This is a genomic window from Vibrio zhugei, from assembly GCF_003716875.1.
Classification (GTDB): domain Bacteria; phylum Pseudomonadota; class Gammaproteobacteria; order Enterobacterales; family Vibrionaceae; genus Vibrio; species Vibrio zhugei.
The window spans coordinates 403,701-519,043 of record NZ_CP033078.1 but is presented as its reverse complement, the minus strand read 5'-3'; the positions used below and the strand labels follow the sequence as shown (position 1 = coordinate 519,043).

The window sequence follows — 115,343 nt, the reverse complement described above, 5'->3', positions numbered from 1 at the left end:
CAACGGTAATCGTAAACAGCGATTTCACTTCATCTTTTAGCAGGAAACCAATCGCTGCGATCGGTAGAAAAGCAATAAAGACTTTCACCCAAAGCGCAATATGCTTGGGGTGAAGACGTTCTTTATAATTGGTCAGTACCGCTAAAATTGCCGATAACTGAATGATCACTTCAAATGCTTTATTACTATCACTTTGTGGTAAGCCTAGCCACTCACTGACTACAATCAAATGTCCGGTTGACGAAATCGGAAGGAACTCTGTAACGCCTTCAACCAATCCGAGGATAGCACTCTGAATTATATCCATTAAATTACTCTATCGTTGTTATATTAAACCAAGTTTCTACTGGTGTGATGAGGTGTAAGTGATCTGACTGTAACCAGATCTGCCGTATAGAACGACCGTCACCGGGCAGAATAAGTTCCGGACACAATTCAAATAAAGGCTGAATAACAAAAGGAAAGCGATAAATATCTGAACGCGGAAGCTCAGGTTTTTGCGTAGAGCAAACATCGCCATAAAGCACAATGTCGAGATCCAACGTGCGATCCTCATTTTTTTGCGCTTGTTCCGATCGCCCCCAACGTAATTCTATGTCACGCAACTGCCTAGCCAGCTCTGCTAAGGATAACGATGTTCTAAACTCGGCCACCAAATTAAAAAAAGGGCGGCCATCAAACCCAATGGGTAACGACTCATAAATGGTCGAGATGTTGAGCTCGGTTCCCAATTGAGAGAGCTCTTGTATTGCCGCCTCAACATGGGTGTAGCGGTCAATATTACTGCCTATGCCAACATAGGTGGTGATCATACGTGTCCTCGTTCAATCACAACTCCGACACTGCGTGCTTGGGCAACGGCTTTCGGTTTCGCAACGGTCACTCGGATCCAAGGCACATTAAATTGCGACATAACCAAATCGGCGATCTCTTCAGCCACCCTCTCGACCAGCAAAAATGCGCCGCCTTCCACATGCTGCAAAATGGCCTGACTGACCGAGGCGTAATCCAACGCATCCGCCACATTATCGCTTAATCCAGCCGGGCGATTATCATGGGCCATTTCAATATCAAGCGTTAACTTCTGTTTGATCTGTTGTTCCCAGTCATAGACACCAATTGTGGCAATGACATCCAATTGGTCGATAAAAACTTTATCCATAATTTACTTATTTCCTTTAACAGGTCGGATACCCAAACTGCTTAAAAAATCGTACTATTTCAGTGTCACGCTATGATATACCGAAACAATATCAAAATGTGAAATCCAACTCTTTTTTTTCCGATCCATTCACGCACACAATGGTAGACTGTCAGACACGAACCATAACCTCGAGGCACCTATGACGCCACTGGCCCTAATTATGACTATTTTCGCGTATTTGCTCGGGTCAATTTCCAGTGCCGTGTTAATTTGTCGTTTGGTTCGCTTACCCGATCCCAGATTGTCCGGCTCAATGAACCCAGGCGCGACCAATATATTGCGTTTGGGGGGCAAAAAAGCCGCATCAGCAGTTTTCTTGGTGGACATGCTCAAAGGCACGATTCCCGTATGGGGCAGTTACTTTTTGGGCATCGATGCGTTTGTGCTTGGTGTGATTGCCATTGCCGCTTGCCTAGGCCACATGTACCCCATTTTTTTCCATTTTCGTGGTGGCAAAGGCGTCGCGACTGCCTTGGGTGCGATTGCCCCTATCGGCTTAAGTTTGGCGCTGATGAGTATGCTCACTTGGCTTGTGACCGTTGCCGTGTTTCGGTTTTCCTCATTAGCTGCGATCATTACCGCCCTACTTACCCCACTCTACACTTGGATGGTCAACCCACAATACACTCTGCCTGTGTCTATGTTGTGTTGCTTAATTGTTTTACGCCACCATCAAAATATTCGTCGACTCCTCTTAGGCACCGAACCCAAATTCGGTGACAAACAATCCAAGTCGTGAATCTTGACCGACAAGACGAAAAAAAGGCCGCCTGATTGGCGACCATTTTATTGTCAACAGCTTCGCATCCATGGCGGCTAAGCGATGGGAGATAACTCATCAATCGGCCAACGAGGACGAGCTTCAATGCTCAAATCGGTCACTTCGTTATTTTTCAAACGCTGCATGCCCGCGTAGGCAATCATCGCGCCGTTATCCGTACAGAACTCAGTCCGTGGATAATGCACACTTCCGCCCACTTTATTGGCTAACGCTTCGAGTGACTGACGCAGCGAAATATTCGCGCTCACCCCACCGGCGATCACAATGCGTTTTAATCCAGTCTGCTGCAACGCTCGTTTGCACTTAATCGCTAACGTATCACATACCGCTTCTTGGAATGCATAGGCGATATCGGCGCGGGTTTGCTCATCATTCTCATTCGCCGCGATGGTGTTCGCCGTAAAGGTTTTTAATCCAGAGAAACTCATATCGAGCCCTGGGCGGTCCGTCATCGGACGCGGGAATTTAAAGCGCCCTGGCGTGCCTTTTTCCGCCAATTTCGCCAGCAACGGTCCACCGGGGTAATCCAGCCCCATCAGTTTGGCGGTTTTATCAAACGCTTCACCGGCCGCATCATCAATCGACTCCCCTAAAATGGTGTAATCACCGATGCCACGCACTTCAACAATCATGGTGTGTCCGCCAGAGACCAGCATCGCGATAAACGGAAACTCCGGTGGAGAGTCTTCTAACATCGGAGCGAGCAAATGGCCTTCCATATGATGGACCGCCACAGCAGGCACACCCCACGCATAGGCTAAACTACGCCCAATGGTAGCGCCCACTAGCAGCGCGCCGACTAATCCCGGACCGGCGGTATACGCCACGCCATCGATATCGGCGGGCGTCAGTTTGGCGTCCGCTAACGCCTGTTTTATTAATGGCACGGCTTTTTTGACATGGTCACGAGAGGCCAACTCCGGCACTACTCCGCCATAATCTGCATGCAATTTTACTTGGCTGTATAATTGATGTGATAATAAGCCCTGCTCATCATCGTAAATCGCAATACCCGTCTCATCACAAGAGGTTTCGATACCTAAAATGCGCATAATTTTCTTCGCACGCCATCGTGGTTAATTCTAAATTGGCGTCATGTTACCTCGGGTTTGCATTACAAACAAATTTTGTACAGACTATCGGCGATAAAAGTCTTTACAAAGCGATGGTGTTCGGATTAAAATTCCGCACCATTTTTGATCTCGCTGGTGAAAAACCCGTTCAACGCCTTTTCCTAGAAAAGAACGTTTGTAACGGTAAAGAGAAATCAGCATTAACGAATTAATCCCCGAGGTGAAAGGCATATGCCAGTAGTTAAAGTACGTGAAAACGAACCGTTCGACGTAGCTCTACGTCGTTTTAAGCGCTCTTGTGAAAAAGCAGGTATCCTTTCTGAAGTGCGTCGTCGTGAGCACTATGAAAAACCAACTACCGTTCGCAAACGCGCTAAAGCAGCAGCTCAAAAGCGTCACGCTAAAAAGCTTGCTCGTGAAAACGCACGTCGCGTTCGCTTGTACTAATAACTAATTTCAACATAGGAATTGGTTATGGCTCTTATTGATCAACTCAAAGAAGAGCAAAAATTAGCGATGAAGGCCAGGGATAAACAACGCCTTGGCACAATTCGTTTGGCCTTATCAGCCATTAAACAGCGTGAAGTCGACGAAAAGATTACTCTTTCCGACGATGACATCGTTGCTGTATTGACTAAGATGGTTAAACAGCGTCGCGATTCATTTGCTCAATATGAATCAGCAGGTCGTGAAGATCTTGCTGCAGCGGAAAAAGCTGAAATTACAATCCTTGAGGATTTTATGCCTCAACCTTTAACTGAAGAAGAAGTCTCCGCATTCATTGATAATGCGATTACGGAAAGTTCAGCGTCAGGCATGCAAGACATGGGTAAAGTAATGGCACTTTTGAAGCCGCAACTTCAAGGGCGCGCTGATATGGGGAAAGTTAGCGGATTAGTGAAAACGAAACTCGCATAAAACCCAGCCCCTAATTACATCAAGCCGTGCTCTCTTCATTGAGATGCACGGCTTGTTTGTATTTTTCTTTATTACTATTGGAGCTTCTTTTTAAGTTTTATGGCTGGTCATATTCCTCGTAGCTTCATCGATGATCTCTTAACTCGACTTGATATAGTCGATATTATTGATGCACGAGTAAAACTTAAAAAAACAGGCAAGAACTACTCAGCTTGCTGTCCATTTCATAACGAAAAATCCCCTTCTTTTAGTGTCAGTCAGGAAAAACAGTTCTACCATTGCTTCGGCTGTGGAGTACATGGCAACGCCATCGACTTCCTTATGGAGTACGAGCGGCTAGAATTTCCTGAGGCCATTGAAGAACTCGCATCCACCGCTGGTGTCGATGTACCGCGTGAAGAGCGTTCTACTCATTCGCACTCACACAACCAAGCACCGAAAGCCAACCCGGAAACCAAACGTAATCTCTATGATTTAATGGGCAACATCGCTCAATTTTATCAACAGCAACTGCGTCAATCAGCCAACAAAGTCGCCATTGATTACCTCAAAAATCGCGGTTTAAGCAGCGATATTGTGCAAAAATTTGGCATCGGCTATGTGGCTGATGAGTGGGATCTGATTCGTAAAAACTTTGGGCAAAACCGCGCAACACAAGATATGTTGGTCAGCGGTGGTATGCTCATTGAAAATGATAAAGGGAATCGCTACGACCGTTTCCGTGGGCGCATCATGTTTCCGATCCGAGACCGTCGTGGTCGTGTGATTGGCTTTGGTGGGCGCATAACCGGAGAAGGCACGCCAAAGTACCTCAACTCGCCAGAGACGCCCATTTTCCATAAAGGAAAAGAATTGTATGGCTTGTATGAAGTATTGCAAGCCTATCGTGAACCGCCGCAAATCCTCGTGGTCGAAGGCTATATGGATGTGGTCGCACTGGCGCAATATGGTGTTGATTACTCCGTGGCATCACTGGGTACCTCAACCACTGGGGATCACCTGCAGCAATTATTCCGTCAAACGAATACTGTTGTGTGCTGCTACGATGGTGACCGCGCAGGACGAGAAGCCGCTTGGCGGGCACTTGAAAACGCGTTGGGCTACCTAAAAAGCGGGAATGTCTTAAAATTTTTATTTTTACCTGATGGTGAAGACCCAGACAGCTATATACGACAACATGGTAAAGAGGCGTTTGAACGTGAAGTACACAATGCCGAACCATTGTCTAAATACCTGTTTACCAATTTATTATCACAAGTCGATGTCGGCAACAATGAAGGAAAAGCGGCTTTAGAAGCCCTCGCCCTTCCGCTGATTCAGAAGGTACCCGACGAATACCTACAAGAACAGTTACTACGGATTTTGGAACAAAAAACCGGATTTTATAAAAAACCGGTCGTAAAACAGAACAATAACCAAGCACCTCAACCTCATAAAGAGATAAAAAGAACGCCCATGCGTGAGGTGATTGCTTTGCTTCTGCAAAATCCGAACTATGCTGAATTGGTGCCCGATCTTAGCCCAGTGAAAGCGTTACCGATCCCCGGTTTAAGTTTACTGGTCGAGGTCCTTGATAATTGTTCGCAAAGACCCAATATAAGAACTGGTCAACTGCTAGAGCATTGGCGTAATCATAAAAATGAAGCATTACTTTCTCGTCTAGCAAGCTGGGATATCCCAGTTGTTGACGATAATTTAGAAGAATTATTTATAGACTCATTGGACAAAATATTGGCCCAGTGTGTAGAAAAACAAATAGAAACACTGCTAGCTAAAGAAAGAAGCGTCGGTTTATCAGCCGAGGAGAAGAGGGAGCTACTAGCGCTAATGAGCGACTTGAAAGCGTAACCCTGATTAATATCTAGCCAGTCTATGTTCTATTTGTTATAATACGTGGTTTGCATTTCGCATACTTATTCCTTCACCAGATACGAAGTTGGATACCGTCTATGGATCAAAATCCGCAGTCACAGCTGAAACTACTTGTCCTGAAAGGCAAAGAGCAAGGCTATCTGACCTACGCCGAAGTCAATGACCACTTACCTGCTGAGATCGTAGATTCAGAGCAAGTAGAAGATATTATTCAAATGATTAACGACATGGGTATTAAGGTTGTAGAAACCGCACCCGATGCCGATGATCTGGCGCTAAATGATGATAACAATATTACCGATGAAGACGCTGCAGAAGCTGCCGCAGCCGCACTTTCAAGTGTAGAAAGTGAAATCGGTCGCACTACCGATCCTGTTCGCATGTACATGCGTGAAATGGGCACAGTTGAACTGTTAACCCGTGAAGGTGAGATCGATATTGCTAAGCGTATTGAAGATGGGATTAACCAAGTACAAAGCGCCGTTGCTGAGTACCCAGGTACCATCCCTTATATTCTTGAACAGTTTGATAAAGTTCAAGCTGAAGAATTACGCTTAACGGATTTGATTTCAGGGTTTGTTGACCCTGACGATGATGGTTCGCAAGGACCAACAGCGACTCACATCGGTTCAGAGCTGGTTGAAACCGATTTAGGTGCCAGCAAAAAAGACGTTGCCGACGATGATAGCGACGACGATGACGAAAACAGCGAAAACAAAACCGATGCCGACGAGGAAGAAGAAGACGTAGGTATCGATCCAGAATTGGCGCTAGAGAAGTTTACCAATCTACGCAACCAATTCCAGAACCTACAGCTTGCGATTAACGAGCACGGCGACGACAGTAAAGCGTCTCGCTCCGCAACCGACTTGGTTCAAGAAGTTTTCCGTGAGTTTCGTCTGACTCCGAAACAGTTTGATCACTTAGTGAACACGCTGCGTAACTCAATGGAACGCGTCCGTACTCAAGAACGTCTCATCATGAAGCACGTGGTTGAATACGCAAAAATGCCGAAGAAATCGTTCATTGCCCTCTTTACCGGCAACGAATCAAGCGAAGCTTGGTTAGACGAAGTTCTAGCATCGAACAAGCCGTACGCTGAGAAAATTCGTTCACGCGAAGACGACATTCGCCGTTCCATTCAAAAACTCGATATTATCGAGAATGAAACGTCATTGAGTGTCACGCGCATTAAAGACATCAGCCGTCGTATGTCTATCGGTGAGGCGAAAGCTCGCCGTGCGAAGAAAGAGATGGTTGAAGCCAACTTGCGTCTGGTGATTTCTATCGCCAAGAAATACACCAACCGTGGTCTACAGTTCTTAGATCTGATCCAAGAAGGTAACATCGGTCTTATGAAAGCGGTGGATAAATTTGAATACCGTCGTGGTTACAAATTCTCCACTTACGCAACATGGTGGATTCGTCAGGCGATTACCCGTTCTATCGCAGACCAAGCCCGTACGATCCGTATTCCGGTGCACATGATTGAAACGATCAACAAACTGAATCGTATCTCTCGTCAGATGCTACAAGAAATGGGCCGAGAACCACTGCCGGAAGAATTGGCGGAACGCATGCAAATGCCGGAAGACAAGATCCGTAAAGTGCTGAAGATTGCGAAAGAGCCAATCTCCATGGAAACCCCAATTGGTGATGACGAAGACTCGCACCTAGGTGACTTCATTGAAGATACCACGCTTGAGCTGCCACTTGATTCAGCGACATCGACCAGCCTACGCGGCGCAACACGCGATGTCTTGTCTGGCCTAACGCCACGTGAAGCCAAAGTGCTGCGTATGCGTTTTGGTATTGATATGAATACCGACCACACATTGGAAGAAGTGGGTAAACAATTCGACGTAACGCGTGAGCGTATCCGTCAGATTGAAGCGAAAGCCCTGCGTAAGCTACGTCACCCAAGCCGCTCAGAAACCCTTAGAAGCTTCCTTGACGAATAAACACTGCAGTGTTTTTAAGCGATACGAAATAAAAGGTGAGCGAAAGCTCACCTTTTTGCTATCTGGCGTTCTAAGTGAATAAAAACTAAGCGCAAATACCCCACCCAGCATCTAGACACATCCCCTCGCTTCACCTATAATCATTCACCAGTTTGGCCCCTTAGCTCAGTGGTTAGAGCAGTCGACTCATAATCGATTGGTCCCCAGTTCAAGTCTGGGAGGGGCCACCAAATTCCAGAAGGTTAGTAAGCGTAGTGTTTACTAACCTTTTTTTGTACCTGACGATTTTGGGTCAGGTAATGGGTCAGGTAAGCCCCGATCACGCACTCTTCTCTGTCTTCTTCCAATACTAATCTGAACACCTATGCCTTGCCAAGTTTGCAGATCGATAACTAATTAGATGCTCACCTTCATAGTCTATATTTGGTGATGGCAGTAAAAAAAACACTGCCTAATCATTTAAGCAAGCGCATTCTTATATTTAAGTCCTCATCATGTCTTGTAGCATCATATTCATAAGTATCTGCTATAGCGAATAGAAGCTTTGTCGCTACATAAGGGTAAAATGGCAAAAGTTTTTGTCCAAAACCTCTGTATTTCTCAGCTAGCTTTCGCTCTTGATTCCCACCTTCATCTGGAGATCGACTAGTTACACCACGAGAATTGTACAGGCCGTTACTCATACCCCTCATTATGTCTTCTGACTGAATGTCCTCTATGACTTCCCTGATTTCTTCGCAAGGCCAGATACCATCCTTTCCAACCTTTGAATTAGATAGAAGTTTACCAATACACAAGTCTCCTATTTCTAGGCGACTCAATTCACTACATGACTTACGGACAGACTCAATCCACTTTCTTAAGCGCTTCATTTCTAGATCTCCAAGCTCGTTGTGTCCAGGAACTACAGAAAGAGTTTCGAGCAAATTGTGTCCTCTGTTTGCCAAGCTCTCCTTTCGCTCTTTAGGAACTTGGATGTCACTTGGATCAGATTGACCATCTTTTCTCTTATAGGCCCATGTAATAGCCTGAACAAATAGCTCAGGGTGAATCTCCACGTACTTTTCTAAGTTAGAAATAGCATTGTTACTTTTTTCACCACCCAACCTTGAAGAAAGTAGCTCCAAAAATGCAAACTCAAGAACAGCTTTTTCATCAAGCGATAGCTCGGACGTAGTACTAATTATCTTAAATGCTTCCCTTACGTGGTAACTATCAAGTCTAAACAGCCCAGATTCCTCATCCCCTCCTTTTGCAATATCAGAAAGCAAGTTGTATAACGTTTTTATATCTAGATACTCAGGGTGGTGCTGTATACTGTGAAAAGCAGCCCTAGGTCGCTTCACACTTAACAACCTATGCACACCTTCAATATTTTCTTCTTTACTCGAACAAATCCAAGAAGGGGAAACTCGATTCCAATAGGACTCTTCAGCAGTTGAACCGATACTGCTTACAATTTCCCATATAGACTTCCCATATGGAGCCATGAGCAATAATTCGACGTACTCACTCTCAGACAAACTGCTAGCAACTTCTTTTAGGATCGACTTTATCTCGCTATCACCCTGTATCGCTGTAATTGCACCAGATAGTGCATTCTGATGATGATGGCTACTCCTTTGTTCCAAAATTAAATTGAAGCAATGGCTTATAAAAGCAATACTTGTTGAACGATCAAAAATAAAACGAACACAAAGTGATCCTATTTCCCACGCTGCCCCACCCAGGCTAGCCAACTCCAGCACTCCTGGAATACCTTTTTGGTCAAAAACTTCGCGAAGTGCCATGGTTTTTAACTGCTGAACATGTTTATCTCTAGCAGCAAAGTCAAAGCTATCAATATCCTCAACTTCATCCGCAGAAAGCTCTAACCATCCCTGTTGAAATAACCAACTATGTTTATTCAAAAGGTCTTTAGGCTCCAAGTTCTGATAAACAGACTTAGCAAGTTGACTAACGTCTCCTCGATTTAAAGCGCGTTTGGAGAATAATGTAGTCCGAACCTTCTCGCGCAAAAGAGCCTTCTCTTTATCAGATGCCTTAGTCATCGCCCAATCTTGTATTATCGACCAAATACGGTCTTGTTCCTTTTCATTTAGGTCTCGTAAGCTATCTACCAAGTCCGTTAGCATCGAGAATGTGTAGTCATTGCGGCTCAAGGCCAATGAAATCATTTCATCAATGAATAACTTGATATTGCTAGTCTGCCTAATTGGTTCCCCATACCCAAAACCATCCGTTCTCCATTTAGGCTTGCTACTGTAATCACCAATTGTGTTACGTGAGTCAAACTGGCTAACGCATACACGCCATCCTACATCTGGGTACTTGTTAATGATGCGTTTTACCTGAGCTATTCTAGAGTGAACATCAGCAGCGGTTTGCGGCATCCACGACCTAAAAATAGATAACAACGAATTAATTGGTTTATTTGACCAATTGTCGTCTATTTCAACTTGAGCGAGCTGAGCAAGAATCATGACTGCTCTTGGCATTGTAATTGGGTTCCAAGATAGCCCCTCTAAAGCCCAAAGTAATCCCGTCCTACTTGGATGAATAAATGGCCCTGAACCAACAGGGCGTAATAATTCAGTTATTGTCGGAGAATCACTTTTTAGGTCAGATTCTAATATCGATAAGAACTCATCTGGTGAAGCTTCCGCATACAGTGGAAGATCTCGTGCATGAGCTTCCAATTTTCGGAGCGTCAATGGCGAACCAAGCAACTCTCTTATTAGGTCAGACACCTCTAGCGACACTCTAAAGTCCAATCGACCTTTAAATAAGGTCTCTCCATGTACGGACAATAAAACTAATGTTTCTGATATGCTCTGGCGAAATACACCCGAAAACTCGCGAACCTTTCCATAAATTGATGCAGCCCACCTTGTATCCTCATCAAGGTCGAGTGCGGGATCATCTTCCCCTAGCACTATCCTAGCTACATCAAAAAATCGTTTAAGGTCTTCACTAGTCAGGACATCACTTATTGCAAATAGAACATCTAACTTAGAAATAATCCCACAATATCCATCAGTAACCCAAACAGGTGAGTCGTTCATCTGAGCTAGTTGTCGAAACTCTCTTTCTAACTGCGTGTACGTTTTGTCACCAGATAACAACTCTACGCCAATTTTATCTGTATCGTTTTTACTGCTCCACGCCCCAACAAATAAGAATGGAATCAGTTGCTCTTTGGTTTGTACATTATTAGCCCACGTAGGTAATCGAATAGCAGGAAGCTGTGATAACCTACGTCTTAAAACAGTTGGAGAACGCCCAGACTCGTTGGCTAATCGCTGTGTTTCATCTCGATTTTTCCCCATATCAGCCATTGCATCATTGAAAGACTCACTACTAGCAGGCTCTAAAGTCACATGAGGTTCAATATGCATAGCATTGCGAGGATAGACGACTATCGAATGTAATTTATGAGCATAAGGAGCAAGTTCCTGTTCAATTTTTCGATCATGAACAACAGCAATAAACTTTTGCGTACTTTCAGCTAATTGAGTTAACGTTCCGAATTCATCAAAGACTAAAGTTTGGTCTCTGTATGGCGTGAGTTCCTCTCCCCCTCTTTCACTTAATAGCTGTGATATAAAAGCCAGCCCTTCCTCAATTGAGTCCGCAGCAATGATAGTTGGCCCATCGACAGGCTTAGATAGACGAGACATAAGCGTTCTTTTAGCCGCTTGAATTGCAGAGTTGAATATTTTTTCAGATAGAGGAGGCTCAGAGACATTTGCCCAATCCTTCCAACATTTATCTAGACTTCTCGTTCCCTTCGCTGCAACATGCGTCTCGTTAGCAAACCAAACCTGGGCTGCTAGAGATTGTTCCAACCATTGCTCAATATCACTTGCATCATAAGCACGCACATCCTTCCAGTGACCTTCATTCTTTTTAGCCTCAACCCAATTCGCTTTACCTGACCATCTACGAGGAGTTACAAACACAAAAGTCATATCAGCTCTATCGCTATCACTGGTAGCTTTTACGCTTTTATCAAAATCACCATCAGCTTTGCCTTTCACATTACCTGTAACACCAAACTCCCAACCAGATTTTCCTTTGGGTATCCAGGGCGAACCTTCATCTGAGATAACAAAACCGTCCCAACCAGCACGCTCACCATCGTCATTTCCAGGGAAGTCAACTTTAGTTAGCTGCTGACCAGTGGAGTTAATAAGAATTCTCAAAAAAACAGGTAATCGGGTACGAGCGGAAATATTATTAGATGCCCAATATTCAATATCGTTAGCTTTTAAAGCTAAAAATAACGGCACATAAGCTTTACTATTTGCCGATATCTTCTCATCTGTATTCTTGCTATCGATGTGGTTTGTCTGCATTGCAAGTAAATCTTTACTCGAGCATCCAAAGGTTTTTTCTAAACGCTTTGCCATTTCATGAGATAGTGATGATTTTCCATTTAACAAGTTTGAAAGAGCGGGCCTTCCAACTCCAATAAGTTCGGCCGCTTTCTTAACTGACATCCCCTGAGGGATAACATTCTTTCTGATATATATACCCAGATGAGTATTTTGGTCATTATTAGTCATATTTACCCCTCAGAATTGTTTAATTTTCACACAAACTGTAGCCTGTAACGCTACACAATACAACACAATCAGAACATAAAAATTCTTACTAGAGTTAAAGAAAAATTTAACCGTATAATTTTCAATTAGTTAATCTAAGAATTTAAATACAACTTGTCATTTTCTACACAGCTAAATTGCTCAGTTGAAAAACAACAGTTCAGTGACCACGTCGGGCGGGAAGAAGATACAGAGAAAGGTCGGTAGGAAAATACAATCATGCTTCTTAGCAAACAAACTTTCTGTGGAGGCTTGAGCGAGAACAGTGTTCTCGCAGTAGCATTCTTCTCAGGCAGTTAGTTAGACTCAATAGGTTAACTTTTATGTTCTGAGAACACCCTTCTATACGGTTAAACTGCTTGAATCCTCACTCATATTCAACAGTCGCAAGTGTAGCGACACTTAGGATACGCAGAGCAACCATAGAAACTTTTACCCGCATTACGGCCTTTTCTAGCAACACGAATCACAAGGCTAGACTGGCAGTTTGGGCAAACCTTGGAATGAGGATCGGGTGTAGGCTCATCAATGACTGGCTTATTCATAAAGCTGCGACCATCTTCAATCATGTGGACTAGCTCGCTACCATTAACCAACCAGAGGCGCTTCTCTTGAGCAAAGGCGATGGCTTCAGAAGTAAAATCTCCCGATGTTACGATGATCATTTTGCTAGCACGATTGTCGATCATCACACCATACATTTCTCTTAAGACTTGAACTCCGACTTTTCTAGCTTTCCAGTGCTTACATTGTACAAGACTCAACTCACCGTCTTTAGTTAACCAAATATCTACCCCACCATCGGCCTGCTTTGAGAAAGATTGTTTAACGTCGTAGCCTTGCTGCTTAAAGTACTCGCCAATGTAGCTTTCAAATTCAATCCAACTGAGGGAATTAAGCGGAGTCGTGTTTTTGTGTGCTCTGATTTGAGACGTCGTCGCAAGATAATTATGCTTTCGCTGATACTGCTTAAAGAACGCAATTGGAGCTGGAATTAAAAACAAAAAAGCAAAATACGGTGCCATTTGCGGAAGATTCGGCCCAATGGCATTGAAGATGAAGTTATCACTGCGAGCCGCTAAACCTGGCAATAGGAAAGATAAACCAACATAAATGCCTGCTGAGAACAAGATACTCACCCACCACGGCGCATCCATCAAATGCCAAATAATTCCATCATTTTTCCGAGCCATAACTCCTCCCAATAAGCATCAAAATGCATTAAAGCACAATTGCCAGACCTAATACATAGAGTTAAATCATGTATTTAGTGGGAGAACAAACAGCTAGAACATAGTTCTAGCAAGAGCATTTTTTATTTATTAATTAAATGACCAAACTTTAGTTTTTGATGATGTGAGCGAGAACAGTGTTCTCGCAGTAGCATTTGAAAGCTATCAGCCTTTGCCTGAGATACCCAAACACTAGTCGGATAATACCTAACTCTGCCTCTCGTCATTTCGGAGAACATCGTTCTCCGTTCAACTAATGAAGATTCGAGATGAAATTAGCTCCCTGAGATAGACAAAAGCAGGAACAAGGTTCCTGCAAGAGCATTTTTATTCGTGTTATTAATCATGTACACAATGACTTACTTTATATTTATGAAGGTCCCGATTTCAGATAATAAGTGCGACATTCATGGAAATATGTAGAAGAGGAAGCCAACTGCTGAAAGTGGTACGCTCTTCTCGCCAAAGAAACAAGCAGTACTACCATGAATTATCAACAGTTGACCGAAGGCAGAAGATACCAGATTTCTGCTCTTTTGGAACGGGGAATTTCGGTTCCTGAAATAGCTAAAACAGTTCAGTGCCACCGCTCGACGGTATACCGTGAGCTTAAACGCGGTCGGAAGGGAGAGCATTATTGCCCTAACGAAGCCCAGATGTCGTCTACCAAAAAGCGCAAAACAGCACGTAAATACCGAATACCAAAGGAACGTGTCGATTTTATCCGCCTTCTTTTAGAAACAGATTGGAGTCCAGAGCAGATTTCTAATGTATTAACGAAAATTGGTGCATCTGTCAGTCATGAGTGGATCTATCGCTTTGTTGCTCAAGATAAACGCTTGGGCGGTAAGTTATATCGTCACTTGAGACAAGGTCATAAGCGGTATCGCCGAGGTAAACAAGAGAAAGCTCCAGCGATAAAAAATGCCGTTTCGATTGATGATAGACCAAGCATCGTTGACAGTAAGGAGCGGTTTGGTGACTGGGAAATCGACACTGTGCTAGGTAAGCATGGTACAGGTGCAATGGTGACTATTTTAGAGCGTAAGACTCGATTTTACGTGGTAAAGAAAGTGCCATCTAAGTCAGCGGATGATGTCACCAAAGCGACAATAGAGCTACTGAAGCCCTATAAGAAACATGTCCATACCATTACGGCAGATAACGGGCGAGAGTTTGCAGGTCATGAAACCATCGCAAAAGAATTAAAGGCTGATGTGTACTTTGCTCATCCGTACAGTTCTTGGGAGCGTGGTGCTAATGAGAATGCGAACGGTCTTTTAAGGCAATATGTGAAGAAAGGAACCGATCTAACGACAGTGACGGACATCGATATAGAGTTCGCTTTATCGCGGATAAATTACCGTCCGAGAAAGTGTTTAGGCTTCAAGCAGGCAGCCATTATATTTGAGGAGATGGCTTTAGCTTCTTGATATTGGAGAGTGTCGCACTTCGCAGTTGAATTCGGGGTTAAGCGAGAACACTGTTCTCGCAGTAACAAGTGCATCTATTTTTGTTCTTCTAGCCATCGCTCAATGTCTTTTCTTTGCCACCCAACAACTCTAGAACTTAGCGTAACAACAGGTGGTATTTTTCCATCTCGACGCCAGCGCCACAAAGTACTAACACTTACTCCCATCTCTTTAGCTAACTGATCTTGTCTTACAAACATTTTATTACCTTTATTTCTCTATTATTTAGTCGCATCTTAGATTCTCATCACCTGACTCGTAATATAGAATAAGCAACAAACCATATTGACATGATGGCTCATGGACTTAGATCAAAAACGCAATGCATTGAGACTACAGCTAGAAACAGCAATCAATGACTTAAAAAAACAGGCCGAATCTCAAGGTTGTAAAATTGCTCAGCGACGTCGAGTTGGGTATTTATACGCTGTTGATGCCGCTCGGAACATTGTTCTGGAAACGTGGTTTACCAAGTTACTCAGCCAGCATGGTTCTGTGCTCAAAAAGCACCGTAGCTCTAACGCTATCAAGCTTGCGGACATCGTAGAAATTTATGGCGGATTAAATAAAACAATCAAACTTATCGAAGCGGTATTAGCCTTGCGGGGAGTAGGGCTGCATACTCAACAACGTATCGATTATATGGATCAAGTACTGTGGGGGTTAAAAGATTTACGTTCACTCACGCCACAGCACCAAGAGGAAGCGATACGCTGGAACAGTGTTCTTCCGTATTGCGCTTTATGCTGGCGTCTACGCAGCCGATCTCACTACTACTGCGAAAAACACCATCCCATCAAGTCCACTAAACTTTATAAACAGCAAAAATACGCAGCTATCACTGCATTGAAATATCTGCCCAACCAGAACAGTGCAGCTTACGAAAAGTATCTAGCACAACCTAACAAACAGAAAAATCTGGGACGACAATTGTATGATCTGGTCGGCGGCTATGCGCCGCATCCACGAGTATTTCTACGCCACTGTAAAGATAGCGCGAAGGCAGGAGACTGGCTCTCGCTATCAAAGAACATTGTTCAGACATGTAAAGTAAACTACCCAGCGAGCTATAAAAAAATAAATCAGATCAAGTCAGATGATTTTGGTCAATGGTCATCATGGTGTATCGCGATTGTGAGATGTTTAGATCTTAAAGAACCAAACGCGTGGAGTGATAAAGAGTGCCTAACGCTTTTCAATGAGTTGAATACTTGGACCACACTGATTGGGATCTTGCATCGCTTCAAATGTGTAGAACGAATCAATAGCATTGAAACTAAGCGGGGCCCAGACGTTGGATATGGAGCTAATCTAGAACAACACCAGTTGATCAAAGAGCTGTTAAAACAACAACTAGCCACGAATAGAAAAACTAACTTAAGCGATATCGCCAGAACGCTTGGGCCTTACGAATCCCCTCATAATTTCTATATAAAACAATGAGTAGACGCACATCGCTCATTCTGATCTAATGAATTTCGCCAAAAACACACTTGATTCAATGAATTTAATAGGGAGCCCTAACGATGCGCGATGTTCAAATTCTACAGCAAACTCTTGAAAACCAATGCCCTGGTATTCACAAAAAACGACTTAGATCTCTTATGCTTGCAACCAGAGCGGTACTGGGCGGCTCTGATCTCACCCTCACTAAAATTGGACGAGCTCTCGACACTGATACCACGGTGAAACATGCCATCAAACGTATTGACCGATTGCTTGGTAATCGCAGTCTACATCGTGAAAAAGAGTCCATATATAAATGGCATGCGTCCCTTATTACCCGAGCCAATCCTTTTCCTGTACTACTGGTTGATTGGTCGGATGTTCGTGAGCAACTGCGCTATATGACATTGCGAGCTTCGATATCCGTTAAAGGTCGCGCCGTCACGCTTTATGAACAGGCATTTGAGTACAAAAACTACAACTCACCCAAGAGCCATCAGCACTTTCTCGATAAGCTTCAATCCTTGCTCCCCCAAGGTTGCACCCCTATCATTATCTCCGACGCTGGCTTTAGAAATACGTGGTTCAGGCAAGTCGCCAACAAAGGTTGGTTCTGGCTTGGGCGTGTACGGGGCGAAGTCTCGATTAAGTGTGGCGAGAGCGCTTGGCAATGGAATAAAGCCTTTTACCCTCAAGCGACTGATAAGCCGCTGTTTTTAGGAGAAAGCCAACTGGCTAAGCGCTCACCGCTTCAGTGCTTTGCTTACTTATACAAGAGTCATCCCAAAGGCAGAAAAGCCCATCGGCATAGTCGAACCTGTCAGAAACACTCGGCTGGAAAAGTGTTCCATAAAGGAGCGAAAGAGCCTTGGCTTCTGGTCACTAACATCCCCAACCATGTACTTAACGGCATTAAAATTACCCGTTTGTACGCCAAAAGAATGCAAATTGAAGAGTCGTTCCGAGATCTAAAAAGTCCAGCCTACGGGTTGGCGCTTCGCCATAACCGAACACGTTGCACCAAACGTATTGATATCTTGTTGCTCATGGCATTGATGGCCGAAATCATCATGTGGTGGAATGGCTTAATCGCCATGCAAGCCAAATGGCATTATGACTTCCAAGCCAACACCATCAAGCATCGCCGTGTGCTCTCCATTCCTAGACTTGGTAAGGAAGTACGTTGCCACCGAAGATACCGAATACAAGAGTCCCAATATCATTGGGCAATGGTCGAATATCAACGCCTTACGCATACCTGTGGGTTGGGGGAATTATGAGGGGATCCGCCAGCGCTTGGGCTTAGCAGACAACGCATACACCAGATCATTAAAAAACATCAATTGCTCTCCTAAGCAGCAAAGTAACTGTGCAAAAAACAATCAAATTTATTTTGCATTTTTAATTATTAAATCAAATAAAAATCATAAATATAATTACGAATAATTTAATTATTAAATTTAGCCAAGATAATTATGGCAATAAAATAGTTTTTACTTGTTGACTTTTTCATGTTATAACTATTATAACTGTTATAATTATTATAAAGTTATAATTCTAATATAACGTTCATCTATTAAATTTTGGATTCTTAAACGGAATATTCTAATTTTTAGGTCTAAATTTTAGTGCCACCATTGGCACATTCGCTGCCCACAGTGGCATTTTCTCTGCCAAGATTGACAGTTTCGCTGCCAATCTTGGCAAAACAATGTGCCAAGCAATTTTGGTTTAAAAAACTTAAGCAAACATACAGTGCATTATTTTAATAAATAAAAAATAGCACTTTGTGTTTATTATTTTCTATATATTACATTAAGGGTAAAGAAAAATATTTATTTGAATAACGCTACAGTTCAAGTGTATATTATTCATAATATCGTTACTGAGAATATTCTTATGAGTAGATTTGTACTCTCCGCGGACTTACATCTAGGGCATGATAATATATTGAAATATCGTTCAGGATTCGATTCTCCTGAAGAGCACCATAATATTCTATTTGATAACCTTGCATCATTTGTACAACGTCGTGACACGTTAATCCTACTTGGAGATATTGCAACGACCCCATTTTGGCTAGAGAGAGTTGCAAGTATTCAATGTACGAAGAAAGTGCTCGTACTTGGCAATCATTGTACAAACATGAGGGTCAGCGGCAAGATGCTCGCAGATGGCTTCGATGAGATTCACTCGATGCTATCTAAACGAAATACCTGGTTTACACACTGCCCTATACATCCTCAGGAATTACATGGAAAGCTCAATGTTCACGGACATTTACATGACAGTATCATTCTAGATGATGCAGGCAAACCAGATCCCCGCTATATCAATGTGTCAGTAGATCAGACTCAATTTAGACCAGTATTGTTCGGTGACGTCGTTAGTCAAATCACTCGCTAAGTGGCTCTTGCCAACACTCTGTTTGATAAACGAGACAAAACCATATAGCAAAAAAGGCTCACTGGTAATGGAAACGCTAACTGCATATATGAACAACGAGCTTGTCGGGACTCTAGCAAAGTACCCAGACAACAGACTCAGCTTTAAATATGATTCTTCCTGGCTGAACAATGACAACGCTCGGCCTTTATCTCTGTCTCTTCAAATGCAGAAAAACATTATATCTTCTGAAGCGGTCTTCAACTACTTTGACAATCTTCTCCCAGACTCAACAGATACAAGAAGCCGTTTAGCCGCCAGATTCAAAACCTCCACTAAACAATCGTTCGATTTACTCACAGTAGTTGGTCGAGATGTTGTAGGTGCTCTTACTCTACTGCCACCTGATACAAAAAATGATAAGCCAGACTTGGAGTATGAAATCCTAGATGAAAAAACGCTCGAACTCATATTGTCAGCACTACAGGCAGGAACACCACATGGAATGATTGAAGAATCCGATGATTTCCGTATAGCCATTGCTGGCGCACAAGCTAAAACTGCGTTACTGAAAGTGGATAACCATTGGTGTTTACCAAGTGGCAATACTCCGACAACTCACATCATCAAACTCCCAATGGGAGTTCTCCAACGTAAGCGCACCACAAACCCCACATTCTAATCACGCATTGCCCACTCTATGATCACATCTCCAATCCAAAGGAGATGTGGCATGAATAAACGACGCACCGATCAAGAATGGCTTTCTCTGATTGAGCAATGCCAAGCCAGTTCGCTTACACAACAAGATTTTTGCCAAAAACACGACATTAGCGTATCGACGTTTTACGCTAAGCGGCAGCAGTTGAGTGTTAACCCATCTCCAACTCAGAGCGGCTTCGTTAAGGCCGAAATTATTGAAAAAACCACCTGTCGCAAGGTGACCCAGACGTCGGTAGCCAACATGATTTTGATAGTAAATAACATCGAATTGAGTATTCCTCAAGGCACGCCACCACACTATCTTGCTGAGTTGATTGGAGCCTTGTCATGAAGCGCATGATGACCGCGCCAGTGGTGTATTTATACCGCGAGTTTGTCGATTTCAGAAAATCTATCAATGGTCTGGCGCTGTTGATTGAATCCGACACCGACCTTGAGCTAGGCTCAGGGGCATTGTTCCTCTTCACCAATAAACAACGCGATAAAATAAAAGTGTTGTATTGGGACCAAACGGGTTATGCGCTCTGGTATAAACGCCTCGAAAAAGCCAAGTTTAAGTGGCCCACGCAAGAGAAAAATACGGTGTTTACCTTAACGCAATTTGACCTCGACAGACTGCTTTCTGGCTTCACAATAATCGGCCATAAATCGGTAAAAATCGACAGTTTTACAATGGGTTAATGGCAATAAAAGTCAGATAAACCAAGCCTTTTTTATCGGTATTCAGTACAATAACGACCATGAAAAAGACGACCCCCGACATCAATCCAGACAGCCAAAACATCGCGGAACTTCAAGCGATGGTGAAGGCGTTGATGTCTGAGCAAGAAGCTTGGCAGCAAAAAGAATCACAATGGCAACAAGAGCGCCAATCCTTGATTGAGCAGTTCAAACTGGCACTTGACCGTCAGTTCGCCAAGCGCTCTGAAGCGTTAAAACCGTATAACGAAGCTCAGGGCGACTTCTTTAATGAAGTGGAATGCGAAGCGGAGAACGTCGACGAAGACGTGGTGACCACGACGACCACAACAAAGCGCCGTGGTAAACGCAAGCCATTACCGAAAGACTTACCTCGCGAAACCGTGGTTCTTGACCTGGACGAGCACGATAAACAGTGTCCTTGCTGCCAACATTCTCTGCATCAAATCGGGGAAGACCGTAGCGAGAAACTGGAGTTCACGCCTGCGATACTCAACGTTATCGACTACGTTCGTCCTAAATACGCGTGCCGTCATTGTGAGCAACACAGTGAGACTAACCCCGTTCACCAACAGCCAGTACCCGACAGCATTATCCCGAAAAGCTTCGCCACAGAAAGCTTGCTGGCCCATATCATCTTAGGTAAATACCAGTACGCCTTGCCGCTGTATCGACAAGAAACCTTGTTCACGCAATCGGGCATCGACTTATCAAGAACCACTATGGCTCGCTGGGTTATCCAAGTGAGCGAGAAGTTCCAACCCTTGTACCAAGCCTTAAAAACGCACTTACTTGAGCAAGTGGTGGTGCATGCTGATGAAACCCCATTGAATGTGCTGCAAGAAGAGAAGCGCAGTTACATGTGGCTTTACTGCTCAGGCGCTGACTCTCCGCAAGCTTGTTTACCGGAGATGAAAAACATCGTCTTGTACGACTATCAAAACAGTCGCGCGAGAGCGTGCCCAATGGACTTCTTGGGCGATTACTCGGGTTACCTGCAAACCGATGGTTATGTGGCGTACGATGGTCTCACTCAAGTGACAAACGTCGGTTGCTTCGCTCATGCTCGCCGTAAGTTCATGGAGGCAAAAAAGCTCCAGGGAAAAGGCAAGACTGGAAAAGTGGATATCGCGCTGGCGAAAATCCAAAAACTTTATGCGCTTGAAGCTCACTTAAAACCGTCGTCAGCCGAAGAGCGTTGGTCAGAGAGACAATCACACGCCAAACCGATATTGGACGACCTGTATCAATGGCTCACGACACAGAAAGTGTTCGAATCCAGCCCACTGGGTAAAGCGATTAAATACACCTTGGGTCAATGGCCAAAGTTGGTGCGTTATGTGGATGATGGGCACGTATCCATCGACAACAATCGAGCAGAGCGTGCGATAAAATCGATGGTCATTGGCCGAAAAAATTGGCTCTTCGCCAACACATCAAGAGGCGCCGATGCTAGCGCATTACTCTATAGCATCATCGAGACGGCTAAAGCCAATGGACTCATTCTCTACGATTACATGGTCAAGTGCATGAAAGAGCTGGCGAAAGCAGAGCCCGACATTGACTCACTTCTTCCGTGGAACTTCTCACACTAAAACGCCCCGTGTGTTCATGGGGCGCTTACTTTGTATATCAAAGTTACCTCAAGATCACTGTTTGAACTTTGGGTTGTAACTCATAAAGGGGCAGATTCGTGTCAGTCAAGAGCTCACTGACACGTTGATGTTTTATTAGATTTAGCTCTCACTTCTTGAGTAAGCTGCTGCTTGTTCAAAAAGTTCCTGGCTCGGTTTAATTCCGGTGTATAACTGAAACTGTTCAACAGCTTGAATAGCAAATACTTCACTACCGGTGATAACGCTTTTATTGATAGATTTTGCAAACTGTACTGCGGGGGTGACAGCCGGGATGGCAACAACATCAAATAATACTTGCGCATGTTCAATTTCATGCTCACAAAAGCACAGTTTTCCTTCTTCTATACCACCACTCATGCCGAGTGGCGTTGCATTAATGAGTAAATCAGCCTCGATGCCACTCATATCGGTTTGCCATTTGAATCCACACAAATCGGCTAGCGCCCTACCGCTTGCCTCATTTCTCCCTACAATAACGCCGTTGGTGAATCCCAAGTCTCTTAACGCACATGCCACCGCCTTCGCCATTCCACCGCTTCCTTTTAAAGAAAATGAAAAATCCGTTGGAATCGCGTATTGAGTCAGTAACGTAGAAATAGCGATGTAGTCAGTGTTATACGCCTTAAGATGTCCATCAGTGTTCACGATAGTGTTAACGGAGTTAATCGCTGCCGCAGAGGGATCGAGCTCATCCACTAATGCTATGACTTCCTCTTTAAAGGGCATGGAAATAGCGCAACCGCGAAAATTGAGAGCTCTCACACCCGCTATCACGCCAGCAAGATCTTTACTGGTAAATGCCTTATAGAGGTAATTCAGATCCAACGCATCGTAGAGGTAGTTATGGAAGCGCGTACCGAAATTGGTAGGTCTTGCCGCCAAAGACATACAAATCGTTGTATCTTTATTAATTTTTGTGTTCATCAAAACTCTCCATTTCTTTATTCACGAATAGGTAGAACTACTATAAAACATGGGTGTCTCATTTATTTTTGAACGTCTTGTTAGAAGTTTCTTTCGAAATTGCAATGCTCTACATGAAACTGTTGATTAACAGGGCGTATTGGTGAATAGACCAACACTCGATCCCCTCCTAAATAAAGTAAGCTCGCTGCTTCTTTTGACCAACTATCAGTACATAAGTGGTTACTATTAAAATCAGCCCATAAAGCAAACTGTTTAGTAATTAGTTTTGCATTTGATGATAGGTTAGTTATTGTTCCAACAAAGAAGGAAAATAGAAAGATAACTAATAAACTTACCCCAAGGATTTTCAAAACTTTCTTAAAGCCAATAGGGAGTAAAAACAAGATAGGAAGAAGCCCGCCCCAAATCAACCCTGCAAAAATAAGCGCATTCCATAAACCACCAACTACTGTTTCTTGGTAGAAAATACCAAATGGTGTAAACAAGACAGCTAACAAGGTACTGGTTATGCCTAGACTACTTCCATCAATATAGAAGATTTCATTTAAAAATGATGCCGTCCATTTTTGCGCAAATAAAGCATAAGCAAAAGCAACCCAAGTAAATATTACTGCCCAATGCCATTTTTTTAGATTTTCTCGGATGCTTTTACCAACTAAAGACACAGAAAACCAAAAAACAAACAATAAAAACGGTAGTAATCCAGTTATGAATATTGTAACTGCAGCTACTATTCCATTTGATGTCAGTATTGTGGTCCCTAGCAACAACAACCAAAGTGTAAGAATTATAAAATATGGACTTTTCAAGTTAACTTTCACTATTAATTACCTATAAACTTCTAACACTGAGTTAAGCAGTGCTCCCACTTAACTTTCAACTAAATCAAAACCTTATACCAAAAACACCGGACTTTAAATGCATCTGCTTCAACGACTTGTTAGGGCTATGGTTTACACAATATGTGAGCTTGCACTCCAAAATCTTTACATGAACTTATAAACGTATTGATTAGCCAGATTAATTGCACATAGTGTGGCTTACATTTTTGACCTAAAGCCAATTTGTTTAATTCTGCTATCAACTTGGCCTTACTCAAAAAAGGTGTTGCAAGTACAATTTTCTTTATAGAGTTAGGATTTTGATTTACAGCATCGAGAGCTACTTCTAGATCTTTCCAGTTCTGAGCCCCTCTGACCCTACTAATATTGGTACTTTCATAATTTTTGTGCCACTCATTATCGTATTTATTTTTAAATAATTGTTTTTCAGCTTGAGTTCGACCAATGTTTTTTAGTGCTTGAGCGACTACGTCGTGGAAAGCACTAGCGCCATACGTATCTTTATTAGTAAATTTTGAATGTATAAAAGAGATAGACGGGATATTACTATTGCTATCTATGGCAATATGATCGGCCCATTCGTCATTCATGTCATCACAGATAATAATATTATGAGGAGCACAATATTGATCTTCAACTTTCCGAAATAGAGAGTCAACAGGGAATCTTGTTAAATTTTTTGCATGTGGTTTTTCTTTTTCACTGGAAACCCCATTAAAATTATAACTATCATCAAATATGTTAATTATCGAATGAATATTATTTAATAAATGCTTATCTTCAAAACATGACTTAGAATAATATGAGTAGTTTGGAGAGTCGAACACAGCAGAAAATGGCTTTTCTTTATTTACATATTTACCAATAGTATAACTGTTCGTGCCATTTTCAGTAACTAAAATGTTATCGAGAACCTGATTTCTAATTGTAATTAAATTCTTTGAATATGAAACCTTACCGGATAAAGCTGTACCTTTAACTTTCAATATGTCACCGTCAACTAAAACAGGAGATTTTAATTGATTAAAAATCCTATGTATTTCTCCTGAATTTAACTGACTACCATCAGTCTTACTTAGGGTAATTTGACCATCCAGAAACTTAGTTTCAATTTCACTCAAATCAATAAGAATCGCCACAACTTTATGCCCCAAATCTATAATATCCTTCAAACAGATAGGGGAAGCAAAATTACTAAGAAACTCACTTTGGTTTGTAGTTACCTTTATTTCATCTTTAATTTCAATAACCCAGTCGATTAATTCATCTAATGTTGACTTTTTATCTCTATGGCTAACTCTCGAAGTACTTGGAGTTAGAGTATATGAGTCTGCGCCGACTTTCATTCTGAAGTTGCTTGGGATTGATCGACTAGACGAATTAGATGAGACAATACCATTCAAGCTTTTAGCTTCTAATGAACGGGATCTGATAACAGCATTTGATATGCTCATGTTTTTCATGGTAACCCTTTCATATTCTGGGCTTTTATCACCATGAAAATGACAGAATTTTTGGTAATCAAATTCATCTATAAAAGAAGAAAAATACTTTTCTGGTGAATCAACATATTTCTTCAAAATAGCTAAGGCATCATCACATTCTATTAATAACAAATAGGCATACTTTTGTTCTTTAACAGAAGTTCCTACTAAAAATGAAGGCTCTGCCTCTATCTTGTATGCAACGATAGAGTATACAACTTGATTACCAGAAGCTGTTGTATAACTTCTTTTAGGCTCGTTTAGAAGGTAGTTACCTACACGCTCTTTAGAGATCTCTTTGAATGTATCTTCAATAGACTTCTTCGTAAGTGATTTATTCAGCTCATAAAACTGAACATTCTTGCTTAGACTTAAATTTCCAATCATTTTAACTTAATCCCTTCATGTACAACTAAACTCGCAAAATAGCCCTAACAGTCTTTTTTAAGCAGACATTGTCTATATAACATTTTAAGAAAATACAGACACCATCACAGCAAGACGCTGATTTATATTGTTAATTTTCTTAAACGCTCTGCAACTACAGAACATGTCTATCTAATCACCAATAATCCACTAAACTCATAATCTGCCATCGATAAAAGGCGGTCAAGAAATGACAAGAGAAACGTGCCCATTATGTGCTGGTTAACCGATTTCTTAACGGGGGATAGATTGCGTCTTCTGTCTTAGGGTATAGGTGTGATGAAAGTGATTGCTCGAAAAGTTCTGAAATCACAGAGTGTGGGTGCTGTACCGAAAAAAGGTACACTAGAGGTACAGTCACTAGTTTTGACACTTTTACCAAAACTACACTAAACTACTGTTTAATAAATACTTTAAGGTGTTTTTAATTACGCTTAATTTACCTCGGTTTTCCTAGACTTCCTGCGTTAGTGGCTAACTCATAATCGATTAGTCCGCGGTTCAAATCTGCGAGGGGCTGTTAGGCACAACTTGAAAGGCACTTTCTCCTTTACGGCTGAGTCAGTTTTGTATCCGCGCCTGTTGGTAACCACGCTGAAATAATCGTGGTCAAGGTTAAGAAGCCCAATGCTACCCACAAACACGCCGCAAATCCCCACGCTTGGAAGACCCAGCCCGATAGCACCGTGCCTATTAAGCGCCCCATGGCATTTGCCATATAATAGAAACCGACATCCAAAGAAACCCCATCGCCTTTGGCATAACTGACAATCAAATACGAGTGGAGAGAAGAGTTTACTGCAAACACCGCACCAAATATCATCAATCCGACCACAATGACCCTCTCGGGGTGCCATTGCTGTTGCACGCTATAGGCAATCACGCCCGTCACGACAGCCAACAACAAAGCCCAACCAATCGCGGACTTGCCATCAGGAACATGTCCTGACTGACGGCCAGTGATCTTAGGCGCCATTCCTTGAATAATACCGTAACCTATAATCCAAAGCGCTAGAAAGCCCCCTACCGCGCTGTGATCCCATCCAAACACAGAGCCGAGATAAATCGGCAACGCGATGACAAACCAAACATCACGCGCACCAAATAGAAACATACGTGCCGCAGAGAGAATATTCACACTGCGAGACTTGGAAAAAATATCTGAGAACTTAGGCTTATTTTTCGCTTTTCCCAAATCCGATTTGAGACTCACCAGACTACCAACGAAGACACACAACAAAACCCCTGCCATGGTCGCCACGGCATATTGAAACCCCATCACAGAAAGTAAGGCACCGCCTAAGAAAAACCCCACTCCTTTTAACGCATTTTTTGAGCCCGTCAGTACTGCAATCCACTTGTACAATGCCCCCTGAGCATTGTCCGGCACTAACGTTTTTATCGAGCTTTTGGCACTCATCTTATTCAAGTCTTTGGCAATCCCTGACAACGCCTGTGCCGCCATAACCCATGGGATAGACAACCAACTGGCGGGACCAGCCAGCATGGCAAGTGCGATAATTTGTATTCCCAACCCGATATTCATCGTTCGGTTCAAACCAAGGCGAGCCCCTACCCAGCCACCAATCAGATTCGTGACAACACCAAAAAATTCATAGAAAAGGAACAACGAGGCAATGTCTAAAGTGGAATACCCTAGCTCATAAAAATACAGCACAATTAACATGCGTAATGCACCATCAGTGATGGTGAAATTCCAATAGTTAAACGTCACCAACATGTACTGGCGAACATTGGGATTGAGATGAGACAACATATTCACTCTCTTTAAAGGGGTCACCGAATGCAGATATCGATTTTAATCATACGTTGAACATTGGCTGGATATCCATCTGTATTTTGCTCCACCGTTCATCACCAACAAGCGCAAGAAGGAACAAAAGCGTCACAGTAATATGAAATAAACAGCCGATGCTGTCATTCTATTACACTTGTATTACAGCTAAATGATCGCTCAGTGGAGACCGTTTAAAAATGCAATATCCAATCAGGAAATAGTGGCACCCGCTGATTTCTTAAATTGCCCCGGTGTTTCAGCAAACCATTGTTTAAAAGCACTAATGTAGGCACTTACGTTACTGTAACCACTGCGCTCAGCCACATTTTGTATCGACATGCCGTCGAGTAGCCATTGCATAGACGTTATCAGTTTAGCCAGTTGCCGCCATTGATTGAAGGTCATGCCCGTTTCTTTGATGAAGATTCGACTTAATGTGCGTGTGCTGATACCAAAGCGGTGTGAAAGTGTTTGTTGAGTGGGTATCTTTTCGGGCTCGGAGAGCAAGTCTGTCTCCCATAGAAATGGCAAGCGAGAGAAATAGCAAGCGCGAGTCAGTGACACGGGATGCTCTACCAGAACAAAAAAACGGCCCCAATTTAGGGCCGTTCGTATGAGCAAAACTCACTATCCAGTTCGTTCCAAAAACGTCAGGTGATAAGAGCAACTCATCATAGCGTTCAAGAGCGATACACATGGTTGGGGGTATTTATGCTAACGCTTCTTTCTCTTTGTTGTTATTTTCAACAAACTCCGCAGCTTGTTTGTCATTTTCGATGCGTACCAAGTCTTCTTTTATTTGCGCCAACTTTTGATTATCAAGTTTATAGAAGAACATGAATATCGCTAAAGAGGCAAAGAAAACGCCAGGTATCACCGAGTATAAAAGATTGATGGCGTTCACCACTTGCTCTGATTGTTCAACGACACCACCTTGGTAGCCAGCCCAAGCTAGGATATAACCAACGCCGGCTCCGCCTAGCGCAACACCCAGTTTAATTGCAAATAAGTTGGTCGAGAAAACCAAACCACTCAATGAGCGGTTGCTGCGTGTTTTTTCGTAATCCACCACATCCGACATCATACTCCAAAGAATTGGCGTGGTTGCCATTTGTACAATACCAAGAATAATCACCAACGCAAATACGGCAATGATATTGGCAGGATCGACGAGGTAAATTAGGGCCGAAAGTACGCCAGAGATAACGATCAGAATTTTATAAACCGTAGGCTTGTTGTATTTACCCAATAATGGAGCCGAGAAAATCGCACCGACAATATTGGCGAGCATCCCAGACACCATGAAAATGGTCGCCAAATCCGCTCTGCCCATCACGACTTTCACGTAATACATGGTCGATGCCCCTTTAAAGACCACGCCAGTCAGCAACACAATGTTGATAATAAACAACACTCGCCATTGGGTATTTTGCGCTAACAATTTTAGATCTTTGAATACAGATTGGGTTTCTTCTTTGGGAACGTGACGCTCTTTGATGTTTGCAAAGCAAACGAAGAACAAGATGATCGCGGCGAAGCCCATTGTTGCCATAGCTCCGACATAGCCTCGTTGCTCATTACCTTGGCCATAGAAATCCACCAATGGCAATGCCACCATTGTTACCACTAAACCACCAGCCGTACTTAATGCAAAGCGATAAGATTGTAGTGAGGTACGTTCGGCAGAGTCATTGGTCATTGCATTGGCCATGGCACAATATGGCACATTGATCGCGGTATACATCAAGGTCAAAAAGATATAAGACGCATAGGCATACACAATTTCTCCCGTTTCGCCAAACTCCGGTGTGAAAAATGAGAACATACAAGCGGCACCGAATGGAATCGCGATCCACAGTAGATAAGGTCTGTAGCGCCCATATTTCGACTTCGTTCTATCGACGATCGACCCCATAATCGGATCCGTCACGGCATCAATGAATCGAACCAATAGGAACATCGTCCCCATATGGGCCGGAGATAATCCATAGATATCGGTGTAAAAGTAAGCCAAAAATAGCATCACAGTTTGCCACACGAAATTACATCCGGTGTCACCTAAGCCATAGGCTACTTTCTCTTTTACTGATAATTTTTCGGTGTTTGTAGTGCTCATTTTTATTTTTTCTCCAGGGTACACGTCATCAATATCTATTCTGAGCGGTCAGTGGATATAATCAACCGACTAAAATTATCAATGCATTTATGATATTTATTTTATGTGATAACCATGGCAAAAATCGCCCATTAAAATACAAATATATCTATATATCAGTAAGTTAAGAATCGACATGGCGATTAATGAGTTATATTTCTGTGATATAAAACACAATTAATAAAATAATTAAATGATCAATAAAAAACATAATTGATAAAAAAATGCAGTTCGATAGATTCATAGCAAATAGGAAACTACGAGACAATGTCGTTATATTACGAATAAAGACGGTCTATATACCTTTAAGCTGTAGGATTCTTTCATTGCGATTGAAAAATCAGTGACAGTGCAAGGTAGATGGAATTATCCGACCTGATTTATTTGTCAGTAGATCCTTTATTAGACAGTCTTTGGCTAATAATCTGAAGCATGGGCTTGTCTCATTATGATCTTTTTCATTCATTACAATAAAAGAGACGAAACAATGACGGATACCAAAACAGACCCTACCGAACTCAGTGATGCGGAAAGAGTTACTCAGCGTGATCGAGCAAGAGCCGACTCTCTCAAGGCCATCTCCGCACCGCTCGTGAAGCATATGTATACCGCGGATCCTTCCGCACATGTGTTTAATGATCGCATCTACATCTACCCGTCTCATGACATTGAAACCAATACCCCACTGAATGACGATGGCGATCACTTCGCCATGTCCGACTATCACGTTTTTTCTCTCGATGAATCATTGGACGTGGTGACAGACCATGGGGTAGCGTTAGATGTCAAAGAGGTTAAGTGGGCAGAGCGCCAAATGTGGGCCCCCGATGCCGCAGAAAAAGACGGCAAGTATTACCTCTATTTTCCGGCTAAGAATGCACAAGGTGTCTTTCATATTGGTGCCGCCGTTGCTGATAATCCGGAAGGCCCCTTCTCGGCTGAAGCGTCTCACATTGAAGGCACCTTCAGTATCGATCCCGCTGTCTTTCAAGATGACGATAGCGACTACTTGTATTTCGGTGGCATATGGGGAGGACAGTTGCAAAAATGGACTCGTAGCGAATTTGGGGCCGACGATTACCCAAGCGATGATGCGCCAGCCTTGATGCCCAAAATGGCCAAACTGGCTGACGACATGGTGAGCTTGGCAGAGCCCGCTCGAGATGTCGTGATTGTCGATGACAAGGGGCATCCTTTAACCGCCGGTGATACCGAGCGTCGTTATTTTGAAGGCCCGTGGGTCCATAAACATAACGGTGTGTATTATTTCTCTTACTCGACCGGTGATACCCATAAAATCGTTTATGCGACCAGCGATTCACCCTATGGACCATTTACTTATCAAGGGGTCATTCTAGAACCCGTCTTGGGTTGGACGACTCACCACTCTATTGTGCAATACAAAGGTAAGTGGTACTTGTTCTATCATGACAGCTCGTTATCTGGTGGGCAAACGCATTTACGCAGCATCAAAATGGCTGAGCTGCATCATAACGATGATGGCTCCATTGCAACGATTCGCCCTTATTTCGAGTAAGGCCAGACTAAAAAGTATCGTATGTCACCTCCATGGTCATGGTGGTGACATACTCTCTTATGCAAATAGAAAAAACCGATCAACGACATCAGTGAAGGTCGAGACGCAACACTAGTAGTAAGGACAGGTATCTCGGTATTCGCTGATTCTCAAGCTACTATCAAAGTTTTGCCCGCATAAAAATTGGTTGTAGCGTTGGTCTTTATCAATAAAGCGTTTCATCCACGCAATGCCATTTCGCCCTAAGATATCTTCACTGGGATACCCTGAATTCGCACAAAAATGACTGCCCGCAGCAATTTCTAAAAAGGCTTTGGGTGTCGAGCTTGGGATCTGATTATAAAACCGAGACGCATGGACAGCCACTGGAGCAATCGCATCGATCTGACACGCAATGATCATTGTCGGAGCCGTGAGACTAGAAAAACGATTCAAACCTAAATACCAAGGTGCTTGAGGGATCAACGCATCAATTTTTCTATCGGTGGCAAGTTTCAGTGCTCCGCCGCCCCCCATAGACCAGCCAATGACACCGACTCGATTGGGATCCACTAACCCATACAGACGAGATAGCCGATCGTTGCCTTGATCAATCACATAATCGATCGCGGCGCTCAATTGACGAGCTCGGCTATCCGGTTGATCATAGATGGTATTGGTATCGATCGTAATCACCGTAAACCCCCATGAGGCTAAACGAGGTCCCCACCATTTGATGCTTCTTTCATAAGACACATAGCCGGGCACGACCGCGATGATTCCCTGCTCTCCTCCTGAGTCGGTCGAGTAATGGATTGTCCCACCAGCAAACCCTGGCGTCAGCCTTGAGACACTGATGGTTTCCACATCATAAGGTCCACGGTTTGCTTCTAATTGATAGCGGCTAGGTACCTCGCCACGTTCGAACCCATTGGAACAGTCCGAACATGGCACGGCAAAAACTGACGAGGAAAAAAGACCCACAGCGATTCCTACTACGAGCTTCCCTTTTATAAAAATATTCATAATCACTCCGTTATATGTATAGTGTTCGTCATTGCATACTCGCGCTATACAGCATGAACGAGTATATCAGCCTTACAACTAAACCCTAGAGGAGCCCGAATTCAACTGCGAAGTGCGACATTCTCCAATATCAAGCAACCAAAGCCATTTCCTCAAATATAATGGCTGGCTGCTTGAAGCCTAAGCACTTTCTTGGACGATAGTTTATCCGAGATAAAGCGAACTCTATATCTATGTCAGTCACCGTCGTTAAGTCAGTTCCTTTCTTCACATATTGCCTTAAAAGACCGTTCGCATTCTCATTAGCACCACGCTCCCAAGAGCTATAAGGATGAGCAAAGTAGACATCAGCCTCTAATTCTTTTGCGATGGTTTCATGACCTGCAAACTCTCGTCCGTTATCTGCCGTAATGGTATGGACATGGTTCTTATAAGGCATGAGTAGCTCTATGGTGGCTTTGGTAACATCATTCGCTGACTTAGATGGCACTTTCTTTACTACGTAAAATCGTGTCTTACGCTCTAAAATAGTCACCATCGCACCTGTACCATGCTTACCTAGCACGGTGTCGATTTCCCAGTCACCAAACCGCTCCTTACCGTCAACGATGCTTGGTCTGTCATCAATCGAAACGGCATTCTTTATCGCTGGCGCTTTCTCTTTTTTACCGCGGCGATAACGCTTGTGTCCTTGCCTCAAGTGGCGATATAACTTACCGCCCATGCGTTTATCTTGTGCGACAAAGCGATAGACCCACTCGTGACTGACAGCGGCCCCAACTTTCGTTAATACATTGGAAATCTGCTCTGGACTCCAATCTGTTTCTAAAAGAAGACGGATAAAATCCACACGCTCCTTTGGTATGCGGTATTTACGCGCTGTTCTGCGCTTTTTAATCGACAACAGCTGGGCTTTATTTGGGCAATAAATGTTGCCTTTACGACCTCGCTTAAGCTCCCGATATACTGTCGAGCGGTGGCACTGAACGGTTTTAGCTATTTCAGAAACCGAAATTCCCCGTTCCAAAAGAGCAGAAATCTGGTATCTTCTGCCCTCGGTCAACTGCTGATAATTCATGGTAGTACTGCTTGTTTCTTTGGCGAGAAGAGCGTACCACTTTCAGCAGTTGGCTTCTTCTTCTACGCTTTCCATGAATGTCGCACTTATTATCTGAAATCGGGAGTTAACTTTATTTTCAACAAGAAGTGAGAAGGAAATACGCTTTATTTTTCACCCTTGATACCAGTTCAATAAATAATAAAAAACGTACAACAACGACATTAAAATTTATAATGAACATCAAAAATTACAATAAAAGATAATGTAAATAACTCTATATTATCGCTTTTTATTTTCTATCTCACTCGTCAACTTTTATAAAGCCCTTCTATTGACCATCAAATAAAAAACATACATTAAATTAAAATCAATAAGTTAGGAAGATTTATTAGAGATGAATATTAATCAGACTATGGTATCAAGCAATACAGTGATAAAAAGCCCAATGAACATTCACAAGGCTTTTTATGATTAGCTAAAAAAATGATGAACGGAAAGTTTATTATCAAATAACTGATATAAATAAACTAACCTAATGTATATTAGTATTTTTTTATAATGTCTAAAATATCACTTTCCGTTTTGGCTTGAATAATGGCCTCGATATCGCCCTCGTTTTGAAAAAGTTCAGAAAGTGCAACAATGGTTTCAATATGATTATTGGCATCCATCGCCGCCAACGTAATGGCAACATACACAGGACCATTTTCTTCGGACTGGAAATCAACCCCTTGTTTAAACACGGTGACTTGCAAACTGGGCTCATTGACACCATCTTCAGGGCGAGCATGAGGCATCGCAATTTTGGGGGCTAAAACATAATAAGCCCCAATGTCGTGATGTTTCTCTTTGATCGCCTCAAGGTAACGAGGCTCAACTTTGCCCTGCTCGATTAATGTCGAGCAAGTCACCTCTAGCGCCTCATTCACACTGAGGTTGTCTTGTGTTGAGATAACAATAGTATCTTTAGTGATTAACGTATCAAGGCTCATGAGACAATCCACCCTAGGATAAGCCCGACCACACCAAAGTCAAAATCGGCAAACGTCGTCGCTTTTAGACCTAATCCGCCCAAGACCGGTAACAACATCATCGGCAAAAACGAAATGCATAAACCTTGAGTAAACGCGCCTAGTACGGCACCTCGCAGCCCACCCATCGCGTTACCATACACGCCAGAGGCACCACCCACAAAGAAGTGCGGCACAACGCCCGCCACAATAATGGTCCAGTCCAGCGCGCCTTGCACTGCCATTGCCACAAGACCGGCGGAAAATGACGATAAGAACCCAATCAATACCGCATTGGGCGCAACAGGGAATACCATCGGGCAATCTAATGCGGGTTTAGCGCCTGGGACGAGCTTATCGGAAATCCCTTTGAAAGCCGGGACAATTTCAGCAATCAGCATTTTGACCCCTTGCAAGACGATGTATACCCCTCCGGCAAATACCAGTGATTGCATAAAGGTAAAGACCACCCAGTTCTGACCATTGGACACCGTTTCAACAAATTCGCCTCCCGCAAAAATGGAAGCAACCATGAAAAACAACGCCATTGTGACCGCAACGGCAACCGGTGTATCACGTAAAAACATTAAGCTTTTAGGGACGTTGAGATCTTCTGTTGATTTAGACGTATCACCAAACTTAGACCCCACAAAACCGGCAATAAGGTATGAAAACGTAGAGAAATGTCCCATGGCAAGCTGATCGGTTCCCATGACCTTTTGCGTATATTTCTGTACTAACGCCGGCATGACCACCATCAGAGACCCGACGGTAATCGAGCCAATGGTCACCATTAACACGCCTTTAATGTTTGCGGTCGATAATATGACAGCCACCAACATCGACATAAACATGGTGTGGTGACCCGTTAGAAAGATAAATTTTAATGGGGTAAAACGAGCCAGAAGAATATTGACGATAAAGGCGAAAAACATAATCAGCGCCATCTCGTAACCGAACGCTTCCTGTGCTAACGCCACAATCGCTTCATTATTGGGAATCACGCCATTAACGCCAAATGCTTCAATAAAAACCGTCGAGAAATTATTTAAAGCACCAATTAATGCTCCTGCCCCAAACCCTAAAATAAGGAAGCCCATTACGGTTTTAATGGTACCTTTCAGGACCGTAGAAATATCGGATTTTTGCGCAACCAAACCGATAAAAGCAATAATACCAACCATAATGGCAGGCTCTTTTAATAAGCCTAACATGAACTCAAAAAAGTCTTTCATGGGACCTATCCTTATAGAAATAGCTTAATTTGGGTTTCTATCGCGTCTTTATCAAAAATATTCGATAAACTCACAATATTGGATTTACCTTGATCGGCTAATTGATTCGCGACGTCTGTCGCCGCTACCCAAATATCGGCTTTACTTGACGAGGCTGAGGATAAATCTTCATGTTCGACTTCCGCCTCTACACCTATTTTTTTGATCACTTCTTTAACGGCCATTTCCATCATGAGAGATGTGCCCAGACCATTTCCACATACCACCATTATTTTTTTCATCATCGTTCTCTCTGTAGGGTTTATTTATCAATAGATTTGTTATTTTTAGAGAAAAACAATAGCGAAATACCACAGTTTTGAACGAGATCATCGTCTCAAGATGGAATTGACCTTGTGAAGTAGATCAAATAAATAGAGAGGATATAAACGTGAGAAATAATTTATACAGAAAAATAAATCATGAAAGGAAACAGAGTAATGATCAGCCAATCAATCACTACACCCGCACCGTGCGATCACAGTATTGACGCTATTTACCGTAGTCGGACAGCATTTTTTTGAAGAGGCGATTGATGTCTTTGGTTTTTTTACCGCGTTTGGTTAGAGCATCTAATGATGTTGGTGTATTGCCCTCCACCGGGTCTGGCGTATTATGGCTGCGCAGTTTTTGCACCGATGCCATAATCATACGAATTTCTTCGCCGTCAGAGTCTTCAAGAACCACGATGTTTTCCGGCTCCACCTGAACAATCGTCAGCGTACCGTATTTGACTGACTCTACGGTTTCTCCCACCATGAGAGACTGCGGCGCTACCGAACGATCGAGAACGTGTCCACTGCGTAACTTAGCAGCCGTTGTGGCACGAATGGTTCTTGTATTTTCAAAAGCGACGATCACCGTATAGGTATTGTAATATTCGACGACGGTAACACGGCCATGTTTGTTCGTTTCAAATTTTGCACCTATATGCATGTCATGAGGCGCATCTAACTTTTTCATTAACATTTTGAATTCCTGAGGCTATCTACTGTCATTCTGACGTTTAGATAAAGAAGACACTGATTCAAAGTATATACGTTCGGTGACTTGATAGAAATAACGAGATCTCGCGAATCAACTTACTCACCTCAGCCAATGCATCCAATAGATTCGGTTTAACTGATAAAGAAAAAGCGCAGCTCATCGATGGTGGGGTCGGCAACCTTTAGTCCGCCTGTCTACATAAAAGCCTGATGGGAAGACACATCAGGCTTTCAACGTTATCGATGATCAGTGTGTAACATTACGACTACACGGTGTCACCATTACTCTCAATGACATTTTTATACCAGAAAAAACTCTTCTTACGGCTGCGCTCCATGGTTCCCGTGCCATCGTCATGGCGATCCACATAGATGAACCCATAACGCTTACGATACTCCCCGGTTCCATAGGACACACAATCAATACAACCCCACGGCGTGTACCCCATCAAATCAACACCATCGTATGCCACCGCGGTTTTCATTTCTTCAATATGGGCTTTGAGGTATTCAATCCGGTAATCATCATTGATATCACCGTTCTCTTCAACGTGGTCAACGGCCCCAAAGCCATTTTCGACGATAAACAGTGGCTTGTTATATCGTTCATGTAACTCGCATAATGAATAACGTAGCCCGACCGGATCAATCTGCCAGCCCCACTCAGAGGCCTGAACATAAGGGTTTTTCACGCTACCAGCAAAACCACTCATGGAGCCTTCGGTACTGATTTGCGAGTCAGCTTTGACGGCCACTGACATGTAGTAACTAAAGCCAATATAATCACACACGCCCTGTTTCAGAATCGTCAGATCGTCTGGCTCCATTTTGATGTTATATCCCTTACGCTCCCACTCTTTCAGTGTATAAGCTGGGTACTCACCGCGCATGTGAACATCACTAAAGAAGAAGCGATTGCGCATTGCTTCTTGAGCCAACATCACATCCTCTGGGTTACAGGAGTAAGGGTAAATCGGCACCCACGCGACCATGCATCCGATCTGAAAGGCGGGATTAATTGCGTGCCCCAGTTTGACAACTTTGGCGCTGGCAACAAACTCATGGTGCACCACTTGGTACATACACTCTTCTGGATTGTCTTCCACGGTATAATCCACACCTGAATTGGAATATCCCCAGAGTGGCAAATTCAAATCACGTTGATTATTGATTTCGTTAAACGTCATCCAGTATTTGACTTTGTTCTTGTAACGGCGCATGACGGTTTCTGCATAATGCACAAAGAAATCCACCACTCGGCGATCTTTAAACCCACCATACTCTTTCGATAAATGCAGAGGCATTTCAAAGTGAGATAACGTGATCACCGGTTCAATACCATGTTTGAGCATTTCATCGAAAAGATCATCGTAGTACTGAAGCCCTGCCTCATTCGGCTCTTGTTCATCCCCCTGTGGGAAAATTCGCGGCCAATAAATGGACGTACGAAAACATTTGAACCCCATTTCAGCGAGCAACGCAATGTCACCTTTATAATGGTCATAAAATGCGGTGGCTTGATGATTGGGATAATGTTCACCAGCAATGATGCCATCGGTGACTTTACGTTGGGTGTTGACATCACCACCAGATAACACATCGACAATACTTAGGCCTTTACCATCGCGATCCCAAGCGCCTTCGACTTGGTGAGCCGCCACGGCGCCACCCCATAAAAAATTGTCCGGAAATACACTACTCATTTCTCTTTATCCTTAAGCCATCTGAATGACTGGCTGTCCTACTTCAATGTCTTGTTTATCCTGAGTCTGTTCGGTCAGGTGAAATTCGAATTCATCACTGTTCATCACAATGAAGGGGGTGGTGAGGTCGTACCCTTGCGCCTTGATTTTTTCGAGATCAAACTGAATTAATGGCTCACCAACAGTGACCGATTGGTCGCGAGCAACTAAATAATCGAACCCCTCGCCTTGCAACTTAACGGTATCAAGACCAACATGAATGAGGATTTCAGCCCCATTGGCCATGGTCATCCCAATCGCATGTTTCGTCTCAATGACGGAGGAAATCACCGCATCACACGGCGCTCGCACCAAGCCTTCAGAAGGAATAATCGCAATGCCATCCCCTAATAGCTTCTGGGCGAAACTCTCATCGTTGACCGTGGATAATGGAACAATCTGTCCCTTCAATGGGCTCACCAATGTCGCAGATTGTTTGACAGCTGGCGCCTCGGCCGTTGGATCGAGAGCATTAGGATCATGGGCAACCTTTTCCTCTTGCAGCTCTTCATCGACGGGATCTTCAAACCCGACCATGTAGATCAACGCAAAGGTGGCCACAATGGCGACGCCAACCCCAGCTAATTCGCCGATAAATGACGATGGGTTATCCGGACTAATGGCGTTAACAACGGTTAATAAACCAGGCAGTCCGGCATACGCGTAATAATAAGTCCCAAATAAGCTGGCAACGACCGATCCCAGCGCCCCGCCTATACAGCCACAAACAAACGGTTTTTTCAGTCTTAATGTCACGCCATAAAGGGCAGGTTCGGTAATCCCAAACACGGCGGTTAATCCCGCAGAAAAGCCCGTCGCTTTCATACGTTTATTGCGAGTTTTGCAGGCCACTGCCACTGCGGCAGCCATTTGCGCGACGACGGCAATGGCTTGAAACGCTTGAAAGTTGTCGTACCCAAAGTTTTCATAGTTGGCAAAAACCACCGGTGTGATTCCCCAGTGAACGCCAAAAATCACAATGATTTGCCATACCCCACCGATTAACGCGGCCGCCAACACTGGCGCTGCATCAAACAAGGCGTTATAGCCACCAGCAATGCTGCTCGCCACATAGCTCATCACAGGCCCTATGACCACGAGCGTTGTCGGTACCATGATCAACATACAAATCAGAGGCGTAAATAATTCGCTGATCACGCCCGGAATTAGGCGCTTCACATAAGATTCCACATAACTCAACGCCCATACCATAAAGATCGGGGGCAAAACGGAAGAGGTATACACCGTTTTTGCCAATGGTAATGAGAGGAAAGTAATCACTTCCCCATTGGCAATTCTTGAGGCAATTTCCCCCCATGATGGGTTGATAATGGCGCACGCACAGAGCACGGCGATAAACGGGTTACAGTTAAAATGTTTGGAAGAGGTAATCGCAATAAAAACAGGTAGAAAGGCAAATGGCGTCCATGACATAAAGTTCAGGACTTCAAAGGTGCCTGTCGCTTCAATGGTCGGAAACATAAACCGCGCGAAGATGAGCCCACCTTGCAATATCCCAGATCCCAGCCGCTGCTAGAATGAAGATGATCGGTGCAAAAATGGCGGACATCGCGGCAATAACCGAGTCAATCAGGCTCATTTTCTGTTGTTTATCACTCAGCAATTGGCTATCGAGCAATAAAGACATGGCTTGATAAACATCCGACACATGAGTGCCAATGACAACCTGAAACTGACCGCCGCTCTGAACCACGGTGATCACGCCCGGCATTTTTTTAATGCGTTCTGCCGCGCCTTCTGGAACCTCATTTAATATTAAACGCAACCGTGTCGCGCAACGAGAAAACTGACTTACATTATCTTGCCCACCGACTTCGTGAAGAATATCTTTCGCCAGTTGTGTGTAATCTCTGATCGCTGCCATATGCCAACCTTTTCATTCATTTTCAGCTATTGGATAAACTAAGCATATCTCTGTTTATTGTTTTTGGGACCGGTTACAAACATATAAATATGTCGATTTAGACGCAATATCTAGCATGGTGAATAGCGAGAGTTCTCACAGTAATCTGCTAAGACAAACGTAAAAATCAGCAGTAGATCTCGTAACGACTCGGAGGAGGCCATAAAAAATGCGTGGCTCATCAGCGAAGGCAGCATGGCTTAGCAAGCCGAACATTGAAATGCGTTGTCGAGGACGAAGTGATGACTGAGGACGGGGATATTTACCGCCAATACCAAGGCCAAGCGATGGGCTTGGCCTTGGTCGGTAACGGACAGCGCCTGACGACTTTTACAATTTAAACGAGTCCATACGCATTTTAAGATGATGCGCCAACCGACTGATTTCTTGGCAAGACTGCGCGGTTTGCGAGGTGCCTTCATTCATCTCAGAGGCCGCGCTATTGATGTATTCAATACTGCGGTTGAGCTCTTCAGACACAGAGTTTTGTTCACTGCATGCGGTGGCAATTTGTGTACTCATCTGCGCCATGCTATCGACAGCGTGATCAATGGCGGTGATATGCTCTTTGGTTTCACTCACCTGTTCAATACACTGCTGAATGCCCTCTTGGCACTCCGCACTCGACTCACTCATTTTTTGCGTACTTTCCTGAAGAGTACTGATGATGTTCATAATTTGCGAGGTGGAGTCGGTGGTACGTTGTGCCAACGAGCGCACTTCATCTGCAACCACGGCGAAACCTCGTCCTTGTTCTCCTGCTCGTGCCGCTTCTATTGCCGCATTCAGTGCCAATAAGTTGGTTTGTTCAGCGATACCTTGAATAACGTCGACCACCATATTGATATCGTTAGAGCTTTTCGCCAATTCTTTCGCCAATTCATCAGAATGTTGTACCGCAATATGCACCCGGTCAACCACGCCAATTGTCTTGTCGAGCGTGAATGAGCCTTGTTTTGCCATATCGGTAGCGGTTTGCGCCGTCGTGGCGCCGACCTCGGTATTCTGCGCCACTTCTGCGACCGCCGCTTGCATTTCAGTCATCGCCGAGGCAACCGACGTTAATTCTGCATGTTGATTTTGCATACCAGAAGCGGTTTGTGATGCAATCGCACTGACTTCCTCAACCGCCGCGGTCAATTGAATCGTCGAGTCATTCACCTCCGACACCAGACCATGCAAGTTACTTTGCATTTTTTCTAAGTCTTTGAGTAACAAACCTAACTCATCTTCCGTCAAGTCAGCGGCATCGAAGCGATTATTTAACTGACCATTGGCGATACGAGTGGCAAAGTCTAAGGCTTTTTTAATCGGCTGGCAGATCGCTCGAGATAAAATCGTTGCCGAGCAGGCGATGATGACCAGGATGACACCGATGCCTATGATTGCAGTAATACCGGTCGCTTTAGACTCGGAAATAATGGTACTTTTTATCGTATCAGAGAGCTGATCATTTAATACCAGCACCGCTTTTAAGCTGTCGTATGCATTAACATACGTCTGATAGCTATTTAATATAACTTCGTTAGCTTGCTGAGGTTTGCCTGCGCTCAATAAGGAGCGATAACTAGCGGTTTCTTGTGCATATTGAGACCATTGGCGTTTAAATTGAGAAAATAGCTGCCGCTCTTCAGGGCTGAGTGCTAATCCCTCATAGTCGGCAATCTCTTTTTCTATCGTTGTCTTCACTTGATCCAATTCATCTAACCATTCACCCAATTTAGGATTATTCGAATTGGGTAATAAAGAAAATTCATTTTTCCGAACCACCGTGATATTCACTTGCATGCCTTTAAGCAAGTTCACGGAGGGGAGACTTTTACTGGTCAATGTATTCAGGCTGTGTCCCAAATCAAGCCAACTATTGGCAAGCACACTAGACACAATCCCTAACATGACTAACACCGCTAAATAACTCAGCCATATTTTTTTTACGACACTGATATTCTTAAATTTTATCATTATGTTACCGACAACCCCCATCCAAACTATTGTTAATGTTGGATGTATATTTTTTATTATCAACACCATAACTCAATGAAAAATATCATGAAGTTATGAAGCATGTGTTCATCTGCACCAGCGATAATCTGGCACTATTCAATCACCAATATTGATATAAACTTCACTAAAAATACTCAAGTGAGCCTATTGATGACGGCTTCATTGACTATTTTATAAATTAACAATAGCTCACGATGGACAATTTAAAAGAATAACGACGGACTTTATTGAGGTATCAGTTAAAAATAAGGTCGCGCTGCTTGAGCGATGCCTAGGCTGTGGCCAAAAGCATATCGGTTGCCAAGTGTGCGCCCATCCCTTACCCTAAACGTGCAATTCGTATTGATTGACTTGGTTTGCCCTGTCGATTGGGTCGGTGTTGTCTTTACACACCGGACCGACTAGGCACCTCCTCATGATCACTACTTCGCAATAATAAAATCGTAAGGATACCTCACAGATGAAAGTTCAGTTTTCTCCACTTGCTCTACCGACTCAGGGCACGGTCATTTTCTTGATGGCTCAAGACGCTCCCTTATCAACGCTGGCTCAAAAGCTCGATGATCAAACCCAAGGTGCGCTCTCTCGTGCCATGCGTGTTGAGCAATTCACTGGTAAGAAAAATACGCTCGTGAACTTAGTGGCCCCAGCCCATACCGAGCTTGATCGCGTGATTCTTCTTGGGGTGGAAAGCCAAGCTGAAACCGATGTTCAGCAATCAGCCGATACGCTGGTTAGCTATGTGGAAACCTTTAATCTCACGGATATTCATGCCATTGCTGAAACCGACTCACAAGCCGCGCACTTTGCCTACGGCCTGCAGTTAAGTCATTATCGTTTTGACAAATACCGTACTCGTGCAGAGCTACAAGCCAAATGCGTGTTAGAAACGTTGACTGTGGCTACCGATGATCCTAAAGCGGCTCAAGCACTTTACCTACCTCTTGAAGCGGTTGCTGAAGGAGTAAAAGTCACCCGCGATCTGATCTGGGAGCCGGCCAATGTGGTCTACCCTGAGTCTTTCGCACAATTTTGTATCTGCCTTAAAGAACATGGTCTTGAGGTCGAAGTCGTCAACAGCTATCAAATGGGTGAGCTCGGCATGACGTCTCTTTTAGGGGTTGGTCAAGGCTCGAAACACGAGAGCCTTATGGTCATTCTTAAGTATACCGGCACCCAAGACAGCGATGAGCCTATTGCCTTCCTCGGTAAAGGGGTCACCTTTGATAGTGGCGGCTTGTCACTCAAGCCAAACGCGTCCATGAATACCATGAAAGAAGATATGGGCGGAGCGGCTACCGTGACCGGTCTCATGGTGGCACTGGCAAAACGTAAAGCCAATGTGAACGCCATAGGGGTATTGGGCTTGGTTGAAAACATGCCAAGTGATAAAGCACAGCGTCCCAGTGATGTCGTGACATCCATGTCAGGTCAAACCATCGAAGTGATGAACACCGATGCGGAAGGCCGCCTAGTACTCTGTGATTTGATGACTTACACACAGCGTACATTCAAACCTAAAGCCATGTTCGATTTAGCCACATTAACAGGGGCGGTCCTCGTGGCGCTCGGTGAAGAAATTGCGGGTATCTTCTCCAATAATGATGAGTTAGTGGAAAAAATCACTGCTGCTGGGGAAGCCGAACAAGAATACGTCTGGCGCTTACCATTAGGTGGACAGTTTGATCGTCTACTGAGAAGTGAGATCGCGGATATGCGTAATGATGGTAATAAACCTCGAATTGGTGGTTCAAGCGTTGCCGGTCAGTTCCTCTCTCGCTTTATCGAAAATGACACCCCTTGGGTGCATATTGATATCGCAGGAACCGCATGGACTAAAGAAGGCCAACCGAATAAACCCAAAGGCGCAACTGGCTATGGGGTACGTTTACTGGATCGCTTAATCAAAGAGCAATTCGAAGCAAAAGAAAAGTAACACCTACACTCAACCTATCCATTTAGAGTAAATAACTAAAAAAGCAGTAAAACGGCTGCTTTTTTAGTGATTCAGAGCAAAAATGCGTTCAAGCCTGACCGAGGCTTGTAATACACATTGTTATATTCTATAAATTAGGCTCAAGGTAAACAACGGTATGCCATTACAACATCCAATACTTCGCCTCCCCCTTGAAAGTATTCGATACGTCATACCGTTATTTACCTTGTCCTCATGCTAAAATACCTTTGTTCCCTCCTCCATACCTCTTAAGTGCAATTCTTTGCATGCGCAAATTCAGCCTGTCACAAAACTCTCATCTCTTTGCAGCGTCGCTGACACAGTCACTGCTTAACATAACCACTAAACTTTATGTGCAAGGTGGTTGTTATGTTATCGACGAGTCCTTTTAAATTACCGCGTAAAACGCCATTCGGTTTAGGCGAGAACATTGCCGAATGGGCAACGGGGTTAAACCAACTCGATAAATTTTATGCACAGCGCCCAGCGAACTGTGATACCCGCCAGTTTCTGCGCTTTACGTTGGATGTCCTCAATATCCATTATCAAGTTGTTCGCGGCACCTTAAATACCATTCCTGAGCACGGTCCTACCGTTGTGGTCGCCAACCATCCTTTAGGCTGTGTTGAAGGGGTCATTCTCGCTGAACTGTTGCTACAAAAACGCAGTGATGTGCAGATACTGGCCAATCACTATTTAAAAACAGTGCCCGAGCTGGATGAGCTCTTTATTGGTGTCGATGTCTTTGAGGGTACCAAGGCGATCCGCTCCAATCTCGTGGCGATGCGTCAAGCGCATAAACATCTCGCGCAAGATGGTTTGTTACTGATTTTCCCGGCAGGCGAAGTCTCTCAACTGGTCGATCGCAAAGCGCGCCGCCTCGAGGATAAGGAATGGAGCCAGTCAGTTAGCCGGCTCATACGCAAACACAAAGCGCAGACCGTGCCCGTTTATATCGACGGAAAAAATTCCCATCGCTTTTATATGGCGGAAAAGATTCATCCTTTACTTCGTACTCTGATGTTAGGCAGAGAGCTTCTCAATAAAAAAGCCTCGACGATTAATCTCGCCATCGGAGAAACCATCCGTTTCAAAGAAGTCACGCACCTTTGTGACCAACAGTTGGTCAATTACTTACGACTCAATACCTACTTACTGCAACCCGTCTCCAGCCAGCCACGGGATAAAGCCACACATGATCATTGTGTGATCCCAATTGCCGAAAGACGGCCTATTGATGAGTTGCTACAGGATATTCGTCAACTCTCCGATGATGAAAAAATGCTCAGCCATAATCAATTTGATGTTTTCTGTACGACCGCTGAGAACATCCCATCTATGTTGCTGGAAATAGGCCGTGTTCGCGAAGAAAATTTTCGACTGGTCGGTGAAGGAACAGGACGAGATTTAGATATTGATGAGTATGACCGCCACTATTTACACCTCTTTATTTGGGATAACGAACAACAACAATTAGTCGGGTCCTATCGCTTAGGGCTGGTCGATAAACTCCTCGAACACGGTCATATTAACGAATTGTATTCCAGTTCTCTGTTTCAATACGATCTTCAATTTATTGAAAATATGGGAAAATCCATCGAGATGGGCCGCTCGGTTGTCGATCATCGCTACCAAAAATCCATGGCACCGTTACTTCTGCTTTGGAAAGGGATCGCGACTTACGTGGCTCGTCATCCTGACTACACCCATTTATTTGGCCCAGTCAGCATCAGTAATGATTACAGTGAACAAGCGCGTCGCCTACTGGCTGATACCATGACGCTGCATTACTACGATACTCAGCAAGCTCAGTGGGTCGCAGCCACAAATCCACTGCCGACTCAGCAAGCGCAATGGAATGCGAGCTTGCTGACCTCTTTAGCCGACTTACAGTTATTAGGTCGCGTTATCTCACGCATCGATGAAGGGAAAGGGGTGCCAGTGCTACTGCGTCAGTATCTTGGGTTAAACGGCAAATTAGTCAGCTTTAATGTCGATCCCGATTTTAATGATGCGTTGGATGGTTTAATTGTCGTCGATTTATTGAATGTGCCAGAGAAAACCTTGGCACGCTATATGGGCACAGACAGTACAACACAATACCTAAGTTATCATGGTAAAAAGCGTTAGGCCTACGATGATCCAAAAGCTCATTGAGCGTTTGGCCTATGATGCTCCAAAAGCTAATTGAGCGTTTGGCCTACGATGTTCCTAATGCTTGCTCAGTCTAGCAACTCTATGTAATTGCGGCGTAAATAATAAAAAGCCCGCATGATAATGTCTCATGGTGGGCTTTTTTATTACTCGACTTTGAGTCGCTCAGGGTGGGTATAGATATTGGCGCGCCCACGGCGACAATAGCCGCACAGAGTGACGTTCAAGCGCTCTGCAAGATCGGCGGCCATGCTGGTGGCAGCAGAGACGGCAAATAACAACTCCACGCCACATGCAACGACTTTCTGTACCATCTCAAAGCTCGCACGACTGGTGACAAGTATCGCCCCACCGCGTTTATGATGACGCAACATCCATCCAATGAGTTTATCAAGCGCTATATGTCGCCCAACATCTTCAAAGATGGCTTCTAACTCGCCGTCAACATTCAGGTAGGCCGCCGCATGGGTCGAGCCTGTGCGTTGATTCAGTGTTTGATGACGATGCAGTTGCGCCAAAGCCTCATCAAGTCGCTCAAGATCAAAATGATCACGTGTTGGTAATGGCGTATGGTAACGGCATACGGAATCGAGCTTTTCAGTACCGCATATGCCACATCCGGTCATGCCAGCTAAAGACCGACGTTTTTCTTGTAAGCGTGCGACGCAGCGGTTGGCTATTCGCACATTCACGGTAATACCGGTATCTTGAGAGGAAATGTCGATGTCGTGGATGTCTTTACGCGCGTCAATGATGCCCTCGGTCAGGGCAAAACCACTGGCAAATTCCTCTAAATCGTGAGGCGTACACATCATCACCGTATAGGCGATGTCATTGAAGGCGATGGCGACGGGCGTTTCTTGGATAAGATCATCATCAGCCACATCCCAATGCGCGTTTTTTGTATAACGGGTGATGACTCGAGTTTGATAAGCGGGGAAAGGAGATGAATCATCAACGCTCATAGTATTCCTAGAGATATAACCTACCCCCGGGCGGGAGTAGGTAATAAAGTTGGTGCAGATGGGGAGACTTGAACTCCCACGACCGTTAGGTCACTAGCACCTGAAGCTAGCGTGTCTACCAATTCCACCACACCTGCGATGTGTGCAAACACTATCCTGCTGTTACTCTAAGATGAAAAGCGCCAGACAATCAAAAAGTGACAAAAATCACACTTTATGGCAATTTCTGGATGAATGGTTGTCATTCGTCAACCTCACCAGCGCCCCTACTCTCATGTCATTGCTGACACGAAGCAAAAGGCTGAGCTAAATTAAAAACTTATACCCTAGCGATAACATCAACAGACTCAGCGAAACAGAGATGGTGCGCTGAATCAGCTTAGGCCCGTACTTCATAGCGGAACCACTGCCCACATGATTACCCAGTAAATTCATCGCCACCAGCGGAATGGCCAACCAATACATCACATGTCCTGCCAACATAAAGGCCATCAGCGCGCCAATGTTGGAGGAAAAATTAAACATTTTTGATGTGGCAGACGCAGACACCAAGTCAAACTTGAGCAGGTAATGCAGAGCAAGAATGAGAAAACTTCCCGTCCCCGGACCAAAAAAGCCATCATAAAATCCAATCACAAATACCGCAGCAGGCACGCCAAATACAATGACGGTCTTATTGATTGGCGCGGCGCGATCCTCATGGCTATTTTTCTTCGGAATGAAGGATAAAACGATGCCAAAAGGAAGCATAAAGAGAATAATTTTACCAATCGTATCTGGGTCAAAGTAGAGAATGGCTTGCGCCCCTGCGTACGCACCGATAAGTCCTGCAGGAATACCGGTTGCCACAGCCGCCCAAATGACTTTTTTATTGCGTATAAAATTATGGATTGCGGCGATAGTACCGAAGGTACTGACCATTTTCTCTTGCCCAAGCGCCAATTGAGGTGGCAATCCTGCCAGGATAAAACTGGGCACTAAAATTAAGCCGCCGCCACCTGCCACTGAGTCAATAAACCCAGCCGCAAACGCCGCGACCATTAATGCCATCAGTATGAAAAGTGTGAGATCGTTACCGAAGAGTTCCATTCTAAAAATTCCTGCCTAGTTATTGTTCATAGATTTTGAACAGCACCGAGGTATCCATGCGCCCCAAACCTTGGTGTTGTAGTGACTGATACTCACGGTCTACCGTTTGAGTTAACGGAAGTGCAATCCCCATCTTCTGTGCTTCATTGAGGCAAATACTGAGATCTTTATGCATCCAATCAATCGCAAAACCAAAATCGAACTGACCTTGCGACATCGTGACGGCTCTGTTTTCCATTTGCCATGATCCCGCGGCACCATGCTGTAATACATCAACTAATTGACGAATATTGAGACCGGCTTTTTGTGCCACAAGAAGACCTTCGCTTAGCCCTTTTAATACGCCAGCAATACAGATTTGATTGACCATTTTACTACGCTGCCCCTGACCATTTTTGCCCATTAGAGTCGACTGCTGGCCATAACTTTTCAAGACAGGTTCTACGCGTTCAAAAACCGCTTGTTCGCCGCCACACATAATGGTTAAAGCAGCATTTTCAGCGCCAGCCTGACCGCCAGAGACAGGCGCATCAATAAACGAAAGGTTCTTCTCCAAACAGGCTTGAGCTAACTCTTCGGCAAACTCAGCAGATGTGGTTGTATGATCAACCAACACAGACCCCGGAAGCATCCCAGCGAGCACACCGTCTTCGCCATATACGACACTTCTTACATCGTCGTCATTTCCCACACATAAAAACACAATCTCAGACTGATTAGCCGCTAAGCGTGGCGTTGACTGATATTCACCAGAAAACTCTTGAGCCCAGCGTTTTGCTTTGCTTGCTGTGCGATTAAATACGGTGGTTGTATACCCTGCTTTGGCAAGGTGCCCCGCCATTGGGAACCCCATTACACCTAATCCTATAAAAGCGACGTTGCTTGTTTTCATTGTATTGTCCTTAATTTTTTCGAGAAATGGGAAGTCTTGAATCAATCAACAGCCTTGTTGTGCGTATTTCTATCTCAAAGGTTCAATTACCGCCAATTGACATAATTCAATATAAGCTAACATTTGGTAGAATAAACGAGTGAGCCAGAAACATCACGGTTGCTCTATTGACGGATATATACCGTGCTACTTGCCTTGGTATCTCGTATAAACTCGCACTAACCTGCCATTATCACAAAGCAAATTGAGTTAACTCAATATTGTGATTTTAGATTAATAACATAATTGAACTATGTCAATATTGAGTTGGTTTTTTATTTAAAGCCATCAACGCCTAAAAAGACCTATGTTATAGTCAGCTAAACATCTGGCTTATTCGAGGAGACACCTTGTGAGCAATAGTAAATTCATTCACATAGCAGAAGTGATAGAGCAGAAAATTGAAACAGGTCAGTTTCCGCCAAACTCTAAGCTCCCTACTCATCGTTTACTCGCTGAGGAACTGGAGACAACCCCTGCTACCGTTGCGAAAGCGTATAAGCGACTGCATGAAAAGGGACTGTTAGAATCATTTATCGGACGAGGAACGTTTGTACGAGGCCACTCGGAATTAGACCAAGCCATCCAAGCCCCTGAAGATGATGAGCACCACTACAACTTCTCGTTGTTACAGCCCTGCTTGTATAAAAATTTACCGGCGCTCAAACACGCCTATCGGCAATCAGCGGATCAGCTAACCAACTCGCTGATTGGGTATACCGAATATACTGGCCATGAAGCTCATCGGGCGGCAGGTGTGAAGTGGGCGCAGCAATATGGGCTAGAGGGCGGCAACACGCGTAATACTTTGCTCACTAACGGTGCGCAACACGCGTTATCTCTGCTGATCGATGCCCTCAGTCAACCAGGAGAGACTCTACTAGTGGATGAACTGACCTACCCGGGAATTCTTGCTATCGCGAGTATGTCTGGCCGTCAAGTGGTTGGCGTCAGCTTGGATGAACATGGCTTATGCCCTCACGCATTAGCCGCCGCGATTGATGAACATGAGCCAGCACTGGTTATCACCATTCCCAGCCATCAGAACCCGACAGGTATTTCAATGCCTGAGTCGCGCAAGAAAGCCATCGCTGAGGTCATCAATCAAACGCACACTTGGTTAATTGAAGACGATATTTATGGCTTCTTGGATGAGCAGCCTATTGCGCCCATCGCGAATTTTGCACCGGATTATACGTTTCATATTTCCGCGCTCTCCAAAGCCATCAGCCCAGCCATGCGGTGTGGCTATTTAAAAGTCCCCGATGGGCAAATCGCCAATTTACACGCGCACATTCGAGCAAATATTTGGCTCTCTTCACCTATCAATTTCATTGCGGCAACGCACTTGATTGAATCTGGCGACGCGTTTCGTTTAGCAGCCGAGCAGCGTGAAACCGCACAAGAGCGACAAAAAATCGCGCGCTCAATACTCACGGCGGTCACCTGCCGCGCATCGGGTTATCACATCTGGCTCCCCCTGCCCTCACAATGGCAGCCGGATCGATTCACGCTCGAAGCGAAAAATCGCGGCATTATTGTCACCAGCGGCAGTTACTTTTGTGCGAATGGCGAACAAACGCCGCACGTACGCCTATCACTCATGGCCATCAATAATGAAGCGCGCTTAATCGCTGGCTTAGAACAACTGCAGACCTTACTGGCGACGGATATGACCTCGTTTTTCCCCTATTAGTGCCGCCAGTTAAACCTAGCGATATGGGCCAGTTGGTAACCCATGTCGCTAGGTTATTGCCAATATAAGGGATGACCGTAGACGTCAACAAAGTAATCAATCACCGTTCTCACATTGAGTGGTGGGTGGCGCACATTGGGATAAACCGCAGCAATGCTTTGAGGTTGCGTATTAATCGCGGCTTCATAGTCGGGCAAGAGCGCTACCATCTTCTCTTCCTGTAGCTCTTGACCTATTAGCCAATCCGGAAACAGCACGATCCCCATCCCATGAAGAGCTGCGGTGAGCAGTCCATTGGCATCATTGGATGTGAGTACTGGCGTCACCGGATGCTCGCGCCAAGCTTGGTCTGGTTGGCGGAACAACCACCGGTTCGCGCCCTCAAATCCTTTATAAACCAAGCAACGATGGTGATTAAGTTCACTTAAAGAGGTAGGCGTACCGTATTTGGCAAGATACTGGGGAGAAGCCGCCAAATGGTAGCGTTGCGTTCCTAACACGCGAGCATGAAATGAAGAGTCAGCCAGATTCCCTATCCGAAAGATAATGTCTGTGCGCTCTCTTAATGGGTCGATGAATTCATCCGTTAACGTCAATTCAACCGATAACCGAGGGTATCTTTCTGATAACTCCGCCAGCCAAGGGGCAATATGGCGCTGACCAAAAAAGACAGGCGCATTAATACGGATGAGCCCAGATGGTTCCTCTCCTCTATCTTGTAATGCCTCTTGCGCCTCTTCCATTTGTTCAATGATTCTTTGTGCGTAACGAAAGAACAATTTTCCTTCTTCCGTCGGCGTGATTGAGCGCGTATTGCGATAAAACAACTGCTGGCCCAAGGTATCTTCAAGCTGATGAATGGTCCTTGAGATCATCGATGCGGACACGCCAGCACGACGTGCCACAACGGAAAAATTTTGCGCATGAAAGACACTCACAAAAAAGTGCAGAGTTCTAATATCAATCGTACTTGCGAGATTCATTAATGCAATTCCTGCAAAGGTGATTGTTAAATTATGCCGTTTTTCTCAATCAATCACCACCGTATGATGCACGCCTGATTTATCAACCTCATAGTATCATGCAATTTTTGTTAATTTTATTCGTCATCGCCGGAGGGATGGGACTTTCAGTGGAAGCTGGGATTCTTGGACCACTCGGGGAAAAAGTCGGTCACCTGTGGGCAACATTGAGTATTTTTGGGGTGGGCGCGGCTCTCACTTTTTTACTGATGCTGTTCTTCAGCCCACGCAATAGCCCTTCCTTTTTTGAACAACCCGCTTGGCAATTAACGGGCGGTATTTTAGGGGCAGGTTATGTCGTCATTTTAACCGTCGCAACCCCTGTCATTGGTATTGCAATGACCATGGTCGGCATTCTCGCAGGACAGATATTCAAAAGCGTCATCATTGACCATTACGGCTTGCTCGGTACACCAGCGCGCAAAGTCGGTAAAAAGCGCTTATGTGCGCTCGGGTTTATCTTAGCCGCCTTAGTGCTGATCGCACTCGACTAATAAGGACATATCATGACGATTTTAATGATTATACTGGCCGTATTCGGCGGAGCATTATTGAGCATCCAAGCGGCGATTAATGGACAATTAGGTAGTAAGGTTGGCGTATTTCGCTGTGCGTTTTTAACCTTTTCTACAGGAGCGCTTATCACAGCATTAATGATTTTCTACTTCGATACTGGCGAGCACCAAAGCCTGATGGATGTGCCGAAGTGGCAACTGTTAGGCGCGATGTGTGGTGTACCCTATATTGTGATCATGGTGTTTGCAGTGCAACGTATCGGTGTCGCGGTCTCCACGGTCGCGGTGATTTTCGGGCAACTCACGATGAGCATGTTAATTGATAACTTTGGTTGGCTTGACAACCAAACATTGCCCTTCTCCATCAATCGTATTGCGGCGGTCATATGCCTAGGCGTTGCGCTGTACTTTATCTATTCAAGTAATCAGGAATCTGATAACCACAATAGCTAGCGAATAAACAGAACAAGCCAACAAAAAGCCGAGCTCAATGCCAATGAGCTCGGCTTTATTCGTTTAGTCACCTGTTGGCTATCCGGCCAAACAATCTGTCCCCACTGTGACCATAACCCATATTACCATGACCAATACTCGGTATTACCATGAATAGTTCAATGCGGCATTAAACGAGCGACTCGGCGTGTAGTAATTCGCGGTGCCCGACCCCACAACGGCTTGTTTATCCGTTATGTTGTGCACATTGAGTGACAGACTCGCAGCACTAGAAATACGATAAGCAAATGCTAAATCAAACAAGGTGGTGGCAGCACTTTTGGCACTGTTGTCAGCATCAAAGTAATAACTGCCGACATACCGCGCGCCCAATCCCACATCCATGGTCTGATTGGGCAAGGTGTAGTAGCCCCATAATGACGCGGTATTTCTTGGCGCCGTAACAAACTCGTTGCCATCAAGCACTTTTCCCGTACTGGTACTGCCGCGGATCACTTCAGACTTCATATAGGAGTAACCGCCGATCACCGTCACATCGTCAGTCAGCTCAGCCTTCATTTCAAAATCCAATCCGCGCACACGAGTCTTACCAATGGTTTCTTGCTTGATCGTCCCGTTATCTTGAACAATCGACATGTTCACATCATCTTTTTTCAGATCATACACCGCCGCCGAGAACAGCGCGTTCTTGTCTAACGGCGCGTATTTGACCCCTAACTCAACCTGCTCACCTCGCTCGGGTTTCACGCCAATCGTCGGTGGCGCTACCGACTCAACTTGACTGATATAGGTGGACCATTCTTGGTTTAATTTCACAGTAAATGCGCCGCGCAATGAGGTTTCCGAGAAGTCATCGCTCTTCTTCACGCCCGTTAAATCGCGATTGGAAAGATCCATATCATCATGGCGAATACCCACGGTCACAATATAGCGATCATCAAATGATAGGTTTTGCTGCAAGAACACCGATTGAGTCGTTTCATTTTGATCATTTTGACTGTAAGGCGTGCCAATTGCTGGCTTACCGCTATAAACCGGGTTTTGCAGATCAATGCTGCTCGCCGCACCATATACCGAGCTATCTTGGGTGGAAGAATCACGATACTCCAATCCCACCAGCGTACTGCTGTCTATGCGCGCAAAACTGATCGCATATTCCAACATCGTATTGCCAATAAATTGCTCTGATGAGGTGTCAGTGCCAAAGTAAGCACGCGGTATCACACGACTGGTACGGCTTTTCGAATCCGTTAAATACACGTAACCAAAATCGTCGCTTAACTTGCTGTAACGCAGATTACCACTTAACGACAGGCCATTATCAAAATGATGGGATAACTGGGCTGTCACATTGGTTCGTTCCACATCATGCTGGTTATAATCGGGCTCACCAAAAAAGTCCTCCCGATCGTACTGTCGATCGATGGGGTATCCGCCGCTATTGGGCGTGCTATCACGACCTAAATAGTCCACCACTAAGGTCGCCGTAGTGCTGACCGAAGGCTGCCAAGTCAGCCCACCCATGATCAGTTGAGCGTTATCTTGGGAATGATCGTATTGCAGATCGCCATCTTGCACTTTCGTCGTCAAACGGTAAGCGATCGTCCCTGAGTCATTTAACGTATCACCAAAATCCAACCCCATTTCTTTATGATCAAAAGATCCGTACGCCACATAGCTATTGCCAAAGCGTTCAAACTTAGGCCGTTTACTGACAAAGTTAACCGATCCTCCCGGATCCGCTGGGCCAAACAACGTTGAGTTCGCACCGCGGATCACTTCAACCCGCTCATAGGCGTAAGGATCTTCACGCACACCACGCATCGAGCCTAATGTCATCCCATCGCGATACGTTGTCGCCTGAAACCCACGAATTTTAAAATAATCATTACGATCATCAGAGCCATAATAATCCGTCACCAGCCCTGGCGAGTATTGCAACACTTCTTCTGTCGTCGTCGCGTTTCTCTGAGTGACTTCCTTTTCAGTAATAATTGAGACTAACGCCGGAGTATCGAGCACGTCGGTGGCCACTTTGCCCCCAACCCACATTTCTTGGGCAACCGTGGTATCGGCATCGGAAGACGCAGGCTGACCATAAACGGTAATAGTATTCACTCGATGCGCTTGCTCAGCTTGGCTCCTCTCTTCAGATTGTGCGAACACCACGCCAGAATAAGACACAATAGGAATAGCACACAGCAGCAGTGGCATCGCACAACAACGTTCCCTACGCGAGCGTTGACCACCTTGAATATTTTTCATTTTTATCATCCTGTTATACCAATTCTATTGTTAGCTTGCGTTTTTAATAATGAGAACGATAATAGTTACTATTTGTAAAAAATAGAATTGATATATCGTTATCAACCGATACCAATAGAGAAAGACAGATATGGAGTTACGCCACCTTAAATATTTTTTAGCGGTTGCAGAAACACAAAACTTGCGCCTAGCCGCGCAAAAAGTTCATGTTACGCAGCCGGCCTTATCAAGAAAAATTAAAGAGCTTGAGGAAGAATTAGGATTACAGTTATTTGATAGGTTACCGAAAGGATTGCATTTAAACCGCACCGGAAAGTTTTATCAAAAGCAGTTAGGAGGCATCATCCGGCAAATTGATGATGCGAATGAGCGCGTACGCCAATTTACTCACACAGAACGTGGATCACTCACGCTGGGCGCGCCAGATTTCGTGTTATGGCAGGGCGAGGTGAATCAATCGCTCAGTCACTTTCGTCATCAGTATCACAATGTCGAACTCGAAATGTATTCAGATACGCCGATGGTGCTGCTAAAGCGTTTAGAACTCGACCAAATTGATGGCGCCTTTCTCTACCATTATGCAGAGCTGCCGCCAGAATATTCCGTACAACCTATCGCTCAGGATAAGCTGGTGCTTGCTTACCCAGCCTGTTGGGAGTCATCCATCGCCTCGTCACTGACCATAGACAAACTCAATCAATTCCCTGCGGTGCGCTTACCACGCAGCGTTGACCCTTATTATTACGATTGGTTAGAACAGCGGTTTAACCGTATTCATTGGGCCCCTAATACAGTGGAATGGGCCCATGGTGAAAGTACGATGTTGGGATTGGTCGCTTCAGGAGTGGTGTCGCCATCGTCAATGAACGACATTTTTTCCGGCCATCTTCAATGATTCAATACACATCATTAGAACAGTTACCCGATACCTCCCCCCTGAGTTTTGTCTATAAAAATACCTCAGATAATCCCATGCTGATGCGATTTTTGCAGTTACTCGCCAAGTAAACCGCATGCCGACGTCAACTCTCATTCAAGTACGTGGCAATGAGGGGGATTTGACGACAGTCACGCGGTCGCAAATCTGGTCAGCGCTTCCCCAGACAAGCGATACACTCGCCATTCTGACTGCTCTTGTGCACCAATGTGCTGATAAAAATCGATGGCTGGCTGGTTCCAATCCAATACTGACCACTCAAAGCGTCCGCACCCATTTTCTACCGCGTGTTGCGCCAATGTTTTCATCAATAACTTACCCACGCCCGATGAACGATAAGCGGGCGTTACGTACAGATCTTCCAGATACACCCCATTCTTGCCAAGCCAGGTCGAGTAATTGTAAAAGTACACGGCAAACCCAACCGCTTGCTCCTCGACTTCACAAATCAGCGCATGCGCAGTCGAGTTTTCACTAAACACGCTGTCAATAATATCGGCTTCTGTCGCGGCAACGCTGTCTAAAGCATGCTCGAATTCCGCTAACTCTCGAATTAACTGCAAAATCGTACTCGCATCGGCGATATTCGCCACTCTTACCTTCATGATGTCACACTCCTTTTTTATTTGTTCGCAGTGTAACAACTTCCTTGGTATGCTTTAAATGCATTGTTTTCATTTATAACCTGCATGGTATTCACAATGAATATTGACCATCTCGATCTCAATTTGATGAAAGTCTTTTACCACATCTATCAAACTCAATCTGTGCGTCAGGCGGCCGAGAAACTTCATATCAGCCAATCGGCGTGTAGTCATAGCCTTAGCCGATTACGAGAACGCCTCAATGATGAGCTCTTTATTCGCATTAACGGTCACATGGTCGCCACAGACCAAGCACAACGCCTTGCGCTATCTGTTATTCCTGCGTTGCAATTGCTCTACAGCGGACTAACCACCGCGACTCCCTTCGAGCCTGACGTGGGAGAACATCATTTTACGCTCTCAGGGTATGACTTTGCGACTTGGTGTGTCATGCCGCAATTGACCACGTATCTGGCTCAACACTTTCCCAATATTACCGTGCGTTTTGTACACACACAGCCGAAAATACCGACCCAACAACTGGAATCTGGCGAGATCGATCTGGCTCTGGGGTTTGATCACGAGGAAGAAAAATCCAACCATATTGGCAATGCGGTGTTACTCAGTGGGCAATATTGCATTGCCATGGATGAACACCATCCGGCTCTACAAAGATCGTCTTCACTGCAACTGGCTGACTTTTTACATTATTCGCACGTGCTCATCGCACCATGGAGCGAACAACGCGGGATTGTGGATGTGACATTAGGCAAACTGAATAAGAAACGCCGCATTGCCACGACATTGCCGGGCGTGCTCAGTGCCCCCTATGCATTACCGGGCACAGATTACTTTCTTGCTGCGCCTCAATCGTATATCAAGACGTTAGCGTCCACACTGCACCTGAGCTATTGCCAGCCCCCCATCAGCCTGCCTGATTATCAAATCAAACTGTATTGGCACAAAACGAAAGAAAAGGATCCCAAATTACGTTGGATAATGGAGTTACTATTGACGCTTTTTACAGCCCATCCCTCTGTTGGCAGCAAGAGTCAGAATTTCATTAACAAAGAGGATGTATAGGTAAGGCATCAGCAGCGCAGATACAAGTACAAAACTAAATTTGTAGCGTATGGGCATTGTCTGCTTACGTCCTTGGTCGAAAATCGTCGACCCTGTAAAAACAAAAAATACGATAGTGTAGATTGTCGCTAGGTAACCTAAAGTCATATAGGTTAACGTTACAAGAGTATAGACATGTTCCATATTACATCTCCTTTAAAGATGACTGATTCACCGTAGTTGTTATCAGGTTTGGCTAGTTGGGCGAGCTGTATGAAGTTCCGTTTCAGAATGAATACCGTCATTCACAGCAATAGCCTTGCATCCGACGTTATTCACCAACGACATCCAACGCCATGATTTGTGGCGCTTGAGTTAACGCGCTCGGTTGTTTGCTGGTTTCGGGCGAGCCACATATACCGAGACAATAATGGCGACCGAACCAACAAGTTGTAGCTGAGTAAACGACTGACCAAGGAAGACATACCCCAGCAAACAGGCGGAGACTGAACTGAGAAAACCAAGAAACGACGTCGTGACCGGATTTAACCTTTCAATACCACGGAACCAAACAAAGTAGCCAAATACCCCACCGATCAGACTTAAATAGGCATAACCAGTAATATTGAGAGCCGTCAGTGTTTGAGGGAAATCCTCATGCCAAAGGGCGATCGGCAACAGCACCAAACCACCCAGCGTCAATTGCCAGCCAGTAAAAGCAAGTAAAGACATGCCTTTTGGGCGTCCCCAATGCTTCGTCAGTAAAATGCCCATTGCCATACTGCATGTGCCAATTAAACCGATGAAAACTCCCCACCCATTCAGTTCGACCGCGCTGTTCAGAACCAAGACACCAATACCAGTAACCCCCACTACGGCAGAGACGATATGAGTTACGCTGAGTTTGTTTTGAAAGAAAATCGCCCCCAATCCCATAACAATGAGCGGTTGAATCGACATAACCAGAGCTGCAAGTCCACCTGGCAAGTAGTAGGCAGCTGCGAACAGGCAATAAAAGAACACCCCAATATTAAGCATCCCAAGCACTGCGATTTTTCCCCACCAAATACCACTTGGCCGAATCTTGCAAAACAACAATAAAATCAATCCCGCCCCAAGTGCCCGAATAACAGAAGCTAATAAAGGCAAGTCTGCAGGCAGCAACTCTGTTGTGACGATATAAGTACTGCCCCATACAATGGGCGCCATTGCTGTCAGAGCGACATTCATCAAGGTTTGATATTTATTCATCACTTTGTACCGGGTATGTACCAATATAACGATCGCCAAAACCTGCCATACCAAATCCCATGAACGCTTCATCATTCATGGTCTCTTCGATAAATTCGGTGATCAGTTGAACGGAAGGATGTACGGTCATTAAGCTATCCAGCCCTGCGGAAGACGCCGCAGAAACCTTTTGATAGCACTTTTCGCTGATACACATCACCAATTGGTGTCGTGACATGCTGCTTCGAATCATCTGAACACTAAAATACGTGAATGCCCTTACGTCAGCGTGCTTATCGCGGATTTTAGTATGCAGACAGGCTAGCTCGGAGATGTGAGGTAAAACATGAACACTTCCTTGAAGACTCATAATACGTTTCCTTTTAGTGTTTGTTACTAACAAGGTTGGTGGTAGAATGCTTGTAACTTTTAAATAAGTATCTTTTTGAAAAGATATATCAGCAAATATACCTGTAAAAATCTTTTTTTCAAGTATCTTTTTAAAAAGATACTTTAAGGAGTGAAAATGGATTACGATCATGTAGACCGGTTGTTGGTACAGTGGCAACATCAGCGACCAGATCTAGACTGCTCACCGATGGGGGTCATTGGCCGCTTAAGTCGAATGAGTCGAATTGTGGACAAAAAACTAAACAAGACATTTAAAAATAATAACTTAAGCGCGGTGGAGTTCGATATTCTAGCCACATTGAGACGTGTTAACGAATCGATGACCCCCACCGAACTGTATCAGACACTGATGCTATCCTCCGGTGCAATGAGTACGCGTATTGAGCAGTTAGTAAAACGGGAGTTGATTGAACGTATCGCAAGCCCAGAAGACAGAAGAAGCTGTAGTGTCGTACTAACAAATGAAGGTAAAGCGTTGATAGATAAAGTTCTTGAGGAGCATATTATCAATGAAAAGGCCACCCTTGACCCACTTACTGACGAACAACGTGAGCAATTAGCCAGCCTACTTAGAATCTGGCTGTTGACCAACGAATCTTAATTTCTCAAGCCTGCAGTTTTGCAGGCTTTTTTTACGTCAACTCAATAGCAATTTAATGAGGCCCCCTAACATACCGGAAAGAACGCCCTAAAGGAGCTTGCTCTATCACGATGGACTTAAACCGTCATTGTCTTCTTTAGGTAGGATCTTAAAAAACTATATAGCATATTGATAATAAATGAGATATTGAGAAGCTAAATGCCACAATGTCAAAATTGATTGCCTATCAGCATTGATTGTAAGAGAGGAATAAAGGTTCATACTAATTACGACCATCAAGCCTGAACCAAGCGACAACTGAGTATTAAAATAGCATACTGGCTGTAACTCACTTTTGGACAAAACCTTCTTAGCTAAAATGACTTAGTAGCATCAGTTCAGATAAGAAAAAGTATCTTGAAACCTTAAACGCTTGTATTGTTAGGTTTATGCCCCTTGACCTTTCATTACACCAAATAACTCCAGCACTTGCCTACCATCACTGGGCATACCCTCATACGCACCAAAGTAGCTTGGATAGTATATTGGTATTGATGTAAATAAAAATTGAAACAGTAAAAAGTACAGCCCAAAATCTACCAAATATTGAGCTAAGTACGGTAATTCATAGCGCCTAAGCAGATATAAGCCGATACATAAAATTAGAGATACAACAGGACCCATTAACAACGAAACAACTTGTAAATTTTTGCTTACATCTCTTTCTATTGAAACAAAGCCAACATTCATCGACAAAGGTGTGATTAGGAGCTTTAATTTACCAACCTGAAATTCCTTAGCATTACTTCCACTTCCCAATCGAATTTCTACCGCATGACCTGTCAATAATTGAGGAGTTGCATGCCCTAACTCATGAAGTAGCACAATCAATGGCATTACCAACACAAATCCCAAAACTAGACCAATTAAAATTCTCACACACAACCTCCTTATTACGAGTAAGCAACAAGATTAATATATGTCTTTTTGAAGCTTGAATAAAGCATAAAGCTTGGATAAAGCGGTCAGGCCTTGCCTTTTGACAATCATTACTTTTCGTATGTAAAAATTAAATGAAAATCTATGTTCGTACTTTGGTTCACAATACGTTTCGGGGCATTTGGAGCTAAAAAGCGCATGTATAAAAATTCAATCTGAGAAGTCTTTGGATAAAAATGTGTTTTGGAAAATCAAACATTAGCAAATGACTAATAACTTCAGGTATGACAAATAGCTAAACCTGATAGAAAAACTGCCACCAAAAAGCAAAAAACAAGACCTGACCCTATTGGTTTGACATTTTTAAATGTATGAGAACCTTCTTTATATTTTGTCACAGCTTTAAGGCCATCGGCACATAACGAATGCCATTTTTAACTTGCTCAGTATCCACGGACCGAAAACCTAGCCGCTTATAGAATCCTACAGCGTTAACTGACGCTTTTAATTCAATGCTCGAAGCCCCACTATATTTTTTCATTTGGTTAATCAAGCCTCTACCAATCCCTTGATTCTGATTCTTTGCACTGACATATAACTGTGCAATATAGTTTTCTTGTCTCCAAGCAACATAACCGACTATTACACCGTTTTTAACTGCTTTAATTGATGTGTAGATATCGGTATTTGTAGCCTGCTCAATATCAACTTTACGAGCATTTCGCATCGCTTCCTGGCCGTCTAGGCTCAGATAGGGAATCACAAACTCTTCGTTAACAGATTCGCCTAAAGCTAAAATTGACGGCTGATCTTCCTGAGTTACAAGTTCATAGCAAATACTCATTTATCCTCCAAATACATAATCATAGTGAATAAAGGGGTCAGGTCTTGCCTTTTGACAACCATTACTTTTCGTATGTCAAAATTAACTGAAAATCTATGTTCGTATTTTGGTTCACAACACGTTTCTGGGCATTTGGAACTAGAAAGCGCCATGTATAAAAATTCAACCTGAGAAGTCTTTGGATAAAAATGTGTTTTGGAAAATCAAACATTAGCAAATGACTAATAACTTCAGGTATGACAAATAGCTAAACCTGATAGAAAAACTGCCACCAAAAAGCAAAAGACAAGACCTGACCTGACCCTATTGGTTTTGCTCTGTCAGATAAGAAAAAGTATGTTGAAGGCATAGATCATATTTATTTTCTTAATGTATACTCTATAACCGCATTTCTAGTGTCGATCTGAGCTTTTACGATAGCGAGAAAACAGTATGTCCAGCCTAGTCCAGCAAGTGAAATCACAATTGATGCGACCCCCCAACCAATCGCTGCTAGCCCTGCGAATATACCAAACTGAAATGCTCCTAATCCTCCAATGATAATCACCAAGCCTAAGAGGCAACCGAAGCAAGCCCCTACTTGTGAAACGACCTTAGCGAGAGCGGCATATTTAGGCATTACCATCCGATCTGTAGGCTGGTTTATTCTTCGTCTATTAGGATTGCCATTATCTATTTCTAAATCATCTATACGGCCTATAGATACATCAGCATGGTGATTCATTTATCCTCCATATTTACAAAATATAATGCCCAAAACAAGCCATGAGGTACGCCTACAAAAACAGCAACATACTGTTATATAGGTAGGTCTTATTCTTCCTTCCACTCACAAATTGCAGAGCATGTATGTAAAGCACTACTTATTCAACCGAGCTTATAATCTACTATTGGTATATGTAGGTCAACAACTGACATGAGAATGTGGTCAGGAATCTTTAGTTAAACAGTTTTGGAATATCAGGGTCAGTTCTTGCCTTTTGACAACCATTACTTTTCGTATGTAAAAATTAACTGAAAATCTATGTTCGTACTTTGTAAGCGCCCCATGAACACACGGGGCGTTTTAGTGTGAGAAGTTCCACGGAAGAAGTGAGTCAATGTCGGGCTCTGCTTTCGCCAGCTCTTTCATGCACTTGACCATGTAATCGTAGAGAATGAGTCCATTGGCTTTAGCCGTCTCGATGATGCTATAGAGTAATGCGCTAGCATCGGCGCCTCTTGATGTGTTGGCGAAGAGCCAATTTTTTCGGCCAATGACCATCGATTTTATCGCACGCTCTGCTCGATTGTTGTCGATGGATACGTGCCCATCATCCACATAACGCACCAACTTTGGCCATTGACCCAAGGTGTATTTAATCGCTTTACCCAGTGGGCTGGATTCGAACACTTTCTGTGTCGTGAGCCATTGATACAGGTCGTCCAATATCGGTTTGGCGTGTGATTGTCTCTCTGACCAACGCTCTTCGGCTGACGACGGTTTTAAGTGAGCTTCAAGCGCATAAAGTTTTTGGATTTTCGCCAGCGCGATATCCACTTTTCCAGTCTTGCCTTTTCCCTGGAGCTTTTTTGCCTCCATGAACTTACGGCGAGCATGAGCGAAGCAACCGACGTTTGTCACTTGAGTGAGACCATCGTACGCCACATAACCATCGGTTTGCAGGTAACCCGAGTAATCGCCCAAGAAGTCCATTGGGCACGCTCTCGCGCGACTGTTTTGATAGTCGTACAAGACGATGTTTTTCATCTCCGGTAAACAAGCTTGCGGAGAGTCAGCTCCTGAGCAGTAAAGCCACATGTAACTGCGCTTCTCTTCTTGCAGCACATTCAATGGGGTTTCATCAGCATGCACCACCACTTGCTCAAGTAAGTGCGTTTTTAAGGCTTGGTACAAGGGTTGGAACTTCTCGCTCACTTGGATAACCCAGCGAGCCATAGTGGTTCTTGATAAGTCGATGCCCGATTGCGTGAACAAGGTTTCTTGTCGATACAGCGGCAAGGCGTACTGGTATTTACCTAAGATGATATGGGCCAGCAAGCTTTCTGTGGCGAAGCTTTTGGGGATGATGCTTTCGGGTACTGGCTGTTGGTGAACTGGGTTAGTCTCACTGTGTTGCTCACAATGACGGCACGCGTATTTAGGACGAACGTAGTCGATAACTTTGAGAACGGCAGGCGTGAACTCCAGTTTCTCGCTACGGTCTTCCCCGATTTGATGCAGAGAATGTTGGCAGCAAGGACACTGTTTATCGTGCTCGTCCAGGTCAAGAACCACGGTTTCGCGAGGTAAGTCTTTCGGTAATGGCTGGCGTTTACCACGGCGCTTTGTTGTGGTCGTCGTGGTCACCACGTCTTCGTCGACGTTCTCCGCTTCGCATTCCACTTCATTAAAGAAGTCGCCCTGAGCTTCGTTATACGGTTTTAACGCTTCAGAGCGTTTGGCGAACTGGCGGTCAAGTGCCAGTTTGAACTGCTCAATCAAGGATTGGCGTTCTTGTTGCCATTGTGATTCTTTTTGCTGCCAAGCTTCTTGCTCAGACATCAACGCCTTCACCATCGCTTGAAGTTCCGCGATGTTTTGGCTGTCTGGATTGATGTCGGGGGTCGTCTTTTTCATGGTATTCATTGTACTGAATACCGATAAAAAAGGCTTGGTTTATCTGACTTTTATTGCCATTAACCCATTGTAAAACTGTCGATTTTTACCGATTTATGGCCGATTATTGTGAAGCCAGAAAGCAGTCTGTCGAGGTCAAATTGCGTTAAGGTCAACACCGTATTTTTCTCTTGCGTGGGCCACTTAAACTTGGCTTTTTCGAGGCGTTTATACCAGAGCGCATAACCCGTTTGGTCCCAATACAACACTTTTATTTTATCGCGTTGTTTATTGGTGAAGAGGAACAATGCCCCTGAGCCTAGCTCAAGGTCGGTGTCGGATTCAATCAACAGCGCCAGACCATTGATAGATTTTCTGAAATCGACAAACTCGCGGTATAAATACACCACTGGCGCGGTCATCATGCGCTTCATGACAAGGCTCCAATCAACTCAGCAAGATAGTGTGGTGGCGTGCCTTGAGGAATACTCAATTCGATGTTATTTACTATCAAAGTCATGTTGGCTACCGACGTCTGGGTCACCTTGCGACAGGTGGTTTTTTCAATAATTTCGGCCTTAACGAAGCCGCTCTGAGTTGGAGATGGGTTAACACTCAACTGCTGCCGCTTAGCGTAAAACGTCGATACGCTAATGTCGTGTTTTTGGCAAAAATCTTGTTGTGTAAGCGAACTGGCTTGGCATTGCTCAATCAGAGAAAGCCATTCTTGATCGGTGCGTCGTTTATTCATGTCACATCTCCTTTGGATTGGAGATGTGATCATAGAGTGGGCAAAGCCTGATTAGAATGTGGGGTTTGTGGTGCGCTTACTTTGGTTCACAACACGTTTCGGGGCATTTGGAGCTAGAACGCGCCATGTATAAAAATTCAATCTGAGAAATCTTTGGATAAAAATGTGTTTTGGAAAATCAAACATTAGCAAATGACTAATAACTTCAGGTATGACAAATAGCTAAACCTGATAGAAAAACTGCCACCAAAAAGCAAAAGACAAGACCTGACCCTATTGGTTTTATATATTTCTCAATTTCAAATATTCGTAAGAAAAAAGCTATTCTTTTCATCGATTCCTCAAATCGTATAACGCTAAGCTTTGCGGCAATTTTGGAGCCGAGAAGCGGCGAAAAATTGTCCGACAACAGCGCATGGTTAAGCACGACTTCCTCTAAGCCTAAAAAGCATATCCCTTCCTCTTTCCAAAAGATCCTCATAAGTCAATACTTTTATTTTACCATTAAAAAATATATTTCTTCTACGCAACCTTTCTTGATCTGGTTCCGATAGACTTTCTCGCCGACCTATTACAATAAAACCCGAAGGAGAATAAAGCCCATTTAAGGTTGTTCTGGCGTATGGGTTATTTTTATCGATCCAGTCCAACCGATCCAATATTTGTTGCTCCGCATGCACCAAATGGCTAGTTGGATTTCCGCTCTTTGTATATAGCTTATGGGTAGATGCTTCAAGCTCCACAACATCACACGAGCCATCATGTTTTTCCAATGCATAATCGGTTTCGTATTCACCACCAAGCTTATGTTTAGGTATGACTCTCTTATATTCGAACCCGAACAGTATGGGGTTTTTTGACAGATGTGCCTGAATAGAATTTTCATTTCTAGTTTTAGACCCTAATAATACTGAAAACTCATCTATTGCCATTTGCAAGCTTAGAAGCAAACGATCTGCGTTCTCAAGACTAGACAACTCTTCTTTTATTATTTTTCGAATAATTGAAATATCAGAAGGGGAGTAGTGTTTATCTGGATCTATACTAGAAATTAGATTTTTTGCATTTTTAAATTCATCGGATTGACGAGATGTCAATTTATATCTATTCCCTTGAATCTCAAAACCACCCTCAATCATTTTTCGATGTAGGTCAGCCAATTCTTCTTCACAATCTGAAGTATTAGGATAAACTGGTACTTCGGATATCGCAGCTATCGCTAAGGTGCTTAGAATATCTTCTTCGTCTTCTTCAAGAATCTGTTCTATCAAATTACAGACTTCAATCTCACCACGTTCAATGTTAAAAGAAAAACAAACAAAATGAATGGATTTTTTACCATTTTCATTAGAATAAATGAGTTCTTTCGCAACATTTATGAGATCAAAATGGTTAAAACCCGGGCCATCATCATCTTCAGGCTGCAGAGCATGAATAGCATCTGCAAGCTCCTGATTTTCACCTGAGAGAATCGTCAGCCTACGTTGGTCATTCTTCCATTTATCTAATCTGCTCAACCGCTTCTCCATATTGCTTAACAGTGTCTTTTCAGCAGACATTGTCTTTATAATATTTTCAAAAAATACAGACACCAAAGCAGCAACATACTGTTCTATCGGTCTTATTACTCCTTCCACTCACAAATTGCAGAACATGTCTGTATAAACGCAAGTGCTCAACTAGGCTCATAATCTGCTATTAGTATATATAGGTCAAGAACTGACATGAGAAAGTGGTCAGGAGTTGGATGCTGAATGATTTTGGGGCATAAACGTTTAAAAAAGGCAGCGTCCTAGTTGAACGCTGCCTTTTTAGTATGAGATTAAATGACTCTCTCATAATTGATGTGGGATGACAAAATAGTCCTAAAATAAACTACGCTACAAGCCATATTTTTTGGCTCTACTTTAAAAATAAATGACAAAATAGATCTAAAATAAATTTTAAGCTTGCCATAATCTCGCACCCAATAAGTGACAAAATAGATCTAATATGATATCAGGACATGGTTAAACATCTGTTTTAAATCAACTTTTATTTGTTTAACTATTTAACCGACCCACAACCGAAGTTTCTCATAAACAAAATCGATAGGTAAACGCTCTTGCTCTAAACTACTACAAAAAGATTGTAACAAACCGGCTAAGGCAAGGCGGATATGCACCAAAGCTAACCGACAGTGAAATTATCACCATGGAGATAGTGGATGAGTTTTTACAGATGGACACCGACTCACAAATCCATCAGTATTTTAAACAGCATTGGCAAACATGGTTTCCACAAATAGGCTCATATCCCAACTTTGCCAAGCAGTGCGTCAATTTGTTACAGGTAAAAACTTTGATACAACAGCATATCGTTAAACAGCATGGGCAAGACAACATTCATTTTATTGATGGCTTTCCCATTCCTGTGTGTCAATATGCCAGAGCCTATCGGCATAAAACCTTCAAATATGAAGGCAGTTATAGTTACTGTGCCTCAAAGCAACAAAAATATTTTGGCTTTGAAGGACATTTACTCATTAATCTATCGGGCATGATAACCAATTTTACCTTTGCCTCTGCTAAGATAGATGAAAGATTAGTGGCACCTGATATGCTTGATAATATCAAAGGCTTGTTAGGTGCAGATATGGGCTATATTAGCCCTGATTTATCTGAGTATTGCTTTAAGCGATGTGTTGATTTGCAAACACCGCTTAGAAAAAATATGCCCGATAAGCGACCAATCAGTGTACTTAATCGTCTTAAAAATGCTCGTCGCAATATTGAGACGGTGATTGGTCAGTTATCACAGCGGTTTAATATGCAAAAGGTGAGAGCGAGAGATTTATGGCATTTATCCCACAGATTTATGCGTAAAATCTCGGCTCATACTCCAAGCACGATTTGGCAAATAACAACCACTCAATGCAATTTTAGATTTGCCGTATTTGGCTTGGATCGCTTCAAAGGCTTGCATGAGATTTTCGTTTTTTTCATGTTGACTATGGTTGCTGGCAGATCGCTTAGAAAAGTTGGGTGTGGAAGTGGTTAATAAAGAGATGTCGAGACAGTGTATTCAAGACCGTAAGTTAATTACAGGAGATAGTCCTTTGGCATCGAATACCTTGGGTAAAATGGCAGCACAAACGCTTTTGGCCGAGGTTCAGTAGTTATATTTTCTTCAATCAAGAGCGCCGTGGCGCTCTTTTTTATGTCCAATTTGCTTGTTAAAAGTTCGATTTTTTAAGCTTGGAAACTGATCTTGAATGTGGATCAAAGATTAAAATTAAGCACTCATTTGTTCCAACCAAACTGTTTAAAAATCGCATGGCCTTGTGCAGAGCTTAAAAACGTAATAAAACTTTTTGCTTCAGGATTTTTTAGACCGTGTTGAGTTAGTGCAACACCTGTATCACGGTAAATCACCAGTTCAGGTTCGATCGGGATAATTTGCCCAATGTCTGGATTACTGACTCCCCAAATATTAAACACCAACCATGCATCATAGCTGCTGTCAGTTTCCCATGCTTTTTTCGCTGTGCCTGTATTGGGTGCATACATGGCGATATTTTTACGGAAGGATTTTGTGAGCTGAATGTTGCCCGTTCTACCTGCAATATCTTCCCACATGCCGACTTGGCCTGCGCCATGGGTGACCAAAACTTTAGTGTTTGGCCTGCTTAGATCTTTAAATCCTTGAATATGTTTGGGATTGCCTTTTCTGACTAAAATGGCAGCAGGGCGTAGGTAAATAGGCTCAATCGAGTCCTTTACGATTTTGTCGGCAAATAAGCTTTCGAAATCAGACATCATGGCTTCCGAACCACTATAGATGACGTCGGCATCAAGCTTGGCTTTGTCGCTCCATTGTGAAGTAGGGCCCGCGGTTACATGGACATCAATCCCTGTTTTATTTTTAAATTGTTTCGCTGCTTCGTGCATCGCTGGTGCTGGTCCACCTGGACCATAGACATTAATTGCCGCTATAGCATTCATTGATAAAAAGCCCAGCATGAGCGGAAAGATATAGTGGCTGAGCTTATAATTTTTTGACATTTTTATTCCCTTTATTGATATGTGAATGTTGATAATATTTGTTTTGCTGATGTATTTAAATATTTATATTATTTTTTTTTGTTAAAGAGTTTTTTAAATATTAGCGCGATTTTCTTACTTAACTGAAGTTACGCACCGCTAATAGCCTTAAGCTGGGCAAAAGCCGACTGATTAGCGGAGACGAGTAACTTTAAACGCAAAGCGAAATGATTTAACTTGGTTTTGATTTTCAAACACTCAAGCTTAAACACCGCATACGTGGCTAAAAACATATGATTAAACCGAGCTCTTTGGCTATGAGCAGGCGACTTACCCAAATTGGCATTTTGCTTTAACGACTTATGATACACTTCAACCTGCCATCGTTTTTGATAGCCGTTGATAAATTTATCCTTGTCGCATTGCAAATCTGAGCATACCAGATATAACACCCCTGTAGAATCGTCCTTGTTTGTAAAGACTCGGCGTAATAACAAGACTTCATCATGATAGTCATTTAAAAAGCCGTGAACAGGGGTATTATCGGGTAGATTAGATTCATCAATACGTACAAAGTTACCTTTTTCTCTATCATCAGGGGTTAAAGCCACCAAGCGATTTGACTTTAACGCAAAGATGAAATGCTTGTTAGCTTTACGAATATGTTTGAATGTCGCTTTGGCTGAAAACCAAGAATCGGCTAATACATAGTCGAATTTGACTTGGTTTTTGATTGCCCTATCAAACATATCAAGCAGTCGCTGATTTTTGGTTTTATCACTTTTACGTTTAACGTTGCCTTTGTCATCGGTAAAGACATTGGGTTTGGTGATGATGTCAAAGCTTAAGGGTATGTCGATATCTTTGCGATGATACAGACAGTTAAGCAGGTTAATGCCTTTAACATTTTTGTTTTGGGTGTGGTCGTAGTGCCAGCAGTTGATGTCGTCGACGCTTGTGTGCGGTTTGGGCTGTATGGTGTCATCAAAGATGAGATAGCCGATGGCATTGGGTGTGGCATTTTCATGCTGTCTTAGCATGGGTTTAATCAGTTGCCATTGTCTCTGGCTATACTCGCTATCGACCGCCCTGAGCTTATCGCTTCTTGCACAAGAAATTCTTTGAATTCATCGCTGTAGTTCTTACGCTTGGGTTTTTTTAGTGTGTCTTGTATCATCTTCGTGTCCACGATTGTTTAGTCATGGACACTATCTCTAATTTCTTGTGTGTGGAAAAGATGGGATGGTCGGATGCTTACAATGAATCTGCCTTTTAAGCATATCTATTATATAGATATTAGATGTCAATATTTAACAGATGGTGGCCTAAAGAAAGCCATTCGCCTTTGCAAAACAATAAAAGCTGATTTAGTTGAGGAGGGTAAAGAAATTCATTTAAGTAGTTTTGATTTAGCTTCAATTATGTATCATTCTAATCTAGATAATTTAAAGAAAGGGAAAACCAATGCTTTAGCAATTGTTCTTGAAACTCAAAGATTTTTTGATTACCTATATCATAATCCGAACTATAGAAATGGCTTATATACACCTGATTGGACTAGAAAGATTTTTGACAATCCTAAAAAAGAGACTTCTCTCACCATAATGAGCGTTGCACTTGATAAACTCGTTACAGCACTACGTGAAGATTTAGGTTATCACTATCCTAGCACCCTTAATTTACATCCATTAACTATCTAGTTTTTCCCATAACATTGTTCCCATCGTTCGTCGGCCCGTGACATTATAATATTTAGCGCTGGCACTTTTATTATCTTTATGAAGTGAACCGTACCGGGTTTGTCGGAGAGTCAATATTCTGAGAGACTACCCCGATGACAAAATTAAAATATACCCCTGAAATCAGAGAAAGAGCGGTTCAATTATTGATTGAATCTGAAAAAGATTATCCTTCTACTTGGGCTGCAATCACAGCAATTGCGCCTAAGATTGGTTGTACTCCTGAAACACTTCGTGCCTGGCATCAAAAGCATTTAGATCAGCAAAATCCTATTAAAGTACAACAGATATCTGATCAAGAAAAAATGAAGCAAATGGAACGTGAAATTAAAGAATTAAAGCGTGCCAATGAAATTCTACGTAAAGCAGCCGCTTTTTTCGCCCAGGCGGAGCTCGACCGCCCACACAAATAATGGTGGATTTCATCCATAACAATAAAGATCGATATGGTGTTGATGCGATTTGTAGGATTTTACCGATCGCAGCTTCAACCTATTACCGAACTTTAGATCTCGCGGACAATCCAGAACATCGAGCGAAACGAGATCTACATGATGAGCATCATGCTGAACAAATTAAACGAATTTGGAAAGAAAGTTCAGGTCGATATGGTGTGCGTAAGGTCTGGCAACAATTGAAACGTGAAGGTTATGTTATCGCACGTTGTACAGTTGCTCGATTGATGCAGAAGCTAGGTATACAAGGTGTTTGGCGTGGTAAGAATAAACAAACCACCCGTAGCCGAGATGATCAAAAAAGAGCAGATGATTTAGTGAAACGTAATTTTAATGCTGATCATCCTGACCAACTGTGGGTGAGTGACTTTACGTATATTCAAACTCATTCAGGCTGGGTCTATACCGCCTTTATTATTGATGTGTTCTCACGAGCAATTGTTGGATGGAAAGTATCGACACGGATGAATACAGATATGGTGCTCGATGCATTAGAGCAAGCCTTGCACGATCGAGGCATGCCAAAGAATGTGATTCATCATTCCGATAGAGGTGTTCAATATCTTTCTATTCGCTATACCAATCGTTTAGAAGCTGCAAATTTACGAGCATCAGTCGGTACAACTGGTGATTCATACGATAATGCTCTGGCTGAAACGGTGAATGGCTTATACAAAACAGAGGTGATTGAATATTTAAAAGCAGATTGGCAAGGTTTAGCAGATGTACAACTTGCGACACTAAACTGGGTAGATTGGTTCAATAAAAAGCGTGTACACAGTGCACTGGGTTATGTATCGCCTTTTGAGTTTGAAGCAATGTACTATGATAAGATTAACCCGTTAGGTCAGGTGGCCTAACTTAAATAAAAAAGTCTCCGACAAACCCGGTACAGTTCAGTTTTTACTCAGATACGCTTAAAGAAATGATCTCCTTGCTCAAAAAGAGTAACAATATTCATTGGACACATTGGTTTCAAATTGCCCTCGATTTATATGAGTCAAGCAGAGCACTGAGCTCATATGCTAAGAAGCATTTGTAGTCAAAGCAGAACAAACAATAATGCTTCGACCTTCAGCTTCTTATATATACACGACTTACAGCTCAATTCTAATTTTACTCACATAACCTCTATTCACTAAACAGGCTTTTTTCAAATGCTTGTGCAGCATGCGAAGACGGTCTGTCTTTATAATGCAGTTGGTATAGCGGCCGAGAGAGTTGCTCGTTATTTTTTTGGCTCAGGCGCGCTAATTTGCCTAACTGCACTAAATCTTCTGTGACTACGTTTGGCAATAAAGCGACCCCCATACCTTGAGCAACAGCTCTTGCTATGGCTTCGTTGCTGCCTAATTGCATACTTTGCTCTGCTTGTACGCCATGCTCTGCTAATAACTTTACAGACATTTCTAACGTGCCAGAGCCTGGCTCGCGTAATAACCAAAACTGCTCGTTTAACCATGCTTTTAAGTCTTTAGTGGGCTTAAAGTTGCTCGGTATAACCACACTCATTAAATCACTTTGCCAGTGCTTACTAATAATGTGCGGCTCGGTAGGTGTGCCTTCAACCAGTGCTAAATCGATAGTGCATTCAAGTAAGGCATGCTCAATTTGCACGGTATTAGCCACTTGTACTTCTACTTTTATATGCGGGTACTGCGCACAAAATTTGGCTAAATAAGGCGGTAGCCAATAACTGGCAATGGTGGTGCTGGTGCCTATAACTAATGTACCGCGCTTAAGCCCTGTTCGCGATTTAATATCTTCAATGGCGGCTTTTTCGATAGCAAAAATACTGCGGGCGTGATCATACAAAGCTTGGCCGCCCTCGCTTAGGGTGAGCTTTCTACCCTTAGATGCACGTTCAATAAGTTGAATGTTTAACTGATGCTCTAGCTCTTTTAGCGCTTTAGAAACAGCGGGCTGGCTTATAAAAAGCGCTTCGGCTGCGCCTGAAAAACTACCCAATTTAGCCACTGTATAAAACACCCTAAGTGAATGTAAGTTCATTGAACAACCTTAAATTGCATAACTCTAAATTGTATAACTTTGAGTTATCAAATCATGATTTTAATATATTGGAGTTATATTTTGAGCTTTCTTACAATTAAGTCAACACATCAATTTGGTTTAAGTGAGGGAATATTATGCTTAGCGCTATTAAAAGTAGTTTTCAGCCTTTGACTAAGCAATACGGCGATACGCGCTGGTGGTTAGGTATGCTGCTGGTGGTTGTGTTAGCGGGGGCATCTGTTGCATTAAGTAAGTTACCTATAATGCAAAGTGCGCAATTTAGCTCCTTAACAATTGGTATTGTGCTTGGCATTATTGTGGGTAACAGTGTGTTTGCGCGCATTGCTACGCGTACAGATGTAGGCGTTGATTACGCTAAAAGTATATTACTCAAAGCGGGCGTTATTTTATTTGGGTTTAGGATTACTTTTGCACAAGTAGCGGGTGTAGGCTGGCATGGCCTATTAACCGATGTGGTAATGCTGCTTGGTACGTTTATATTAGCAGTACAGCTAGGTAAGCGCGTTTTTAAGCTTGATGAACAAACAACCATACTAATAGGTGCGGGTAGCTCTATTTGTGGCGCCGCAGCGGTAATGGCAACAGAGCCAGTAATAAAAGCACAAGCGCATAAAGTATCTGTAGCGGTGGCAACGGTTGTGGTGTTTGGCACGTTAAGTATGTTTGCCTACCCAATTATGTTTGAATATATGGGTGTGAGTGAGCATGCGTACGGTATTTTTGTTGGTTCAACCATTCATGAAGTTGCGCAAGTGGTAGCAGCAGGGACTGCGGTAAGTGCCAATGCGGCTGACACCGCCGTGATAGAAAAAATGCTACGCGTAATGATGCTTGCGCCATTTTTAGTAGGCTTATCGTTTTGGCAAAGTAAAAAGCATGCAAACATAAACGCACATGGCGGCGAGCAAAAAGCGGGTATTTCAATCCCTTGGTTTGCAGTGTTATTTATAGTGGCAAGTGGCGTGCATTCGTTATCGGTTATTCCGCAAGGAACTACAAACGCTATTATATGGTTTGATAATATACTACTTACCATTGCCATGGTCGCACTTGGGCTGCGTACACATGTTGGCGCTATTCGCCAAGCGGGAATAAAACCACTGTTATTAGCAGGCTGTTTATTTTTGTTTTTAACCTTAGCTGGCTTTGCCATTAATGTAGGCATTGCGCAGCTGTTTTAAATATAATCTGGTCGAGGGAGATTGGCTTAAATAGGCCAATCTACTTCGTTTAAGTGATCGAGCTGCTGTGTTTTATTACGATGAATCCGCAACTCGTTATGATCCAAATCTTTTGGTTTATTTTCATAACTATAAAGAACTTTATATTCCTCAATTTCATCATAAATAATTGCAGCAGAGATACTATCAGACGTGGAAAACTCTGTTTCTAGTCTGATTCTTACTTTATCCCAGCTTTGCAAGATTGTTATTTGCGCCTCCCATTCTCTATTATGTCTAATCATTTCAGCATTTTCTTCTTGGTAATCTGAAATGCCTTTGCATAGCCATTGTCCTGAAATATCAGGATATTTTAGTATCTTAAAAAATAGACTTGTGAAGTATGTCGTCGATATTCTTAAAGGTCTGTTCAAACATTGATGGTTAGTCCCTGATAGGCGTTTGCCTATAAATTCATCTTGAATCTGTAATTGCGTGAGTGCTGAAAATCTAATGCTGATGATAATTCAATTAAGTGACTCTGTTTAGAGCATCATGCCCTTTACAAAGAGTTTGTTTTATATGGTGTTCAATTTACGTTGTATTAAATATCGGGGCAAGAAAATTTATGGTCACTAGTTCATAAGTACAAAGCTTTTTGAAACGTTTTGAAAAAGTGATGAGCTCTCGAAATTTTCGAGAAGCTTGGTTAAGGTTTTGATAGCAAATGTCTGCTTTCAGTGATAATCCGACAGTTGGCCTAATCCTGTACTTTTCTCCTTCGTCAGCGGATCAATAGTGCCTAATTCGGTCTTTATAGTCTGATAACGCAGCCCAATACTACCTAATTCAGATCTCAGAGCCATTAAGCTCGACTTTTAGAGTCTAATTAGGGGCTGAATACTGCCTAATTCGGTATTTAGAGTCTGACAAAACAGCCCGATATTACCTAATTCAGGTCTAAGCGCCATTAAGTTCAGCCTTTAGAGCCTAATTAGGGCTGAATACTACCTAATTCGGTCATCATGGTCTGATAACGCAGCCCAATACTACCTAATACAGTGCTTTTGTTCGTATTACTCTTTAAGCGGATAATGAATGTCCTCATACTCTTCTATCAACCTTGCAAGGACCTCAAACTCTGCACCTTGAGGCGTCCCTGGTTCAGATTCAAGAAGCTGTTCAATGGCTTCTAATGCGGATTTATATTCCTGTTCGTTTTTTATCGATGGCCTTGTTGTCATCTTATTACCTTATGGAGTTTATTGGCTTCCGACAGTCTTTAGTACTGCCATCATTCGTCAGGCATGGTGTTTATCACGCGCGTTAAATTCCCAGCAGCTAAGATCTGTTCATCAGTTAATGTCTGGTCTGTATGCTTTACCATCCTCATTTCTGAGCGGTCTTTATTCATCTCACAAACCAAAATATCTCCTACGGAAAAACCTAGCTCAGTACACAGCTCATCAGGCAGAGGCAGAAGGTTATTATTGATAATTTCAACGGAGTAGCTCATGGTATCCCTCTGTGTAACAGCTTTTACTAAATGATTAAACTTAACTCGAATGGTATGTTTTTAAAAGCTAGCTGCAAAACGTCATCTCAATTTACCGCCAGTTACACTTTCATAACCACCAGTTTCAGCAATCATCCAGTTATTTGAGCGTCAGCTCTGAGCGAATAGCAGACAGAACGCCGTGTTCACCGGCTTGTCCGCTGCAACGCATAGTTATGAGTGACCTTGATCTTCATCAGAATCATCAACATCTTTTAACAATCGTTCCTGATGAACCCATTTATCTAAGTGGTAATCAAATGGCTCGCGAATATATCTCAACGGCCCCATTCCAGGTCTCATTTCACTAAGTGCATCTACTATGATTTCCCGCGTATCCTCAGATAGCTCCATAAACGCTTCCCACTCTAAAGATAAACTGTGGTAAAAATCTGGAGAAGTTCTTAACTCAAAAAAAGTACCGTCATTTTTGATTAAAAACATCCTCGGACGTGGGCTAAAGTTTCGTTTATGGTATAGGAATTCCTCTGGTATCTCTGCTGCATCAAGGACTTTCTCGATTTCGGCATAACGGAGCAGCTCATCCCAGGGATGACGCCCTCTTATCAGGAAGTTGTGATCTTTTAGGCCTAACGCTCTGACAAAATCGATCAGTCTTCTAAAGCGGACCACTCCTCTGGCGACATCTCTTTCATTAGTTGTTCCGATCGATGTAAGAATAGCTGTCTTCAGATCCTCAAACTGCTCAGTCAGATTATCTAAACGTTTTGCTTCAAACGCTCTGCTTCTCTGTTCTTGAATTAATTTTTGAAATAGAGAAGACCATTGTCTTCTTAAAATGTCTTCGATGTCCTGAAGCTTGGAAAAGGTAAAAACGCTATTCCCTCTTGCTCGATGCCTAAGAAAATTAATAAACTCAAAAATAAAAGAAGCCGTCTCAGCCTTTTCTATGGATGGAAATGAAATGTCATTTATTATTGGTTTATCTTTGTTTTTTTCGTAAAGCGCATGGTCGTGCCAAACTGACGAATCTACAAACGCCCGATTTCAGATAATAAGTGCGACATTCATGGAAATATGTAGAAGAGGAAGCCAACTGCTGAAAGTGGTACGCTCTTCTCGCCAAAGAAACAAGCAGTACTACCATGAATTATCAACAGTTGACCGAAGGCAGAAGATACCAGATTTCTGCTCTTTTGGAACGGGGAATTTCGGTTCCTGAAATAGCTAAAACAGTTCAGTGCCACCGCTCGACGGTATACCGTGAGCTTAAACGCGGTCGGAAGGGAGAGCATTATTGCCCTAACGAAGCCCAGATGTCGTCTACCAAAAAGCGCAAAACAGCACGTAAATACCGAATACCAAAGGAACGTGTCGATTTTATCCGCCTTCTTTTAGAAACAGATTGGAGTCCAGAGCAGATTTCTAATGTATTAACGAAAATTGGTGCATCTGTCAGTCATGAGTGGATCTATCGCTTTGTTGCTCAAGATAAACGCTTGGGCGGTAAGTTATATCGTCACTTGAGACAAGGTCATAAGCGGTATCGCCGAGGTAAACAAGAGAAAGCTCCAGCGATAAAAAATGCCGTTTCGATTGATGATAGACCAAGCATCGTTGACAGTAAGGAGCGGTTTGGTGACTGGGAAATCGACACTGTGCTAGGTAAGCATGGTACAGGTGCAATGGTGACTATTTTAGAGCGTAAGACTCGATTTTACGTGGTAAAGAAAGTGCCATCTAAGTCAGCGGATGATGTCACCAAAGCGACAATAGAGCTACTGAAGCCCTATAAGAAACATGTCCATACCATTACGGCAGATAACGGGCGAGAGTTTGCAGGTCATGAAACCATCGCAAAAGAATTAAAGGCTGATGTGTACTTTGCTCATCCGTACAGTTCTTGGGAGCGTGGTGCTAATGAGAATGCGAACGGTCTTTTAAGGCAATATGTGAAGAAAGGAACCGATCTAACGACAGTGACGGACATCGATATAGAGTTCGCTTTATCGCGGATAAATTACCGTCCGAGAAAGTGTTTAGGCTTCAAGCAGGCAGCCATTATATTTGAGGAGATGGCTTTAGCTTCTTGATATTGGAGAGTGTCGCACTTCGCAGTTGAATTCGGGCCTAACGATGGAACGAAAAATGCCATGCGTTGGGAATCGCTCTTAAATTGTTTGTCAAGCGGGATTATTCCAACAGCCTTTACTTTTACAATCAAAAAATACCACCTCAATTCTTCTACCTATGTAAGTTGCAATCATCTCAGCCACTCTTCGGCAATAAGACTGGTCATAATTAAACACAGAAATGGCGATTCGATTGAGCCGAGAAAAGCGACTACTACCTAGACGCTTAAGGATATGTATATCGTTTTCCCACACTCCCCAACCATAGATAACCAAACTGGACCCTATGTATGGCAAAACTTCTCTATAAACTGTATTTAAATAGTGACTATTTTGTATAGATCCGACTTTTTGTTCTGATGTACCCTCACTAACAAATAACGGAACAAACTCTTCAGACTCCCAACTATTTAGTATAGAACGTAAGAGGTCATTACCTTGTCGAGCATCCAACTTAACTTCTTGTTCAAGAATATTTCGAGCAAGTATAAGGCTACCATGCGGGTAAAAAATCAATGTATTTTTCTGATCTCGATGACCAATAGGTCTACGGAATCGACGCCAATCTTCAGAAAATTCACCATGTACCATACAATCCTTAAATGAATGCCCATTTTTTATACGATTGGCGTACATAACTACCCAATACAGTGTTAGATCATAATTGAGAGATAAAACTGTCCTGAATGAACTCAAGAACTCTGCTATATCTGGAAATTGCTCTTCAACTTCGAAATACTCAGGGTGAACGCTTTGCACAGTCCTAATCAAACTGTCTCTTACATGTTCATAAGCAACCTTTGTTGTTTTGTCCTTGATATCTAATGCATCATTTACTTTATTTGCTTGCCACACTAAACGTAAGATTAATTCAAAATCATTTGTTTTAAAGAATGCAAATAACTTTCTTACGTTTTCAGTGAGCAAGCCATTTTCAATTGCATGTTCTTTTAGAGAACCATAATCAAAGCTATCGTTAATACTTCTGGATGCACCATTACCAATTAAAATTGCTTCACTGAAGTGATGAGAGATATCTAGCCAATTATAAATTCGGTACGACATTCCTGAATCCTCCTAATACTGCTTAACGCTAACATCACAGGAGGCAAAAGTAGAGTGAAGCGACGCTTTTGACTTCCTGTGCATGTGCTTGTTAAATTTTATGTGATACTAAACCCCTTTTTATGTACTGCTTCAGTTCCTTCACTTTTGTAAAGCATAATTCTTATACACATTATGTATCTCGGATCCGTGAAAGCATATGCGTTTGAATTAGATATCTTATGAAGAACAGGGTTATCCCCTTTTGACAGAAAACTTAATACTTGCCCAATTCCCGAGTTACTATCTGGAGCCGTGCTAGGAAATTCTTTCCGAATTATCTCGCCTATTTTATTCGTATCTATTTGATGCGCCGAGTTTTTTCCAAGAGCATAGATAACTTGGTTTCGCCTCCCCTCAGATGTTTCGTCCGAGTTCAAGTACTTTTCGATAGTTGAATATGATTCTCTAAGGCCCCTTAGAAGCCATGCTTGATCAGCTTCTTCTATAAGCTGAGTGTTATACTGCCAGTCGTTATCTTCAATCTCATAAGCAAGCACCTCACAGTATTCGTGCACTCGCTGAGGTATGCCGAGAGTGATGTTGAATATATGAACTGCCAGCCTTCTTGTTTGTGTTTCAGTTAGCTCAACTTTCAACTGATTAACGAAACCTCGCTCAAAAAGCTCCAAAACTTGCTGATAATCAAAGCCTGTTACTCTCGATATCTCTTCGATTCTATTGCCTACGGACGACGAGCTTTTTGACGAAGAAAAATACCTTATTGCTTCGTTTGGCACGCCAACTATCAAAAATTTTACTTTGTATTTTGCATACCTTTCATCATCCAATAGAATTATGATGTCTGATAGTTCATCCATCAGCTCTTCATTTTTGAAAATTGTCTCAAGGTTATCAAACACCAATACTGTCTTTTTGTTACCAGATTCTTTGCTGAGACTTTCAAAGGCTTTTATTAAATCATCTTCCTGTACAACAGTATACTCACCTTGATGCTTTAGCTTTGCAGTCGCGCCGGCAGATAATCCAGCTTCTTTAGATTCTGAATATGACTGTTTCTGACTAGACCCCGCCTTCAAGCTTACTGATAATATTTCATTAGTTATTGATCTCTTAATTGACGCGCTCGCACAATTAGCAACCACATATTTAATGTTATTCTCACCAAAAACCTTTTTGTAAAGCCAAGATTTTCCGGTACCACTCTCACCAAATAAAAATGAATGCATTGAGCCGTTTATAGATCTTCGCAAGCTCTTTTCTAGATCTTTTCTCTCAATATACATTTTTGGATTTACGCTAGAGTTTCTTGGTGTAAATACCTCTGATATGTCTTTTCGTCCGAAAATCATGAATTCGCTTCCTGATTACCTTAAAATTTAACAGTGTCTTTTCAGCAGACATTGTCTTTATAATATTTTCAAAAAATACAGACACCAAAGCAGCAACATACTGTTCTATCGGTCTTATTACTCCTTCCACTCACAAATTGCAGAACATGTCTGTATAAACGCAAGTGCTCAACTAGGCTCATAATCTGCTATTAGTATATATAGGTCAAGAACTGACATGAGAAAGTGGTCAGGAATTGGATGCTGAATGATTTTGGGGCATAAACGTTTTAAAAAAAGGCAGCGTCCTATGTGAACGCTGCCTTTTTAGTATGATGTGAGAGAGGAATAAAGTTTCATACTAAAAATCTTCTAAAGCCGCATTGTGCAATGAGGTTGCGATTTTAGTAAAAAAATAAAGTATCATACTGAATTAAAATAAATGGCTCTACCCCGTAAAAAAACAAGTATTAAAGTATCATACTAACTATCCAACCATCCCATAAACCATCCTGCCCATTTATCAATATCAGCAGGGTCGATACAACCTTTGTGTTTACATGGAGGATGAGAGATTCCCTTGAAGTTACCACCTCCACAAATTAGAGAGATATAATCGCGCGGCCAAGCAAGCGACTTCTTGAGCAGTCGAACTTCTAACTCAGCGATTTGCTCAAGTAACGCTACGTTATCTTTTAACTTTAATACCATGGTCGATATCGAATTCTTCGCATCAGAGGTGTCAACTTCAACAAAATGATACACCTCTCCATGATAAGTAACGCTGATGACAGCCATACATCTCGGATTAGCATCATCCGCCATCATGTGTTTGGTACAACGTGCCAATTTAGGCAATTTTCTCAGCGGATAGCGATACGTTTGGCATCCGTGTTTAGCTTCCAAACGAGCAATAACTTGAAAGAAAACCTCAAATTTACTTGCATACAGATGAGAATCATCACTTTCGTCATTCAAAACGTCATAATCAGCACCGGCAATTGTACCTGTAGCATTATTATCATTTGGAGATAACGTATTGGGAAGTTGTTCATTAGATTCACGATCATCGGGCTTGCCGCTATTAGCCTTCCGAGTTTTATCAGTTACTCGATTAGTCTTAAATGGCTTACGAAATGACAAGCCAACTGATTCTGTATCTAAAACAACACGTTTTTTATCAGGGTCAGCTTCTTCCCCATCATCAAGTTCGTGCTCTTCTGGACGTTTAGGCCTACCGGAATTAGCTCCGCTACCTTGACCTGTTACCTGCCTTTTGAAATCAGGATGATAAAAATCCAGTTCATCAGGCATACTCGATGGCAAGTCTTCCACCCTTCTAATTTCCCAGACAAAAAAGCTGTTACTGTTCCAATCGTGCCACCCTGACACTTCTAGTTTTGTTCTATTTAAGCGAGGAGGTGTAAAAGAGAAATCCCAAAATTTATACTGCCCACTGGATGTATGCTCTCTCATCATTGTCTGGTGAATACTTTCAAAGGAAGTTCGAGCCTCAGGATCCATCAATATCCAACTTAAAAATCGCCGTGAACGTTCATCATTGAAAGCGGTAATCGGATAGCTAGAACTTGGCATCACATCAATTTGCCAATGCTCATTTATATTGCTGATATTGAAGTCTGATGACAGCTTTCCGTGTTCCAAACAGATTCTGGACATATAGTTATCATGCAGAAAAAGAACACGTGATAATTCAAGCTGAGGCAGGAAAACAGTTGGGCCATTGGGCACATCAAATTCAAAGCACCACTGTTCAGAATTGTGCCCATTCCCCATTGAATGAAAAGCCGGGCAGTCCCTTAAACGCTTTCTGCCCCACTGCTGAGCATCCCTAATGGTAAAAGTTAACTGTCTTCCTTTTAACTGATTAGACTGATTGGCACTTAATGATTTATAGCGCCGAATCAATGGTACACCAGCAATGGGTATTGATGGACGATCAAGCTTTTTTGAAAAGCTGAGGTTAATTCCCCAAAACACATTACTATTTTTCTTAAACAAAGAACCCACACCCAACACTAACGCATCTTCTGGAATGTGCTTAAACCTGTAATCGCCCATATACCTTCCGTTATTCCTGTTAAAAAACATCGAGCCAGTGGCGTTAAACGATCCTCACTTAGCCCAGAGCTTCGCAGTAAACGCCACCGTTCAATCTGAATATTTTGTAAATAGAATGAGATGTACTGATTTCCCAATCGCCGAATTTGGTATTGAGCGACCGATTCCGAATACTTAGAGAGAAATTGCTTCGTTAAAGGTAAATACCTAAACTTCCTTTCCGGCATTGCACCCAACTTTAGTTTTGACAGCAAGAAAGTACTCGTTATACGAGGAGAAAAATTATCTTGTTCACACTCCTGTCGTAACTGACATAATCGACGAACGAGCGAACGATCTCGCTTAGGCCAATCGACCCGACTATCTTCATATATGATCGGGTGCTGATAGCGTCGATTTATTTTCATCAACCACTCATAATCATGTCGGTACAACCACATGTACAAACCTTGCGAACCATGTAATCGAGCGTGTTTGCACCCATACTCTTTCAACAGCTTCAGCCATTGATCTCTTTTGTCTCTATTAATCTGCTTCGGCAAAACTACTGGATGGACATTTCTTTGTTTTTGCGGGTAACGCTTTACATTAGCCAAAATGTCAGATAATGAAGTATCTTGGTCTAGTAAACTGGACTGAATGATCAGGTGTTGCATAAAACTGAAGGATTTTCGGTGCTTTCGTAAAATGGTTCTGGCCCAGCAGGAATCTCGCTTCGTCAGGGTGAGTTGGTTATCCGACAACCAATCTCTGCTCCAGAACGAATGGATACGCTCCCGAACTTCATCATGTTTTACATTAGCTCCTCGGTTGCAACCGGCCAGCACGACCAAATCATGGTAATAGCAGTTCCATTGATGAAAAGTTGGCGATGTTTGTTGTTCCACTTGCAGAAGTTGTTCGACAACATGGCTGATGCGTAAAGATTCCCTTTTATGATGCCGTATTGGCCTGTCATCCGGTGTTGTGTCTGCCGCATAAAATTCATGACGATGTTCGTAATGTGGTTGAATAGAAAATTCACACAAAGGGATTGAGTGTTTTTTGCACCATGTAGCTCCTGACACTTGCCAGTTACACATCCAATACCGCTCACCATATTGGCCTAATTGCTCTTCAAAACACTGAGGACAATATCTGAGTAGCTTCGGCTGCTTAACAATTGAAGCGGCAATTCCGAATACCAAGTGTATAAGCCCTTTGGATTGATTTGCCATCCAACGCATGCCTGCCAGTCTTTTTCTTTCTTCAATAAAGGGGGCATAAATAGGGAAAAGCGTGTGCTGGTATATCAGTGAAGCCGTCGTAATATTTAAAATCGATGGGTATTGCCCGGAAATTTGAGCCAGATGACTAGGTAGGTCAACCGTAGCGATAATCTTTCGGTCTCCATAAACTTCACCTAATAGCCGCTTTGGAGATGTGGTTCCACTATGAACCCCAGCCCTAGCAACCAAGCTGTAAATCAACTCATTTGGATATGGGACAGGGAATCCGAGCATTTAACAGACCTTTTTTAAATCCAAGATAAGTTTATTGGCCTTGAGAGCACTATACATATCTTCTTTCTTGGTCAATTGTGAATACACAAATCTCAAATCGCTAGTTTCAAGGCTTGGCCAGTCGGAACGTTTAACTACAGTCGCTTTTGGTGCTTTCGGTTGCTGATCTACAAACTGCTTACTTTCGTCATACCAATCAAGTATGACCGGCATCATTTCTCGCATCGTCAGTTTGGGCTGTTCACGGAAAATTTTTTCAACCAACGGAATGAGAATTTCAGACTGGCACTCGGTTTGTACGAGTAACTTATATAGCCGCATCGCTTGTTCGTTATTACTGAAAGGTAATTCCGGCTCATCAGGGATCTGATTGATTTTTTGGTGAAGGCTAAGCAGTCGTTTATCGATATCTTCTACTCGGAGATCGGAGTATTTAGCTATCAAGGTTGGGCTACCACGGCGAATAGCATTCAGCATAGGATGTACCGGTTTAAGTTCATCGTCGTAAACAGAGCGTAAAACGTTAACCGTGATACGCTCCAGTTTAGACACGATGGCTCGTAGCTGAGCCAGGACAAACAACTTAACCACGATATCTAAAACACCTTGAGACAGCTCATACCAACAATCTCTAATTTCATCAGTCAGTACTTCATCACGCCGATTAAGCCACTGGTATTTCCAAAGCTTATTCGTAAAAGCAACCCATTCACTTTTGACATTCGGATTTTCCGGATATTGCGGCATGGGTTGCCAATAGACAGAACCGATGCCAGTGGTTCGTCTTGCAGACTGCAATTCGACTTCAAACAAAGGGCGAGCTTTTGGCGTACCAACCAATATCACCGGAATACCGACGGTGTTAACCAGTTCAACGAAAAATTCTAACATTTGCTCTCGGCCAACCGCCTTGCGAATTTTCAAGCGCTGAATTTCATCGATAACCAGAACACCAATAGCACGTTCATTCGCAACCTGGCTCATTAGAGCCAGTAACGTTGGCACCCCGTGACGTTTACGGCCATGCGTATTTTCATAATTAGTACCTAGCCGCTTATCCACCTCACGGAAAAAATTCAGACACAAGCTTTGCTGTGATCCATTATTCGGGCATTCGATTTTCAGATAGCTGAGTTGAAAAAAGTTATGTTGTTCGTGATAGATGACCTGAGGGTATGTAGCAAGAATACGCTCAAGGGTTGAACTTTTACCGCTACCTGAACATCCGATAAGAGACAGACAGAGCGCTGTCGTTGACACATCTCTGAATTTATAACTCTGTAGATCACCACTCATTACTCTTTGGTAACCATTTTGCAGATGCTTATTAAGTGAACCATCCAATAGGTTTCGACCAACGTAACCACGCCGCATCATGATTGAAATACGTTCTTCCAGTAATACATGCTGGGATAAAGGCTGAAAGAAATCATGAAGCAACGCAGCAACCATATGAGCCCGTTGTCGAGGTTTGTCTTGCAGGTTATTTAACGAGAAAGTAACTTTGCCTTCCAATCCTTCTTTTAATTGCTTAATTTCCATGATTGGCGGCAACGCCTCTATAAACGGATTCCCGTTGTAGGAGGGATTGCCGGTATTCTGATAAATGGCAGTGACGTATTCACTTGGCAAACTCATTCGTTATCATCCTCATCATCGAATAACTCATCGACATAGCTCGGGTAGTCATAGTCTTTCTCCGGAATACCATGTAAAGGAATGATATCTGCCGTGTCTTTCACATCTGTTTGTATTTTCGGTTTTCTGCTGTCGCGTTCATTTTGTAGTTCAGCTTTTCGGTTCAACCTAATCTCACCGATGCGTTCAGTATTCGGAATGCTTGAGGTATCCGGGCTTAATTTTTCTGCTTGTTTGATTTTGTCAATCACTCGCTGCTCATGCTTTCGTTTGTGCTTATCAGCTCTGACTTTACTTTCAGCATGAGTGAATTTTTTCTGCTCTTGTCTCTGCCACACTTCCCAGAAAGAGCAATTAACAAACTCCCTGGAGCGCCCTGATAGTTTGCAAACCCAGTACTCAGCACTGTTTCGACTAGGAAACAGGTAAATTTCATCGGCAAGGTTGGGATCATATGCCACCAAAACTTTTTGCGGACGAGTCACTTCTTGGGCTCGATGCATCCAACCTTCGACAATCGCCTCTTGGCAGGTATAGTAGATACCAAAAATGCATATCCCCAAATCAGAGACAGTTGCATCTGCTCTGGGAAGTAAACTTAATCTTACTGCTTCTTCAGGAGCTGAGCGCAAGCGACCAGTACGGTGTTGAATCCCCCAGTTCCACAGTTCTAATGGTACAGAAGGCAAATCAAGCGGCATATCGGCAGATCTGTCATAGGTATTCATCACATGGTACTGATTGTGATAAAGAATTGAGGACAGGATAATTTCTTTAAAATCTGAAATAGATAACTTGGCATCAAGACGATAATCCTTACCACCACGTTTTTTAACGATGGTTCCCGTAACGACACCAGGAGCAAATGGAGTAAAGTCTGCTTGCAACGTCTTGAAATTGCGCTCAACAATTCCCTTGGCGTCGCCTCGAAACGGAGGCGTATTTTCAATTCGCACCGAGAAACTTTTTTCGAGATTTTCTATCTGATAGCCCAGTAATTCACCTCTGTCTGCCAAAATAGCATCTGGAAATCCGATAGCGGGCCAATCTTGAGATTCGATTTCTATCCCATATTGATGACATAGCTCGACCTTATCAGTCAACGCAACTTGTAAAGCCTGCATAGCGGCTACATAAGAAGGATTTTCAAAACCAATGTAACACCCAACTATCAGGCGGCTAAATACGTCGATAACGATGTAAACAACCGGACGCCCAACAATCCAACTTCGGTTCACGTCGGAAACCACGTAAATATCTGCGATAGTCGCATCAATTTCAAAGCGGGAGCCTGGCCCTAATGCATGCATAGTCGCCGTTCCGGTCAAAGGTCGAATATCTTTGTTATAGGCATTTTGACTTGCCCGGCTTTTGATTTTTTCTACCTGGGTGTATTCACGCTGATAGAAGTGCTTCATTTGCCAATTCGTTGGGATTTCTGCCTCGGGCACATCCGGAAAATAGGTTTCATACATATCTTTAAAACGGCGGTGCGCGTAGGGAAATGAATATCCTTTTTCAGTTAACAAATACTTCTGAATAGCAATTCTGAATAGCTTTTCGATGAACTCGTCAACATTGACACCCGAGCCCGGATCATACTTTCTGGGTCTCCCTAATTTTATCACTCCCGGGATTCGTTTTTTGCCTTTTGCTCCGGAGTTTTTGTAATCAGGAAAAAGCGCGTTAACAATCTGTCCTCGTTGCCAGTATTGGCGAATTAATCGATACAATGTTTGTTTGGTTGTTTTGTGATTAGCCATGACCAGTTCAATGGCTTTAGCTCGTTGTTTCGGCTGATAGTACTCTTCAAGATGGATGATAGGGCGTATCAATTTATAGTTTTGATCTCGTTTTACTTGATCTGTACTGCCATCTTCAGGCGAGAGCATAATCAAATAGGAATAGGGATCTTCGACTCGGTGTAATGATTCATCTTGAATCGCCAACTCCAGCGAATATAAGTCAATAATGCTGGGGAAGGCGCTTTTATTATCAATCGATATCCAAACTAAATTGCTTCCAAATCGACTCAAAATCCGGAATCGCTCGTTCTCGAACTCTAAAACCTCATTGATTCGAAACATGACGAGCTCCTATTAAGTTCCCCATATCCTCAACAACGAAATCCTTACCCTTTAGCAGATGGAATGGTTGGGACAACATATCAAAGTAGAAACAGCGATTAGCCAATAATTGCCTGATTTCATAAATAGAAGAACCATCAGGTTGATTGTAAATACGGTCAGTCAACTTACAGATATCAGTAACCGTTTTATTCGGATTTTGCTGAAAAAGGTCACTGTAGTACGTAGTCCTGTCTAACAAGACTTCATCATCAATCTCATCCTGCTCAGCCGGGTATATCCAGCTAATATTCTGAACCAAAGTCGATGAGACATCTTTTTCAGTGACCAAAAACCAGGGGATTTTTTTCAATGACCAGTAGCAGCGCTCTATTTCAAGCTTTTCAACAACACGCGGATCCGAGAGAAAATTAGAGTACTTAGCTTGAATGACATACTGTGGGAGTTGGAGATCCAAGCTATCAACCAAAAAATCGGATGACATGTACGTTTTTACACCGGTTTCAGTTGGATGTTTAATTCCACTATCAAGTGCAATATCAAGTGTTTCTTCGAGCCTAAGAGGAAACTGCTCACGAATATCAGTTGTTTGGGAGTTCCATTCGAGGGTTAAGAATACGGCAAGTTCTAAATCAGATAGCAAATGATGAGTACGCTGGCTTTTATGACCAAAGACACGATGAGAGCGACCATCCGATGGAACGTCGCGGACCGTTATCCAAGGCAGATAATCAGAGCCACAGCCATTGCCACGACCTTCTTTTATCCAGCGTTTGTATTTCGTTTCAGAGGGTGCATACTTGCTTCTTGCCATATAAATCACCACATTTTTCTTATAAAACAAGCATAAGGCTAATAATTCTAGTATGCAACTTTATTACTCAATGCTTTTTATTTAGTGAGCACAATCAAGGGGTATCAAGTGATACTAACAACTTGATACTTCGTCTCATGACACGGATTTGGCACGACAGAATCGCTTGGTGATCACAAGTCTAAGTAGGCCACCGTAACAACCTTTTTACCCCATTGCGAGTTGCAACCAAACTTGCTCAAACGATCTAGTTCGATCATATTGACCAAATTTTAGTAATGCTACAGAGTGACTAGAGATTCAGGGGAAGATCAGACTGATAGTTAAGTTATTAATCAAGGAACTTTAAAAACTTAACAGCCAAGCTTAGGTCAAAAGCTTTTGCTCCATACCCAATGGATAGAATGCTTTCCGGCAAGAACTCATCGAACTTCTCGATACGTTTTTCCAATACTTGTTGTGCAAGTTCTGTTTCTGTTGGGAGTTCCGTTGAAGCAAGTTTGAGCAATGTTAAGCGAACACTTTCTAATGACGCTTTTTCTACTTCTATGACTCCTGCATATGCGCCAGCTTCAAAGCCATGTTGGATTAGCAAGACTACAATTGTATTTACCACTTTGTCGCCAAGCCATGTGAATATATAGGTAGTATTGCCATCTTGAAGTAATGGTTCTCTAGAGAGCTTTGCATCTTCGAAATATCGTACGCTTTCACCAAACAGTTCTCGTGCGGCTGAATCAGCGAAGTCGACTTTCTGATCTCCGATAGAAATTCTGTAGTCACCATCTTTTAATATTTGGAACATTTCTTGGCGGACAACATCATGTATGTTCAAGCCAGTACCACCAAATTTAGGTGGCTTACCACCTTTTGCATGCTCCACATAAATAACTTTTTTTTCACTATCTACGTCGTTTACTTTCCAACGTTTTCCACCGAAAACAATATGCTGCCCTTCTAGTACTAATGAATCTACAGGCAGCGTTCCGAGTGATTTGGTTCCACATACAATCCGGAATTCTTCAGGTGTTTTAAAAACAGCATAGAACGAGTAATGGCTTGTCAGCTTTTCTCCCAAAAGGCCAAGCACCAATTCACCACTTCCTAACTGAGTTATGAGTTCCGTTTTGCCCATGTGGACAAGTAGTGCTTTGAAGTTTTCAACATTAACGTTTTGAAAAGGGCCATCTTTACAGAGCAAACTAAATAATTGCTCTGCTCTAATTCCTCCCCATTGTGCAGTAACCGCAAGTACTTGATGAAGGAGTGTTGAGAAGTGATAAAGTGAAGTATCAGCTGGTTCATACCATTTACTGCCGATAAGAAGTCTGATCATGGCCAGAGACTGAATAAGCTCCAGCCTCAGCTTGTCGATGACGCTAGAGTCTTTTATCAATTCAGCTTCAGCGATGAGCATTCGCAATATTGAGGCTCCGCCTCGCCTTCCTGATCGTCCCATTCTTTGACGTAAACTTGAAATAGAGTGGGGGGCTGTTACTTGAACTACTGAGTTTACCTTGCCGATATCAATGCCTAGTTCAAGAGTCATTGTGCAAATCGCTGTGGTAGGATAATGCTCCTGCTGCAATCGCTTTTCTAAGCTTTCTCTAAGCTCTTTAGATAACGAACCATGGTGAGGAAAAAATTCATTCGGTACAATTTTTTCTTCACAGAAGTCAGATAATGTAGCCGTAATGCTTTCTGTACGGCTCCTACTATTTGCAAACACAAGGTGATTTCCGCCTCGACAAAATTTAAATAAATCTTGGCAGATCGTATATTCGGCATCACTGGAAGACTCAACTTCTAAGTTAGCAGGGTTTACATACCCCTTTACCTGAACCTTCAAGGTGGATGTCGAATGTGTATCTTTGATGATCTTGCAAGGTAAAGAGCGATTAGGGCGAAGTGAGAGAGGCACTTTCTCTAACTCACCAAGAGTTGCACTCAAAGCTACTCTAGGGATTGGTGTTTCTAGTCTTCCAAGAAGGTGTTCAAGTCGATGAAGTAAAGAGAGTAAGTGATGGCCGCGCTCAGAACCAATAAAGGCATGAAACTCGTCAATTACGATATATTTCAAATTAGAGAATGCAGCTCTGATCCAGCCAGTGTCTCTAATGAGTAATGATTCCAATGACTCAGGTGTTATTAACACGACACCAGACGGCGATGCTTTTAATTTCTTCTTTCGGCCCTGTGAGCTATCACCATGCCAGGGAGTAACCGATATTTCTAACAGGTCAGACAGACTTTCTAAGCGCCTATCTTGGTCATTTATAAGAGCTTTTAGAGGGCTAAGGTAAAGGATCCCTACCCCCGTTTCTTGAGGTGCAATAGCGCTGAGAGCAGGCAAAAAAAATGCCTCTGTCTTTCCTGCTGCGGTTGAAGCGCTGATCAGCACATCTGTCTTTTCAGACAATATCGGTTCAATAGCAAGGCATTGTATTTCTCGTAAGCCAGTCCAGCCTTGTTTGAATATCCAGCGCTGAATCCGATGGTCTAATTTTTCATGTTCATCAATCATAGTTTGAAGTCAGCAAACCCATCTTCATTGTCCTCTATTTCGAGTTCAACATCGGAAGGCTTATCTTCATTAATTGCTACTGATGAGATTAGACTATGCCATGCAATTTGCGGGTTTTGGTCGATTACCGCGAGCATGTCTAAAAATGCTTTAATGGTGTTACGTGGCGTTCGAAAATAAGCATCCCCTATAGTTTGGCTGCAATGCTGTAAAAATGCTTTGAGAGATTCGTCTGGGACCAAGTACTTCGCCTCGTTACCTTCAGCATAAACATGGCGCAAGTTTTTAAGCAAAATATAAAGCTCTTCAGGAGTTAAGCTAGCGAGGTGTAGGGCTGGTGACGAATAATCAATCACGCCCGCTTGTTTAGCAAAGCTGTTATCTGCCAATCTAGATTGTAGTGCTTCATAACTATACAAGCCTTTACGTGGATCTAGTAGAAACTCAGGGGTTCCGCCGAGAAGGAACCCCAAATACTCAGCGCTTCCTTGCAAGCAATCGTTTAGAATTCGGAGTATTTGTTCATAGTTAGAAGTTCTCGCTGTGGTGTTGTTCAACTTATACAGATTTACCATCTCGTCTAAGTTAACTAGAAACCCTTGGTAGCCAGCTTGTCTGACAAATAAACTCATTAATTTCAGCGCATCATAAAAAGATGTATCCGAAATAATTGTTCGAACTCCTAGTTCATTTCGGGCATCGGTTTTAGTTGAATACTCTGCTCGTAACCATTTTATGGCGTTAGCTTTTAATATCTCATCATCTTTCTCATGACCTATCCAATAAGCCTCAATAACTTTAGCAAAATCATAACCGCCAACGAGTTCAGAAAGTGATGCTAATTTTTCATGGATAATTGAATTTATACTTTTTCCTGAAGTATCAGCTTCTTTCATTGCTTCTGTGATGAACTTTTCAACTACACTGGTTAAAGCATTACCATCAGGTTTGTTGCGAGTAGCCATGTTACGCATTAGCTCAGAGTAAAGGTTTCTAGCTTGACCAGCCGATGCATGAATACGTCTATCAGGAGATAAGTCTGCATTGACAGTTACAAGCTTATTCTCTAGGGCAATAGCGCGTACAACACTTAAAAAGAATGTTTTACCAGAACCATAATCGCCGATAATGAGCCTGAAAGCTGAACCTCCATCAGAGATCCGATCAATGTCTTGGATCAGAGCTTTTAATTCATTTACTCGGCCTACTTGGATATGCTGGATTCCAATCTTAGGAGTGACACCTGACTTCAGGGATTGGATAATTGCATCTCTTTCTTTCGCTCGTATTCTTTTTGCAACCATTATTTATCCCTTCAATTCTTCTACGATTTCTAGATCGACATAGATATCACCATCGTCATCTAGAACTGGCGCATCGACTTTGTCATAAGCCCAGTCATTAATAGTTTCTAATGCGGCATCAACCATTATGTTTAGTTTGCTGCACAGTTCATGAACTTCTTTACGTGACCACGATTCTTTAGCTATCAAAGTTTCAAAAAGTTCGTTGTAAGGGCTATCTAAGCCTTCATCATTGACATCAGCGGTTGGGCTCACTTCCAGTTCAGCTTCTTCATCAACGGAAAATATACTCTCCAGCATACTCTTCGCATCGATGGTGTCACTTTCATGCATAGCTAGAATACCTTCATCCAACTGAAAGGCACTTTTATCAATTGAAGCGTCTTTAGATGTGGCTGAGATAGGTTGTTTACTGGAGGCAAACGCATGAATGTCACTTGTAACGAGTGATTTATCTAAGCCTAACGAGGTATATAACTTTTCAATTTGCTTAATTTCAGAAGCATCGATTTTTCCATCAGCAAGAGCGATGGAAAGCAGGAATTTTTTCAATAATTCTACCTGTGAAACGCCGAGTTTTTCAATCCTAGCTTTCAACCCGGCATTATTTACAGGAGAATTTAGACGCCAAGTTAAATATGCATTTAACGAGTTCTTTTCAGAAGGTGAGAGTTTGTCATCGTGGTTTATCAACGTTTGTAAGGCGATTTTCTCATGATGATCTACATTACCATCTATCGTTGCGACCATTGCCCCTAATCTAATTGCTAAACTTACTTGGTTAAATGCTGAGCTTGGCTCAAAAAACTCTCCATGGCCCGGAGAGAAGAGCACAATGTTGTCATCGATTTTCAATTTTGCATGGTGAAAACGTTGGTCTGGGGCAATACCTATTTCAGCCTTAGCAGCCAAGTTAGCGACTAGTTCATTTTCTTTTTTGTTAAACGCCTTAGGGAGAGGTGTACCTGTATGGGTCCAGAAATCCTTGACTGTGGTTAGTCCATCATTTGAACTAATTATCTGATTTGCCCAAGACTTAAATGTTCCTATAACTGGTGAATTTGCTTCGTTTACCAGTTCTTTAGGTAATAACATCAACGCTGCAATATCACCCTTTGAGGTATCAGCTTTTCCTAAGTAACGGCTATAGCTGCTCAACTCTTCTGTACATTGTTCGGCAATAGGAATGAGCTTTTTAATTGGGCTTTTGAGAATACTTGGATCAGGTAAGTCACCCAACTCCAAATCAACCCCATGCACACCATTACTTGCCGCATGGTATGACAGCCGCAGTTTAGTTTTATTGGATTTTACGGAAATTCCTTCGCCAAACTTTTCAAAAAACCTAACTTGGAAAAGCTGGCTAAACTCTTCTTCACATCTACGGGCGGGAGTTTTTAGGGAATATTCGAATGTATTTTTTAGCCACTCTAAAGCTAAGGGAGCTGTTACAGGGTTTCCATTGGCTATAGTTGTTGCAAGTTTAACTTTGAATGACAATGCATTATTAGTTTCTGGTATGTCTGACAGTCTATCTTCAAATAAGGCGGGTCTTTGAAGTGCTATTAGTTCGAGGAAATTAGCAGAGTATCCTCTGAACGAACGATTTGCGTTATAAACGCTATTGAGGCGCAATACTTCTTCAAAGATTGCTATGTACTCTTCATCAGATATTTGATTATTGGATTTGTTTTCGATAACTCTTCTCTCAAATCCGTAGAAATAGATGAAGACATAACCAATTGGAGCATTGGGGTTTGAGCGATCAGAGGCGAGCCAATCTAGGTAAGCGCCTCTACAGCCTTTAGATAAGGATGCGTAAGTTGGCCAGTACCCTAAGGATTCATCAGTGTATATTTCTGAATCTACCGAGGGACTTGAAGTCGGGCGTTTATCATCCACTAGAGATGGCTCTATACCGTACCCATCTAGTGAATTCATTACTCCACCAAAGTAGAAAAAGCCTTTCGTTAACTGTCTTCCATGGACAGAAAGTTGTTCATCTAAACTTATCCATCGACCTTTTTGTTTATTCGTTGTTTTTTCTGGTTCTCGGCCAAAGCTTGTAGTAATAGTAAAAGTAGCGAAGTCATCATCATCGTCTAAATAAGCATGATTAGACTTACTAGATACACTTGTACTGGAAGATCCTACAGTCATACTGGGTGATGTCGTTCTACTTTCAGGTACTTTTGTTTTTTCAGAAAAAGGTTGGGGAGTTCTTTTTGAGGAAGGATTGTGTGCAGAAGGTTTACTGTTACCTTTAAATAATCTATAAATCAAATAAATTACAAATAACCCAATAATAAATTCCATTTTATTTCCTCTTTTTCCAAGGCTCTAAATTAGGTTACTTTGATCCTTGCTTTCTGTATGTTTTGATTGATTTTTTGTAACTATTCAGCCATAAGCTATTGACGACCTTTTATGCTAAGAACGACGGCGTCTTATACGGCATCTTGAGCATATGATATTCAACGATTTTTCGAAGCCACTTATAGGCAGAGATCTGTTGCAATTTTGCTGTCTCGATCAGTGAGAACATGCGCTCACGGAACAGATCGCCTCGATAGGAACGGGTCACATAGCAACACTTTCGCATTAAGATATAGTTGCGTAAAACTCGCTCTGCAGCATTATTTGTCAGTGGGCAATTGGTATCGTCCATAAATCGCCACACCATTACATCATCGGCGATCAAGTTGCGGCAACGCCCACGATATCGCTGTGAACATTGATAACTGCCCAATTTGAGCCAGTGGAGCCAACTTTTCCTTAACCGCCTGAGTCGCCGATAATACAGAGTGTCTGTTATTTTGTTTTCCGTATACCGATGATGGCTTCTGAAGACGCTATGAGCGATCAATGCGAGCTTTCCGCCAATTTTTTGATTTTCAGGTGAAATACTCTCCTCGATTGCAATGACGTTTCTCAAGATATGTGCCCAGCAGAGTTGTCGATTGGATTTATCGATATACTTATAGGCGGAGTATTGGTCTGTGACTAAAAGATGTGAGATAGCATCACCAAGAAGTCGCTTGGCTGCATGTTGATTTCTACCACTGTTTACTTGAAAGAAGGCTGCACCTTTACTGAGCGCAGCCCACATCCATCGTTTGTCATTATTGCGCTGATGAGAAGTTTCATCTGCCATAATCAGGTCAGACGCTCTTACTTTATTGTGGATATCGGTATGGGTGTCAGCAAGATACGCGGTGACTCGACCTTGCGCTGCTGATATCGCTCCTGTTGAGAAGTGAAGTTGGAAAACGTCTTTCAGCATGGACTGTAACTTTCCAATACTTTGATGGTGCTGCGTAGCTTGAATCGCAATAAAGCTATGTAAATTAGGGCCCATCTGAGATCTTGGTACGTACTCAGGTAGCTGAGCCTTATGTTTCTCGCCACACCATGCACACGCGCCCATAAAGGCTTGATGTTCAGTAAGAGTGTAAGATATATCGGGTAAATCAAAAACTTGATGACGTTTGTAAGGTTTTCGATTTGGAATGACACAGCCACCGCAACGGCATGTCTTGTTTGGCAAATATTGCTCAACCGAGGCACTGTCTTCAATAGGATGAAGTAGTCGGCGATGGCCTTTATGACTTGGTTGAGCACCTGGCTTTTTTCCAGATTTTTTCCTGTTTGGCGAAGTGTTCTTAGCTTTGTTATGCAAAGCTTGTTGGGATGGGGGCACAGATGAGTTTCGGCTATTTTGATTAAGCCGATCTTCAAGTTCTGCCAATTTATTCCATAGAAAGTGGATGATATCTTTCGCCTCTTCAGGCGAATCGAAATCTGGCGGTGGAGGTAATGTTTTCTTATTCATACCTCCAGATTGCCACCTGAAAAAGATCATTCAAGTCGAATGTGGGATCAAGTTAACTATGTCACACACATTTATTGTCAAGGCTTCGCGGGTGAAGTGTTACGATTTTTTTATATCAAATAAAGATAAATAATGCAAAGTTTGAATCAGTAAACGTGATTAATAGTGTTGTGATAATTTAAGCTTTTCAAGGGCTCTACTCCCTTCTACATAAATACAACCCTAAATAGCTTTATGCGGCTATTCAATACAGAAATGAGTTTCAAACCATAGCGGCATTTATACTCTTCGAATTACTTCTAGTATTACAACCATATGACCAGCCTACATGTGACTGGCCCAATTCCCTTATTCACTACACAATCAAATATCATCAATGAAAAGTTTTTCGCCATCGATTTGGTGTCACTTCGTAACGTTCTTTAAATTTATCTCTAAAAATTAGAACTGAGCTAAACCCCGTTTTTGCGACAATTTGATCAATCGACAAGTCTGTAGATTCAAGTAGATCTTGCGCCAAGTTTAGTCGCTCTGTTGTCAACCACTCTCCAAATGACATTCCCGTGGCCTTATTAAACTTTCTTGTAAAAGTACGGCGGGTCATCATTACCGAATCGGCTAACTCATCTAACGTATATTTTTGATTAATATCATGCCTGATTTTATCCATTAGCATATTGATACGAGAATCTGATGTAGTTACCGGTATTGGTTGGTCAATAAATTGAGCCTGACCACCATCACGATAAGGTGATACTACCATTCTTCGAGCCAAACGATTTACCACTGAGCTACCGTAATATTTACGGAAAATATAAAGGCAACAATCGATTCCAGCAGCAGTACCCGCGGAAGTGATCACGCCTTTATCTTCAACATACAACGCATTAATATCAAGAGTAACTTCAGGAAAACGTTGACTAAAATCTTGCTCTAATTCCCAATGCGTCGATGCCCTTTTACCTGCTAATAATCCTGCGTAAGCAAGCACATATCCGCCAAGACATAAACCGACAACCAATGCACCTCGGGCATGAGCTCGACGAAGCGCATCGACCAAGTTGTCATTAGGCCTTGCATCAATGGTTCGCCAATAAGGTACGAGAATAACATCGCAATGCTCCAAAGCATCTAATTGGGCATCTGTATGAATCTCCATGCCCATATCCGATAAGATATGCCCCTCTTCTCCTGCGACAAATTTAATGTCGAAAAATGTTTCTCCGAGGGTATCGTGACCAAAGACAAGAGTTGGCACAGATAAATGAAATGGGCTGAATCGATTAAAGACCACAACAGCCACCGATGGCGGAGAGTGGTTGGTAATAATAGACATACAAAGTCTCCATAATAAAACAGAGCAAAACACTGCGTCTTACTCTGTTTACGCATCAATAACCCTAGCTTTGCAATTGCTTCATCATATCAGCCATATTGAAATGGGCACGTTTTTCGATGATTTTATTATCTTTAATAGTTAACAGCATCATTAAAGAAAAACGGACTTTTTTATTGGTTGGTAGTACATCATGCATCTGCGCTGATTGAACGCCTTCAAATATCATATAACAAGCGACTTTATCATCATGAGCGAAGATGTCATGAATGCGAAAAGTAAAACCTGGAAAGCCATCCATATTACCTTTCTCTTGAGCGAGAAAACCATTAACGTCTAATGGTGTATCGACTTGAGAATAGAACCGGAATTCCTTATGACACATTGCAGCTACAGCATCGTAATCATTATCTTCAATAGCCTGATAGAAAGACTTTACTAACTCTTGAGTTGTTTCAATATTCATTATCTAAATCCGCCTAGAAAATTAAAGTGATACCATTTCGCCATCTTCAGGAACAAGAACAAAGTCACCGAGCATATTTGCAGCTACATAAACACGCATCTCTTCAGCGGTAACCAATGCATGATTAACGGCGCCCATATGTGTCGCGACAATTTTAGCTTCAGGCAATACTTGGTGTGTTTTTAATACGTCTTCTTTACCCATAATAATTGGGCCAAATCCAAGAACATGCGCCCAACCGGTATTGAGAATAACAACTCCAGGTTGCTCTTTTTCCATGGTATCTTCAACATCTTTAGTCCAAATGGTATCGCCTGCTACATACAACTTTTCTTCATCGGCATGTGAGAAGATAACTCCGTTCACTTCACCTAGCATTTCTGCCATCTGCTCATTTTGAAACAACGCATCAGAGCCGTGTTGGCAAGCCGTTGGTATTAAAGAAATACCATGATAATCCGTTTCTTCAGAAAAGATTTGTACATTGGTAAAGCCTTGCTTACGAACAAATTCTTCATCACTTTGGTCTTGTACAAAAATCAACTTATCTTTAGGAATAACCTTAGCAGCAACTTCATCCCAATGATCTCCATGTGTATGAGTCAATAGAACTGCATCGACGTTAATAATACTTTCAATCGATTGTGGTAACTCTACGGTAGGATAATTTATATGATAATTAGCCGTGCCTTCAAAACCTGGGTAAGTCCCCTTTGGCGCTAACATCGGATCAATGAGGAATTTTTTCCCTGCATAGTCGATAATTTGTGTCGCATTGCGGATTTGTGTAATTTTCATAATGGTGCTCCATATTAGTTTAATGTTGCTTCAATGGAGTTATTTTATGTAATAAATGGTATAAGCATAAGTGGCTTAAAGGACACGTAAAGATACTATTGGGACAAAAATTCTATTGGAGACATTGATTATTAGATAGATGGAGGGAAACTATTTTAATGTTCGTTAACTGACGTGACACTATCTAAGGCAAAAGATCACTCAGTAGATAATCTTCTGACTCACTGATGGACACAGGGGGATACGTTAGAGCTGTTGCTCTAAAAATTCTCTGTGGGATTAGGAAAAATAGGTCAAAAACGGACACATGAAAGAAGCCAAGAATCTAGTGCTAGATGATTTTGGGGCAGTTTTGAGTTCATTACGCAACTTGCGTTTCGCAAGCTGCGTAATAACAGTGAAAGACGCTTTGGGACATTACATGCTAGTCGGAAGCAAACATGTAGATGGATAGAAATAAGCCTCGCATTCGCGAGGCTCAATAATATTTATTTGTAGTACTGGTGACGTCTTTTCGAATTATGCTTCCAGCACTTAGCAACGTCATATACGTATGCAGGATAGTCGTCCCAAGGATTAGCCAGTGATTTCCCTCTAGCCGCTCGCAGTTTGATTGGATACTCACGATACTCAATTTCATGAAGGAAAAAATAACTCTTTTCCTGCTTAGTTGAAAAGTGCTTATGAATTCCACTACGAACACAAGGATACACATCCCATAGAAAACGCCCATCAGCCTTTATATGGCTTCGGTACTGTTGCTTTAGTTTTTTCATTTACCCTCCAGGTTTACATTACCTAGAAGGGGTCCTCCGCAAAGTAGTCCATTCGTCCACCTTTATGTACTCTCTTACTTAGTCTAGCAAATTAACGTTAGAGTCTGAAATCACAACCAAAGCTTATCAAGCAAAACATACTTCTTAAAACACTTCGGGGCATTTTTGATTTAAAAATGGCAGCAGTTAAACTACCATCTCAGCCATTTTAGTATGATACTCCCGATTTCAGATAATAAGTGCGACATTCATGGAAATATGTAGAAGAGGAAGCCAACTGCTGAAAGTGGTACGCTCTTCTCGCCAAAGAAACAAGCAGTACTACCATGAATTATCAACAGTTGACCGAAGGCAGAAGATACCAGATTTCTGCTCTTTTGGAACGGGGAATTTCGGTTCCTGAAATAGCTAAAACAGTTCAGTGCCACCGCTCGACGGTATACCGTGAGCTTAAACGCGGTCGGAAGGGAGAGCATTATTGCCCTAACGAAGCCCAGATGTCGTCTACCAAAAAGCGCAAAACAGCACGTAAATACCGAATACCAAAGGAACGTGTCGATTTTATCCGCCTTCTTTTAGAAACAGATTGGAGTCCAGAGCAGATTTCTAATGTATTAACGAAAATTGGTGCATCTGTCAGTCATGAGTGGATCTATCGCTTTGTTGCTCAAGATAAACGCTTGGGCGGTAAGTTATATCGTCACTTGAGACAAGGTCATAAGCGGTATCGCCGAGGTAAACAAGAGAAAGCTCCAGCGATAAAAAATGCCGTTTCGATTGATGATAGACCAAGCATCGTTGACAGTAAGGAGCGGTTTGGTGACTGGGAAATCGACACTGTGCTAGGTAAGCATGGTACAGGTGCAATGGTGACTATTTTAGAGCGTAAGACTCGATTTTACGTGGTAAAGAAAGTGCCATCTAAGTCAGCGGATGATGTCACCAAAGCGACAATAGAGCTACTGAAGCCCTATAAGAAACATGTCCATACCATTACGGCAGATAACGGGCGAGAGTTTGCAGGTCATGAAACCATCGCAAAAGAATTAAAGGCTGATGTGTACTTTGCTCATCCGTACAGTTCTTGGGAGCGTGGTGCTAATGAGAATGCGAACGGTCTTTTAAGGCAATATGTGAAGAAAGGAACCGATCTAACGACAGTGACGGACATCGATATAGAGTTCGCTTTATCGCGGATAAATTACCGTCCGAGAAAGTGTTTAGGCTTCAAGCAGGCAGCGATTATATTTGAGGAGATGGCTTTAGCTTCTTGATATTGGAGAGTGTCGCACTTCGCAGTTGAATTCGGGCTTTAATACTCAGTATGAATCTTTATTACTTAGTATGGAACTTTATTCTACTCTCACATATGAGATTAAATGACTCTCTCTACTTACTCTACCGTCACCGCTTTCGCTAAGTTACGAGGCTGGTCGACGTCGGTGCCTTTAATCAACGCCACATAGTAAGACAATAACTGCATTGGGATGGTGAAGAAAATCGGAGCCGTGATTTCATTAACATGTGGCATCTTAATGACCGTCATGGTTTCATCACTGACAAATCCTGCGTTTTCATCGGCGAACACATACAATAAGCCGCCACGAGCGCGCACTTCTTCAATGTTCGATTTCAGCTTTTCAAGCAGTTCGTTGTTGGGCGCGACAACCACAACTGGCATATCGGCATCAATCAAGGCTAACGGGCCATGCTTGAGTTCACCAGCGGCATACGCTTCTGCGTGAATGTAAGAAATCTCTTTAAGTTTGAGTGAGGCTTCTACCGCGATAGGGTAAAACTCACCACGACCTAAAAATAGTGTGTGGTGCTTATCGGCAAAATCTTCAGCGAGCGCTTCGATTTCTTTTTCCGTTTTAAGTGCCGCTTCAATTTGGGCAGGCAAGGCGTGTAACGCTTGTACAATTTCTTTTTCTTTCGCTTGATCAACCGTGCCTTTCTGTTTACCGACCGCGACCACCATCATGAGTAGTGCCGCCAGTTGCGTCGTAAATGCTTTCGTAGACGCCACACCGATCTCGGTCCCTGCACGTGTCATGAAGGCGATGTCTGATTCACGAACCAATGAGGAACCGGCGACATTACAAATGGTCATCGCAGACATGTAACCCTTTTCTTTCGCAAGACGCAGCGCCGCTAACGTATCCGCTGTTTCACCAGATTGAGATAACGTCACTAGCAAACTATTCGGACGGGTGACAAATTGGCGGTAACGGAACTCTGAAGCAATTTCAACACTACAGCTCACGCCTGCAATGGCTTCAAACCAATAGCGAGACACCATTGCGGCATTGTAGGATGTGCCACACGCCACTAATTGAATGTGCTCGACTTTTTCTAGTATTTCAGAGGCGTGCACACCAATGCTATCCGTAATCACGGAATCGTGCGTCACACGGCCTTCAATGGTATTTTTAATGGCTGTTGGCTGTTCGTAGACTTCTTTTTGCATGAAGTGACGAAACGCCCCTTTATCACCAGCATCGTGCTCAGCATTCGATTCCACGACACTGCGTGTCACTGGCTCGCCATTGTCGGCAAACACATTCACTTCGCGGCGCGTGACTTCCGCTACGTCGCCTTCTTCTAAGTAAATAAAACGACGCGTCACATTAAGCAGTGCCAGTTGATCAGAAGCCAAGAAGTTTTCCCCCACCCCTAGGCCAATCACAATTGGGCTGCCTGAGCGAGCAACGATTAAACGTTCCGGTTCATTACGATCCACAACCACCGCCCCATAGGCACCGTCTAATTGCTTCACGGTATTTTGAACCGCTTGCAACAGTGTGTCGGTGCTGCGGCGCTCCCAGTTAACCAGGTGCGCAATGACTTCGGTATCGGTTTGCGACGTAAAGGTGTAACCGCGTTCACGCAGTAACTCACGCAAAACATGATGGTTTTCGATGATACCGTTATGCACAATCGCGATGTCTTCTGACACATGTGGATGGGCGTTAATTTCTGAAGGCTCGCCATGGGTTGCCCAGCGTGTGTGAGCGATCCCGGTACCACCTTGCACTTGCTCAATTTCTAGTGCATCAGCCAGTTCTTGTACTTTACCCAAACGGCGCACACGCTTCATATTATGGTCGTTATCAATGATCGCCACACCCGATGAGTCATACCCGCGATATTCTAAACGACGCAGACCTTCAAGTAGGATTTCTGCCACATCTCGCTGTGCTACCGCACCCACAATTCCACACATGTTCAATAAACTCCTAAATTTTGACGTTGTTCGGTAAGAGTAATGACTTACCTACACTCGATTTAATGTTCTTTTTTCAAGCACGAATCACTCGTACTTGATGAGATTCTATTTCACGGATGACTTCATTCGGCACATCACGATCAGTGACTAACACATCGACTTGTTGCCAACTCAGTTCTAAATTGGGAATTTTTCGTCCTAATTTGTCCGATTCCACCATGACGACCACTTCGCGCGACACCTCTGCCATCACTTTGCTCAGCCCCAACAATTCATTAAACGTTGTCGTTCCCCGAGCTAAATCAATGCCATCACACCCAATAAAAAGCTGGTCGAAGTCGTAGGCACGCAACACCATTTCCGCCACATTACCTTGAAACGATTCAGAGCGAGTATCCCAAGTACCACCTGTCATAAGAACGGTCGGCTCGTTCTCTAACTCAGTTAAGGCATTGGCGACGTGTAATGAGTTGGTCATGACCACTAGCCCACGTTTCGTGTTCAGTTGTTCAATCAAGGCACCGGTGGTTTTACCGCTGTCGATCACAATTCTGTTATGATCTCTAATCAGTTTTGCAGCCGCTTTTGCGATAGACAACTTTCGAACTGAAACTTTTTCACTCAATTCTTCATTCACAATATCTTTCGGTAATGCCACCGCGCCACCGTAACGACGCAGCAGTAATCCATTTTCTTCTAATGCGGCTAGATCTTTACGAATAGTCACTTCTGATGTTTCAAACTGGGCCGCTAGTTTATCAACGCTGACTTCTCCCTGCTCATTAACCAGTGTCGCAATGGCATGGCGGCGGATTTTAGTATTTCGTTTTGACATCATTCATCAACAGCATAAGTTTCGAAGTGAAAGTTATTATAGTTTAAACGAAACTTTCATGTCCATTTATTTTGCTCCAAAAAATTATTAATTCGCGTTAAAACCTTGTCCTAAGACAATTCTTGGACAGTGCTATTGGTAAGAGAAAATGATAGAATTCCAGCCCTAAAGAAAAAAAATTACAGAAAAAACCGTGATATTTTTGTCACTTTCCCGCTGTACCCTAGGGATTGACCATAATTTCTGACATTTTGCCATACAGGTTTGGTCTTTTTTGATCAAACTTGGTGAAAGACTTTCAGCGAATAGTGAGTGGTTATTCATTAAGCGTTTTATTATCAATGGATAAAACCATAAAAGGCTGAACGAATGTCAGCCAAACAAGACTAATGCCCCACTGTTAGCGTTGAGCAGTTTCTTAATTAAATTATTGAATACCGGAGATAAGCTTCATGAAAAAGACCAAAATCGTTTGTACGATTGGCCCAAAAACAGAGAATGTTGAAAAACTCACAGAGCTTGCTGCTGCTGGCATGAACGTGATGCGTCTAAACTTTTCTCATGGTGACTATGAAGAACATGGCAATCGTATCAAAAACTTGCGCCAAGTTGTTGCAAACACAGGTCAACCGCTTTCTATCCTATTGGATACAAAAGGCCCAGAAATCCGCACTATTAAGCTAGAAAATGGCAATGATGTGGATCTTGTTTCTGGTCAAGAGTTCACATTTACCACCGATGATACCGTCGTGGGTAACAAAGACCGTGTCGCGGTAACCTATAAAGGCTTTGCTCAAGATCTTGCTGTTGGTAACACCATTCTTGTCGATGATGGCCTACTCGAAATGGAAGTGATTGCCAAAACCGATACCGAAGTAAAATGTAAAGTATTGAATAACGGTGCATTAGGTGAAAACAAAGGCGTTAACCTTCCAGGCGTAGCCGTCAGCTTGCCAGCACTCGCTGAAAAAGATAAAAACGATTTAATCTTTGGTTGTGAGCAAGGGGTCGATTTCGTTGCGGCTTCATTCATCCGTAAAGCTTCAGATGTCCACGACATTCGTGCACACCTAAAAGCACATGGCGGCGAAAGCATCCAAATTATCTCTAAGATTGAGAACCAAGAAGGTGTCGATAACTTTGACGAAATCTTAGAAGCGTCTGACGGTATCATGGTCGCTCGTGGTGACCTTGGTGTGGAAATCCCAGCAGAAGAAGTTATTTTTGCTCAAAAAATGATGATTGAGAAATGTAACCGCGCTCGTAAAGTCGTGATTACAGCCACTCAAATGCTGGATTCAATGATCAAAAACCCTCGCCCAACACGTGCGGAAGCAGGTGACGTGGCGAACGCCATCATGGATGGTACCGATGCTGTGATGCTATCGGGTGAAACTGCAAAAGGTAACTACCCTGTAGAAGCCGTGACCATCATGGCGCAAATTGCTCAACGTACGGACCAAGCGTTAAAAGCAGAGCTTGGCTCTCGCTTAGATAGCCCTCGTCTGCGTATTACGGAAGCGGTCTGTAAAGGTGCCGTCGATACGGCTGAAAAACTGGCCTCTCCAATCATTGTGGTGGCGACAGAAGCAGGCAAATCGGCTCGTTCTGTGCGTAAATACTTCCCAACCGCACACATTCTTGCGATTACAACCAATAAAAAGACCGCCGCACAACTTGTTCTGTCTAAAGGTGTGACGCCCGTTGTGGTTGAACGTATTGCGAGCACGGATGATTTCTACGTTCTTGGTAAAGAACTGGCGCTAGAGTCAGGCTTAGGCAAGAAAGGGGATATTGCCGTAATGGTATCTGGTGCGTTGGTTGCTTCCGGCACAACGAATACCGCCTCTGTTCACGTATTATAATACCCACACAGAAAAGTAAACGGGGCCTAACTAGGCCCCGTTTTTTTTACTGATAATGGACGGATAACGTGATTAGACAGCGCAATGCCCTAACCTTTAGCGTCCAAAAAACTCGTGGAAATGGGTGTTCAGTAACACAATCATCGGCAAGATATACAGCACATTGACGGTCATGGTCAATAACAGCAAACTGACGATAACGGATCGTACAATATAACGATGTAACATACTCGGTCTCACAGCAATAACCCCAAGTGTTCGTTATATATCCTTATGGCTCATCACTAAGAGATGGGTGACCCCTTAGCTTACGTTTCCAAGTACGTCAGGGAGCATGCGTTAAAGCGTAAAGTTTACTCGATCATTCCATAAGCTCAAGTCGATTTTATGAAGCTCCCGATTTATCGCTCAAACATGAGTCATGCCCCCACCACTCTCGCGAAGGCATGCTTGCTCATCGTTATTACACGCTTCTGTCTGATTAAGGATGAATTTTATACGTCACATCGACACTATCACGGATGGTAATCGTCTGATCGGCGTAGCTGTCATTGGCGGACACTTTTGCCTCACGCAGCATCACCGATTGTGGACGAACGGGAGACACTTGCGCGTTGTTATAATGAATTTCCCACACTTTCCCAAGTTGGCTATTAAAGCCTGATGCTAATGCTTGAGCTTTTTTCTGGGCGTCTTTGATAGCAGCCGTTCTTGCTTTCTGTACATAGTGTTCCCGATTATGCACGCCAAGTTGAATACGATTCACCTGATTCATACCACTTTTCAATGCGGTATCCAAAACAGGGTTCAGTGTCTTAATCTTACGAACTGTGACCGTCACTTCACGTCGACCTTGATAGCCGACTAAGGTTTTCTCTCCCGATTTTTGATACTGGTATTGGGGGGAGATGAACAAATTACTGCCTTCAATGTCTTTTTTCTGGATGCCTTGCTGAGTTAAGCGTGTCATGAACTGGGTCACCGCCTTATCAACACTCGCTTTCACAGCTTGGGTGGTTTTCCCTTTTTCTTCAATCTGTACTGATAATGTCGCCATATCGGGCTTGACCGCCAACTCAGCACGTCCTGTGGTCATGAGGGTTGGGAAGGTATAATCAGCAGCAAAACTGCTCAGTGAATAACACAGCCCCAAACTTACGAGGGCAACTTGTCCAATCTTACTTTTCATTTGCAATCTCCTTCATCACTCTTATTGATCAATATGTCTTAACGCTATTGATTAGTTAAGACCATAATCGCAACATATGATTCAACATGATGCATAAAAAAACGGAGGTAAAGACCTCCGTTCCGATAAATAGACGAAAACTATCCGCGATCCCAATGAACATCCATTTGCGGGAATGGAATTTCAATACCATTTTCATCGAGCGTTTCTTTAATGCGCAGCATCATGTCCCAATAGACGGGCCAGTACTCTTCCGTTTTCACCCACGGACGCACAACAAAGTTCACCGATGAATCAGCAAGTGTATGCACTTCAACCGTAACCGCCGGGTCTTTCAGCACGCGATCATCGCTTTCCAGCAAGTCTTTCAACACTTTACGAGTTTGACGTAGGTCGGCGTTATAAGAGACACCGATCATTAAATCAATTCGACGTATTTTGTGACGTGAATAGTTAGTGATAGGTCCACCGATAATCGAAGAGTTCGGGACCACAATCATTTTATTATCGGGAGAATTCAAAATGGTCTGGAAGATTTGAATCGAGCTTACCGAGCCAGCAATGCCACCGACTTCGACATAATCCCCGGATTTGAAAGGACGAAACGCGACAATCAAAACCCCAGCGGCAAAGTTCGACAACGAGCCTTGCAACGCTAAAGCCACCGCTAAACCGGCGGCACCAATCACTGCAACGACAGACGCCGTTTGTACACCCAACTTACCCAATGCCGCAATCAGCACAAGAATGAATAATAAGTAGCGCACAATTGCATGGACAAAATCGATCACCGCTTTATCCATACGGCGCTTCTTCATGAGTTTACCAACACTGTTGGCCACCAGCCTTACGGCAATATTACCGACAAATAAGATTAAAATGGCCCAAATGATATTCATTGAATACTCAAACATGAGGTCTGAATTATTGCTAAACCAATCCGTAATATAACTAATATTGTCGATGACGTTCGTCTCCATACCAACCGCTTCACTCGCCATACTGATATCCTCTTTTATGCTGTTATTAAGCTCGGCATGATGGATTATCCATGCCTATGAACGCTGTTAATGTCTCCGTCATGATGCCGTTTCAAGACGTCATTCGTTCATCACTAAAAGCGTTAGACTATGCAAAATTCCCGTTTGAAACCAGCCTTTAACACAAAAATGACGCAATAAAAAAGCCCGCTGAAACAGCGGGCTTCTCATTACATGCTACTGAGTCATAAATGACTTATAGTACGTCTACAGAGTTCAAGTTAGCGAACGCTTGCTCTAGGCGCTTAACCATAGATGCTTGGCCTGCACGTAGCCATTGACGTGGATCGTAGTATTTTTTGTTTGGCGCATCTTCACCCGTTGGGTTACCGATTTGGCCTTGTAGGTAATCGTGATTTTCTGCTTCATAAACACGAATACCATCCCAACATGCCCACTGCGTATCAGTATCGATGTTCATTTTGATCACACCGTAACCGATAGACTCTTGAATTTCAGCTTCAGAAGAACCTGAACCACCGTGGAATACGAAGTTCAGAGAGTTTTCTGGAAGGTTGAATTTCTCAGAAACGAATTTTTGAGAGTCACGTAGGATGGTTGGAGTCAATACAACGTTACCTGGTTTGTACACACCGTGTACGTTACCGAAAGACGCTGCGATAGTGAAACGAGGGCTGATTGCGCTCAGTTTTTCGTAAGCGTAAGCCACGTCTTCAGGTGAAGTGTACAGTTCAGAATCATCCATGTCAGAGTTATCGACACCGTCTTCTTCACCACCAGTACAACCCAATTCGATTTCTAGAGTCATGTCCATTTTTGCCATGCGCTCTAGGTATTTCGCACAGATCTCGATGTTTTCTTCTAGTGATTCTTCAGAAAGATCGATCATGTGAGAAGAGAATAGCGGTTTACCTGTTTCCGCGAAGTGTTTTTCACCCGCATCAAGTAGGCCGTCAATCCAAGGAAGTAGTTTTTTCGCTGCATGGTCAGTGTGCAGAATCACTGGAACACCGTAAGTTTGAGCAACGGTGTGAACGTGTTTTGCGCCAGCAATGGCACCAAGCACTTGTGCTTGTTGACCTTCTAGCTTAAGACCTTTACCAGCAAAGAAAGCGGCGCCACCGTTAGAGAACTGCACGATCACAGGTGATTTAGCTTTCGCAGCCGCTTCTAGAACAGCGTTAACTGAGTCAGAACCGATACAGTTGACTGCAGGCAGAGCAAAGTTGTTTTCTTTTGCGACTTCAAATACTTTCTGTACGTCGTCGCCAGTGATAACACCAGGTTTTACGAAATCGAAGATCTTAGACATTGAAATGATCCTATATATTGTCGTTTTAAGAATAAAAACGTTAAGTTAAAAACTTGTTAAATCTTATAACTATCCTTCGCAATATATTAACAGATATTAGGACGGATAGCAGTAAAAGCGAGGGACAGAACCTCGCTTTCGATGTTGATTATTTTGCGCGACTTTCTAGCATTTCTACCGCAGGAAGAGGCTTACCTTCAACAAACTCAAGGAACGCACCGCCACCAGTTGAAATATAAGAAACGTCAGCTTTAATGCCAAACTTATCGATTGCCGCTAGCGTATCACCGCCACCTGCAACAGAGAAACCTTCAGATTGTGCAATGGCTTCAGAGATGCCTTTAGTACCGGCTTCGAAGTTCTTGAATTCAAAGACGCCAACAGGGCCATTCCATAGAATGGTTTTGGCATTTTTAAGAATTTCAGCCAGTTGTGCGGTTGAGTCAGGACCAAGGTCAAAGATCATGTCATCGTCTTGCACATCTTTAACATTTTTAATTTCCGCTTCCGCGTTTTCATCAAAAGCTTTGGCACATGCCACGTCAGTCGCTACAGGGATATGACATTCTTCCATCAAGCGTTTCGCTGTATCAACCAAATCCGCTTCATAAAGCGATTTACCCACATTGTGGCCAGCAGCAGCAATGAATGTATTCGCGATACCGCCACCAACAACCAATTGGTCAGCCACTTTCGATAGTGATTCAAGAACCGTCAGTTTTGTTGATACTTTTGAGCCACCCACAATCGCAACCATTGGACGCGCTGGTTTATCCATGGCTTTCGCAAGTGCTTCAAGTTCATTCGCCAACAATGGGCCTGCACACGCGATTGGAGCATGAACACCTACGCCGTAAGTCGATGCTTGTGCACGGTGAGCCGTACCGAAGGCATCCATGACAAAGACGTCACATAGAGCGGCGTATTTTTTAGAAAGCTCGTCTTCGTTTTTCTTCTCGCCTTTGTTGAAACGCACGTTTTCCAGTACCACCAACTCGCCAGCGTCTAATTCAAGGCCATCAAGGTAATCTTTTGCTAGGCGAACATTGCACTCAAGTGCATCGTTCAGGTAATTCACTACAGGTTGTAGAGAGAACTCTTCGGCATACTCGCCTTCTGTTGGACGGCCTAGGTGAGATGTCACCATGACTTTGGCGCCCGCTTCCAAACAATGTTTGATGGTTGGGATAGATGCAAGAATACGAGCATCAGAGGTTACTTTGCCTTCTTTTACAGGAACGTTGAGATCAGCACGAATAAAAACACGTTTACCTGCTAGATCCAGGTCAGTCATCTTGATTACAGACATGGTTTGTCCTCTCAAATTTTTATGAAGAAATAAAGTTTCACCCCGCCTATAAGCCGGGCAACGGTATTCTTTTGATTGTCATTGTTTCACTTGGGTCTAGAGGATATTTTCTTCACGCAGAAAAATAAATATTTTTTCCTCTTAAATGTGGGCTATGACTCAGTTGCTTGCATTGCTAGCGCTGTATCGAGCATTCGATTCGCAAAGCCCCACTCATTATCGCACCAGACTAACATTTTTATGAGTTGTCCGTTGCTGACCCGCGTTTGATTTCCATCGACAATCGCACTATGAAAATCATGATTAAAGTCACTCGAAACTAACGGTGCTTCGATGTAATCTACGATACCTTGTAATGTACACTGAGACGCCTGCATGATGGTTTGATTTACGTCATTAACACTCACTTTAGTGTTCACGGTCACACTTAAATCCATCGCGGTGACATTCACCGTCGGCACGCGCACTGAGATGGCTTCAAATTTTTCAGCAAACTTGGGAAAAATTCGTCCGATCCCTTTGTGTAACTTTGTATCAACCGGAATGATCGATTGCCCAGCGGCCCGTGTGCGACGTAAGTCATCATGATAAGCATCAATCACCGGCTGATCATTCATGGCCGAATGTATCGTTGTTATCGTACCGGAATCAATCCCAAAGTGGTCATCCAAAATCTTAATTACCGGAACTATACAGTTGGTCGTACATGACCCATTGGACACAACTTTGTGCTCATGCGTCAAGGTGTGTTCATTGACACCATAGATCACGGTGTTATCCAAATCTTGGCCACCAGGATGAGAAAACAGCACCTTTTTGGCTCCGGCTTTAATATGCTGCTGCCCGTCGGCTTGAGAGCCAAATACCCCGGTACAATCAAGAACCACATCCACCGCAAGATCGTGCCATGGCAACAAAGGAATATCCGCTAAGTGCAACATCCGTATCGAATCATATCGCGTCTCATCATGATGAATGTATAAATGCTCTTGATCATGAGAGACTTTTTTAAAAAAGCGTCCATGGCTGGTGTCATATTGAAGTAAGTGAGCCATTGCTTCAGGTTTTGCTACCTCATTCACGGCCACTATTTGTATCTGTGCATATTTGTCACTTTCATAAAGTGCTCTCAACACATTACGACCAATGCGACCAAAACCATTGATAGCGATTTTCAGCATATTTCCATTCATGATATTACGAGACTGTCTATGGATACTACTCCATTTAAAACCAGTTATCATCCGATAAAATAATGCCCTCATCATTGAGGGCATCGCGAGTATTTGTTGACTATTTACTCATATTTCGACATCAGAACTGAATATCGGTTCCCAACCAATAACGACGCCCATCTTCTACATAACCGTAATCGTCTACGCCAATGTCTTTATCGAAAACGTTATAGACCGCCGCTTTGAGCATCACATGAGAATTGAGTGCATAAGTCACCCCCATATCGACCAATGTGTAGTCTTTAGCAGGCTCCGCTTTGCGCGCTGAATCATCTTTCATTTCTTCACCGCGATACGTCAACTTCGTCCACGAACTCCATTGTTGGCTCACTGCCCAATTGGCCTCTGCACTGAAGACATGTTTAGGCAACTGCAATAACGGCTCCCCTTTATTGATGCCCGACTTCTGTTCAGAGTGCGTATAAGTGTAGCTTGCACTCACATCCAAGCTATCCGTTAGCGGATATGAGGCACTGACTTCTGATCCATACGTGACCGCTTTATCAACGTTGATGCGATATTTAGGATCAGAGCCAAACTGGTTCTTACCACTGGTACAAATGGAATTTGGGCAACGGATGCTTGAGATTTTGTCTTTAAAATCATTATGGAAGAAGGTCACGGATGTATTGAGCCCGTTATCCTGATGATAGATCATGCCTATCTCAGTATTCACCGATGTTTCTGGCTCTAAATCGGGGTTGCCATATAGGTTGCCTCCACGACTGACTGAAACCCACTCTTCGGTAATCTCTCGTAACTGCGGCGCATGGAACCCTGTGGAAACTCCACCTTTTAATGTCCACTCTGGGTTGATGTTCCAAACCCCATAAGCTCGTGGGCTGACATGGGATCCAAAATTGTCATCATGATCGAGGCGGGCGCCAAGAGTCAGACGAACGCTTTCCACAATGCGCCATTCATCTTCGGCAAAAATAGCCCACTGGGTTTTAGACATGGAGGACAAGTCAGAGCTTGGGTTTTGGTTACCTTGATCCTCCAAGTGCTCATGTTTTATTTCCGTACCTAACGTCAGAGAGTGTTGAGCAAAGGGCATGATTAGGCTGGAATTAAATACGGTATTGTCCAACCGCATTTCTCGCGATTTATTATCATTATCTTCGTATTCGAGGTACGTCTTTGAGTCGCCGATATCCCACGACCCATTATGAGTCAGGGCAATATGATCACGGCGATATTCTGTTTCAGAATCGGAACAGCCGCCACGGCAATTCTCTGAGCGCGCAGACGCTCCGACGTGGCTCGCTCGCTCTTGTTCTGAAATGCCAGCTTCTAAAGTAATATCGTGATAATCATTGAGGCGGTACGTCAGTTTTCCCGTCATATTTTTGAGTTGTTTGTCGGCAAACCCCTCCTCTATTTTATCTTCGTCACGATCGGTATATTGACCATAGAGTTGCATCGAGAGTGAATCCGCCACAGGGCCACCGACGAAAAAGTTGGTGCTGATCTCATTGCCTGAATCATGATCTTCTTGTAGCAGCGTGCTCAGTTGCACTTTACCATGCCATTGTTGGCTATTTTTTCGAGTAATGATGTTAATCACGCCACCAATCGCGTCGGATCCATATAACGTCGACATGGGACCACGGATCACTTCGATACGCTCAATGGCCTCTAATGGCGGCAACCATCCGGCTTCAATTCCCGGACCATCGCTGTTAGGTCGAGTCTGACGAGACGACTGACGTTTACCATCGACCATTAATAAGGTATATGCAGAACTCATTCCCCGCATGCTGATGCTCGTTTTCCCGCTGCCGCCACGCACAATCACGCCTGGGACACTTCGCAGTGCATCGGTGGCATCTCGATAATAATGCGCTTCTAACTCTTTTCTCGAAATAACACTAATACTGGCTGGCGCATTTTCCACCGCTTGCTCAAAACCTGACGCCGTTACCACGACCGTTTCATCAGCAGGCTGTGCCTGTAGCGCGCCAGATAACACCAGAGAAATCATCCCTGCAAGCGTGAAGGGGGCTTTTTTGATAGACATTCGTTTTTCCATAAATGATAATGATTATTAGTTAGATTTATATTATTATTCATTTACGATTTTTTACATAGACAGCAATATGGAATTCATCGTTCCATTTTTCGAACACTCGCCATTGGAGCATTTCAATGCATGACTTAGCCGCGATTCGCGCTTTCAATGCGCTTTGCCAACATAAGAGCCTAACGGCCGCCGCCAAATATCTTGAACAACCTAAATCCACATTAAGTCGACGTTTATCGCAACTGGAAAATGATTTAGGCCGAGCATTATTGGCGCGCGAGGGGAATCGGTTAACGCTAACGAAAGCGGGAGAAGTTTACGCGTCTTATGCCGAGAGAATTCTGCATATGGCGATACAAAGCGAAGAGGCGTTACAAGAGTTAGATCAACAGGTAACGGGGACGATCACGCTGGCCGTTGATGCCAACGTAATGCGTGGCTGGATGTCCGGTGTGATTGATGAATTCATGAAGGCTCATCCGAGCATTCATCTACGTGTCATTTGTCAGTACTCATTACATGATCATCATACTGTCCCGGACTTAATTATTTGGGTCGGGCCTATCACCGCGGAGGGATACCACACGGAGCGTATCGGGCATTGGCGGTATGCGCTGTACTGCTCACCGGATTATTTATCTCAACACCCTAATCTTCATCATCCTCGTCAGCTCAGTGAGCACCCTTGGATTGATTTTATATCGCTTCGTCAAGATGGCCTCACCTTAACCCACGCCCAGCATGGCTCTTATACGTTGCCGTCATTAGATAGCCGCTTGCAAAGTGATCATCTGCCGATGCAAGCCGACTGTATCAGAAAAGGACGTGGCATAGGGTTACTACCAACCGCATTTGCCGAAGGGCTAAGGCATGCTCATCCTGATGCAATCACCCCCTGCTTAGCTGGCTGGTATACCGATCCTCTCCCTATTCACTATCTCTATCCATTAGGCCGTCAGCCGCTACGCGTAAGGCTTTTGATCGATATGATGCGCGAGAAACTGCCACAACATTGGCATAACCCCATATAAAGGGAAGGAAAAACAAGCACTCCTCACCCTGAACACGCGTAGGGATTGATGCTTGAGTGGAAAAAGATCTTGTAATTTAACCAATGAAAACTAAAATAGACGTCTAGATGTAGAAACACCTACATATTCCTCGAAAGTGCAGAGTAGCCAATCCTAAATGCTGCTCTATGAGTAAATATTGGAGTTATCATGGCTAAGCACCTGTTCACTTCTGAGTCAGTCTCAGAAGGTCATCCAGATAAAATTGCGGATCAAATTTCAGATGCCGTTTTAGACGCAATTTTGGCACAAGATCCAAAAGCTCGTGTTGCATGTGAAACCTACGTAAAAACCGGCATGGTAATGGTTGGTGGTGAGGTAACCACATCCGCGTGGGTTGATATTGAACAATTGACGCGTGATACCGTTCGTGAAATTGGTTACATCGACTCAGATATGGGCTTTGATGCGAACTCATGCGCGATTTTAAATACCATTGGTAAGCAATCACCGGATATTAATCAAGGTGTGGATAAAGCCGATCCGAAAGATCA

Annotated in this window: 100 protein-coding genes, 2 tRNA genes, 2 pseudogenes and 1 other annotated feature (2 of these 105 cut by a window edge); of the genes and pseudogenes, 33 read left to right on the top strand and 71 right to left on the bottom strand. The window is 43.1% G+C overall.

The window, feature by feature from the left end; translation table 11 throughout:
* The 3 genes in view from EAE30_RS07555 to folB are tightly spaced (at most 4 nt apart) and all read right to left on the bottom strand, a layout consistent with a single transcriptional unit that may run on beyond the window.
* A protein-coding gene (locus tag EAE30_RS07555; protein ID WP_123015380.1) for an undecaprenyl-diphosphate phosphatase crosses the window boundary here: on the bottom strand, window positions 1-307 show its beginning. The gene continues 464 nt to the left of window position 1, outside the view; 307 of the gene's 771 nt are visible here — the first part of the coding sequence; its start codon is at window positions 305-307; its stop codon lies beyond the left edge, outside the window.
* A 4-nt stretch (window positions 308-311) separates the two neighbouring features.
* Window positions 312-812: a 2-amino-4-hydroxy-6-hydroxymethyldihydropteridine diphosphokinase gene (gene folK, locus EAE30_RS07550; protein WP_123015379.1), complete on the bottom strand. Its 501-nt coding sequence runs from the start codon at window positions 810-812 to the stop codon at window positions 312-314.
* The gene (folB, locus tag EAE30_RS07545; RefSeq protein WP_123015378.1) at window positions 809-1,162 is read right to left on the bottom strand and encodes a dihydroneopterin aldolase; all 354 of its coding nucleotides are present in this window, start codon (window positions 1,160-1,162) and stop codon (window positions 809-811) included. Before folB ends, folK begins: the two co-directional genes overlap by 4 nt.
* A 181-nt stretch (window positions 1,163-1,343) precedes the next feature.
* Between folB and plsY the strand changes: the two genes are divergently transcribed.
* Complete coding sequence (plsY, locus tag EAE30_RS07540) at window positions 1,344-1,943, top strand: glycerol-3-phosphate 1-O-acyltransferase PlsY (protein WP_123015377.1); 600 nt, start codon at window positions 1,344-1,346, stop codon at window positions 1,941-1,943.
* 77 nt (window positions 1,944-2,020) lie between these two features.
* On the opposite strand, the gene tsaD is transcribed toward plsY, so the two are convergent.
* Window positions 2,021-3,037, bottom strand: coding sequence for a tRNA (adenosine(37)-N6)-threonylcarbamoyltransferase complex transferase subunit TsaD (gene tsaD / locus EAE30_RS07535; RefSeq protein ID WP_123015376.1), 1,017 nt, complete (start codon window positions 3,035-3,037; stop codon window positions 2,021-2,023).
* 252 nt (window positions 3,038-3,289) lie between these two features.
* On the opposite strand from tsaD, the gene rpsU reads away from it, so the two are divergent.
* The 5 genes from rpsU (at window position 3,290) to EAE30_RS07505 (ending at window position 8,039) form a co-directional block, all read left to right on the top strand.
* Window positions 3,290-3,505 (top strand): 30S ribosomal protein S21, encoded by a 216-nt coding sequence (gene rpsU, locus EAE30_RS07525; RefSeq protein ID WP_001145625.1) that lies wholly within the window; start codon window positions 3,290-3,292, stop codon window positions 3,503-3,505.
* A gap of 27 nt (window positions 3,506-3,532) precedes the next feature.
* A complete protein-coding gene (locus tag EAE30_RS07520) occupies window positions 3,533-3,976 on the top strand; it encodes a GatB/YqeY domain-containing protein (RefSeq protein WP_123015374.1) in 444 nt (147 codons plus the stop codon).
* 99 nt (window positions 3,977-4,075) lie between these two features.
* The gene (gene dnaG, locus EAE30_RS07515) at window positions 4,076-5,824 is read left to right on the top strand and encodes a DNA primase (RefSeq protein ID WP_123015373.1); all 1,749 of its coding nucleotides are present in this window, start codon (window positions 4,076-4,078) and stop codon (window positions 5,822-5,824) included.
* Between the two features lie 101 nt (window positions 5,825-5,925).
* Window positions 5,926-7,809: an RNA polymerase sigma factor RpoD gene (gene rpoD / locus EAE30_RS07510; RefSeq protein ID WP_123015372.1), complete on the top strand. Its 1,884-nt coding sequence runs from the start codon at window positions 5,926-5,928 to the stop codon at window positions 7,807-7,809.
* Window positions 7,810-7,963: 154 nt separating this feature from the next.
* Window positions 7,964-8,039: transfer RNA gene (locus EAE30_RS07505), tRNA-Ile, on the top strand.
* A 225-nt stretch (window positions 8,040-8,264) separates the two neighbouring features.
* Here EAE30_RS07505 and EAE30_RS07500 read toward each other — a convergent pair.
* Window positions 8,265-12,377 carry a helix-turn-helix transcriptional regulator gene (locus tag EAE30_RS07500; RefSeq protein WP_123015371.1) on the bottom strand — a complete coding sequence of 1,371 codons (4,113 nt, stop codon included), beginning with the start codon at window positions 12,375-12,377 and terminating at the stop codon, window positions 8,265-8,267.
* Window positions 12,378-12,793: 416 nt separating this feature from the next.
* Entirely contained in the window at window positions 12,794-13,609 is an 816-nt protein-coding gene (locus tag EAE30_RS07495) for a restriction endonuclease (protein WP_123015370.1), read from the bottom strand.
* Between the two features lie 524 nt (window positions 13,610-14,133).
* Between EAE30_RS07495 and EAE30_RS07490 the strand changes: the two genes are divergently transcribed.
* Window positions 14,134-15,081, top strand: a complete 948-nt coding sequence (locus tag EAE30_RS07490; protein WP_123014135.1) for an IS30 family transposase — start codon at window positions 14,134-14,136, stop codon at window positions 15,079-15,081.
* A gap of 74 nt (window positions 15,082-15,155) precedes the next feature.
* Here the strand turns inward: EAE30_RS07490 and EAE30_RS07485 are convergent, their stop codons facing one another.
* The gene (locus EAE30_RS07485) at window positions 15,156-15,320 is read right to left on the bottom strand and encodes a helix-turn-helix transcriptional regulator (protein ID WP_000498071.1); all 165 of its coding nucleotides are present in this window, start codon (window positions 15,318-15,320) and stop codon (window positions 15,156-15,158) included.
* Window positions 15,321-15,420: 100 nt separating this feature from the next.
* On the opposite strand from EAE30_RS07485, the gene EAE30_RS07480 reads away from it, so the two are divergent.
* The 7 genes from EAE30_RS07480 (at window position 15,421) to tnpC (EAE30_RS07445) (ending at window position 21,968) form a co-directional block, all read left to right on the top strand.
* The gene (locus EAE30_RS07480) at window positions 15,421-16,563 is read left to right on the top strand and encodes a MarR family transcriptional regulator (RefSeq protein ID WP_123015369.1); all 1,143 of its coding nucleotides are present in this window, start codon (window positions 15,421-15,423) and stop codon (window positions 16,561-16,563) included.
* A gap of 83 nt (window positions 16,564-16,646) precedes the next feature.
* Entirely contained in the window at window positions 16,647-17,846 is a 1,200-nt protein-coding gene (locus EAE30_RS07475; RefSeq protein WP_123014377.1) for an IS4 family transposase, read from the top strand.
* Window positions 17,847-18,405: 559 nt separating this feature from the next.
* Complete coding sequence (locus EAE30_RS07465; protein ID WP_020904254.1) at window positions 18,406-18,972, top strand: hypothetical protein; 567 nt, start codon at window positions 18,406-18,408, stop codon at window positions 18,970-18,972.
* A gap of 67 nt (window positions 18,973-19,039) precedes the next feature.
* Entirely contained in the window at window positions 19,040-19,633 is a 594-nt protein-coding gene (locus EAE30_RS07460; protein WP_241967740.1) for a HipA N-terminal domain-containing protein, read from the top strand.
* Window positions 19,634-19,684: 51 nt separating this feature from the next.
* Window positions 19,685-20,005 carry an IS66 family insertion sequence element accessory protein TnpA gene (gene tnpA, locus EAE30_RS07455; RefSeq protein WP_123015367.1) on the top strand — a complete coding sequence of 107 codons (321 nt, stop codon included), beginning with the start codon at window positions 19,685-19,687 and terminating at the stop codon, window positions 20,003-20,005.
* A complete protein-coding gene (gene tnpB / locus EAE30_RS07450; protein WP_164711816.1) occupies window positions 20,002-20,355 on the top strand; it encodes an IS66 family insertion sequence element accessory protein TnpB in 354 nt (117 codons plus the stop codon). Before tnpA (EAE30_RS07455) ends, tnpB (EAE30_RS07450) begins: the two co-directional genes overlap by 4 nt.
* A gap of 59 nt (window positions 20,356-20,414) precedes the next feature.
* Window positions 20,415-21,968: an IS66 family transposase gene (gene tnpC / locus EAE30_RS07445; RefSeq protein WP_123015366.1), complete on the top strand. Its 1,554-nt coding sequence runs from the start codon at window positions 20,415-20,417 to the stop codon at window positions 21,966-21,968.
* Between the two features lie 141 nt (window positions 21,969-22,109).
* Here the strand turns inward: tnpC (EAE30_RS07445) and EAE30_RS07440 are convergent, their stop codons facing one another.
* The 6 genes from EAE30_RS07440 to EAE30_RS07415 all read right to left on the bottom strand — a co-directional run bounded on the left by EAE30_RS07440 (window position 22,110) and on the right by EAE30_RS07415 (window position 29,603).
* Entirely contained in the window at window positions 22,110-22,934 is an 825-nt protein-coding gene (locus EAE30_RS07440) for a shikimate 5-dehydrogenase (RefSeq protein WP_123015365.1), read from the bottom strand.
* Window positions 22,935-23,014: 80 nt separating this feature from the next.
* Window positions 23,015-23,758: a hypothetical protein gene (locus tag EAE30_RS07435; protein WP_123015364.1), complete on the bottom strand. Its 744-nt coding sequence runs from the start codon at window positions 23,756-23,758 to the stop codon at window positions 23,015-23,017.
* Between the two features lie 125 nt (window positions 23,759-23,883).
* On the bottom strand, window positions 23,884-25,650 hold the full coding sequence (locus EAE30_RS07430) for a hypothetical protein (protein WP_123015363.1): 1,767 nt from the start codon (window positions 25,648-25,650) through the stop codon (window positions 23,884-23,886).
* Window positions 25,651-26,239: 589 nt separating this feature from the next.
* Window positions 26,240-27,466 (bottom strand): organoarsenical effux MFS transporter ArsJ, encoded by a 1,227-nt coding sequence (arsJ, locus tag EAE30_RS07425; RefSeq protein ID WP_164711815.1) that lies wholly within the window; start codon window positions 27,464-27,466, stop codon window positions 26,240-26,242.
* A 231-nt stretch (window positions 27,467-27,697) separates the two neighbouring features.
* Window positions 27,698-28,051, bottom strand: a complete 354-nt coding sequence (locus EAE30_RS07420) for a helix-turn-helix domain-containing protein (protein WP_241967738.1) — start codon at window positions 28,049-28,051, stop codon at window positions 27,698-27,700.
* Window positions 28,052-28,196: 145 nt separating this feature from the next.
* Complete coding sequence (locus tag EAE30_RS07415; protein ID WP_123015360.1) at window positions 28,197-29,603, bottom strand: glycoside-pentoside-hexuronide (GPH):cation symporter; 1,407 nt, start codon at window positions 29,601-29,603, stop codon at window positions 28,197-28,199.
* Between the two features lie 526 nt (window positions 29,604-30,129).
* On the opposite strand from EAE30_RS07415, the gene EAE30_RS07410 reads away from it, so the two are divergent.
* On the top strand, window positions 30,130-31,179 hold the full coding sequence (locus tag EAE30_RS07410) for a glycoside hydrolase family 43 protein (protein ID WP_123015359.1): 1,050 nt from the start codon (window positions 30,130-30,132) through the stop codon (window positions 31,177-31,179).
* Window positions 31,180-31,290: 111 nt separating this feature from the next.
* Here the strand turns inward: EAE30_RS07410 and EAE30_RS07405 are convergent, their stop codons facing one another.
* From EAE30_RS07405 to EAE30_RS19030, 9 genes are all read right to left on the bottom strand, one after another.
* Window positions 31,291-32,184, bottom strand: a complete 894-nt coding sequence (locus EAE30_RS07405; RefSeq protein WP_123015358.1) for an alpha/beta hydrolase family protein — start codon at window positions 32,182-32,184, stop codon at window positions 31,291-31,293.
* Window positions 32,185-32,314: 130 nt separating this feature from the next.
* Window positions 32,315-33,262: an IS30 family transposase gene (locus tag EAE30_RS07400; protein WP_123015357.1), complete on the bottom strand. Its 948-nt coding sequence runs from the start codon at window positions 33,260-33,262 to the stop codon at window positions 32,315-32,317.
* 524 nt (window positions 33,263-33,786) lie between these two features.
* Window positions 33,787-34,236: a PTS sugar transporter subunit IIA gene (locus EAE30_RS07395; RefSeq protein WP_123015356.1), complete on the bottom strand. Its 450-nt coding sequence runs from the start codon at window positions 34,234-34,236 to the stop codon at window positions 33,787-33,789.
* On the bottom strand, window positions 34,233-35,489 hold the full coding sequence (locus tag EAE30_RS07390; RefSeq protein WP_123015355.1) for a PTS ascorbate transporter subunit IIC: 1,257 nt from the start codon (window positions 35,487-35,489) through the stop codon (window positions 34,233-34,235). The genes EAE30_RS07395 and EAE30_RS07390 overlap by 4 nt, the downstream gene beginning before the upstream one ends.
* A gap of 11 nt (window positions 35,490-35,500) precedes the next feature.
* On the bottom strand, window positions 35,501-35,770 hold the full coding sequence (locus tag EAE30_RS07385; protein WP_123017291.1) for a PTS sugar transporter subunit IIB: 270 nt from the start codon (window positions 35,768-35,770) through the stop codon (window positions 35,501-35,503).
* A gap of 250 nt (window positions 35,771-36,020) precedes the next feature.
* Window positions 36,021-36,491 (bottom strand): hypothetical protein, encoded by a 471-nt coding sequence (locus tag EAE30_RS07380; protein ID WP_199287098.1) that lies wholly within the window; start codon window positions 36,489-36,491, stop codon window positions 36,021-36,023.
* 289 nt (window positions 36,492-36,780) lie between these two features.
* The gene (locus EAE30_RS07375) at window positions 36,781-38,217 is read right to left on the bottom strand and encodes a 6-phospho-beta-glucosidase (RefSeq protein ID WP_123015353.1); all 1,437 of its coding nucleotides are present in this window, start codon (window positions 38,215-38,217) and stop codon (window positions 36,781-36,783) included.
* Between the two features lie 12 nt (window positions 38,218-38,229).
* A complete protein-coding gene (locus tag EAE30_RS07370; RefSeq protein ID WP_241967736.1) occupies window positions 38,230-39,738 on the bottom strand; it encodes a glucose PTS transporter subunit IIA in 1,509 nt (502 codons plus the stop codon).
* Window positions 39,722-40,141, bottom strand: coding sequence for a PTS transporter subunit EIIB (locus tag EAE30_RS19030; protein WP_241967735.1), 420 nt, complete (start codon window positions 40,139-40,141; stop codon window positions 39,722-39,724). The genes EAE30_RS07370 and EAE30_RS19030 overlap by 17 nt, the downstream gene beginning before the upstream one ends.
* Before the next feature lie 212 nt (window positions 40,142-40,353).
* On the opposite strand from EAE30_RS19030, the gene EAE30_RS18745 reads away from it, so the two are divergent.
* Window positions 40,354-40,521, top strand: a complete 168-nt coding sequence (locus tag EAE30_RS18745) for a hypothetical protein (protein ID WP_164711814.1) — start codon at window positions 40,354-40,356, stop codon at window positions 40,519-40,521.
* On the opposite strand, the gene EAE30_RS07365 is transcribed toward EAE30_RS18745, so the two are convergent.
* A complete protein-coding gene (locus EAE30_RS07365; protein ID WP_123017290.1) occupies window positions 40,511-42,139 on the bottom strand; it encodes a HAMP domain-containing methyl-accepting chemotaxis protein in 1,629 nt (542 codons plus the stop codon). The two genes, EAE30_RS18745 and EAE30_RS07365, sit on opposite strands and share 11 nt — an antisense overlap.
* Before the next feature lie 505 nt (window positions 42,140-42,644).
* Here EAE30_RS07365 and EAE30_RS07360 point away from each other — a divergent pair.
* Entirely contained in the window at window positions 42,645-44,120 is a 1,476-nt protein-coding gene (locus EAE30_RS07360; protein WP_123015352.1) for a leucyl aminopeptidase, read from the top strand.
* Between the two features lie 390 nt (window positions 44,121-44,510).
* The gene (locus EAE30_RS07355) at window positions 44,511-46,271 is read left to right on the top strand and encodes a lysophospholipid acyltransferase family protein (protein ID WP_123015351.1); all 1,761 of its coding nucleotides are present in this window, start codon (window positions 44,511-44,513) and stop codon (window positions 46,269-46,271) included.
* A 170-nt stretch (window positions 46,272-46,441) separates the two neighbouring features.
* Here EAE30_RS07355 and fdhD read toward each other — a convergent pair whose 3' ends face one another.
* The 4 genes from fdhD to EAE30_RS07335 all read right to left on the bottom strand — a co-directional run bounded on the left by fdhD (window position 46,442) and on the right by EAE30_RS07335 (window position 49,241).
* Window positions 46,442-47,260 (bottom strand): formate dehydrogenase accessory sulfurtransferase FdhD, encoded by an 819-nt coding sequence (gene fdhD / locus EAE30_RS07350; RefSeq protein WP_123015350.1) that lies wholly within the window; start codon window positions 47,258-47,260, stop codon window positions 46,442-46,444.
* Between the two features lie 50 nt (window positions 47,261-47,310).
* A tRNA-Leu gene (locus EAE30_RS07345) sits at window positions 47,311-47,397 on the bottom strand.
* A 169-nt stretch (window positions 47,398-47,566) separates the two neighbouring features.
* Window positions 47,567-48,349 (bottom strand): sulfite exporter TauE/SafE family protein, encoded by a 783-nt coding sequence (locus EAE30_RS07340; protein ID WP_123015349.1) that lies wholly within the window; start codon window positions 48,347-48,349, stop codon window positions 47,567-47,569.
* Between the two features lie 19 nt (window positions 48,350-48,368).
* A complete protein-coding gene (locus tag EAE30_RS07335) occupies window positions 48,369-49,241 on the bottom strand; it encodes an NAD(P)-dependent oxidoreductase (protein WP_123015348.1) in 873 nt (290 codons plus the stop codon).
* Between the two features lie 391 nt (window positions 49,242-49,632).
* Here EAE30_RS07335 and EAE30_RS07330 point away from each other — a divergent pair, with 391 nt between their 5' ends.
* Complete coding sequence (locus EAE30_RS07330; RefSeq protein ID WP_123015347.1) at window positions 49,633-50,976, top strand: aminotransferase-like domain-containing protein; 1,344 nt, start codon at window positions 49,633-49,635, stop codon at window positions 50,974-50,976.
* Window positions 50,977-51,029: 53 nt separating this feature from the next.
* Here the strand turns inward: EAE30_RS07330 and EAE30_RS07325 are convergent, their stop codons facing one another.
* Window positions 51,030-51,959: a LysR family transcriptional regulator gene (locus tag EAE30_RS07325; RefSeq protein ID WP_123015346.1), complete on the bottom strand. Its 930-nt coding sequence runs from the start codon at window positions 51,957-51,959 to the stop codon at window positions 51,030-51,032.
* Between the two features lie 98 nt (window positions 51,960-52,057).
* On the opposite strand from EAE30_RS07325, the gene EAE30_RS07320 reads away from it, so the two are divergent.
* Window positions 52,058-52,492: a DMT family transporter gene (locus EAE30_RS07320; RefSeq protein ID WP_123017289.1), complete on the top strand. Its 435-nt coding sequence runs from the start codon at window positions 52,058-52,060 to the stop codon at window positions 52,490-52,492.
* 12 nt (window positions 52,493-52,504) lie between these two features.
* Window positions 52,505-52,966, top strand: coding sequence for a DMT family transporter (locus tag EAE30_RS07315; RefSeq protein WP_123015345.1), 462 nt, complete (start codon window positions 52,505-52,507; stop codon window positions 52,964-52,966).
* A gap of 144 nt (window positions 52,967-53,110) precedes the next feature.
* On the opposite strand, the gene EAE30_RS07310 is transcribed toward EAE30_RS07315, so the two are convergent.
* Window positions 53,111-55,231, bottom strand: a complete 2,121-nt coding sequence (locus EAE30_RS07310; RefSeq protein ID WP_241967733.1) for a TonB-dependent siderophore receptor — start codon at window positions 55,229-55,231, stop codon at window positions 53,111-53,113.
* Between the two features lie 130 nt (window positions 55,232-55,361).
* Between EAE30_RS07310 and EAE30_RS07305 the strand changes: the two genes are divergently transcribed.
* The gene (locus tag EAE30_RS07305; protein ID WP_123015343.1) at window positions 55,362-56,126 is read left to right on the top strand and encodes a LysR family transcriptional regulator; all 765 of its coding nucleotides are present in this window, start codon (window positions 55,362-55,364) and stop codon (window positions 56,124-56,126) included.
* Between the two features lie 173 nt (window positions 56,127-56,299).
* On the opposite strand, the gene EAE30_RS07300 is transcribed toward EAE30_RS07305, so the two are convergent.
* Entirely contained in the window at window positions 56,300-56,773 is a 474-nt protein-coding gene (locus EAE30_RS07300) for a GNAT family N-acetyltransferase (RefSeq protein WP_123015342.1), read from the bottom strand.
* 96 nt (window positions 56,774-56,869) lie between these two features.
* On the opposite strand from EAE30_RS07300, the gene EAE30_RS07295 reads away from it, so the two are divergent.
* On the top strand, window positions 56,870-57,835 hold the full coding sequence (locus EAE30_RS07295) for a LysR family transcriptional regulator (RefSeq protein ID WP_123015341.1): 966 nt from the start codon (window positions 56,870-56,872) through the stop codon (window positions 57,833-57,835).
* Between the two features lie 354 nt (window positions 57,836-58,189).
* Here the strand turns inward: EAE30_RS07295 and EAE30_RS07290 are convergent, their stop codons facing one another.
* Together EAE30_RS07290 and EAE30_RS07285 are read right to left on the bottom strand one after the other, a co-directional pair.
* Entirely contained in the window at window positions 58,190-59,065 is an 876-nt protein-coding gene (locus EAE30_RS07290; RefSeq protein ID WP_123015340.1) for an EamA family transporter, read from the bottom strand.
* The gene (locus EAE30_RS07285) at window positions 59,058-59,414 is read right to left on the bottom strand and encodes a uracil phosphoribosyltransferase (RefSeq protein ID WP_123015339.1); all 357 of its coding nucleotides are present in this window, start codon (window positions 59,412-59,414) and stop codon (window positions 59,058-59,060) included. The genes EAE30_RS07290 and EAE30_RS07285 overlap by 8 nt, the downstream gene beginning before the upstream one ends.
* A gap of 156 nt (window positions 59,415-59,570) precedes the next feature.
* Here EAE30_RS07285 and EAE30_RS07280 point away from each other — a divergent pair, with 156 nt between their 5' ends.
* Entirely contained in the window at window positions 59,571-60,056 is a 486-nt protein-coding gene (locus EAE30_RS07280; RefSeq protein WP_123015338.1) for a MarR family winged helix-turn-helix transcriptional regulator, read from the top strand.
* A 426-nt stretch (window positions 60,057-60,482) separates the two neighbouring features.
* On the opposite strand, the gene EAE30_RS07275 is transcribed toward EAE30_RS07280, so the two are convergent.
* The 7 genes from EAE30_RS07275 to EAE30_RS07245 all read right to left on the bottom strand — a co-directional run bounded on the left by EAE30_RS07275 (window position 60,483) and on the right by EAE30_RS07245 (window position 66,805).
* Window positions 60,483-60,974 carry a site-2 protease family protein gene (locus EAE30_RS07275; protein ID WP_123015337.1) on the bottom strand — a complete coding sequence of 164 codons (492 nt, stop codon included), beginning with the start codon at window positions 60,972-60,974 and terminating at the stop codon, window positions 60,483-60,485.
* Window positions 60,975-61,368: 394 nt separating this feature from the next.
* Entirely contained in the window at window positions 61,369-61,818 is a 450-nt protein-coding gene (locus EAE30_RS07270; protein ID WP_123015336.1) for a GNAT family N-acetyltransferase, read from the bottom strand.
* A gap of 358 nt (window positions 61,819-62,176) precedes the next feature.
* Entirely contained in the window at window positions 62,177-62,542 is a 366-nt protein-coding gene (locus tag EAE30_RS07265) for a hypothetical protein (RefSeq protein WP_123015335.1), read from the bottom strand.
* A gap of 342 nt (window positions 62,543-62,884) precedes the next feature.
* Complete coding sequence (tnpC, locus tag EAE30_RS07260; RefSeq protein WP_123015334.1) at window positions 62,885-64,438, bottom strand: IS66 family transposase; 1,554 nt, start codon at window positions 64,436-64,438, stop codon at window positions 62,885-62,887.
* A 59-nt stretch (window positions 64,439-64,497) separates the two neighbouring features.
* Complete coding sequence (gene tnpB / locus EAE30_RS07255) at window positions 64,498-64,851, bottom strand: IS66 family insertion sequence element accessory protein TnpB (protein WP_164711751.1); 354 nt, start codon at window positions 64,849-64,851, stop codon at window positions 64,498-64,500.
* Complete coding sequence (tnpA, locus tag EAE30_RS07250; RefSeq protein WP_123014138.1) at window positions 64,848-65,168, bottom strand: IS66 family insertion sequence element accessory protein TnpA; 321 nt, start codon at window positions 65,166-65,168, stop codon at window positions 64,848-64,850. The genes tnpB (EAE30_RS07255) and tnpA (EAE30_RS07250) overlap by 4 nt, the downstream gene beginning before the upstream one ends.
* 419 nt (window positions 65,169-65,587) lie before the next feature.
* A complete protein-coding gene (locus EAE30_RS07245; protein ID WP_164711813.1) occupies window positions 65,588-66,805 on the bottom strand; it encodes a Shedu anti-phage system protein SduA domain-containing protein in 1,218 nt (405 codons plus the stop codon).
* Window positions 66,806-67,295: 490 nt separating this feature from the next.
* Between EAE30_RS07245 and EAE30_RS07240 the strand changes: the two are divergent.
* A pseudogene (locus tag EAE30_RS07240) lies at window positions 67,296-68,060 on the top strand (IS982 family transposase); the annotation flags it as partial.
* Here EAE30_RS07240 and EAE30_RS19245 read toward each other — a convergent pair.
* The 4 genes and pseudogenes from EAE30_RS19245 to EAE30_RS19240 all read right to left on the bottom strand — a co-directional run.
* On the bottom strand, window positions 68,010-68,132 hold the full coding sequence (locus tag EAE30_RS19245; protein WP_119026625.1) for a DUF4113 domain-containing protein: 123 nt from the start codon (window positions 68,130-68,132) through the stop codon (window positions 68,010-68,012). The pseudogene EAE30_RS07240 and the gene EAE30_RS19245 overlap by 51 nt on opposite strands.
* A gap of 317 nt (window positions 68,133-68,449) precedes the next feature.
* On the bottom strand, window positions 68,450-69,211 hold the full coding sequence (locus EAE30_RS07225) for a substrate-binding domain-containing protein (protein WP_123015332.1): 762 nt from the start codon (window positions 69,209-69,211) through the stop codon (window positions 68,450-68,452).
* Window positions 69,212-69,339: 128 nt separating this feature from the next.
* Complete coding sequence (locus EAE30_RS07220; protein WP_422398671.1) at window positions 69,340-70,308, bottom strand: IS701 family transposase; 969 nt, start codon at window positions 70,306-70,308, stop codon at window positions 69,340-69,342.
* Window positions 70,257-70,367: pseudogene (locus EAE30_RS19240) on the bottom strand (hypothetical protein); the annotation flags it as partial. The gene EAE30_RS07220 and the pseudogene EAE30_RS19240, both read right to left, overlap by 52 nt.
* A gap of 73 nt (window positions 70,368-70,440) precedes the next feature.
* Here EAE30_RS19240 and EAE30_RS07210 point away from each other — a divergent pair.
* Complete coding sequence (locus EAE30_RS07210) at window positions 70,441-70,890, top strand: nucleotidyltransferase-like protein (RefSeq protein WP_199287082.1); 450 nt, start codon at window positions 70,441-70,443, stop codon at window positions 70,888-70,890.
* Between the two features lie 134 nt (window positions 70,891-71,024).
* A protein-coding gene (locus EAE30_RS07205) for an IS3 family transposase (protein WP_123015331.1) occupies window positions 71,025-72,244 on the top strand; the annotation gives its coding sequence in 2 pieces (ribosomal slippage) (window positions 71,025-71,301 and window positions 71,301-72,244; 1,221 coding nt in all).
* Window positions 71,300-71,416 (top strand) — a sequence feature (AL1L pseudoknot). Its footprint overlaps the gene before it by 117 nt.
* A gap of 271 nt (window positions 72,245-72,515) precedes the next feature.
* Here EAE30_RS07205 and EAE30_RS07200 read toward each other — a convergent pair.
* A complete protein-coding gene (locus tag EAE30_RS07200; RefSeq protein ID WP_123015330.1) occupies window positions 72,516-73,394 on the bottom strand; it encodes a LysR family transcriptional regulator in 879 nt (292 codons plus the stop codon).
* A gap of 137 nt (window positions 73,395-73,531) precedes the next feature.
* Here EAE30_RS07200 and EAE30_RS07195 point away from each other — a divergent pair, with 137 nt between their 5' ends.
* Window positions 73,532-74,599, top strand: coding sequence for a YeiH family protein (locus EAE30_RS07195; RefSeq protein ID WP_123015329.1), 1,068 nt, complete (start codon window positions 73,532-73,534; stop codon window positions 74,597-74,599).
* Window positions 74,600-74,625: 26 nt separating this feature from the next.
* On the opposite strand, the gene EAE30_RS07190 is transcribed toward EAE30_RS07195, so the two are convergent.
* The 4 genes from EAE30_RS07190 to EAE30_RS18870 all read right to left on the bottom strand — a co-directional run bounded on the left by EAE30_RS07190 (window position 74,626) and on the right by EAE30_RS18870 (window position 76,766).
* Window positions 74,626-75,012, bottom strand: a complete 387-nt coding sequence (locus EAE30_RS07190) for a Cap15 family cyclic dinucleotide receptor domain-containing protein (protein WP_199287080.1) — start codon at window positions 75,010-75,012, stop codon at window positions 74,626-74,628.
* Window positions 75,013-75,654: 642 nt separating this feature from the next.
* Entirely contained in the window at window positions 75,655-75,822 is a 168-nt protein-coding gene (locus EAE30_RS18740; protein ID WP_164711812.1) for a hypothetical protein, read from the bottom strand.
* A 50-nt stretch (window positions 75,823-75,872) separates the two neighbouring features.
* Window positions 75,873-76,094 carry a hypothetical protein gene (locus tag EAE30_RS07185; protein WP_123015328.1) on the bottom strand — a complete coding sequence of 74 codons (222 nt, stop codon included), beginning with the start codon at window positions 76,092-76,094 and terminating at the stop codon, window positions 75,873-75,875.
* A gap of 213 nt (window positions 76,095-76,307) precedes the next feature.
* Window positions 76,308-76,766, bottom strand: coding sequence for a hypothetical protein (locus EAE30_RS18870; protein ID WP_199287079.1), 459 nt, complete (start codon window positions 76,764-76,766; stop codon window positions 76,308-76,310).
* A 473-nt stretch (window positions 76,767-77,239) separates the two neighbouring features.
* Here EAE30_RS18870 and EAE30_RS07175 point away from each other — a divergent pair, with 473 nt between their 5' ends.
* The gene (locus EAE30_RS07175) at window positions 77,240-78,187 is read left to right on the top strand and encodes an IS30 family transposase (protein WP_123014135.1); all 948 of its coding nucleotides are present in this window, start codon (window positions 77,240-77,242) and stop codon (window positions 78,185-78,187) included.
* Between the two features lie 90 nt (window positions 78,188-78,277).
* Here the strand turns inward: EAE30_RS07175 and EAE30_RS07165 are convergent, their stop codons facing one another.
* The 14 genes from EAE30_RS07165 to EAE30_RS07100 form a co-directional block, all read right to left on the bottom strand.
* Window positions 78,278-79,291, bottom strand: coding sequence for a DUF4917 family protein (locus tag EAE30_RS07165; RefSeq protein WP_123015326.1), 1,014 nt, complete (start codon window positions 79,289-79,291; stop codon window positions 78,278-78,280).
* 98 nt (window positions 79,292-79,389) lie between these two features.
* Window positions 79,390-80,643 carry an AAA family ATPase gene (locus tag EAE30_RS07160; protein ID WP_241967730.1) on the bottom strand — a complete coding sequence of 418 codons (1,254 nt, stop codon included), beginning with the start codon at window positions 80,641-80,643 and terminating at the stop codon, window positions 79,390-79,392.
* Window positions 80,644-81,105: 462 nt separating this feature from the next.
* Complete coding sequence (locus EAE30_RS07155) at window positions 81,106-82,704, bottom strand: Tn7-like element transposition protein TnsE (RefSeq protein ID WP_123015325.1); 1,599 nt, start codon at window positions 82,702-82,704, stop codon at window positions 81,106-81,108.
* Window positions 82,662-84,206, bottom strand: coding sequence for a TnsD family Tn7-like transposition protein (locus tag EAE30_RS07150; protein ID WP_123015324.1), 1,545 nt, complete (start codon window positions 84,204-84,206; stop codon window positions 82,662-82,664). The genes EAE30_RS07155 and EAE30_RS07150 overlap by 43 nt, the downstream gene beginning before the upstream one ends.
* A complete protein-coding gene (locus EAE30_RS07145; RefSeq protein ID WP_123015323.1) occupies window positions 84,207-85,844 on the bottom strand; it encodes an AAA family ATPase in 1,638 nt (545 codons plus the stop codon).
* Window positions 85,841-87,931 (bottom strand): Mu transposase C-terminal domain-containing protein, encoded by a 2,091-nt coding sequence (locus tag EAE30_RS07140; RefSeq protein WP_123015322.1) that lies wholly within the window; start codon window positions 87,929-87,931, stop codon window positions 85,841-85,843. The genes EAE30_RS07145 and EAE30_RS07140 overlap by 4 nt, the downstream gene beginning before the upstream one ends.
* A complete protein-coding gene (locus EAE30_RS07135; protein ID WP_123015321.1) occupies window positions 87,915-88,745 on the bottom strand; it encodes a TnsA endonuclease C-terminal domain-containing protein in 831 nt (276 codons plus the stop codon). Before EAE30_RS07135 ends, EAE30_RS07140 begins: the two co-directional genes overlap by 17 nt.
* Before the next feature lie 331 nt (window positions 88,746-89,076).
* Window positions 89,077-91,269 (bottom strand): DEAD/DEAH box helicase, encoded by a 2,193-nt coding sequence (locus tag EAE30_RS07130; protein ID WP_123015320.1) that lies wholly within the window; start codon window positions 91,267-91,269, stop codon window positions 89,077-89,079.
* Window positions 91,266-92,573 (bottom strand): ATP-binding protein, encoded by a 1,308-nt coding sequence (locus tag EAE30_RS07125; RefSeq protein WP_123015319.1) that lies wholly within the window; start codon window positions 92,571-92,573, stop codon window positions 91,266-91,268. The genes EAE30_RS07130 and EAE30_RS07125 overlap by 4 nt, the downstream gene beginning before the upstream one ends.
* Before the next feature lie 3 nt (window positions 92,574-92,576).
* Window positions 92,577-94,889 (bottom strand): tellurite resistance TerB family protein, encoded by a 2,313-nt coding sequence (locus tag EAE30_RS07120; protein WP_123015318.1) that lies wholly within the window; start codon window positions 94,887-94,889, stop codon window positions 92,577-92,579.
* A gap of 109 nt (window positions 94,890-94,998) precedes the next feature.
* Entirely contained in the window at window positions 94,999-96,405 is a 1,407-nt protein-coding gene (tnpC, locus tag EAE30_RS07115; RefSeq protein WP_123015317.1) for an IS66 family transposase, read from the bottom strand.
* Window positions 96,406-96,778: 373 nt separating this feature from the next.
* On the bottom strand, window positions 96,779-97,741 hold the full coding sequence (locus EAE30_RS07110) for a GlxA family transcriptional regulator (protein WP_123015316.1): 963 nt from the start codon (window positions 97,739-97,741) through the stop codon (window positions 96,779-96,781).
* 64 nt (window positions 97,742-97,805) lie between these two features.
* Window positions 97,806-98,207 (bottom strand): ester cyclase, encoded by a 402-nt coding sequence (locus EAE30_RS07105; RefSeq protein WP_123015315.1) that lies wholly within the window; start codon window positions 98,205-98,207, stop codon window positions 97,806-97,808.
* Window positions 98,208-98,228: 21 nt separating this feature from the next.
* The gene (locus EAE30_RS07100; RefSeq protein WP_123015314.1) at window positions 98,229-99,005 is read right to left on the bottom strand and encodes an MBL fold metallo-hydrolase; all 777 of its coding nucleotides are present in this window, start codon (window positions 99,003-99,005) and stop codon (window positions 98,229-98,231) included.
* Between the two features lie 1,102 nt (window positions 99,006-100,107).
* Here EAE30_RS07100 and EAE30_RS07090 point away from each other — a divergent pair.
* On the top strand, window positions 100,108-101,055 hold the full coding sequence (locus EAE30_RS07090) for an IS30 family transposase (RefSeq protein WP_123014135.1): 948 nt from the start codon (window positions 100,108-100,110) through the stop codon (window positions 101,053-101,055).
* Window positions 101,056-101,174: 119 nt separating this feature from the next.
* Here the strand turns inward: EAE30_RS07090 and glmS are convergent, their stop codons facing one another.
* Window positions 101,175-103,007 carry a glutamine--fructose-6-phosphate transaminase (isomerizing) gene (gene glmS / locus EAE30_RS07085; RefSeq protein WP_123015312.1) on the bottom strand — a complete coding sequence of 611 codons (1,833 nt, stop codon included), beginning with the start codon at window positions 103,005-103,007 and terminating at the stop codon, window positions 101,175-101,177.
* A gap of 76 nt (window positions 103,008-103,083) precedes the next feature.
* Complete coding sequence (locus EAE30_RS07080) at window positions 103,084-103,845, bottom strand: DeoR/GlpR family DNA-binding transcription regulator (RefSeq protein WP_123017287.1); 762 nt, start codon at window positions 103,843-103,845, stop codon at window positions 103,084-103,086.
* A gap of 452 nt (window positions 103,846-104,297) precedes the next feature.
* Here EAE30_RS07080 and pykF point away from each other — a divergent pair, with 452 nt between their 5' ends.
* A complete protein-coding gene (pykF, locus tag EAE30_RS07075; RefSeq protein ID WP_123015311.1) occupies window positions 104,298-105,710 on the top strand; it encodes a pyruvate kinase PykF in 1,413 nt (470 codons plus the stop codon).
* Between the two features lie 96 nt (window positions 105,711-105,806).
* Here pykF and EAE30_RS19140 read toward each other — a convergent pair whose 3' ends face one another.
* From EAE30_RS19140 to EAE30_RS07045, 7 genes are all read right to left on the bottom strand, one after another.
* Window positions 105,807-105,938, bottom strand: a complete 132-nt coding sequence (locus EAE30_RS19140; protein WP_261809152.1) for a hypothetical protein — start codon at window positions 105,936-105,938, stop codon at window positions 105,807-105,809.
* 253 nt (window positions 105,939-106,191) lie between these two features.
* Entirely contained in the window at window positions 106,192-106,899 is a 708-nt protein-coding gene (locus EAE30_RS07070; protein ID WP_123015310.1) for an oxidative stress defense protein, read from the bottom strand.
* A gap of 140 nt (window positions 106,900-107,039) precedes the next feature.
* On the bottom strand, window positions 107,040-107,900 hold the full coding sequence (mscS, locus tag EAE30_RS07065) for a small-conductance mechanosensitive channel MscS (protein WP_123015309.1): 861 nt from the start codon (window positions 107,898-107,900) through the stop codon (window positions 107,040-107,042).
* Between the two features lie 235 nt (window positions 107,901-108,135).
* The gene (gene fbaA / locus EAE30_RS07060; RefSeq protein ID WP_123015308.1) at window positions 108,136-109,212 is read right to left on the bottom strand and encodes a class II fructose-bisphosphate aldolase; all 1,077 of its coding nucleotides are present in this window, start codon (window positions 109,210-109,212) and stop codon (window positions 108,136-108,138) included.
* A gap of 148 nt (window positions 109,213-109,360) precedes the next feature.
* Window positions 109,361-110,521 (bottom strand): phosphoglycerate kinase, encoded by a 1,161-nt coding sequence (locus EAE30_RS07055; RefSeq protein WP_123015307.1) that lies wholly within the window; start codon window positions 110,519-110,521, stop codon window positions 109,361-109,363.
* 152 nt (window positions 110,522-110,673) lie between these two features.
* On the bottom strand, window positions 110,674-111,702 hold the full coding sequence (epd, locus tag EAE30_RS07050) for an erythrose-4-phosphate dehydrogenase (RefSeq protein WP_123017286.1): 1,029 nt from the start codon (window positions 111,700-111,702) through the stop codon (window positions 110,674-110,676).
* A gap of 133 nt (window positions 111,703-111,835) precedes the next feature.
* Window positions 111,836-113,776, bottom strand: coding sequence for a ligand-gated channel protein (locus EAE30_RS07045; protein ID WP_123015306.1), 1,941 nt, complete (start codon window positions 113,774-113,776; stop codon window positions 111,836-111,838).
* A gap of 128 nt (window positions 113,777-113,904) precedes the next feature.
* Here EAE30_RS07045 and EAE30_RS07040 point away from each other — a divergent pair, with 128 nt between their 5' ends.
* Window positions 113,905-114,810, top strand: coding sequence for a LysR family transcriptional regulator (locus EAE30_RS07040; protein WP_123015305.1), 906 nt, complete (start codon window positions 113,905-113,907; stop codon window positions 114,808-114,810).
* Between the two features lie 189 nt (window positions 114,811-114,999).
* Window positions 115,000-115,343 carry the beginning of a methionine adenosyltransferase gene (gene metK / locus EAE30_RS07035; protein ID WP_123015304.1) on the top strand. The gene runs 811 nt beyond the window's last position, so 344 of the gene's 1,155 nt are visible here — the first part of the coding sequence; its start codon is at window positions 115,000-115,002; its stop codon lies off the right edge, out of view.

Bases quoted from the DNA above. Each gene is read 5' to 3' on its own strand.
- folK (WP_123015379.1), bottom strand. From the start codon at position 812: ATGATCACCACCTATGTTGGCATAGGCAGTAATATTGACCGCTACACC.
- folB (WP_123015378.1), bottom strand. From the start codon at position 1,162: ATGGATAAAGTTTTTATCGACCAATTGGATGTCATTGCCACAATTGGT.
- plsY (WP_123015377.1), top strand. From the start codon at position 1,344: ATGACGCCACTGGCCCTAATTATGACTATTTTCGCGTATTTGCTCGGG.
- tsaD (WP_123015376.1), bottom strand. From the start codon at position 3,037: ATGCGCATTTTAGGTATCGAAACCTCTTGTGATGAGACGGGTATTGCG.
- rpsU (WP_001145625.1), top strand. From the start codon at position 3,290: ATGCCAGTAGTTAAAGTACGTGAAAACGAACCGTTCGACGTAGCTCTA.
- EAE30_RS07520 (WP_123015374.1), top strand. From the start codon at position 3,533: ATGGCTCTTATTGATCAACTCAAAGAAGAGCAAAAATTAGCGATGAAG.
- dnaG (WP_123015373.1), top strand. From the start codon at position 4,076: ATGGCTGGTCATATTCCTCGTAGCTTCATCGATGATCTCTTAACTCGA.
- rpoD (WP_123015372.1), top strand. From the start codon at position 5,926: ATGGATCAAAATCCGCAGTCACAGCTGAAACTACTTGTCCTGAAAGGC.
- EAE30_RS07500 (WP_123015371.1), bottom strand. From the start codon at position 12,377: ATGACTAATAATGACCAAAATACTCATCTGGGTATATATATCAGAAAG.
- EAE30_RS07495 (WP_123015370.1), bottom strand. From the start codon at position 13,609: ATGGCTCGGAAAAATGATGGAATTATTTGGCATTTGATGGATGCGCCG.
- EAE30_RS07490 (WP_123014135.1), top strand. From the start codon at position 14,134: ATGAATTATCAACAGTTGACCGAAGGCAGAAGATACCAGATTTCTGCT.
- EAE30_RS07485 (WP_000498071.1), bottom strand. From the start codon at position 15,320: ATGTTTGTAAGACAAGATCAGTTAGCTAAAGAGATGGGAGTAAGTGTT.
- EAE30_RS07480 (WP_123015369.1), top strand. From the start codon at position 15,421: ATGGACTTAGATCAAAAACGCAATGCATTGAGACTACAGCTAGAAACA.
- EAE30_RS07475 (WP_123014377.1), top strand. From the start codon at position 16,647: ATGCGCGATGTTCAAATTCTACAGCAAACTCTTGAAAACCAATGCCCT.
- EAE30_RS07460 (WP_241967740.1), top strand. From the start codon at position 19,040: ATGGAAACGCTAACTGCATATATGAACAACGAGCTTGTCGGGACTCTA.
- tnpA (WP_123015367.1), top strand. From the start codon at position 19,685: ATGAATAAACGACGCACCGATCAAGAATGGCTTTCTCTGATTGAGCAA.
- tnpB (WP_164711816.1), top strand. From the start codon at position 20,002: ATGAAGCGCATGATGACCGCGCCAGTGGTGTATTTATACCGCGAGTTT.
- tnpC (WP_123015366.1), top strand. From the start codon at position 20,415: ATGAAAAAGACGACCCCCGACATCAATCCAGACAGCCAAAACATCGCG.
- EAE30_RS07440 (WP_123015365.1), bottom strand. From the start codon at position 22,934: ATGAACACAAAAATTAATAAAGATACAACGATTTGTATGTCTTTGGCG.
- EAE30_RS07430 (WP_123015363.1), bottom strand. From the start codon at position 25,650: ATGATTGGAAATTTAAGTCTAAGCAAGAATGTTCAGTTTTATGAGCTG.
- arsJ (WP_164711815.1), bottom strand. From the start codon at position 27,466: ATGTTGTCTCATCTCAATCCCAATGTTCGCCAGTACATGTTGGTGACG.
- EAE30_RS07415 (WP_123015360.1), bottom strand. From the start codon at position 29,603: ATGAGCACTACAAACACCGAAAAATTATCAGTAAAAGAGAAAGTAGCC.
- EAE30_RS07410 (WP_123015359.1), top strand. From the start codon at position 30,130: ATGACGGATACCAAAACAGACCCTACCGAACTCAGTGATGCGGAAAGA.
- EAE30_RS07405 (WP_123015358.1), bottom strand. From the start codon at position 32,184: ATGAATATTTTTATAAAAGGGAAGCTCGTAGTAGGAATCGCTGTGGGT.
- EAE30_RS07400 (WP_123015357.1), bottom strand. From the start codon at position 33,262: ATGAATTATCAGCAGTTGACCGAGGGCAGAAGATACCAGATTTCTGCT.
- EAE30_RS07395 (WP_123015356.1), bottom strand. From the start codon at position 34,236: ATGAGCCTTGATACGTTAATCACTAAAGATACTATTGTTATCTCAACA.
- EAE30_RS07390 (WP_123015355.1), bottom strand. From the start codon at position 35,489: ATGAAAGACTTTTTTGAGTTCATGTTAGGCTTATTAAAAGAGCCTGCC.
- EAE30_RS07385 (WP_123017291.1), bottom strand. From the start codon at position 35,770: ATGAAAAAAATAATGGTGGTATGTGGAAATGGTCTGGGCACATCTCTC.
- EAE30_RS07380 (WP_199287098.1), bottom strand. From the start codon at position 36,491: ATGAAAAAGTTAGATGCGCCTCATGACATGCATATAGGTGCAAAATTT.
- EAE30_RS07375 (WP_123015353.1), bottom strand. From the start codon at position 38,217: ATGAGTAGTGTATTTCCGGACAATTTTTTATGGGGTGGCGCCGTGGCG.
- EAE30_RS07370 (WP_241967736.1), bottom strand. From the start codon at position 39,738: ATGTTTCCGACCATTGAAGCGACAGGCACCTTTGAAGTCCTGAACTTT.
- EAE30_RS19030 (WP_241967735.1), bottom strand. From the start codon at position 40,141: ATGGCAGCGATCAGAGATTACACACAACTGGCGAAAGATATTCTTCAC.
- EAE30_RS07360 (WP_123015352.1), top strand. From the start codon at position 42,645: ATGAAAGTTCAGTTTTCTCCACTTGCTCTACCGACTCAGGGCACGGTC.
- EAE30_RS07355 (WP_123015351.1), top strand. From the start codon at position 44,511: ATGTTATCGACGAGTCCTTTTAAATTACCGCGTAAAACGCCATTCGGT.
- fdhD (WP_123015350.1), bottom strand. From the start codon at position 47,260: ATGAGCGTTGATGATTCATCTCCTTTCCCCGCTTATCAAACTCGAGTC.
- EAE30_RS07340 (WP_123015349.1), bottom strand. From the start codon at position 48,349: ATGGAACTCTTCGGTAACGATCTCACACTTTTCATACTGATGGCATTA.
- EAE30_RS07335 (WP_123015348.1), bottom strand. From the start codon at position 49,241: ATGAAAACAAGCAACGTCGCTTTTATAGGATTAGGTGTAATGGGGTTC.
- EAE30_RS07325 (WP_123015346.1), bottom strand. From the start codon at position 51,959: ATGAATCTCGCAAGTACGATTGATATTAGAACTCTGCACTTTTTTGTG.
- EAE30_RS07320 (WP_123017289.1), top strand. From the start codon at position 52,058: ATGCAATTTTTGTTAATTTTATTCGTCATCGCCGGAGGGATGGGACTT.
- EAE30_RS07315 (WP_123015345.1), top strand. From the start codon at position 52,505: ATGACGATTTTAATGATTATACTGGCCGTATTCGGCGGAGCATTATTG.
- EAE30_RS07310 (WP_241967733.1), bottom strand. From the start codon at position 55,231: ATGAAAAATATTCAAGGTGGTCAACGCTCGCGTAGGGAACGTTGTTGT.
- EAE30_RS07305 (WP_123015343.1), top strand. From the start codon at position 55,362: ATGGAGTTACGCCACCTTAAATATTTTTTAGCGGTTGCAGAAACACAA.
- EAE30_RS07300 (WP_123015342.1), bottom strand. From the start codon at position 56,773: ATGAAGGTAAGAGTGGCGAATATCGCCGATGCGAGTACGATTTTGCAG.
- EAE30_RS07295 (WP_123015341.1), top strand. From the start codon at position 56,870: ATGAATATTGACCATCTCGATCTCAATTTGATGAAAGTCTTTTACCAC.
- EAE30_RS07290 (WP_123015340.1), bottom strand. From the start codon at position 59,065: ATGAATAAATATCAAACCTTGATGAATGTCGCTCTGACAGCAATGGCG.
- EAE30_RS07285 (WP_123015339.1), bottom strand. From the start codon at position 59,414: ATGAGTCTTCAAGGAAGTGTTCATGTTTTACCTCACATCTCCGAGCTA.
- EAE30_RS07280 (WP_123015338.1), top strand. From the start codon at position 59,571: ATGGATTACGATCATGTAGACCGGTTGTTGGTACAGTGGCAACATCAG.
- EAE30_RS07270 (WP_123015336.1), bottom strand. From the start codon at position 61,818: ATGAGTATTTGCTATGAACTTGTAACTCAGGAAGATCAGCCGTCAATT.
- EAE30_RS07265 (WP_123015335.1), bottom strand. From the start codon at position 62,542: ATGAATCACCATGCTGATGTATCTATAGGCCGTATAGATGATTTAGAA.
- tnpC (WP_123015334.1), bottom strand. From the start codon at position 64,438: ATGAAAAAGACGACCCCCGACATCAATCCAGACAGCCAAAACATCGCG.
- tnpB (WP_164711751.1), bottom strand. From the start codon at position 64,851: ATGAAGCGCATGATGACCGCGCCAGTGGTGTATTTATACCGCGAGTTT.
- tnpA (WP_123014138.1), bottom strand. From the start codon at position 65,168: ATGAATAAACGACGCACCGATCAAGAATGGCTTTCTCTGATTGAGCAA.
- EAE30_RS19245 (WP_119026625.1), bottom strand. From the start codon at position 68,132: ATGCAAGCCTTTGAAGCGATCCAAGCCAAATACGGCAAATCTAAAATT.
- EAE30_RS07225 (WP_123015332.1), bottom strand. From the start codon at position 69,211: ATGTCAAAAAATTATAAGCTCAGCCACTATATCTTTCCGCTCATGCTG.
- EAE30_RS07210 (WP_199287082.1), top strand. From the start codon at position 70,441: ATGCTTACAATGAATCTGCCTTTTAAGCATATCTATTATATAGATATT.
- EAE30_RS07200 (WP_123015330.1), bottom strand. From the start codon at position 73,394: ATGAACTTACATTCACTTAGGGTGTTTTATACAGTGGCTAAATTGGGT.
- EAE30_RS07195 (WP_123015329.1), top strand. From the start codon at position 73,532: ATGCTTAGCGCTATTAAAAGTAGTTTTCAGCCTTTGACTAAGCAATAC.
- EAE30_RS18740 (WP_164711812.1), bottom strand. From the start codon at position 75,822: ATGACAACAAGGCCATCGATAAAAAACGAACAGGAATATAAATCCGCA.
- EAE30_RS07185 (WP_123015328.1), bottom strand. From the start codon at position 76,094: ATGAGCTACTCCGTTGAAATTATCAATAATAACCTTCTGCCTCTGCCT.
- EAE30_RS07175 (WP_123014135.1), top strand. From the start codon at position 77,240: ATGAATTATCAACAGTTGACCGAAGGCAGAAGATACCAGATTTCTGCT.
- EAE30_RS07165 (WP_123015326.1), bottom strand. From the start codon at position 79,291: ATGTCGTACCGAATTTATAATTGGCTAGATATCTCTCATCACTTCAGT.
- EAE30_RS07160 (WP_241967730.1), bottom strand. From the start codon at position 80,643: ATGATTTTCGGACGAAAAGACATATCAGAGGTATTTACACCAAGAAAC.
- EAE30_RS07155 (WP_123015325.1), bottom strand. From the start codon at position 82,704: ATGGGCGATTACAGGTTTAAGCACATTCCAGAAGATGCGTTAGTGTTG.
- EAE30_RS07150 (WP_123015324.1), bottom strand. From the start codon at position 84,206: ATGCTCGGATTCCCTGTCCCATATCCAAATGAGTTGATTTACAGCTTG.
- EAE30_RS07145 (WP_123015323.1), bottom strand. From the start codon at position 85,844: ATGAGTTTGCCAAGTGAATACGTCACTGCCATTTATCAGAATACCGGC.
- EAE30_RS07140 (WP_123015322.1), bottom strand. From the start codon at position 87,931: ATGTTTCGAATCAATGAGGTTTTAGAGTTCGAGAACGAGCGATTCCGG.
- EAE30_RS07135 (WP_123015321.1), bottom strand. From the start codon at position 88,745: ATGGCAAGAAGCAAGTATGCACCCTCTGAAACGAAATACAAACGCTGG.
- EAE30_RS07130 (WP_123015320.1), bottom strand. From the start codon at position 91,269: ATGATTGATGAACATGAAAAATTAGACCATCGGATTCAGCGCTGGATA.
- EAE30_RS07125 (WP_123015319.1), bottom strand. From the start codon at position 92,573: ATGGTTGCAAAAAGAATACGAGCGAAAGAAAGAGATGCAATTATCCAA.
- EAE30_RS07120 (WP_123015318.1), bottom strand. From the start codon at position 94,889: ATGGAATTTATTATTGGGTTATTTGTAATTTATTTGATTTATAGATTA.
- tnpC (WP_123015317.1), bottom strand. From the start codon at position 96,405: ATGAATAAGAAAACATTACCTCCACCGCCAGATTTCGATTCGCCTGAA.
- EAE30_RS07110 (WP_123015316.1), bottom strand. From the start codon at position 97,741: ATGTCTATTATTACCAACCACTCTCCGCCATCGGTGGCTGTTGTGGTC.
- EAE30_RS07105 (WP_123015315.1), bottom strand. From the start codon at position 98,207: ATGAATATTGAAACAACTCAAGAGTTAGTAAAGTCTTTCTATCAGGCT.
- EAE30_RS07100 (WP_123015314.1), bottom strand. From the start codon at position 99,005: ATGAAAATTACACAAATCCGCAATGCGACACAAATTATCGACTATGCA.
- EAE30_RS07090 (WP_123014135.1), top strand. From the start codon at position 100,108: ATGAATTATCAACAGTTGACCGAAGGCAGAAGATACCAGATTTCTGCT.
- glmS (WP_123015312.1), bottom strand. From the start codon at position 103,007: ATGTGTGGAATTGTGGGTGCGGTAGCACAGCGAGATGTGGCAGAAATC.
- EAE30_RS07080 (WP_123017287.1), bottom strand. From the start codon at position 103,845: ATGTCAAAACGAAATACTAAAATCCGCCGCCATGCCATTGCGACACTG.
- pykF (WP_123015311.1), top strand. From the start codon at position 104,298: ATGAAAAAGACCAAAATCGTTTGTACGATTGGCCCAAAAACAGAGAAT.
- EAE30_RS19140 (WP_261809152.1), bottom strand. From the start codon at position 105,938: ATGTTACATCGTTATATTGTACGATCCGTTATCGTCAGTTTGCTGTTA.
- EAE30_RS07070 (WP_123015310.1), bottom strand. From the start codon at position 106,899: ATGAAAAGTAAGATTGGACAAGTTGCCCTCGTAAGTTTGGGGCTGTGT.
- mscS (WP_123015309.1), bottom strand. From the start codon at position 107,900: ATGGCGAGTGAAGCGGTTGGTATGGAGACGAACGTCATCGACAATATT.
- fbaA (WP_123015308.1), bottom strand. From the start codon at position 109,212: ATGTCTAAGATCTTCGATTTCGTAAAACCTGGTGTTATCACTGGCGAC.
- EAE30_RS07055 (WP_123015307.1), bottom strand. From the start codon at position 110,521: ATGTCTGTAATCAAGATGACTGACCTGGATCTAGCAGGTAAACGTGTT.
- epd (WP_123017286.1), bottom strand. From the start codon at position 111,702: ATGCTGAAAATCGCTATCAATGGTTTTGGTCGCATTGGTCGTAATGTG.
- EAE30_RS07045 (WP_123015306.1), bottom strand. From the start codon at position 113,776: ATGTCTATCAAAAAAGCCCCCTTCACGCTTGCAGGGATGATTTCTCTG.
- EAE30_RS07040 (WP_123015305.1), top strand. From the start codon at position 113,905: ATGCATGACTTAGCCGCGATTCGCGCTTTCAATGCGCTTTGCCAACAT.